The organism is Clostridium sp. CM042 (assembly GCF_055080995.1).
On the sequence record NZ_CM143646.1, the window covers coordinates 230,081 to 345,423 of the forward strand.

Annotated in this window: 99 protein-coding genes and 2 pseudogenes (2 of these 101 running past the window's edge); 96 read left to right on the plus strand and 5 right to left on the minus strand. The window is 30.6% G+C overall.

What is annotated here, in order from left to right; genetic code table 11:
* The 54 genes from dprA to ACWJJ7_RS01480 all read left to right on the plus strand — a co-directional run.
* On the plus strand, positions 1–587 hold the 3' portion of the coding sequence (gene dprA / locus ACWJJ7_RS01215; protein WP_462963568.1) for a DNA-processing protein DprA. The gene continues 496 nt to the left of window position 1, outside the view; only the last 587 of its 1,083 coding nucleotides appear in the window; its start codon lies beyond the left edge, outside the window; it ends in the stop codon at positions 585–587.
* 47 nt (positions 588–634) lie between these two features.
* The gene (topA, locus tag ACWJJ7_RS01220) at positions 635–2,746 is read left to right on the plus strand and encodes a type I DNA topoisomerase (protein WP_462963569.1); all 2,112 of its coding nucleotides are present in this window, start codon (positions 635–637) and stop codon (positions 2,744–2,746) included.
* A 224-nt stretch (positions 2,747–2,970) separates the two neighbouring features.
* The gene (codY, locus tag ACWJJ7_RS01225; protein WP_462964904.1) at positions 2,971–3,747 is read left to right on the plus strand and encodes a GTP-sensing pleiotropic transcriptional regulator CodY; all 777 of its coding nucleotides are present in this window, start codon (positions 2,971–2,973) and stop codon (positions 3,745–3,747) included.
* A 251-nt stretch (positions 3,748–3,998) separates the two neighbouring features.
* Entirely contained in the window at positions 3,999–4,700 is a 702-nt protein-coding gene (rpsB, locus tag ACWJJ7_RS01230) for a 30S ribosomal protein S2 (protein ID WP_462956106.1), read from the plus strand.
* A 113-nt stretch (positions 4,701–4,813) separates the two neighbouring features.
* Entirely contained in the window at positions 4,814–5,734 is a 921-nt protein-coding gene (gene tsf, locus ACWJJ7_RS01235) for a translation elongation factor Ts (protein ID WP_462963570.1), read from the plus strand.
* A 71-nt stretch (positions 5,735–5,805) separates the two neighbouring features.
* Positions 5,806–6,534 carry a UMP kinase gene (pyrH, locus tag ACWJJ7_RS01240; RefSeq protein ID WP_462963571.1) on the plus strand — a complete coding sequence of 243 codons (729 nt, stop codon included), beginning with the start codon at positions 5,806–5,808 and terminating at the stop codon, positions 6,532–6,534.
* A gap of 15 nt (positions 6,535–6,549) precedes the next feature.
* On the plus strand, positions 6,550–7,107 hold the full coding sequence (gene frr / locus ACWJJ7_RS01245; RefSeq protein ID WP_462963572.1) for a ribosome recycling factor: 558 nt from the start codon (positions 6,550–6,552) through the stop codon (positions 7,105–7,107).
* A 144-nt stretch (positions 7,108–7,251) separates the two neighbouring features.
* Positions 7,252–7,956: an isoprenyl transferase gene (locus ACWJJ7_RS01250; protein WP_462964905.1), complete on the plus strand. Its 705-nt coding sequence runs from the start codon at positions 7,252–7,254 to the stop codon at positions 7,954–7,956.
* 11 nt (positions 7,957–7,967) lie between these two features.
* On the plus strand, positions 7,968–8,774 hold the full coding sequence (locus ACWJJ7_RS01255; RefSeq protein ID WP_462963573.1) for a phosphatidate cytidylyltransferase: 807 nt from the start codon (positions 7,968–7,970) through the stop codon (positions 8,772–8,774).
* A 437-nt stretch (positions 8,775–9,211) separates the two neighbouring features.
* The gene (dxr, locus tag ACWJJ7_RS01260) at positions 9,212–10,372 is read left to right on the plus strand and encodes a 1-deoxy-D-xylulose-5-phosphate reductoisomerase (RefSeq protein WP_462963574.1); all 1,161 of its coding nucleotides are present in this window, start codon (positions 9,212–9,214) and stop codon (positions 10,370–10,372) included.
* 14 nt (positions 10,373–10,386) lie between these two features.
* The gene (rseP, locus tag ACWJJ7_RS01265) at positions 10,387–11,424 is read left to right on the plus strand and encodes an RIP metalloprotease RseP (protein WP_462963575.1); all 1,038 of its coding nucleotides are present in this window, start codon (positions 10,387–10,389) and stop codon (positions 11,422–11,424) included.
* A 12-nt stretch (positions 11,425–11,436) separates the two neighbouring features.
* Positions 11,437–12,486: a flavodoxin-dependent (E)-4-hydroxy-3-methylbut-2-enyl-diphosphate synthase gene (gene ispG, locus ACWJJ7_RS01270; protein ID WP_462963576.1), complete on the plus strand. Its 1,050-nt coding sequence runs from the start codon at positions 11,437–11,439 to the stop codon at positions 12,484–12,486.
* Positions 12,487–12,672: 186 nt separating this feature from the next.
* Entirely contained in the window at positions 12,673–16,995 is a 4,323-nt protein-coding gene (locus tag ACWJJ7_RS01275; protein ID WP_462963577.1) for a PolC-type DNA polymerase III, read from the plus strand.
* A gap of 204 nt (positions 16,996–17,199) precedes the next feature.
* Positions 17,200–17,661, plus strand: coding sequence for a ribosome maturation factor RimP (gene rimP / locus ACWJJ7_RS01280; RefSeq protein ID WP_462963578.1), 462 nt, complete (start codon positions 17,200–17,202; stop codon positions 17,659–17,661).
* Between the two features lie 13 nt (positions 17,662–17,674).
* The gene (gene nusA, locus ACWJJ7_RS01285; RefSeq protein ID WP_462963579.1) at positions 17,675–18,787 is read left to right on the plus strand and encodes a transcription termination factor NusA; all 1,113 of its coding nucleotides are present in this window, start codon (positions 17,675–17,677) and stop codon (positions 18,785–18,787) included.
* Positions 18,788–18,798: 11 nt separating this feature from the next.
* Positions 18,799–19,083, plus strand: a complete 285-nt coding sequence (gene rnpM, locus ACWJJ7_RS01290; protein ID WP_462963580.1) for an RNase P modulator RnpM — start codon at positions 18,799–18,801, stop codon at positions 19,081–19,083.
* Positions 19,073–19,387, plus strand: coding sequence for a ribosomal L7Ae/L30e/S12e/Gadd45 family protein (locus ACWJJ7_RS01295; protein ID WP_462964906.1), 315 nt, complete (start codon positions 19,073–19,075; stop codon positions 19,385–19,387). The genes rnpM and ACWJJ7_RS01295 overlap by 11 nt, the downstream gene beginning before the upstream one ends.
* Positions 19,388–19,410: 23 nt before the next feature.
* Complete coding sequence (infB, locus tag ACWJJ7_RS01300; protein WP_462963581.1) at positions 19,411–21,486, plus strand: translation initiation factor IF-2; 2,076 nt, start codon at positions 19,411–19,413, stop codon at positions 21,484–21,486.
* Positions 21,487–21,506: 20 nt separating this feature from the next.
* Positions 21,507–21,914, plus strand: coding sequence for a 30S ribosome-binding factor RbfA (gene rbfA, locus ACWJJ7_RS01305; RefSeq protein ID WP_462963582.1), 408 nt, complete (start codon positions 21,507–21,509; stop codon positions 21,912–21,914).
* Positions 21,904–22,866: a DHH family phosphoesterase gene (locus ACWJJ7_RS01310; protein WP_462964907.1), complete on the plus strand. Its 963-nt coding sequence runs from the start codon at positions 21,904–21,906 to the stop codon at positions 22,864–22,866. The genes rbfA and ACWJJ7_RS01310 overlap by 11 nt, the downstream gene beginning before the upstream one ends.
* Entirely contained in the window at positions 22,863–23,732 is an 870-nt protein-coding gene (gene truB, locus ACWJJ7_RS01315; protein WP_462963583.1) for a tRNA pseudouridine(55) synthase TruB, read from the plus strand. The genes ACWJJ7_RS01310 and truB overlap by 4 nt, the downstream gene beginning before the upstream one ends.
* Positions 23,733–23,744: 12 nt before the next feature.
* Positions 23,745–24,668, plus strand: a complete 924-nt coding sequence (locus tag ACWJJ7_RS01320; protein ID WP_462963584.1) for a bifunctional riboflavin kinase/FAD synthetase — start codon at positions 23,745–23,747, stop codon at positions 24,666–24,668.
* Positions 24,669–24,807: 139 nt separating this feature from the next.
* The gene (gene rpsO, locus ACWJJ7_RS01325) at positions 24,808–25,071 is read left to right on the plus strand and encodes a 30S ribosomal protein S15 (protein WP_462963585.1); all 264 of its coding nucleotides are present in this window, start codon (positions 24,808–24,810) and stop codon (positions 25,069–25,071) included.
* Positions 25,072–25,163: 92 nt separating this feature from the next.
* On the plus strand, positions 25,164–27,281 hold the full coding sequence (locus tag ACWJJ7_RS01330; RefSeq protein WP_462963586.1) for a polyribonucleotide nucleotidyltransferase: 2,118 nt from the start codon (positions 25,164–25,166) through the stop codon (positions 27,279–27,281).
* Positions 27,282–27,376: 95 nt separating this feature from the next.
* Positions 27,377–28,651, plus strand: coding sequence for a M16 family metallopeptidase (locus tag ACWJJ7_RS01335; RefSeq protein WP_462963587.1), 1,275 nt, complete (start codon positions 27,377–27,379; stop codon positions 28,649–28,651).
* Positions 28,652–28,736: 85 nt separating this feature from the next.
* The gene (locus ACWJJ7_RS01340; protein ID WP_462963588.1) at positions 28,737–29,012 is read left to right on the plus strand and encodes a YlmC/YmxH family sporulation protein; all 276 of its coding nucleotides are present in this window, start codon (positions 28,737–28,739) and stop codon (positions 29,010–29,012) included.
* 15 nt (positions 29,013–29,027) lie between these two features.
* Positions 29,028–30,218, plus strand: a complete 1,191-nt coding sequence (dapG, locus tag ACWJJ7_RS01345) for an aspartate kinase (protein WP_462963589.1) — start codon at positions 29,028–29,030, stop codon at positions 30,216–30,218.
* Positions 30,219–30,274: 56 nt separating this feature from the next.
* Positions 30,275–30,976: a ClpP family protease gene (locus tag ACWJJ7_RS01350; RefSeq protein ID WP_462963590.1), complete on the plus strand. Its 702-nt coding sequence runs from the start codon at positions 30,275–30,277 to the stop codon at positions 30,974–30,976.
* 186 nt (positions 30,977–31,162) lie between these two features.
* Complete coding sequence (locus tag ACWJJ7_RS01355; protein WP_462963591.1) at positions 31,163–33,478, plus strand: FtsK/SpoIIIE family DNA translocase; 2,316 nt, start codon at positions 31,163–31,165, stop codon at positions 33,476–33,478.
* A gap of 185 nt (positions 33,479–33,663) precedes the next feature.
* Positions 33,664–35,001 (plus strand): 30S ribosomal protein S12 methylthiotransferase RimO, encoded by a 1,338-nt coding sequence (gene rimO / locus ACWJJ7_RS01360; RefSeq protein ID WP_462963592.1) that lies wholly within the window; start codon positions 33,664–33,666, stop codon positions 34,999–35,001.
* Positions 34,985–35,530: a CDP-diacylglycerol--glycerol-3-phosphate 3-phosphatidyltransferase gene (gene pgsA, locus ACWJJ7_RS01365; RefSeq protein ID WP_462963593.1), complete on the plus strand. Its 546-nt coding sequence runs from the start codon at positions 34,985–34,987 to the stop codon at positions 35,528–35,530. Before rimO ends, pgsA begins: the two co-directional genes overlap by 17 nt.
* 163 nt (positions 35,531–35,693) lie before the next feature.
* Complete coding sequence (gene recA / locus ACWJJ7_RS01370; RefSeq protein ID WP_462963594.1) at positions 35,694–36,749, plus strand: recombinase RecA; 1,056 nt, start codon at positions 35,694–35,696, stop codon at positions 36,747–36,749.
* 324 nt (positions 36,750–37,073) lie between these two features.
* The gene (gene rny, locus ACWJJ7_RS01375; protein ID WP_462964908.1) at positions 37,074–38,609 is read left to right on the plus strand and encodes a ribonuclease Y; all 1,536 of its coding nucleotides are present in this window, start codon (positions 37,074–37,076) and stop codon (positions 38,607–38,609) included.
* A gap of 243 nt (positions 38,610–38,852) precedes the next feature.
* Positions 38,853–40,043: a pyridoxal phosphate-dependent aminotransferase gene (locus tag ACWJJ7_RS01380; protein ID WP_462963595.1), complete on the plus strand. Its 1,191-nt coding sequence runs from the start codon at positions 38,853–38,855 to the stop codon at positions 40,041–40,043.
* Between the two features lie 106 nt (positions 40,044–40,149).
* Positions 40,150–40,410, plus strand: coding sequence for an HPr family phosphocarrier protein (locus ACWJJ7_RS01385; protein WP_462963596.1), 261 nt, complete (start codon positions 40,150–40,152; stop codon positions 40,408–40,410).
* A 92-nt stretch (positions 40,411–40,502) separates the two neighbouring features.
* Positions 40,503–41,480 (plus strand): tyrosine-type recombinase/integrase, encoded by a 978-nt coding sequence (locus tag ACWJJ7_RS01390; protein ID WP_462963597.1) that lies wholly within the window; start codon positions 40,503–40,505, stop codon positions 41,478–41,480.
* 223 nt (positions 41,481–41,703) lie between these two features.
* On the plus strand, positions 41,704–42,948 hold the full coding sequence (uvsE, locus tag ACWJJ7_RS01395) for a UV DNA damage repair endonuclease UvsE (protein ID WP_462963598.1): 1,245 nt from the start codon (positions 41,704–41,706) through the stop codon (positions 42,946–42,948).
* Positions 42,949–43,602: 654 nt separating this feature from the next.
* The gene (locus tag ACWJJ7_RS01400; protein WP_462963599.1) at positions 43,603–44,238 is read left to right on the plus strand and encodes a HutD/Ves family protein; all 636 of its coding nucleotides are present in this window, start codon (positions 43,603–43,605) and stop codon (positions 44,236–44,238) included.
* Positions 44,239–44,276: 38 nt separating this feature from the next.
* On the plus strand, positions 44,277–45,467 hold the full coding sequence (locus tag ACWJJ7_RS01405; protein WP_462963600.1) for a histidine kinase: 1,191 nt from the start codon (positions 44,277–44,279) through the stop codon (positions 45,465–45,467).
* Positions 45,468–45,481: 14 nt separating this feature from the next.
* Positions 45,482–46,138: a response regulator transcription factor gene (locus ACWJJ7_RS01410; RefSeq protein WP_462963601.1), complete on the plus strand. Its 657-nt coding sequence runs from the start codon at positions 45,482–45,484 to the stop codon at positions 46,136–46,138.
* A gap of 134 nt (positions 46,139–46,272) precedes the next feature.
* Positions 46,273–47,211 carry an ABC transporter ATP-binding protein gene (locus ACWJJ7_RS01415; protein WP_462963602.1) on the plus strand — a complete coding sequence of 313 codons (939 nt, stop codon included), beginning with the start codon at positions 46,273–46,275 and terminating at the stop codon, positions 47,209–47,211.
* Positions 47,212–47,231: 20 nt separating this feature from the next.
* Positions 47,232–48,470 carry an ABC transporter permease gene (locus ACWJJ7_RS01420; protein WP_462963603.1) on the plus strand — a complete coding sequence of 413 codons (1,239 nt, stop codon included), beginning with the start codon at positions 47,232–47,234 and terminating at the stop codon, positions 48,468–48,470.
* A 47-nt stretch (positions 48,471–48,517) separates the two neighbouring features.
* Entirely contained in the window at positions 48,518–49,693 is a 1,176-nt protein-coding gene (locus ACWJJ7_RS01425) for an ABC transporter permease (protein ID WP_462963604.1), read from the plus strand.
* 115 nt (positions 49,694–49,808) lie between these two features.
* The gene (locus ACWJJ7_RS01430; protein ID WP_462963605.1) at positions 49,809–50,138 is read left to right on the plus strand and encodes a single-stranded DNA-binding protein; all 330 of its coding nucleotides are present in this window, start codon (positions 49,809–49,811) and stop codon (positions 50,136–50,138) included.
* A 226-nt stretch (positions 50,139–50,364) separates the two neighbouring features.
* Positions 50,365–52,353 carry a sigma-54-dependent Fis family transcriptional regulator gene (locus tag ACWJJ7_RS01435; RefSeq protein WP_462963606.1) on the plus strand — a complete coding sequence of 663 codons (1,989 nt, stop codon included), beginning with the start codon at positions 50,365–50,367 and terminating at the stop codon, positions 52,351–52,353.
* 360 nt (positions 52,354–52,713) lie between these two features.
* On the plus strand, positions 52,714–53,190 hold the full coding sequence (locus tag ACWJJ7_RS01440) for a Na+/H+ antiporter subunit E (protein WP_462963607.1): 477 nt from the start codon (positions 52,714–52,716) through the stop codon (positions 53,188–53,190).
* Positions 53,183–53,452 carry a monovalent cation/H+ antiporter complex subunit F gene (locus ACWJJ7_RS01445; protein ID WP_462963608.1) on the plus strand — a complete coding sequence of 90 codons (270 nt, stop codon included), beginning with the start codon at positions 53,183–53,185 and terminating at the stop codon, positions 53,450–53,452. Before ACWJJ7_RS01440 ends, ACWJJ7_RS01445 begins: the two co-directional genes overlap by 8 nt.
* Positions 53,449–53,769, plus strand: a complete 321-nt coding sequence (gene mnhG, locus ACWJJ7_RS01450) for a monovalent cation/H(+) antiporter subunit G (protein WP_462963609.1) — start codon at positions 53,449–53,451, stop codon at positions 53,767–53,769. The genes ACWJJ7_RS01445 and mnhG overlap by 4 nt, the downstream gene beginning before the upstream one ends.
* Positions 53,756–53,995: a hydrogenase subunit MbhD domain-containing protein gene (locus ACWJJ7_RS01455; protein ID WP_462963610.1), complete on the plus strand. Its 240-nt coding sequence runs from the start codon at positions 53,756–53,758 to the stop codon at positions 53,993–53,995. Before mnhG ends, ACWJJ7_RS01455 begins: the two co-directional genes overlap by 14 nt.
* Entirely contained in the window at positions 53,992–54,714 is a 723-nt protein-coding gene (gene mbhE, locus ACWJJ7_RS01460) for a hydrogen gas-evolving membrane-bound hydrogenase subunit E (RefSeq protein WP_462963611.1), read from the plus strand. Before ACWJJ7_RS01455 ends, mbhE begins: the two co-directional genes overlap by 4 nt.
* 2 nt (positions 54,715–54,716) lie before the next feature.
* Positions 54,717–55,079 (plus strand): sodium:proton antiporter, encoded by a 363-nt coding sequence (locus tag ACWJJ7_RS01465; protein ID WP_462963612.1) that lies wholly within the window; start codon positions 54,717–54,719, stop codon positions 55,077–55,079.
* A 1-nt stretch (position 55,080) separates the two neighbouring features.
* The gene (locus ACWJJ7_RS01470; protein WP_462963613.1) at positions 55,081–56,553 is read left to right on the plus strand and encodes a complex I subunit 5 family protein; all 1,473 of its coding nucleotides are present in this window, start codon (positions 55,081–55,083) and stop codon (positions 56,551–56,553) included.
* A gap of 16 nt (positions 56,554–56,569) precedes the next feature.
* Positions 56,570–58,015, plus strand: a complete 1,446-nt coding sequence (locus ACWJJ7_RS01475) for a proton-conducting transporter transmembrane domain-containing protein (RefSeq protein WP_462963614.1) — start codon at positions 56,570–56,572, stop codon at positions 58,013–58,015.
* A gap of 17 nt (positions 58,016–58,032) precedes the next feature.
* Positions 58,033–60,045, plus strand: coding sequence for a complex I subunit 5 family protein (locus ACWJJ7_RS01480; protein WP_462963615.1), 2,013 nt, complete (start codon positions 58,033–58,035; stop codon positions 60,043–60,045).
* A gap of 38 nt (positions 60,046–60,083) precedes the next feature.
* Here the strand turns inward: ACWJJ7_RS01480 and ACWJJ7_RS01485 are convergent, their stop codons facing one another.
* A complete protein-coding gene (locus ACWJJ7_RS01485; RefSeq protein WP_462963616.1) occupies positions 60,084–61,184 on the minus strand; it encodes an iron-containing alcohol dehydrogenase family protein in 1,101 nt (366 codons plus the stop codon).
* A 429-nt stretch (positions 61,185–61,613) separates the two neighbouring features.
* Between ACWJJ7_RS01485 and ACWJJ7_RS01490 the strand changes: the two genes are divergently transcribed.
* The 7 genes and pseudogenes from ACWJJ7_RS01490 to ACWJJ7_RS01520 all read left to right on the plus strand — a co-directional run bounded on the left by ACWJJ7_RS01490 (position 61,614) and on the right by ACWJJ7_RS01520 (position 68,388).
* Positions 61,614–62,324: a pseudouridine synthase gene (locus ACWJJ7_RS01490; protein ID WP_462963617.1), complete on the plus strand. Its 711-nt coding sequence runs from the start codon at positions 61,614–61,616 to the stop codon at positions 62,322–62,324.
* Positions 62,325–62,407: 83 nt separating this feature from the next.
* Positions 62,408–63,280, plus strand: coding sequence for a MurR/RpiR family transcriptional regulator (locus tag ACWJJ7_RS01495; RefSeq protein WP_462963618.1), 873 nt, complete (start codon positions 62,408–62,410; stop codon positions 63,278–63,280).
* 127 nt (positions 63,281–63,407) lie between these two features.
* A complete protein-coding gene (locus ACWJJ7_RS01500) occupies positions 63,408–64,595 on the plus strand; it encodes a BaiN/RdsA family NAD(P)/FAD-dependent oxidoreductase (protein WP_462964909.1) in 1,188 nt (395 codons plus the stop codon).
* A gap of 66 nt (positions 64,596–64,661) precedes the next feature.
* Positions 64,662–65,324 (plus strand): (d)CMP kinase, encoded by a 663-nt coding sequence (gene cmk, locus ACWJJ7_RS01505; protein ID WP_462963619.1) that lies wholly within the window; start codon positions 64,662–64,664, stop codon positions 65,322–65,324.
* A 40-nt stretch (positions 65,325–65,364) separates the two neighbouring features.
* A pseudogene (locus ACWJJ7_RS01510) lies at positions 65,365–66,198 on the plus strand (4-hydroxy-3-methylbut-2-enyl diphosphate reductase); the annotation flags it as partial.
* 147 nt (positions 66,199–66,345) lie between these two features.
* Positions 66,346–67,404, plus strand: a complete 1,059-nt coding sequence (locus ACWJJ7_RS01515) for a CotS family spore coat protein (RefSeq protein WP_462963620.1) — start codon at positions 66,346–66,348, stop codon at positions 67,402–67,404.
* Between the two features lie 114 nt (positions 67,405–67,518).
* Complete coding sequence (locus ACWJJ7_RS01520) at positions 67,519–68,388, plus strand: GNAT family N-acetyltransferase (protein WP_462963621.1); 870 nt, start codon at positions 67,519–67,521, stop codon at positions 68,386–68,388.
* A 48-nt stretch (positions 68,389–68,436) separates the two neighbouring features.
* On the opposite strand, the gene ACWJJ7_RS01525 is transcribed toward ACWJJ7_RS01520, so the two are convergent.
* Positions 68,437–68,610, minus strand: coding sequence for a hypothetical protein (locus ACWJJ7_RS01525; protein WP_462963622.1), 174 nt, complete (start codon positions 68,608–68,610; stop codon positions 68,437–68,439).
* A gap of 269 nt (positions 68,611–68,879) precedes the next feature.
* Here ACWJJ7_RS01525 and miaB point away from each other — a divergent pair, with 269 nt between their 5' ends.
* From miaB to ACWJJ7_RS01550, 5 genes are read left to right on the plus strand one after another with little or no spacing between them, the layout of a single operon-like run.
* Positions 68,880–70,205: a tRNA (N6-isopentenyl adenosine(37)-C2)-methylthiotransferase MiaB gene (gene miaB / locus ACWJJ7_RS01530; protein ID WP_462963623.1), complete on the plus strand. Its 1,326-nt coding sequence runs from the start codon at positions 68,880–68,882 to the stop codon at positions 70,203–70,205.
* 49 nt (positions 70,206–70,254) lie between these two features.
* On the plus strand, positions 70,255–72,936 hold the full coding sequence (gene mutS / locus ACWJJ7_RS01535) for a DNA mismatch repair protein MutS (RefSeq protein WP_462963624.1): 2,682 nt from the start codon (positions 70,255–70,257) through the stop codon (positions 72,934–72,936).
* A 23-nt stretch (positions 72,937–72,959) separates the two neighbouring features.
* A complete protein-coding gene (gene mutL, locus ACWJJ7_RS01540) occupies positions 72,960–74,897 on the plus strand; it encodes a DNA mismatch repair endonuclease MutL (RefSeq protein WP_462963625.1) in 1,938 nt (645 codons plus the stop codon).
* A 15-nt stretch (positions 74,898–74,912) separates the two neighbouring features.
* Complete coding sequence (gene miaA, locus ACWJJ7_RS01545; RefSeq protein ID WP_462963626.1) at positions 74,913–75,839, plus strand: tRNA (adenosine(37)-N6)-dimethylallyltransferase MiaA; 927 nt, start codon at positions 74,913–74,915, stop codon at positions 75,837–75,839.
* Between the two features lie 21 nt (positions 75,840–75,860).
* Positions 75,861–76,754: an MYG1 family protein gene (locus ACWJJ7_RS01550; RefSeq protein WP_462963627.1), complete on the plus strand. Its 894-nt coding sequence runs from the start codon at positions 75,861–75,863 to the stop codon at positions 76,752–76,754.
* A 103-nt stretch (positions 76,755–76,857) separates the two neighbouring features.
* Here the strand turns inward: ACWJJ7_RS01550 and ACWJJ7_RS01555 are convergent, their stop codons facing one another.
* Positions 76,858–78,168, minus strand: a complete 1,311-nt coding sequence (locus tag ACWJJ7_RS01555; RefSeq protein WP_462963628.1) for an aminotransferase class I/II-fold pyridoxal phosphate-dependent enzyme — start codon at positions 78,166–78,168, stop codon at positions 76,858–76,860.
* A gap of 536 nt (positions 78,169–78,704) precedes the next feature.
* On the opposite strand from ACWJJ7_RS01555, the gene ACWJJ7_RS01560 reads away from it, so the two are divergent.
* From ACWJJ7_RS01560 to ACWJJ7_RS01690, 27 genes are all read left to right on the plus strand, one after another.
* The gene (locus ACWJJ7_RS01560) at positions 78,705–80,663 is read left to right on the plus strand and encodes an ATP-dependent DNA helicase (protein ID WP_462963629.1); all 1,959 of its coding nucleotides are present in this window, start codon (positions 78,705–78,707) and stop codon (positions 80,661–80,663) included.
* 568 nt (positions 80,664–81,231) lie between these two features.
* Positions 81,232–81,411 (plus strand): hypothetical protein, encoded by a 180-nt coding sequence (locus ACWJJ7_RS01565; protein WP_462963630.1) that lies wholly within the window; start codon positions 81,232–81,234, stop codon positions 81,409–81,411.
* A 300-nt stretch (positions 81,412–81,711) separates the two neighbouring features.
* Complete coding sequence (locus ACWJJ7_RS01570; RefSeq protein WP_462963631.1) at positions 81,712–83,820, plus strand: AAA family ATPase; 2,109 nt, start codon at positions 81,712–81,714, stop codon at positions 83,818–83,820.
* A gap of 83 nt (positions 83,821–83,903) precedes the next feature.
* Complete coding sequence (locus ACWJJ7_RS01575; protein ID WP_462963632.1) at positions 83,904–84,074, plus strand: hypothetical protein; 171 nt, start codon at positions 83,904–83,906, stop codon at positions 84,072–84,074.
* An 804-nt stretch (positions 84,075–84,878) separates the two neighbouring features.
* Positions 84,879–86,228, plus strand: a complete 1,350-nt coding sequence (locus tag ACWJJ7_RS01580; protein WP_462963633.1) for a hypothetical protein — start codon at positions 84,879–84,881, stop codon at positions 86,226–86,228.
* A gap of 90 nt (positions 86,229–86,318) precedes the next feature.
* Entirely contained in the window at positions 86,319–86,567 is a 249-nt protein-coding gene (locus tag ACWJJ7_RS01585) for a transposase (RefSeq protein WP_462963634.1), read from the plus strand.
* A 10-nt stretch (positions 86,568–86,577) separates the two neighbouring features.
* Positions 86,578–86,964: a protein kinase domain-containing protein gene (locus tag ACWJJ7_RS01590; protein WP_462964910.1), complete on the plus strand. Its 387-nt coding sequence runs from the start codon at positions 86,578–86,580 to the stop codon at positions 86,962–86,964.
* Positions 86,958–87,362 (plus strand): hypothetical protein, encoded by a 405-nt coding sequence (locus ACWJJ7_RS01595; protein WP_462963635.1) that lies wholly within the window; start codon positions 86,958–86,960, stop codon positions 87,360–87,362. The genes ACWJJ7_RS01590 and ACWJJ7_RS01595 overlap by 7 nt, the downstream gene beginning before the upstream one ends.
* 78 nt (positions 87,363–87,440) lie before the next feature.
* Positions 87,441–87,605 (plus strand): hypothetical protein, encoded by a 165-nt coding sequence (locus ACWJJ7_RS01600; protein ID WP_462963636.1) that lies wholly within the window; start codon positions 87,441–87,443, stop codon positions 87,603–87,605.
* A gap of 293 nt (positions 87,606–87,898) precedes the next feature.
* Positions 87,899–88,441 (plus strand): GIY-YIG nuclease family protein, encoded by a 543-nt coding sequence (locus ACWJJ7_RS01605; RefSeq protein ID WP_462963637.1) that lies wholly within the window; start codon positions 87,899–87,901, stop codon positions 88,439–88,441.
* Between the two features lie 266 nt (positions 88,442–88,707).
* Positions 88,708–89,670, plus strand: a complete 963-nt coding sequence (locus ACWJJ7_RS01610) for a helix-turn-helix transcriptional regulator (RefSeq protein WP_462963638.1) — start codon at positions 88,708–88,710, stop codon at positions 89,668–89,670.
* A 99-nt stretch (positions 89,671–89,769) separates the two neighbouring features.
* Positions 89,770–90,396, plus strand: coding sequence for a type 1 glutamine amidotransferase family protein (locus ACWJJ7_RS01615; RefSeq protein WP_462963639.1), 627 nt, complete (start codon positions 89,770–89,772; stop codon positions 90,394–90,396).
* A 356-nt stretch (positions 90,397–90,752) separates the two neighbouring features.
* On the plus strand, positions 90,753–92,195 hold the full coding sequence (locus ACWJJ7_RS01620) for an IS4 family transposase (RefSeq protein ID WP_462962964.1): 1,443 nt from the start codon (positions 90,753–90,755) through the stop codon (positions 92,193–92,195).
* A 681-nt stretch (positions 92,196–92,876) separates the two neighbouring features.
* On the plus strand, positions 92,877–93,839 hold the full coding sequence (locus ACWJJ7_RS01625; protein ID WP_462963640.1) for a M23 family metallopeptidase: 963 nt from the start codon (positions 92,877–92,879) through the stop codon (positions 93,837–93,839).
* A 389-nt stretch (positions 93,840–94,228) separates the two neighbouring features.
* Positions 94,229–94,381: a hypothetical protein gene (locus ACWJJ7_RS01630; RefSeq protein WP_462959129.1), complete on the plus strand. Its 153-nt coding sequence runs from the start codon at positions 94,229–94,231 to the stop codon at positions 94,379–94,381.
* A gap of 49 nt (positions 94,382–94,430) precedes the next feature.
* Positions 94,431–94,922, plus strand: a complete 492-nt coding sequence (locus ACWJJ7_RS01635; RefSeq protein ID WP_462963641.1) for a pyridoxamine 5'-phosphate oxidase family protein — start codon at positions 94,431–94,433, stop codon at positions 94,920–94,922.
* 85 nt (positions 94,923–95,007) lie between these two features.
* Complete coding sequence (locus tag ACWJJ7_RS01640; RefSeq protein WP_462963642.1) at positions 95,008–95,412, plus strand: MBL fold metallo-hydrolase; 405 nt, start codon at positions 95,008–95,010, stop codon at positions 95,410–95,412.
* A gap of 19 nt (positions 95,413–95,431) precedes the next feature.
* Positions 95,432–95,680 (plus strand): hypothetical protein, encoded by a 249-nt coding sequence (locus tag ACWJJ7_RS01645; protein ID WP_462963643.1) that lies wholly within the window; start codon positions 95,432–95,434, stop codon positions 95,678–95,680.
* Positions 95,681–95,870: 190 nt separating this feature from the next.
* Positions 95,871–96,506: a CatA-like O-acetyltransferase gene (locus tag ACWJJ7_RS01650; RefSeq protein ID WP_462963644.1), complete on the plus strand. Its 636-nt coding sequence runs from the start codon at positions 95,871–95,873 to the stop codon at positions 96,504–96,506.
* A gap of 233 nt (positions 96,507–96,739) precedes the next feature.
* Positions 96,740–97,480 (plus strand): hypothetical protein, encoded by a 741-nt coding sequence (locus ACWJJ7_RS01655; RefSeq protein WP_462963645.1) that lies wholly within the window; start codon positions 96,740–96,742, stop codon positions 97,478–97,480.
* A gap of 147 nt (positions 97,481–97,627) precedes the next feature.
* Positions 97,628–98,953 carry a hypothetical protein gene (locus ACWJJ7_RS01660; RefSeq protein ID WP_462963646.1) on the plus strand — a complete coding sequence of 442 codons (1,326 nt, stop codon included), beginning with the start codon at positions 97,628–97,630 and terminating at the stop codon, positions 98,951–98,953.
* Between the two features lie 526 nt (positions 98,954–99,479).
* On the plus strand, positions 99,480–99,644 hold the full coding sequence (locus ACWJJ7_RS01665) for a hypothetical protein (RefSeq protein WP_462963647.1): 165 nt from the start codon (positions 99,480–99,482) through the stop codon (positions 99,642–99,644).
* An 18-nt stretch (positions 99,645–99,662) separates the two neighbouring features.
* Positions 99,663–102,734: a sacsin N-terminal ATP-binding-like domain-containing protein gene (locus tag ACWJJ7_RS01670; RefSeq protein WP_462963648.1), complete on the plus strand. Its 3,072-nt coding sequence runs from the start codon at positions 99,663–99,665 to the stop codon at positions 102,732–102,734.
* Positions 102,735–102,736: 2 nt separating this feature from the next.
* Complete coding sequence (locus tag ACWJJ7_RS01675) at positions 102,737–103,636, plus strand: hypothetical protein (protein WP_462963649.1); 900 nt, start codon at positions 102,737–102,739, stop codon at positions 103,634–103,636.
* A gap of 232 nt (positions 103,637–103,868) precedes the next feature.
* A complete protein-coding gene (locus tag ACWJJ7_RS01680) occupies positions 103,869–105,725 on the plus strand; it encodes an ATP-dependent nuclease (RefSeq protein WP_462963650.1) in 1,857 nt (618 codons plus the stop codon).
* An 825-nt stretch (positions 105,726–106,550) separates the two neighbouring features.
* A complete protein-coding gene (locus ACWJJ7_RS01685) occupies positions 106,551–108,380 on the plus strand; it encodes a site-specific DNA-methyltransferase (RefSeq protein ID WP_462963651.1) in 1,830 nt (609 codons plus the stop codon).
* A gap of 11 nt (positions 108,381–108,391) precedes the next feature.
* Positions 108,392–111,328, plus strand: coding sequence for a type III restriction-modification system endonuclease (locus ACWJJ7_RS01690; RefSeq protein ID WP_462963652.1), 2,937 nt, complete (start codon positions 108,392–108,394; stop codon positions 111,326–111,328).
* 402 nt (positions 111,329–111,730) lie between these two features.
* On the opposite strand, the gene ACWJJ7_RS01695 is transcribed toward ACWJJ7_RS01690, so the two are convergent.
* Positions 111,731–112,099: an IS3 family transposase gene (locus ACWJJ7_RS01695; protein ID WP_462963653.1), complete on the minus strand. Its 369-nt coding sequence runs from the start codon at positions 112,097–112,099 to the stop codon at positions 111,731–111,733.
* 950 nt (positions 112,100–113,049) lie between these two features.
* Here ACWJJ7_RS01695 and ACWJJ7_RS01700 point away from each other — a divergent pair.
* Both ACWJJ7_RS01700 and ACWJJ7_RS01705 read left to right on the plus strand, forming a co-directional pair.
* Positions 113,050–113,622, plus strand: a pseudogene (locus ACWJJ7_RS01700) (L-threonylcarbamoyladenylate synthase); the annotation flags it as partial.
* Positions 113,599–114,072, plus strand: a complete 474-nt coding sequence (locus tag ACWJJ7_RS01705; RefSeq protein ID WP_462964911.1) for a Sua5 family C-terminal domain-containing protein — start codon at positions 113,599–113,601, stop codon at positions 114,070–114,072. The pseudogene ACWJJ7_RS01700 and the gene ACWJJ7_RS01705, both read left to right, overlap by 24 nt.
* 153 nt (positions 114,073–114,225) lie before the next feature.
* On the opposite strand, the gene ACWJJ7_RS01710 is transcribed toward ACWJJ7_RS01705, so the two are convergent.
* Entirely contained in the window at positions 114,226–114,363 is a 138-nt protein-coding gene (locus tag ACWJJ7_RS01710; protein WP_462963654.1) for a hypothetical protein, read from the minus strand.
* Positions 114,364–114,487: 124 nt separating this feature from the next.
* Here ACWJJ7_RS01710 and ACWJJ7_RS01715 point away from each other — a divergent pair, with 124 nt between their 5' ends.
* Positions 114,488–115,343: the 5' portion of a hypothetical protein gene (locus tag ACWJJ7_RS01715; RefSeq protein ID WP_462963655.1), read on the plus strand. The gene runs 449 nt beyond the window's last position; only the first 856 of its 1,305 coding nucleotides appear in the window; it begins with the start codon at positions 114,488–114,490; the stop codon falls past the right edge of the window.

A 115,343-nucleotide genomic window follows, 5' to 3' on the forward strand; every position in this document is an offset into this window, starting at 1 on the left:
GTGCAGTTTTAGGTTCGGGATTAGATATAGTATACCCAAAACAAAATCTTAAAATTTTCAATAAAATAATTGAAAAAGGTGCTGTTATATCAGAGTTTTTACCAGGAACACCACCACATGCTTACAACTTTCCTCAAAGAAATAGAATAATAAGCGCTCTCAGTGATATTATTATTGTAATTGAGGCTGGTGAAAAAAGTGGATCTTTAATTACTGCAAATTTAGCACTCGAACAAGGTAAAGATGTTATGGCTGTGCCAGGCTCTATATTTTCATATGAAAGCAAAGGAACAAATAAATTAATTAAGGATGGAGCATACCCTATGACTTGTTCTGATGATATATTTAATTTAATGGGAATAGAGATGAAAAATCAAAAAAAAATAACTGTGAAGTCTTTTAATAGTCAAATTAACAAAGAAGTATATAGCATTATAAATGATAGTCCACTACATATAAACGATATTATTAGAACAACTAACATTGACATAAAACAATTATATGAGGTATTATTTGAAATGCAGATTAAAAATGAAATATTATGTCTATCAGGAAACTATTATGTAAAAGTAAATGACAAAATATAAGTAAATATATATTAACTATATTAGAATACATTGATGGAGGGGATAAGATGGGACAAAAACTTGTTATAGTTGAGTCGCCGGCTAAAGCTAAAACTATAAAAAAATATTTAGGAAGTAGTTATGTAGTAGAGGCGTCCATGGGGCATGTTAGAGATTTGCCAAAAAGCCAATTGGGGGTTGACATAGAAAATAATTATGAACCTAAATATATAACTATCCGTGGTAAGGGAGAACTCCTTTCGAAACTAAGAAAAGAAGCAAAAAAAAGCGACAAAATTTATTTGGCAACAGATCCTGATAGAGAGGGTGAAGCTATAGCTTGGCATTTAGCAAAAGCCTTAAAAATAGATGAAAAAGATAAGTGTAGGATAGAATTCAATGAGATAACCAAAGCAGCTGTTAAAAACGCTATAAAGTCTCCAAAAGTAATAAATGCAACGCTTGTGGATGCCCAACAAGCAAGGCGTATACTTGATAGATTGGTTGGATATGAAATTAGTCCTATTCTTTGGAGAAAAGTTAAATGGGGACTTAGTGCAGGACGAGTTCAATCAGTTACACTTAAAATAATCTGTGACAGACAAAAGGAAATAGAAAAATTTGTAACCAAAGAGTATTGGACTATAGAATGCGAGCTGTACAAAGAAGGAGATTCTCAGAAATTAAATGTTAAATTAGTCTTTAAGGGTAAAGAAAAAGTTGAAATGAATTCTAAGGAAGAAAGTGATAATGTCATTAATGAACTTAAGGAAAAAGAATTCATTATAAGCAAAATAAAGAAATCATCAAAGACTAGAAAACCACTGCCGCCATTCATAACAAGTACATTGCAGCAAGATGCATATAGAAAACTTAATTTTGCGACTAAAAGAACTATGTCTATTGCGCAACAATTATATGAAGGTATGGAGATAGAAGGACATGGAACAGTGGGATTAATTACATATATGAGAACTGATTCTACTAGAATAGCTGAAGAAGCTCAAATAAATGCGAAAGAATTTATTGAGAGTAAATATGGTGAGCAATACTATCCGAGTACCCCTAGAATATATAAAAGCAAAAAAAGCATACAAGATGCTCATGAAGCTGTTAGACCTTCTTATGTTGAAATAACGCCAGAGATAGCAAAAAAAACTCTTAAAGCTCCACAATACAAACTATATAAATTAATTTGGAATAGATATGTAGCAAGTCAAATGGAATCATGTTTACTAAATACTATATCTATTGATATAGTAAATGGAGACTATGTGTTTAAGGCATCGGGATCTAAAGTATCCTTCGATGGATTCAGAAAAATTTATGATGAAGAACTAGATGAAGAAGAAAATACTTTAAAAATTCCAGAATTGAATGAAGGCGATATTCTACAATGTGAAAAAAACGAGGGAAAACAGCATTTTACTCAGCCTCCTGCTAAATTTTCTGAGGCATCTCTTGTAAAAACATTAGAAGAAAATGGCATAGGAAGACCTAGTACTTATGCACCTATTATTACAACTCTTCTAAATAGAAAGTATGTAGAAAAAGACCAAAAGACTTTAGAAGTTACAGAAATAGGAAATATCGTAAATAACATTGTAAGTGAATACTTTAAACAGATAGTGGATATTGAATTTACAGCACAAATGGAGAATAATTTAGATTATATAGAACAAGGACAGGAAAAATGGCAAAATATAGTTAATGAATTTTTTACACCATTAAAAAAAGATATTGAAATTGCTGAGAAAGAGATAGCTAAAATCACAATAGAAGATGAAGTTACAGACGTAGAATGTGATAAATGTGGTAAGTTAATGGTAATAAAGCATGGGAGATTTGGCGATTTCATGGCATGCCCTGGCTACCCAGAATGCAAAAACACAAAAGCAATTACTAAAGAACTAGAACTTCCATGCCCTAAATGTGGTGGAAAAATTTTAGAAAGAAGAAGTAAGAAAGGAACTAAATTTTTTGGATGCAGTAATTATCCAGAATGTGATTTTGTAAGTTGGTTTGAGCCTACAGAAATAAAATGTTCTGAGTGTGGTACATATATGTTAAAAAGATATAGTAAGACTAAAGGCGATTATATGGAATGTTCTAATAAAGAATGTAAACATAAGGAATATAAAGTTGAAGAAAATAGTGAAGAGAGCGGTGAAGGAAAGTAAAATTTATACAATAATTTAAATGACTTACTAGAAATTAATAAATATAATGTCGAAATTTAAAAAACGCTGTTGATATAGCATGAATGTTGTGATAGTATTAAATGGAGAAGGAACAATTCTAAAAATTTGAAATGTTTTGAACTTTACTTATGCTAGATCAAGATAGCTTTATGAAATGGATTAAATAATATAGATTGTGTTTTATAACATAAATGAGGAGGAATATTGTGTCACTATTAGCTAAAACAAGAATGTTAAATAAAATATTGCAAAAATCAGGAACAGAGCCAGTAGTTTTTGATGATATTTGTAATTTGTTAAGCGATGTATTGCAATGTAATGTATATATTATTAGCAGAAGAGGAAAAATATTGGGTTATAATTTATCAAGCGGATTTGAATGTGAAATCGTAAAGGATGAAATTATAAAAACCATGAGATTCCCGGAAAATTACAATGACAGCTTGCTTAATGTCAATGAAACAAGGGCTAATCTTACGAATAAAAATATTTGTGTATTCCAAGATAATAAGGAGTGCTCAATAGAAAATAAATTATCCACCATAGTACCGATAAATGGTAACAGAGAAAGATTAGGTACTCTTTTACTTGCAAGATTTGATAAAGAGTTTACAGACGATGATTTAGTTTTAGTTGAATATAGTGCTACTATAGTTGGACTTGAGATTTTGAGAGCTAAAAATGATTTGATAGAAGAAGAAGCAAGGAAAAAAGCAGTAGTACAACTTGCTATTGGAACACTATCTTATTCTGAACTAGAAGCTGTGCAACATATTTTCAATGAATTAGATGGAACTGAAGGATTGTTAGTAGCATCTAGAATAGCAGACAAAGTTGGAATAACTAGATCTGTTATTGTTAATGCACTCAGAAAATTTGAAAGTGCAGGAGTAATAGAATCAAGATCACTTGGAATGAAAGGTACTCATATCAAAATATTAAATGAGAAACTAATTGACGAGCTTAAAAAAATAAAATAATTTGAGGCAGAGCAATTTTGTTCTGCCTTAAATTGTTTTTTATTATTAAAATATAAATATATATGAGACAAGTATTTTAAAAATAAGGTGTATTTTCAATTTTATTAAAAAAAATATTGAATACATTATCACCTTGTGATATACTACATAGGTAAGAAAATACACACATTGCTTGATTATGGAAGGGTTCCGATATTTGGACTTCAATAAGATGATGGTGATGGAGGTAAAAACCAAGGAGGTTATTATTAATGGCAGTTATTTCAATGAAACAATTATTAGAAGCAGGTGTTCACTTCGGACATCAAACTAGAAGATGGAATCCTAAAATGGCACCATACATATTTACAGAAAGAAATGGTATATACATTATCGATTTACAAAAAACGGTTAGAAAAATCGATGACGCATATGATTTCATAAAGTCTGTATCTGAAGAAGGTAAGGATGTTCTGTTTGTAGGAACAAAAAAACAAGCTCAAGAAGCTATTAAATTTGAATCAGTAAGAGCAGGAATGCATTTTGTAAACAATAGATGGTTAGGTGGAATGTTAACAAACTTTAAAACAATTAAAACAAGAATACAAAGATTAGAAGAATTATTTAAAATGGAAGAAGACGGAATATTTGAAGTCCTTCCAAAAAAAGAAGTTAGTCACCTTCTAAATGAAAGAGAAAAACTAGAAAAGAATTTAGGCGGAATCAGAAGCATGGATGCAAACAAAATTGGAGCTCTATTTGTTGTAGACCCAAGAAAAGAAAAGAATGCAATTTCTGAAGCTAAAATTCTTGGAATTCCTGTAGTTGCAATAGTTGACACAAACTGTGATCCAGATGAAGTTGATTATGTAATTCCAGGTAATGATGATGCTATAAGAGCAGTTAAATTAATAACTGAAAGATTAGCTGATGCTATTATAGAAGGCAGACAAGGTGAACAATTAGCTGAATAATAGTAACTATATTTATCTAATAATATAATTATTGATATAACAGTTGGGGGGGTAGGTGAAAGTTAATTCTTTCATTTACCTTTTAAATTAGATAGGAATAGGAGGAAATAATAATGATTAGTGCAAGTATGGTTAAAGAGTTAAGAGAAAAAACTGGAGCCGGTATGATGGATTGTAAAAGAGCTCTAAGTGAAACAGACGGTGATGTAGATAAAGCAGTTGAACTTTTAAGAGAAAAAGGTTTAGCAGCAGCAGCAAAAAAATCTGGAAGAATAGCTGCAGAAGGATTAGTAAGCTCATATATTTCAGATGATATGAAAGTTGGATCTGTTGTAGAAGTTAATTGCGAAACAGATTTTGTTGCTGATAATGAAGATTTTGTTACTTTAGCAAAAAACATAACAATGCAAGCAGCACAAACTACTTCAACTACTATTGATGAATTAGTTTCTGAAAAATACATAGCTGATGAAGCAATGACTATTACGGATGCCGTAACAGCTTTAATAGCAAAATTGGGCGAGAACATGTCTGTAAGAAGATTTCAAAAGTTTTCTATTGAAAATGGTATAGTTCAAAGCTATATTCACGGTGGTGGAAGAATAGGTGTTTTAGTAGAACTCGCTTGCGCAAAACAAGATGATGTATTAATTAAGATTGCCAAAGATGTTGCAATGCAAATTGCAGCTGCTAGTCCTTTATTCTTAGATAACACTTGTGTTGATAGTGAAACCTTAGAAAAAGAAAAAGAAATATACAGAGTACAAGCAATAAACGAAGGAAAACCAGAAAAAATCATTGAAAAAATGGTTATGGGTAGAGTAAATAAATATTATAAAGAAGTTTGCTTGCTTGAACAAGTTTGGGTTAAAAATGCTGACTATACTATTAAAAAATATCTTCAAGAAGAATCTAAAAAACTTGGTGCTGACATAAAGATAACAAGATATGTAAGATTTGAAAGAGGAGAAGGTATAGAAAAGAAGGAAGAAAACTTTGCTGAAGAAGTTCAAAGACAAGTACAGGGTAAATAACAATTAAAGGGAACACTACGTGTTCTCTTTTTTAAAATAAGTAATACTATAAATCTGGAGGTATAATGTTTATGGAGGTTGCTAAATATAAAAGAGTTATGTTAAAGATTTCAGGAGAAGCTTTAGCTGGTGAAAAAGGATTTGGAATAGACTTTGAAATTACAAATGAGATAGCGGTTCAAATAAAAGAATTGGTTGAGTTAGGTGTTGAAGTAGGCATAGTTGTTGGAGGCGGAAACATATGGCGTGGTAGAAGTGGCGAAGGCATGGACAGGACTACTGCAGATTATATGGGAATGATGGCAACTTGTATTAATGCATTAGCACTTCAAGACTCTTTGGAAAATATAGGAGTAAATACTAGAGTGCAAACTGCCATTGAGATGAAGGCGGTAGCAGAACCATTTATAAGAAGAAGAGCTATGAGACATTTAGAAAAAGGTAGAGTTGTTATATTTGCAGCTGGTACAGGCAATCCATATTTTTCAACAGATACAACAGCGGCACTTAGGGCAGCAGAGATAGAAGCTGAAGTAATTCTACTTGCTAAAAAAGTAGATGGAGTTTACGATAAGGATCCTCATAAGTATAATGATGCAAAGAAGTTTGATAAACTTACTTATCTTAATGTTCTTGAAAGAGGGCTACAAGTTATGGATTCTACAGCTACATCATTATGTATGGACAATAATATACCTATATTAGTTTTTGGACTAGATAATCCAGAAAACATAAAAAAAGCAATTTTAGGAGAAGAAATTGGTACTTTAGTTTCAGATTGTGCTAAAGAATCAGTATAAAATGGAGGGAATTCTATGATTAAACAAATTATTAGTATTGCTGATGAAAAAATGAATAAAACTATTGTTGTTTTAAAACATGAGATTTCAGGTATGAAAGCAGGGAGAGCAAATGCTACAATGCTAGATAGGATTCATGTTGAATGTTATGGAAGTCTTATGCCATTAAATCAAATAGCTAACATTTCAGCACCGGAACCTAGAGTGTTACTTATTCAGCCATGGGATAAATCTTCTATGAAAGATATAGAAAGAGCTATATTGAAATCTGATTTAGGATTAAACCCATCAAGTGATGGCTCAGCAATTAGATTAATTATTCCTGAACTTACTGAAGAAACAAGAAAAGTTTTAATTAAAACTGTGAAGAAAACAGGAGAAGATGCTAAAGTAGCTATAAGATCTATCAGGCGAGATGCTAATGATAAAATTAAGGCTTTGAAAAAAAACACCGAAATTACTGAGGATGAAGCTAAAAAATCAGAAGATATAATCCAAAAAGAAACAGATAAATTTATTAAAGAAATAGATACATTAATAGAAGTTAAAGAAAAAGAAATAATGGCCGTTTAGTATATAATTTTAAATAGAACCTGCAGTTATGCAGGTTCTATTTAAGATTATAATATAACTAATAAAAAGGAGGGAATTTTATTGAAAAAATTATTCGCTTTTTTTAAAAAAAATAAAAGTATAAGTAATAATATTGAGTTAGATATGTCGAGAATACCTGAGCATATTGCAATTATAATGGATGGAAATGGTAGATGGGCTAAGGAACGTAATTTGCCGAGAGCACTTGGACATAAGGCTGGAGTAGAAGCAATAAGAAATATTGTAAAAGAATGCAACAAATTAGGGGTTAAATATTTAACATTATACGCATTTTCAACTGAAAATTGGAATAGGCCTTTACAAGAAGTGGATGCTCTAATGAAATTATTAGTAGAATATTTAAAAAATGAGTTCGAGGAATTAAACGCCAATGATGTTGTTATCAATTCTATTGGTAACATATCAAAATTACCACAGATATGCATAACAGAATTAAACTCTGCTTATGAAAGGACAAAGAATAATAAGGGATTAATTTTAAATCTAGCTTTAAATTATGGTGGAAGAAACGAAATAGTAGATGCTGTAAAAGAAATTTTTTTAGATTTAACTAATAAAAAAATATATGAAAATGAAATAACTGAGGATTTATTTTCAAAATATTTGTATACAAGAGAAATGCCCGATCCAGACCTTATAATAAGACCTAGTGGGGAGTTAAGATTAAGTAATTTTTTACTATGGCAGAGCGCATACTCAGAATTTTGGTTTTCAGATATTAATTGGCCAGATTTTCATGAGAAGCAATTGAAATGTGCAATATTAGATTATCAAAAAAGAGATAGAAGATTTGGAAAGGTTAAATAGGGGAGAAAATTATGAATAATAGATATATAGGAGCACTTATGCTAGCTCCTTTAATAATATTTTTAGTTTTAGGTGGAGATTACTTAAAATATAGTGTAATGGTACTTTCGCTTTTTGGAATGTATGAGTTCTATAAAGTTTCTAGGAAAAAACACTATAAGCCAATTGGAATTATAGGATACATTTTATGTATAGTATATTACTTAAATATGGGCAAGGATTTTTCAGCGAGTTTTAATGTATATATTTTAATAGTAACAATTTTTTTACTATTATGTATTCCGGTGATTTATACAAATTATAATTTAGTGGATGTGGCTCTCACTGTATTCGGATTTTTATATGTGGCAGTATTTTTTAGTTTTATAGTTTTTATAAACAATAAAACCTACGGCCAATATTTAGTTTGGATTATATTTATTTGCTCGTGGGTCTGTGATACGTCAGCCTATTATTGTGGAAGATTTTTAGGCAAAGGTGGCAAACATAAGCTCTGCCCTAAAGTTAGCCCTAATAAAACAATTGAGGGCTCAATAGGAGGCCTTTTAGGAAGTACTCTAGGGTGTACAATTTATGGCTATGTTATTTCAAAATATGGTGTACCTATTCAATTATATCATTACGCTATAATTGGTGTTCTTTGCGGTGTTTTTGGACAAGTTGGGGATTTAATTGCGTCATCTATAAAAAGATTTGTAGGAGCCAAAGATTACAGTAGCCTTATTCCGGGACATGGTGGAGTTTTAGATCGGTTTGATAGTATTCTATTTGCGTCTGTGGTAGCATTTTATTATATTACATTTATATTAGGAATTTAAATTCATATATACTAAAAGTACAAGAAGTTAATATTACAGCTCCGCAGGAGATGATTTAATATCATTTAGTGCTTAATAAAATCATATATTGATCAGAATGCAAATAAACAATTAGTTGTGAATTGGCATTGCTGGCAATATATGATTTTATTATTACGTAAAATAGTTTAAAATAATAATTGCGTTATATTTTATATTAATATCTGCGTTGATTAATGAATATAATATAAAAGGAGCACTATATAATATATGTGAAATAATTACCCATATATTTGTAAATATTACTAGTTACTTTATTTTAGAAGATAAATATGTTATATTAAATGCTGTAGAAGAATTGGTTACTAAAAAACAGGGAAATTTATAAGTGTGAAATTTAAGGAAAAAACAAGATTTTGAAGTATAAATAATAGAAGTACATGAATGGAGAGAGTTGCATGAAGAAAATTACTATTTTAGGGGTTACTGGGTCGATAGGGACTCAAACTTTAGATGTTATTCGAAATGATATTGATAATTTCACTATTGTGGCAATTTCTGCTAACACTAATTATGAGAAGATTATACCCATCATAGAAGAATTTAAACCTAAATATGTTACCATGATGGACGAGGGAGCTTCATTAAAACTTAAAAAACATTGCATGCTAAAAAAATATTCAACAAAAATATTGCAGGGATTGGAAGGACTAAATTATATAAGTACATTATCTGAAGTTAATCTTGTAGTAACTGCAGTTGTAGGTATGATAGGCTTAGTTCCCACTATGAATGCAATTAATGCTGGTAAAGATATTGCTTTAGCTAATAAAGAGACACTAGTTGCAGCAGGTGGACTAGTAATGGAGGCTGCTAAAAAAAATCATGTCAATATTTTGCCAGTAGATTCAGAACATGGTGCGATTTTTCAATGTTTACAGGGTAATAAGTCAGAATCTGTTAATAAAATAATAATAACCGCATCAGGTGGTCCGTTTAGAGGCAAAAATAAGCAACAATTAATAGAAATAAAACCGGAAGAGGCGCTTAAACATCCTAAATGGAAAATGGGTAGAAAAATATCCATTGACTCCTCAACACTTATGAATAAAGGGCTAGAGGTTATAGAGGCACACTGGTTATTTGGTGTAGATTACGAAAATATACAAGTGGTAGTTCATCCTCAAAGTATAATACATTCTATGGTAGAATACATAGATGCAAGTGTAATAGCACAAATGAGTTCTGCTGACATGAGACTTCCTATTCAATATGCTATAAACTATCCTGAAAGAAATAATGCTGTTATCGATAAATTAGACTTTTATAATATGGGTAATTTAACTTTTGAAAAACCGGATATGGATACGTTCAAATGTCTTAAATTAGCTTATAAAGCGGGTGAAATGGGTGGAAATATGCCTGCTATTATGAATGCTGCTAATGAAGTAGCTGTTGAATTATTTTTGGATTATAAAATTAAGTATCTTAGAATAGAAGATATTATAGAAAAATGTATGAATAAATTTGAGTATAATATTAATCCGGATTTAGAAGAAATTTTAGAAATTGACTTAAAGGTAAGAGAATATGTAAGAAATAATTATAATAAAGAGTAGGGAGGAAAAATATTATGAGTAATATTATAGCAAATATACCATATTTTATTATGGCTATATTAGCATTTAGTCTTTTAATTATAATACATGAATTAGGCCATTTTACTCTATGCAAGCTAAATGGAGTAAAAGTAAGTGAATTTTCTTTAGGGATGGGACCGAAAATTTTTGGAATTAAAGGAAAAGAAACAGAGTATTTGATTAAAGCATTTCCTATTGGAGGGTATGTTAAGATGGAAGGGGAGGACGGAGAAAGTAATGATCCGAGATCTTTCACTAATAAAACCCCAGTTCAAAAACTAAGCATAGTTTCTGCTGGAGCAATTATGAATTTAATCTTGGCAGTAGTTTTATTTGCTATTGTAGGCGCTTCAGAAGGATATATATTACCCATAATAGGGGAAGTAGTCCCTAATGGTCCAGCCATGAAAGCTGGGATACAAGTTGGAGATAAAATCACTAAGGTCAATAAGACTAATATAAATAGATGGGATCAACTTCAAAATGAGATTTATACTTCTAAAGGAGAAAGTATGGCTATTGAAATAGTCAGAAATTCAAAAGTGGAAAAAATCACTCTTAAACCCATTAAGAGCGTGAAAGAAAAATTATTTATAGTAGGAGTCGCTCCTTCTATGGATGAGAAAAAAATGAACCCTGCCGAAGCTGTGGTTTATGGATTTGATCAAATTGGTAATACTGTAAAACAAATTTTTGAATTTTTCGGCAATTTATTTAAGGGGAAAGTTTCAGCTAATGATGTTGGAGGACCAATAAGTATAATAAGATATTCAACAAAGGCAGCACAATCTGGAATTACAACGTTAATGTATTTTACTGCATTAATGAGTGTGCAACTAGGAATATTCAACATAATACCTTTTCCAGCACTAGATGGAGGATGGATTTTTATGTTGTTATTTGAAATAATATCAGGTAAAAAATTAGATGATAATAAAGTTGCAACTATAAATTACATTGGATTTATGTGTTTAATGGCATTTATGGTGTTAGTAGTTATCAAGGATATAATTAGTCCGCTAAAATTCTAGGAGATGAAGACTATGAGAGAGCGCAAAACGAAGAAGATTAGAGTTGGAAATGTATATATAGGTGGAGATTCAAAGATAGCAGTACAGTCAATGACGAATACAGACACAAGAGATGTAGAAGCTACGGTAAATCAAATTCTTCAGCTAGAAAAGGTAGGTTGTGACATTGTAAGATGCGCGGTGCCAGATATGCAAGCAGCTGAGGCTATTAAAGATATAGTGAAAAGAATTCACATACCACTTGTGGCAGATATTCATTTTGACTATAGGCTAGCTTTAAAATCTATTGAGAACGGAATATCCAAATTAAGAATTAATCCGGGTAATATTGGAAGTAGCGATAAAATAAAATTAGTCGCAGAAGCAGCTAAAGAGAAGGGCATTCCCATTAGAATTGGTGTGAATTCAGGATCACTAGAAAAAGATATTCTTGAAAAGCATGGTCATGTATGCGCAGAAGCATTAGTTGAAAGCGCGTTAAGACATATTAAAATACTTGAAAGTTTTAATTTTTATGACATAGTTATTTCTATAAAATCGTCAGATGTGGTCATGATGATTGAAAGTTACAAATTATTAGCAAGTAAAGTAGATTATCCGCTGCACCTCGGTGTTACGGAGGCTGGAACTACATGGAGAGGAACAATAAAATCAAGTATAGGTATTGGAGCACTTTTAGCTGAGGGGATTGGAGATACTATAAGGGTATCACTAACGGGGGATGTAGTAGACGAGGTCAAAGTCGGCATAGAAATTCTGAAATCATTAGGTTATATAGATGATGGAATTAAATTCGTATCATGCCCAACATGTGGTAGAACTCAAATTAATCTTATTAAAATTGCAAATGAAGTAGAAAAAAGATTAGAAGGTTGCAATAAGAACATAAAGATTGCAATAATGGGATGCATCGTAAATGGCCCCGGTGAAGCAAGAGAAGCTGAGATTGGCATAGCTGGAGGTAACGGAGTTGGTCTCATATTTAAAAAAGGTGAAATAATTAAAACCGTTAAAGAAGAAGATTTAGTGGAAGAACTTATTCGCGAGATAGATAAATTATAGGCACATTCAAATTTATTTTAACGACATTTCAGAAGGAAAGTCTCCCACTTCTATAAGTGGGAGTTACATACCCTAACAAATAGAAAGCTTAAGTTGGAGTATAAATTTCCTTCTGAAGTCGTTAATAGTGCAGCTCCGCAGGAGATGATTTCATGTGCCTAAGATGTTTTATCAGGAGGAATACTAATGAATGTAAATTTAGCTGAAATGCTGAAAAATGATTTTAATTTAAATGAAGAAACATTAGCAGATGATATTAAGGTACTCCGAGTTCAATACCTTAAAAAAAGCAATAAATTAAGGGTGCTGATCAAATCTTTAGAGGATATAGATGATAATAAAAAGCTACTAATCAAAAATATTATTTCAAAACGAGTATGCAGTTTTGAGGATATACAGTTAATTTGCTACAAAGATGTATCAAATGCCACTATAGAAGATATAAAAGATAAGTTTTGGGTAGATGTTGTCAATGTAATAGCTACCTCACAGCCGTCAAGTAAGGATAGTTTACTTAAATCTTCTAGAATAATTGAGAACGGTACTCTAAAAATTCAGTGTGGTAATGATTTTATGTGCAAAATTTTAAGGGATAAGAACATAGAAATTCTTATAAAAAATACTATAAACGATATGTTTGGGGTTACTTCATTGGTAAAATTAGAATATAACAGTGAACTTTCTAAAGAAGATTATTTTGGTAAAAAGGAAAAAGAAAATGAAGTTATTATAAAAGAAATTATTAAAAATATTAATACAGAAAAGAAGGATAAACCTCAAAGTAATAATCAAAATAATGATAAAACGAATAAATTTAGCAGACCAGGCTACAGAAAAGATGAAGCAGCTGATGCAAACACTATAATGGGAAGAAATATAAAAAGTGAGAGCATAGCAATAGAGGAGATAGATGAAGCTTCAGGAATAGTCTGTGTCTGTGGAGATATCTTTAAAATAAAAATAATTGAAACAAAAACTGGTAGAATAATTATTACATTCTATATTACAGATTATTCAAGTTCAATTACAGTGAAATGTTTTCCAAAGCCTAAAGATGTAGAAAAGATAATGGACGAAATTAAAGTGGGACTTTTCTGTAAGGTGCGAGGAGAAGCAAGTTATGATACCTACGCAAAAGAAGTTGTTGTAATGGCTAGGGATATAATTAAACTTAAGAAAATAGAAAGAATGGATACGGCGCAGGAGAAAAGAGTTGAACTTCATTTGCATACACAAATGAGTGCAATGGATGGGGTAAGTCCTGCGGCTAAACTTGTAGAAAGAGCTGCTAAATGGGGACACTGCGCAGTAGCGATAACTGACCATGGTGTAGTACAAGCTTTTCCAGAAGCTATGGATGCAGCTAAAAAGAATAAAATAAAGGTTATATATGGTGTAGAGGGCTATTTAGTAGATGATGGAGTACCAATTGTTATTAATAGTAAAAATGAGAATTTAGATGATTGTTTTGTAGTTTTTGATTTAGAAACAACAGGGCTTTCCAGTGAAAATGATAGAATTACTGAAATTGGTGCAGTTAAAATTGAAAATGGGAAAATAGTAGATAGATTTAATGAATTTGTAAATCCGGGAATAGACATACCTTATAAAATTATCGAACTAACTGGAATTACAAATGACATGGTTGCGGGTTCTGCCTCTATTGAAGAAATACTTCCTAAATTTTTAGAGTTTGCATGTGGTAGCGTAGTGGTAGCGCATAATGCTGACTTCGATGCATCTTTTATTAAAAAAAATTCAGAGAGGTTGAATTTGAAGTTTGAAAATGCAATTATGGATACAATTCCTTTAGCTAAATATTTACTTCCAGACCTTAAAACATTTAAGCTAAATGTAGTAGCTAAGCATTTGGGCATCTCCCTGGAAAATCATCATAGAGCCGTAGATGATGCTAAAGCTACTGCACAAATATTATTACATTGTTTTGGTTTACTTAAAGAAAAAAACATTTTTGACTTGGATACTTTAAACAAAGAATTTTTAGGCGACTTTAATATAAAAAAGGCAAATACTTATCATGTGATTATTTTGGCAAGAAATCAAGTAGGTCTTAAAAATCTTTACAAGCTTATTTCAGCTTCAAATTTAGAGCATTTTCATAGAAGACCTAGGCTTCCTAAAACTTTGATTGAGAAGTATAGAGATGGGCTTATAGTAGGATCAGCCTGCGAAGCTGGGCAAGTGTATAAGGAAGTTCTACATGGAAAATCGGAAGAAGAAATTAGTAAGATTGTGAAGTTCTATGATTATTTAGAAATACAACCTCTTCTAAATAATAAATTCATGATTAAAAATGGCACAGTAAAAGATGAAAGTGAATTAATGGATATTAATAGAAAGATATGTGCTATAGGAGAAAAAAATAATTTGCCTGTAGTTGCTACAGGAGATGTGCATTTTTTAGAACCTTCCGATGAAGTTTTCAGAAAAATTTTAATGGCTGGCAAAGGGTTTTCAGATGCAGATGATCAGCCGCCACTATATTTTAAAACTACTAATGAAATGTTAAAAGAATTTTCATATCTAGGTGAAAAAAAATGTAGGGAAGTTGTAATTAGCAATCCTAATAAAATTGCTGAAATGGTAGAAGTTATAAAACCAATACCCGATGGAACTTATACACCTAAAATAGAAGGTGCAGAAGAGGACATCCGCCAGATGACATCAGATAAAGTTCATTCAATATATGGAGATCCCTTGCCAGAGGTAGTTGAAAAAAGATTGGAGAAGGAATTAAACTCTATTATAAATAATGGATATGCTGTACTTTACTTAATAGCTGAAAAATTAGTAGGAAAATCACTTGCCGACGGTTATTTAGTAGGGTCGAGAGGCTCAGTTGGATCTTCTTTTGCAGCTAATATGTCTAATATAACAGAAGTAAATGGGCTTCCACCTCATTATGTATGTCCTGATTGTAAAAAGAGCGAATTCTTTTTAGATGGATCTATTGGCTCGGGTGCTGATTTACCTGATAAAGAGTGCCCGAATTGTGGTGCACTATATAAAAAAGATGGTCATGATATTCCATTTGAAACTTTTTTAGGTTTTGAAGGAGATAAAGAGCCGGATATAGATTTGAATTTCTCAGGTGAAAATCAAGCAGACATACATAGGTATACAGAGGTGTTGTTTGGAAAGGGACATACTTTTAAGGCTGGAACAATTGGAACAATTGCTGACAAAACTGCTTATGGCTATGTGAAAAAATATTTAAGTGAAAAAAACGTTATGGTGACTCAAGCTGAAATAGAACGACTAGTACTCGGATGTACTGGTGTTAAGAGAACCTCAGGGCAACATCCAGGTGGAATAATGGTTGTCCCAAGTGACAATGAGATATATAATTTTTGCCCAGTACAACACCCCGCTGATGACCCAAATTCAGATATTATTACAACACATTTCGATTACCATTCCATAAGTGGCAGGTTATTAAAATTGGATATTCTTGGACATGATGATCCTACAATGCTTAAAATGCTTCAAGATTTAACAGGACTCGACCCCATAACTATTCCACTATCAGATCCGAGTGTTATAAGTTTATTTACATCTCCTACGGCACTAGGACTCACCATTAAAGAATTGGGCTGTGAAGTAGGAAGTTACGGCGTTCCAGAATTTGGTACAAAGTTTGTTAGACAAATGCTTTTAGATACGCAACCTAAATCTTTTTCAGACTTGGTTAGAATTTCTGGACTCTCTCATGGTACGGACGTATGGATTAATAATGCACAATATTATATTAAAGAAGGATTTACTACACTTAAAGATTGTATTTCTACAAGAGATGATATTATGGTTTATCTAATGCAGAAAAATCTTGAACCTAAGACTGCTTTTACTATTATGGAGAAAGTACGAAAAGGTAAGGGACTTACAGAAGATGATGAGAAAGTAATGAGAGAGCATGATGTGCCAGATTGGTATATAGGCTCATGTAAAAAGATAAAGTACATGTTTCCTAAAGGACATGCAGTTGCATATGTAATGATGGCGGTAAGAATAGCATATTATAAAGTTTATTACCCAAAGGAATACTACGCTACTTTCTTTACTATAAGAGCTGATGACTTTGATGCTAATTTGATTGTAAAAGGCGAGAGTGCTATAAGTTCTAAAATGGATGAACTAACGGCTATGGGTAAGGATATAGGGATGAAAGAAAAAGGACTTCTTACAGCGCTGGAGTTATCTTTTGAAATGTATAAAAGAGGGATAAAATTATTAAATGTAGATCTTTATAAGTCTGAGGCAGTTAAATTTACAATTGAAGATGATTCAATAAGACCTCCACTAAGCGGCCTGGAAGGTGTAGGTGAAAATGCTGCTAAAAGTATAGTTTTGGAAAGACCTCAAGGGGAGTTTATATCAAAAGAAGATTTGAGAATTCGCTGCAAAGTTTCCAAAACAGTTATTGAATCGTTAGATAATCATGGGTGTTTAAAAGAACTTCCTGATACAAATCAGTTGTCGTTTTTTTAGCTAAATGCAATTAGCCCTTGAAATAGCAAATTTTATATGATAGAATAATATATATTAGTTACCGTTGGTAATTTTACTGTAAGAGAGTAGGCTCGTCCTACTCTCTATTTATTGAAACGCAACTCATGGTTGCGTTTTAATTATAATATTACGATTAATTATGTTAATAATTGTAGAAAATATTAATAAAAGGAGGGTGTTAAAATGAAAAATGATACCTTGTTGCAAAAACTTAGAAAAATAATTCAACCAATAGCAGAAAAAAATAATTGCGAATTATATCATTTGGAGTATGTAAAAGAATCAGGAGAAAATTTCTTGAGAATTTATATAGATAGTTCTAATGGGATATCTTTAGAAGATTGTGAAAAAACAAGTAGAGCCGTAAGTGAAATATTAGATGTAGAAGATCCAATAACTGATAGTTACTGTTTAGAAGTCTCCTCTCCAGGAATTGAGAGAATTTTATATGATGACAATCATCTAAAAAAATATATAGGCCAGAACGTACTAGTTAATTTAAATAGTCTATATGAGGGAACGAAAAAATTTGAAGGCAATTTATTAGGATTTTCGGATGTACAAATAGAAATTCAGTATGATGGGAATAATATATCTATTCCGAAAGAAAAGATTTCCATTGTGAGTTTGAAACCGGTGCTGTAAGGAGGAAGTTAAAATGAATCAGGAATTTATTGAAGCATTGAGAGAAATTGTAGAACAAAAGGGAATCAGTGAAGATTTACTTTTTGAAACTATTGAGGACGCATTAGTTGCAGCATATAAGAAGAATTTTGCTACTCTATCTAATAGTAACCAAAGTGTAAAAGTGTCAATGGATAGAGAAACAGGTGAAATACATATTTATGGTCAAAAAACAGTTGTAGAAGAAGTATTTGAGGATGCCAATGAAATATCACTAGAAGGAGCTAAAGAATATAGCCCTAAATATCAAATTGATGATACTGTTGATATTGAAGTTACCCCAAGAAAATTTGGAAGAATAGCTGCACAAGCTGCAAAACAAGTGGTTATTCAAAGAATTAAAGAGGCTGAAAGAAATATAATTTACAATGAATTTATAGCCAAAGAATTTGATATTATTACAGGAAGTGTTATAAGAAAAGATAGAGGAAACGTGTTTATAGATTTAGGTAAAATTGAAGCTGTGCTTGGAGCTAATGAGCAAATGCCTGGCGAGGAATATAATTTTAATGAAAAGTTGAAATTATATATTGTTGAGGTTAAAAATACTACTAAAGGTGCTCAAGTAGGAGTATCAAGAACTCATCCAGGGCTTGTAAAACGATTATTTGAATTAGAGGTACCAGAAGTTTTTGGTGGAGTTGTTGAAATAAAAAGTATTTCAAGAGAAGCAGGATCAAGAACTAAGATTGCGGTATATTCAAACGATGAGGATGTTGATGCTATGGGAGCTTGTGTTGGGCCAAAAGGTATCAGAGTTCAAAACATAGTTAATGAATTAAGAAATGAAAAAATTGATATTATTAAGTGGAGCAAGAAATCTGAAGAGTATATATCAAACGCGTTAAGCCCTGCAAAAGTATTGAATGTAGTAGTTGAAGAAGTTTCTAAATCTGCAAAAGTAATAGTGGAAGATAATCAATTATCATTAGCTATTGGAAAAGAAGGTCAAAATGTTAGATTGGCAGCGAGATTAACAGGTTGGAAAATTGACATAAAAAGTAGAACACAAGCCCAATATAACATGGAAGATGTTGAAGATATTGAAAATGAAAATAAAGTAATTGAAACCATTACTGAAGAGTAGGTGATAGCTTTATGAAAGTTAAAAAAATACCTCAGCGCATGTGCACAGGTTGTATGGAAATGAAATGCAAAAAAGAATTATTACGCATAGTTCATAGTAAAGAAGGCGAAATTTCTATAGATTTAACAGGGAAAAAGCCAGGTAGAGGTGCATATATTTGTAAGAATATAGAATGCTTTGAAAAATCTTTTAAGACAAAAAGATTAGAGCGAAACTTAGGTGGAAAAATAAGTGAAGAAATTTATGGTAAACTAAGAGATAAGATAAATTATGAGAATGAGGTAAATCATGGATAATAAATTTTTCCGATTTTTGGGTTTAACTAAAAAGGCAGGCAAACTTATTGAAGGTTACAACCAATGTGAAGATGCACTATCACACGGGAGAGGAACCCTTATAATTTTGTCAGAGGAGAGCGCTACCAATACTAAAGATAAATTTAAAAAATTAGCTATCAAAAGGGTTATACCTCTTATAGAAGGAATATCCAATGAGACTTTAGGCAAGTGCTTAGGCAGATCAGAAATCAATGTTTTGTGCGTAAACGATAAAAAAATGAGTAATAAGCTATTAAGCTTATGGAATGAAAATGATGAATAAATTAAATTTCGGGGGTGAATGATTTGGCAAAAGTCAGAATATATGAATTAGCAAAAGAGTTAGAAGTGTCAAGTAAAGAATTAATTAATGTACTATTAGAAGAGTTTAGTATAAAGGCCAAAAATCATATGAGTGTGATTGAGGAAGAAGATGCTGAGTTAATAAAGGAACTTTATAGTGATGAAAATTCAGGACTTAAGGATAATAAAAATGAAACAGTAGAACACTATGAAAACTTAGCTAATGAAGATGCTAATAAAGTTGTTATTAGAAAAAGAGGTAGAAAAGGTAGAGACGAATTAGGAAGCGGAAACAATACTGTTGAAGCAATAGATGATGAAGTTGTAGTAATCAAAAGTACTATTACAGTTAAAGACTTAGCTGATACGTTAAAGAGACCTTATGTTGAAGTAATAAAACAACTTATTTTTATAGGTGTTATGGCTGGAATGAACCAAGAAATTGATTTTGCTACAGCTGAAAAAGTAATAGAAAAATATGGTGCACTTGCTGTACTAAAAGATGAAGAAGAAGGAAAAATTGCTGATGATGAAGACTTCGAAAATGTTGAGGTTGAAATAGATACAGATAAAAAACCAGCGGTTGTTACAGTTATGGGTCATGTTGACCACGGCAAGACATCACTACTTGACTGCATTAGGAAAGCTAAGGTTACAGAAACAGAAGCGGGTGGAATAACACAACATATAGGTGCATATACTGTAGATGTTAATGGTGAAAAAATTACATTTTTAGATACACCTGGTCACGAAGCTTTTACAGCAATGAGGGCAAGAGGTGCCCAAATAACAGATATAGTTATACTTGTTGTAGCTGCAGATGATGGTATTATGCCACAGACTAAAGAAGCTATAAATCACTGTAAAGCTGCTAAGGTGCCAATGATAGTAGCTATAAACAAGATAGATAGGCCAGGAGCTAATGTTGATAGAGTTAAGCAAGAATTAACAGAACATGGACTTGTAGCAGAAGATTGGGGCGGAGACACAATTTGTGTTCCAGTATCAGCTCATACTAAAGAGGGTATAGATACTTTGCTTGAAATGGTAGTGATTACAGCAGAAATGTCAGAACTAAAAGCAAATCCTAGTAGACTCGCAAAGGGAACTGTAATAGAAGCTAAACTTGACAAAGGTAGAGGTCCACTTGCTACTTTACTCGTGCAAAATGGTACACTAAATGCTGGAGATTCTATAATAGTTGGTTCAACTTATGGAAGAATAAGAGCAATGTTTGATGATAAGGGTAACAAAATAAAGACTGCAGGACCTTCTATACCAGTGGAAATACTTGGATTATCTGAAGTTCCAGCAGCTGGAGATAGATTTAATGTAGTTAAAGATGAGAAAACTGCAAGAAATATGGCCGAAACTAGGAAAACAAATTTAAGAGAAGAACATTTTGAATCTAGTAATAGAGTTTCCATGGAAAACCTATATAGCCAAATACAAGAAGGATCTGTTAAAGAACTTTGTGTAATTGTTAAAGCTGATGTTCAAGGGTCTGTAGAGGCTGTAAGACAATCTCTCGAAAAATTATCTACTGATAATGTTAAAGTAAGGGTTATCCATTCTGGAGTTGGCGCTATTACAGAAACAGATGTTGTACTTGCAGCAGCTTCAAATGCAATAATTATAGGGTTTAATGTAAGACCAGATAATAATGCTTCCTTAATTGGAGAGAAAGAAAATGTAGAAATTAAAACATATAGAATAATTTATGACGCTCTTGATGATATAAAAGATGCAATGGTTGGAATGCTCGATCCTGTATATAAAGAAGTTGTCTTAGGTAGAGTTGAAATAAGACAAATATATAAAGTTTCAAATGTAGGAACAATAGCAGGGTCTTATGTATTGAACGGTAAAATCACGAGAAATAGTAGTGTACGAGTACTTAGAAATGGAATAGTAATTACTGAATCAACTTTAGCTTCCTTAAAAAGATTTAAAGATGATGCAAAAGAGGTAGCTGCTGGATTTGAATGTGGATTAAGTGTAGAAAAATTCAATGATATTAAAGAAGGCGACATTATTGAAGCATTCATAATGGAAGAAGTAAAACCAAAATTAATATAGTATAAGGAGTAGTGAATTGTATGGTTAGTTATAGAAATGGTAGAATAAATGAAGAAATTAAAAAAGACGTAAGCAATACAATTCAAAACAAAATAAAGGATCCAAGATTAAGTGCTATGGTAAGTGTAACGAAAGTAGACACAACAAAAGACCTAAGCTATACAAAAATTTATGTTAGTATATTTGGTGACAAAAATGCTAAGAAAGAAACACTTCAAGCACTTAAAAGTTCAACTAGCCTCATTAGAAAAGAAATAGGGAGTCATGTTAAGTTAAGACATGTTCCACAGGTTATTATAGAGGTAGATGAGACTATAGAACGTGCAATACATTTAGAAGGTATTTTTAATCAAATAAAACAAAAAGGAAATAATCAGGAAGAAATAAATGAGGGAAATGGCAACGAAGAAGATAACAGTGAAGATTAATGACATTGTTGCCAAAGTAAAGTTATTTAAAAAAATTGCTATAACTTTTCATACTTCGCCAGATGGTGATTCAATTGGTAGCGCATTAGCGTTGCTTATTGGTCTTAGAAAATTAAATAAGGAAGTATATATAATTTCAAAAGAAGCTATTTCGCAAACTTTCTTATTTTTGCCTTGCTCTGACGAAATTAATGGTGAAACAAGTCAGCCGTTAAAGGATACGGAGTGTGTAATAGTGTTGGATTGTGGTGATTTTAAAAGAATTAATGCTAATTTATGTATGCAAAACAGAAAGTTTGAATTAATTAATATGGATCACCATTTATCTAATGATTTATATGGAGATTTAAATTTTGTTGATACAAAAGCTTCTGCAGTGGGAGAAATTGTACACGAAGTTCTTAGACTTCTCCATGTAGAATTAGACAAAGAAATAGGTGCATGTTTGTATACTTCCTTACTTACAGATACAGGCAGCTTTAGACATTCGAGTACCACAGCAGTGACTCATGGTATCGCTGGTGAACTTATCAATACAGGTATAGATTTTAGTAATATACATAGAATTATTTTTGAAAATAAGAAATTTGAAAAGATAAAATTTTGTGGAGAAATTATTAGTGATATGACAGTAGAACTCAATGGTAAGGTCTGTATTATGTATATATCTAAAAATGTACTTGAAAAAATCAATTTGGTATCCTCAGATACATCAGATGTTATTACTTTTGGTGATTCAATAGATACCGTTGAAGTTACTATTCTTATAAAAGAAGCTGAGAATGGTGTTAAAGTAAGTTTAAGATCTAAGTCTTTAGTAGATGTTAGTAAAATTGCAGAAGGTTTTAGCGGTGGAGGTCATATTAGAGCTTCAGGGTTTTATGCAGAAGCAAATTTTGATGATATTAAAGTTAAATTAATAGAAATTTTAGAAAAAGAGTTGATGAAATGAACGGTATATTAAATGTATTTAAACCTACGGGAATTACTTCTTTTGATGTAGTACGTAAAATAAAAAAAATCAGCAATGTAAAAAAAGTAGGCCACGCTGGCACTCTAGATCCTGAGGCTAGCGGGGTTTTACCTGTTTGTATCGGAAAAGCAACAAAGGCTATTGACTATATAATGGGCGACTTTAAGATTTATGAAGTTGAATTAAAGTTGGGAGTTATTACAGATACTTATGATAGAGAAGGTAAGATTCTAAGTGAAAGTGAAGTTAATGTAGACTGCGAGGAAATTACTCGCGCTATTAATTCATTTATAGGTGAAATAAAACAAATTCCTCCTATGTACTCAGCTCTAAAGGTTAATGGAAAAAAACTTTATGAATTAGCAAGGGCTGGAATAGAAATAGAGAGAGAAGCAAGGGCTTTAGTAATTTATGGCATAGATATTATTGACATTAAAACACCTTACGTAAAGTTTAGAGTGAAATGCTCTAAGGGTACATATATTAGAAGTCTGTGTTATGATATTGGACAACTATTAAAATGTGGTGGTATGATGTGGAATTTACAAAGAATTGCTACAGGACCATTTCATATTGAAGATGCTATAAATATTGAAGATTTAAATGAAGAAAACATAAATAAACATATTATGCCTATAGAAAAGATTTTCCAAAATAATACTAAAATCACCATAGAAGATAGATTTGTTAAATTCTTATTAAATGGTGTTGTAGTAAAGGATAAAGCACTAACTTGCAAATTTGAAGTTGATATTATATATAATATATATAATAATGATAATGACTTTATTGGAATTGCGCATAGAAGCAATGATTGTGTTAAGCTAATAAAGTCATTTATATAGGAGTATAGTAAAATGTTAGTTATAAAAGATAATTTTAAAACAAAACTTAAATACCCAACGTGCATTGCTTTAGGAAGTTTTGACGGCATCCATTTAGGGCATATGTCTCTTGTAAATAGTACAGTAGTATTAGCAAAAGAAAATAATGCTAAAAGTATGATTTGTACCTTTAAAAATCATCCATTGTCCATTATTAACAAAGAAATTTGTCCAAAGTTAATAATGGATAATAACACCAAAATAAATTTATTAAAAAACACTGGTATTGATATTGTTAACTTAGTTAATTTTAATAAAGATTTTATGAAGATAACTCCAGAAGAGTTCATAAAAAATATGGTGAAGTTTTATAATGCAAAGGGAATAGTTGTTGGTTTTAATTATAGATTTGGATATAAAAATTTAGGTGATGTAGAAATGCTTAAAACATATAGTGCTATATTAGGATATAAACTATATGTCTGTGAAGCCGTTAGTATTAACCATGAAATTGTAAGTAGTTCAAAAATACGTCATCTCATAGCGGAGGGTAATATCACTAAAGCAAATGAGCTTTTAGGACGACCGCACACTATTATTGGAAAAGTAATTAAGGGAAAACAACTTGGGAGAACTATCGGATTTCCAACTGTAAATTTAAATTACAATAAAGAATATATCCTTCCTAAGGGAGGGGTGTACTATACTTTAGCTGAGTACGATAATAACTTTTACAGAGCTATAACCAACATAGGGTACAATCCTACTGTAGAAGGTGGCAAGCTATCAGTAGAAACGCATATTTTGAACTTTGATAAGATAATTTATAATGAAATAGTTAAGATTCATTTTATAAACAGAATAAGAGATGAAGTTAAATTTAATGCTATTGATGAATTAAAAGAGCAACTATTAAAGGATAAGGAATATGCAATAAATCAAAAAATAGAAAAATAGAAAAATAAGTGTTAAGATGTAAAAATTAATTTACAATTTAATCTTAGTTTGTTATAATTGATTTGAACCTTATGCTAAGTTCACCGAATCACCAACGGTGTACTTGGAATATGGGGATTATATTCGGAGGTGTTGTAAAATGCAAAAAGCTAAAAAACAAGAAATAATGTTAAAACATGCAAGACATGAAGGAGATACAGGTTCTCCAGAAGTGCAAATCGCACTACTTACTGAAAGAATTCAAGAGTTAAATGAACATTTGAAAATTCATAAAAAAGATCACCATTCAAGAAGAGGTCTATTAATGATGGTTGGACAAAGAAAAGGTATGATCGGTTACTTAAAGAACCAAGATATTGAAAGATATCGTGCAATTCTTGCAGAACTCGGACTAAGAAAATAATTCAGAGCGGCTTAGCCGCTCTATTATTTTAGATTAGGGGAAATATATACAATTGTTAATATTGTTAGTGCAAATTGAAGGGAGACAAATATATGATTCATATTATAGAAACTACTGTAGCAGGTAGAAATCTTAAAGTTGAATATGGTAAAGTTGGAATGCTATCAAACTGTGCAATAGTCATGAGTTATGGAGAAACAGTAGTTTTAATTAATGCAAATGCATCAGAAAAACCAAGGGATGGTATTGATTTCTTTCCATTAAGTGTAGAATATGAAGAAAGACTTTATGCCGTTGGTAAAATTCCAGGGGGATTTATAAAGAGAGAAGCAAGACCGTCAGAAAGAGCAATTCTAACAGCAAGAGGTATTGATAGGCCATTAAGACCATTATTTCCTAAAGGCTATAAAAATGATGTGCAAATTGTTTGTACAGTACTGTCAGTTGAACAAGATAATTCACCTGAGATACTTGCTATGAATGGAGCATCACTGGCATTATGTCTATCAAGTATACCTTTTACTGATGCTGTTGCAACTGTTTCAGTGGGCTTAATTGATGGTAAATTTATATTAAGTCCTACTGTAGAAGAGCAAAATGATAGTTCTATGAAACTTACGGTTTGTGCAACAAAAGATAATGTAACAATGATAGAAGCAAATGGAGACGAAATACCTGAAGATGTAATGATAGATGCAATTGATTTTGCTTTTGAAGCATGTAAGAAAATTGTAGCTTTCCAAGAAGACGCTGTAGCTAAGTTTGGAAAGAAAAAAGTTATACCTTTATTAAATAAAATAGATGAAACTCTCCAAAGTGAAGTAAGAGAATTTTCATTTGATATGACAAAAACAGCAATGTACATAATGGATAAAGATGAGAGAAACACAAAAGTGGATGAAATTAAAGAAAAAATAAGTGCTGAATTTAATGAAAAATACGCAGATAAAAAATCAGATATCGGTGAAGTTTTTTATAATATTCAAAAAGAAATAGTTAGAAATATGATGTTAAATGAAAATAGAAGACCAGATGGAAGAGCTTTTGATGAAGTTAGACCAATAAGTTGTGAAGTAGGAATACTTCCAAGAACTCATGGAACAGGTCTTTTTACAAGAGGACTTACTCAAGTAATGGGAGTTGCAACACTCGGAGCATTAAAAGAAGCCCAGATACTAGACGGAATAGGTAATGAAGATACTAAAAGATACATGCATCACTATAATTTCCCAGCTTACAGCGTAGGAGAAACTAAACCAATGCGTGGACCTGGAAGACGCGAAATTGGTCATGGTGCACTATCAGAAAAAGCAGTAGAACCACTTTTACCATCTATAGAAGAATTTCCATATGCTATTCGCGTGGTGTCAGAAGTATTAAGTTCTAATGGTTCAACATCTCAAGCTAGTGTAAGTGCAAGTATTTTAGCACTATTAGATGCAGGGGTTCCTATTAAAAGACCAGCTGCGGGTATTGCAATGGGACTAATTACAAACGCTGACTTATCTAAAGAAAAAGTATTAACGGATATTCAAGGTATAGAAGATTTCTTTGGAGATATGGACTTTAAAGTAGCTGGAACTGTTAAAGGTATTACAGCTATACAAGTTGATACAAAGCTTCATGGATTATCTAATTATTGCATTAAAACTGCAATTATAGATGCCAAAAAAGCTAGACTTCATATAATAGAAAAAATGAACGAATGTATACCGCAGCCAAGAAGTGAAATGTCACTTTATGCGCCTAGAATGTATGTGCTAAATGTAGCACCAGACAAGATTAGAGACGTAATAGGTAAAGGCGGAGCAACTATAAAGAAAATTATAGCAGAAACCGGCGTTAAAATAGATACTAATGACGATGGAAAAATTGTAATTATGTCGAGCGACAGTGTTAGTGCCAATAAAGCAGTGAAAATTATTGAAGAACTAACTAAATCTGTTAAAGTGGGAGAAATATACTTAGGAAAAGTAACAAAAATTGCTGCTTTTGGAGCTTTTGTTGAAATACTTCCTAATAAAGAAGGCCTAGTGCATATTTCTAAACTTGATTTTACAAGAGTAAATAAAGTAGAAGATATAGTTTCAGTTGGTGATGAAATATTAGTAAAAGTAATGGAAATAGATAATCAAGGAAGAGTAAATCTTTCGAGAAGAGATGCTATGAAAGATAGCGAAAATGAAGACAAAGACAAAGACAAAGAATAATAATAGAAGGGCTTAGATGCCTTTTTATTTTTTTTAAATAATATTGCCCTAATATGCACATAGTAAATATAAATTCTCATTAAGGAGAGGCGCATATGTATAATTTGTTTAAGTTAGATAATGGGTTAAGAGTTGTAGTGGAAAATATTGAATATGTAAATTCTGTTAGTGTAGGCTTCTGGGTAGAAAATGGTTCAAGAAATGAAAATATAACTAGCAGTGGGATATCACATTTTATTGAGCATATGCTTTTTAAAGGAACCTGTGGGAGAACTGCAAAACAGATTGCTGAAGCGATTGAAGATGTTGGTGGTCAAATAAATGCCTTTACAGGTAGGGAAGCTACATGTTTTTATATAAAAGCATTAGACACTCATTTAGAACTATCTTTAGATATTCTTTCAGATATGATTTTCAATAGTAATTTATCAGAAGATGATATTGAGAAGGAAAAAGGCGTAATTGTTGAAGAAATAAATATGAGCGAAGATTCACCAGAAGATGTTTTATCAGATTTACACACAAAAGCAATTTGGAATACAGATTCTATTTCGCTACCGATTTTAGGAACCATTGATACTGTAAAATCTTTTAGTAGAAAAATGATAGTAGATTATATAGACTCGCATTATATACCGGAAAACTCGGTAATATCTATTTCAGGTAAATTTGACATGAAAAGGATAGAAAGTCTTGTTGAAAAATATTTTGGTAAATGGTGTTGTAAAGACAAAAAGATTACTAAATATAGTAGCCCTGAAATATTAAATCAACATTATTTCAGAAAAAAAGATATTGAGCAATTCCATGTGAGTCTAGGAATACCTGGTGTAGATCTTGGAAATGATGATACATACACGTTAATCTTACTAAGCAATATATTAGGAGGAGGGGCATCCTCAAGATTGTTTCAAAAAATCCGTGAAGAGCTAGGTGTGTGCTATTCAATCTACTGTTATTTATCTATGTTTAAAAACACAGGAGTTGTAAACATTTATGCGGGACTCAGTCCAATGAACGTGGAAGTTGCCATTAATGCAATAAAAGAAGAGGTTAGTAAATTCGCTGAACTCGGAATTGACAATGAAACGTTAAGTAAAGCTAAAGAGCAGTTAAAGGGTAGTTATATCCTAGGGCTCGAAAGCACAAGCAGCAGAATGTTTAGTAATGGGAGATCAGTAATGTTTATGAACAAAATTAATACGCCAGAAGACGTATTGCGAAAAATCGATGAAATAGATATGACAAGGGTAAATTCTGTCATAGAAAAGACTTTTAAAAAAGGTATAATAAATTCTGCATATGTAGGAAAAGAAAAAGAAATGCTTAAAAAGGTTTTTAAAGGTAATATTATTTCTATAGATAAGTAAATTTATCTATAAAGGTATAGAAATTATGCATAAATCCTTAACAGATTTCATAGTATTTTATGAGAGCTGTTAAGGAGATGATTATATGGAAGATGATATAAAACTATATAGTGAAATGGAAAGATATGAAATTATTAACATCAATGATGGTGACAAATATAGCAATTTAGGTAATAATGATGTAGTTATTGATGAGAATGGGCTTTTAAAATTTTTAATTATAAATGAGGGAAGCTCTAAATTTAGTTTTTTTAAAAATAATGATATCATTGAAGTGCCTTGGGAATATGTTAAAAAAATTGGTTCCAGAACTATAATAATTGATGTTGATAATGAATTTTTAAAAAAATCTCATATATAATTTTGGAGGACAGAAATGAAGATATTAGTGCAAAAGTTTGGAGGTACATCGGTTTCAACAGAGGAAAAACGAAAGCTTGTAGTAAACAAAGTTTTAAATGCAAAGGTTCAAGGATATTTTCCTGTGGTAGTAGTATCTGCAATGGGAAGAAAAGGCGAGCCTTACGCTACAGACACACTGTTATCTTTGGTAGATGATAATTTCAAAGTCGCAAATCCATTAGCAATAGATTTGCTAATGAGTTGTGGTGAAACTATAAGCACTGTAATAATGTGTAGCGAATTAAATAATAGTGGAATTAATGCTGTGCCTTTAACTGGTGGACAAGCAGGTATAATCACAGATTCTAATTATAACAATGCAGCAATACTTAATGTGGACACAAAAAAAATATTGGATATTTTACAAAAAGGGAAAACCCCTGTAGTAGCAGGATTTCAAGGTAGGGATGAAAAGGGCTATGTTACGACTATTGGGAGAGGCGGAAGTGACGTTACTGCTGCAATACTAGGTGCAGCGCTTAAAGCCGCCCAGACTCAAATATACACTGATGTAGATGGGATTATGACAGCGGATCCAAGAATAGTTTCCGAAGCAACTTTAATAAAAAAAATAAGTTATGATGAAATATTTCAATTTGCAGATCAAGGAGCAAATGTTATACACCCAAGGGCAGTTGAAATATCTAGAAAGTATAATATACCATTAGTAATAAAAAACACTATGAATGATTGCGATGGAACAGTAATTAGTAATTTGGGAAATGAAGGTTATGAAAATATAATTACAGGTATTACGCATATGAATAATAGAATTCAAATAAAAATATGTGAAAATTCAGGTGCTAGCTATGATGATATATTTGATATTTTAGCTGAAAACCTTATAAGTATAGATCTTATAAATGTTTTTCCTAAGGAAAAAATATTTACTATTGATGAAAATGACTTTACTAAATTTGCTGATTTAATAAAAGACCTTAACATGTCCTATTCTTTTGTGAAGGATTGTAGTAAACTTTCAATTATAGGTTCAAAAATGAGAGGCATTCCTGGTGTAATGGCGAGAATACTTAAGGTATTAACTAGAGAAAATATTGAAGTATTGCAAACAGCAGATTCTAATATGACTATATGGTGTCTTGTAGAAACGGGATATGTTGAAAAAGCAATTAATGCACTACACAGGGAATTTAATTTAGGATAAAAAATGTATATAGTTTCTCTTAATGCACAAAATAAAATGGATTAGGAGGAATGAAAATGTTGAAAACTGAAGGAAACAAACAAGAGAAGGAAAAAGAAGGCATTAAAAAAAATGCAAATGAACAGGTTGAAAATATTAAAGAACTGGGAACGACTAATGTCCCAACCCAAGACGATAAAATTCAAGTTTTGTCTATTATAGGTCAAATAGAAGGGCACATGATGTTGTCTCCTCAAACAAAAGCTACTAAGTATGAACATGTTATTCCAGAGTTAATCGCTATGGAGAGGGATGAAAAAGTAAAAGGTATTCTTATAGTTCTAAATACCGTAGGAGGAGATGTGGAAGCGGGTCTTGCAATAGCAGAGATGATTAGAAGCGTTAGTAAACCAACTGTATCGCTTGTAGTAGGTGGTGGCCATTCAATAGGTATACCACTGGCAACAGCTGCTAAGTACTCATTCATTTCCCCGTCTGCAACTATGATAATTCATCCTATAAGAATGAATGGTCTAATAATAGGGGTACCGCAAACTTTTGAATATTTTAATAAAATGCAAGAAAGAATAACAGAATTTATTATTAGAACCTCTAAGATCGATAAGGAAACGGTAAATAGATTAATGCTTCAAACTGATGAGCTTTTAAATGATATGGGTACTATACTTATAGGAAAACAAGCAGTTGATAATGGGTTAATAGACGAGGTTGGTGGCATTAGTGAGGCATTATCAAAATTAAACGAAATGATAGATTAAAAGTAACTTAGATATAGATAGGTCAAAATTGCCTGTTTATGTCTATTTTTAATGATTTGTTACTATGATAAATATAATCTAATAAATGTTTTTTTATATAACTAGTTTAAGATTCATTTATAAATCTATTGAAAGTTAGAGGAGATTTCTAGATTTTGTAGAAATAATAAGGATGGAGGTGATACTTTGGCTAGGAAAAAAACTAAAGCTAAATCTAAAGTTGCAAGTAATGTAGATGCTAATATTGAAATTTATGGAATTGTTTTAATAACAATAGGCATATTAATTTTATTAAGTATATTCTCAACTATGAGTTCAAATTCTAATTCCATATCAGGTATGATAGGTAATCTGATTAATCATGTGCTTTTTGCAATCTTAGGGGTGGGTGCATATCTTTCGCCGTTCCTTATAATATTTATTGGCATATGCAAAATCGTTAAGAAAGGTAAGATAAATTTTAGTAAGAAGTTTTGTGGAATAATACTTTTTATAATAAATACACTGTTATTTATACAAATGTTATCTTTAAATAAGTATTACACTAAAGGAGATTTTTTTCTCGGAATAAATAAGATATACAATTCAGAAAGTGTCCTACATGGTGGGATTATTAGTTATTCAATTGATGTACCATTACATACACTATTTGGAACTGCGGGTAGCTATATAATTTTTATTGCTATTTACGTTATATGCTTAATTTTAATATTAAACGTATCGCTCAATGATGTCTTTTTTTATTTAAAGGATAAATTTATTAATAAAAAGACTGCAATTAAAAATGATAGTAAGGATTTATATATAGAGAATAATGATAAGCAAGAAGAATTAATAGTTCCAAATGGAGAGAAAAATAAATTTATTAAAGATATTAGCAATAAAATTAAAATAATCGATTTTATAAAATCAAATGAAATTGCTACCGACGCGGAAGGGTTAAATAAAGAAGAAACTGTTAGTAATGTTAGGAATGACAATGCACGTGGTTCAAAAGAAAGTCATATAGACAATGCTATCAACCAAGAGTTGGAGAAAGAAATTCAATTAAATAGTGCAAATTCAAAGCCAAACTATAAATATGAATATCCCACTGTAGATTTATTAAATGAAAATAACACTTCTAAAATGAATAAAAATGATAAAAAAGAATTGCTTAATAGTGCCAATAAGCTACAAGAGACACTAAGTAGCTTTGGAGTTGAAGCAAAAGTTATTCAAGTTACAAAAGGACCTTCAGTGACAAGGTTTGAGCTTCAACCAAATGCTGGTGTTAAGGTGAGTAAAATTGTGAATTTAGCAGATGATATTGCACTGAATTTAGCTTCTTCTGGGGTAAGGATTGAAGCTCCTATACCTGGTAAGGCCGCTGTGGGCATTGAAGTGCCAAACAAAGAGTTAAGCGCAGTATACTTAAGAGAGGTAATAGAATCCAATGAATTTTCGGCTTCAAACAAAAATTTATCCTTTAGTTTAGGAAAAGATATAGGCGGTAACTGTGTTGTTTCGGATTTAACAAAAATGCCACATTTGTTGGTAGCAGGGGCTACAGGATCTGGAAAAAGTGTTTGTATAAATTCATTAATAATAAGTTTACTTTATAAATATTCTCCAGAGGAGGTTAAGCTATTATTAATTGACCCTAAAGTTGTTGAATTAAATATTTATAATGGGATACCTCATCTATTAATACCAGTTGTAACAGATCCAAAAAAATCTGCAGGGGCTTTAAATTGGGCTGTAAACGAAATGTCAAGAAGATACAAGAGTTTTGCTGAAAACAATGTGCGAAGTATAGAAGGATATAATGAATTAGTTAATAAAGGCATTGTTGAAAATAAATTACCGTGGATTGTTATTATAATTGATGAGTTAGCAGATTTAATGACGGTTTGTGCTAATGATGTAGAGGAATATATTGGAAGACTTGCGCAAATGGCAAGAGCGGCAGGAATGCATTTAGTAATTGCGACGCAGAGACCATCAGTTGATGTTATTACAGGTGTAATAAAAGCCAATATACCTTCAAGAATATCTTTTGCAGTTTCGAGTCAAATAGATTCAAGAACAATTTTGGATTCCTCTGGTGCAGAGAAATTACTTGGGAAAGGTGATATGCTTTTTTATCCGGTTGGAGAGGCTAAACCATTTAGAATACAGGGGGCTTTTGTATCAGAAGAAGAAGTTGAACGAGTTGTCGATTTTATAAAAAATCAGACGACAGAAGTAAACTATGAAAAAGAAATAATAGATGAAATAGAGAGTAGTTCAAATAATAAAAGTACCGATAATGATATTGATGAATTATTAAATGAAGCAATAAGAATAGTAGTTGAAAATGGACAAGCCTCCACTTCATTATTGCAACGCAAGCTGAAAATAGGGTATAATAGGGCAGCAAGAATTATTGAACAAATGGAGGAACGAGGGATTATTTCAGGTAGAAATGGAAGCAAACCTAGGGAAATATTATTAAGTGATAGTGAGTTAAAGGAACAATAAAAAAAAATTTGTAAGAATAATTGTAAATACCCTTGTTTAATTTGCAAATCACATTTACAATAATTTATGGGTACAAAAGTAGGAAGATAAAAATTGTTGACTATTATTTACGTGCAAAGTCAAACAAGTAGTATGATATTTGGTAAATAGGAGTTACTCAGGTTGATAAACAAGGAGGATGACTGGTGGAAAAATTAAAAGTTGGAGTTATAAATTTAGGCTGTGATAAAAATAGAATTGATAGTGAGATTGTAATAAGCAGTTTAAGTGAGAAATATGATATGACAAATGATCCTAAACTAGCAGATGTAATTTTAGTGAATACTTGTGGATTCATAGAATCGTCAAAACAAGAATCAATAGACACTATTCTAGAAATGTCAAAATACAAAGAGGAATATAAATGTTCAGTATTAATTGCAACGGGTTGCCTTACTCAGCGTTATGGGGCGGATCTGATTGAATTGATGCCAGAACTTGATATAATGCTCGGTGTTAACGATTATGACAAGTTACTAAGCAGTATAGAAGAGGTTCTTTTAAAAAATATTAAAGTACAACATTGCACTTATAGTGATGATAATATTAATGAAGGACAAAGAGTATTAACTACAGGAACATACTCTGCTTATATTAGAATTTCTGAAGGGTGTGATAATGCTTGTGCATATTGCGCAATACCTAATATTAGAGGGAAGTATAGAAGCAGAAAGATGGAGAACATAATACAAGAGGCTAAGGCTTTAAGTGAACATGGTTGCAAGGAGATTATTTTAGTTGCTCAAGACACCACTAGATACGGTATAGATTTGTATGGTGAAAAAAACCTACATAAGTTAATAAGCAAAATTTCTAAAATAAGTGGGATTGAATGGATTAGAGTACTTTACTGCTATGCAGAAGAAATGACTGATGATATTATTAATGAAATTTCTTTAAATGATAAAGTTTGCAAATATGTAGATATACCAATCCAACATATAAGTGATGATCTTCTTAAATCCATGAAAAGGAAAGGAAGAAAAAATGTCATAACAGAAAACATAAATAAGATGAGGAAGAGTATTAAGGGTCTAACCCTTAGAACTACATTAATAGTTGGATTTCCAGGAGAAACGGAAGGAAATTTTGAAGAATTAAAACAATTTATTAAGGAAATTAAATTTGAAAAATTGGGAGTGTTCAAATACTCAATGGAAGATGGTACTGCAGCTGCAGAGATGAAAAATCAAATTCCAGAAGTAATAAAAGAAAAACGTGAAGAAGAATTAATGATTGTGCAACAAAGTATATCAAAAGATATAAATAGTAAAAAAATAGATAAAATTTACAAAGTTTTAGTGGAAGGATTTAATGGTAAAACTTATTTTGGTAGAAGTTATGAAATGGCGCCAGAAGTTGATGGAACTATTTTCTTTGAATCTGACAAAGTTTATACTAAGGGAGAATTCGTTACAGTAAGGGTTACCAAAGCATTAGAATATGATTTAATAGGAGTTGTGTGCTATGAATCTTGCAAATAAACTTACGATGATTCGAATTTTTTTAGTACCTATATTTTTAATATTTATGGCAGTTAAAGGAATACCTTATGGAAGAGAACTGGCTACAATTGTTTTTATAGTAGCCTCTCTCACAGATAAGTTGGATGGCTATGTAGCTAGAAGCAGAAATCAAATAACTAATTTCGGAAAATTTATGGATCCTCTAGCAGATAAACTTTTAGTAACTGCTGCACTTGTTTCATTAGTTGAGCTTCAGATTGTGCCTAGTTGGATAGCTATGATTATAATTGCTAGAGAATTTGCAGTTTCAGGACTTCGAACAATAGCTGCTTCAGATGGAAAAGTAATTGCGGCTAGTAAATGGGGAAAACTGAAAACCGTTATTCAAATAGTAGCTATAATTACGGCTCTGATAAATTTATCTTACGCAAATACAATATTAAATATGTTAACTAATATTTTCATGGCAGCTGCAGTAATTATCACAATAATATCTGGTGTTGACTATTTTGTAAAAAACAAAGGTACAATTAGAGTTGATAAGTGATTAAATTATTAGAGTTTGTTAATAATACAAATAAAAGGATTTCTATAGTAAATGAAAATGTAAAATTTTGCTTTGCATGTTGACCATATAAAATAAATGGTGTATACTTAACTTAGAACAAATGTTCGTCGATAAAAGGATGGTGAACCCGCAGGGGAAATTTATGAATAATGAAAAATTAAAAGCGCTAGAAGTAGCTATGGGTCAAATAGAAAAACAATTTGGAAAAGGTTCTGTAATGAAACTCGGAGAAAATAGTAAGTTAAATATAGAGGCTATTTCCACTGGTTGTTTAGGACTTGATATAGGCCTAGGCATAGGTGGTGTACCTAGAGGAAGAATAATAGAAGTTTTTGGACCAGAATCTTCAGGTAAAACTACAGTTGCACTTCATATAGTTGCAGAAGCTCAAAAAAATGGTGGTACAGCAGCATTTATAGATGCAGAGAATGCTTTAGACCCTGAATATGCTAAAGCACTAGGAATAGAGATAGAAAATTTAATAGTCTCACAACCAGACACCGGTGAACAGGCGTTAGAGATTACAGAGGCTTTAGTTCGCTCTGGGGCTATAGATGTTATCGTCGTGGATTCAGTAGCAGCTTTAGTGCCTAAAGCTGAAATTGAAGGCGAAATGGGAGACTCTCATGTAGGACTCCAAGCAAGACTTATGTCTCAAGCTTTAAGAAAACTTGCTGGTTCTATAAATAAATCACAATGTGTTCTTGTATTTATAAATCAATTAAGAGAAAAAGTAGGAGTAATGTTTGGTAACCCAGAAGTAACCCCTGGTGGTAGAGCATTGAAATTTTATGCATCTGTTAGACTAGATATTAGAAAAATAGATACAATTAAACAAGGCGATGAATTTATGGGTAATCGAACAAGAATAAAAATAGTTAAAAACAAAGTAGCTCCCCCATTTAAGAAAACTGAATTTGATATTATGTATGGTCACGGCATATCTCGAGAGGGAGATGTTCTAGATATAGGAGTTGTAGAAGAAATTGTACAAAAAAGTGGAGCATGGTTCTCATATGGAGATATACGACTTGGACAGGGAAGAGAAAATTCAAAACAATATTTTAAAGAAAACCCTTTGGTTATGTTAGAGATAGAAAACAAAATTAGAGCAAAACATAATCTACCATTATACAAGAATTCAGAGATTAGTAAAAAAGAAGTTAGTAAAAAAGAAGCAAGTAAAAAAGAAGCATAAAAGCAAGTTTTTACTTGCTTTTTTTCTTTAACTTATAATTAAAGAATATTATTATGGTATCAGGCATATGAATTCTATATTGCAATATGCTAAAGTTTATCATAACTACTATATAATAGTAAAAATAAAGGGCCTATTTAAATGTTAAAATCTTGACATTAACTGAAAAGTAATATAAAATAAATACAAATACTGGTTTAGCATATTTAAATTGCTACCAATTGAATAAATAGAGCACCTTTTCTAGCTTTCATGTTTACTCTTAAATAGATTTGAAATAAGCAAAGGAGGTGTTGATAATCAATGGATACTAAAAGTCAAACAATGCTCATAGTAGTTTGTGCTATTTTGGTTGTTGTTTTAGTAGGTATTTGTGTTGTAATTTATATTAGAAAAAATATATCTCAAGCAAATATTTTCGAGGCTGAAAAAGAAGCTAAAAGAATTCTTGACGAAAGTGCAAAAGATGCTGAATCAAGAAAGAAAGAAGCTATTTTAGAAGCCAAAGAAGAGGTTCACAGACTTAGAACTGATTTAGAAAAAGAATCAAGAGAAAGACGTAATGAAGTTCAAAGGTTAGAAAGAAGAAATATTCAAAGAGAAGAATCATTAGATAAAAAAAGTGATGTGCTGGAGAGAAAAGAAGAAAATCTTAATAAAAAACAACAAGAAATTGAAATGGTAGAGGCAAGTGTACAAGATTTATACACAAAGCAAAGAGGAGAATTAGAAAGATTATCAGGTTTAACATCTGATGAGGCAAAACAAGTTTTATTAGATGAAATTAAAAAAGAAATTAAACACGATGCTGCAATTATGATTAAGGAAATTGAATCTAAGGCAAAAGAAGAAGCTGATAAAAAAGCAAGAGAAATTATTACTTATGCTATTCAAAGATGTGCAGCCGATCATGTAGCAGAAACAACAGTTCATGTGGTTTCTCTTCCTAATGATGAAATGAAAGGAAGAATAATAGGTAGAGAGGGTAGAAATATTCGAACTCTAGAAACACTTACAGGAGTAGATTTAATAATAGATGATACACCTGAAGCAGTAATTCTTTCAGCATTTGATCCGATAAGGCGTGAAGTTGCTAGAATAGCACTTGAGAAGCTAATAGTGGATGGAAGAATTCATCCTGCTAGAATTGAAGAAATGGTAGAAAAAGCTAAAAAAGAAGTTGATAGCGACATAAAAGAAGAAGGAGAACAAGCAACTTTTGAAACAGGAGTGCATGGACTTCATTCGGAAATTATCAGGCTACTTGGGAGGCTTAAATACAGAACTAGTTATGGTCAAAATGTATTGAAGCATTCTATAGAGGTTTCATATTTAGCTGGACTTATGGCATCTGAACTTGGAATTGACCCAACACTCGCTAAGAGATGTGGTTTACTTCATGATATAGGTAAAGCTGTAGACCATGAAGTTGAAGGTCCACATGCGCTTATAGGTTCAGAAATAGCTAAAAAACACCATGAGTCTTCTATTGTAGTAAATGCTATTGCAGCGCATCATGGTGACGTTGAGTTACAATCCCTTGAAGCAATACTAGTTCAAGCGGCAGATGCTATATCAGCGGCAAGACCAGGTGCAAGAAGAGAAACTTTAGAAGCTTATATTAAAAGGTTGGAAAAATTAGAAGAAATTGCAAATTCTTATGAAGGTGTAGAAAAATCATATGCTATTCAAGCTGGAAGAGAAGTTAGAATTATGATCAAACCAGAAATAATTGATGATGCAGGTGCTGTTGAAATGGCAAGAAATCTAGTTAAAAGGATTGAAAATGAACTAGAATATCCTGGTCAAATTAAAGTAAATGTAATTAGAGAAACACGAGCTATTGACTATGCTAAATAAACTAACATAAGATTAAATCCTCTTGAGATTTAGAATAATTCTAAACCCTAAGAGGGTTTTTTTATTTCATATTACATATTATTTAGAAAAGTATGTAATATGAAATAAATTTGCTCCATTTACATCACAAAAAAAAAGTGATATATTAGTAGAATAAGAATTATGTAATTAATTTTCTTAATAAATGAAGTTAATAAATGAATTGTGTCATTTAAATTAATATAAGTATTGGGGGTAAGAAAAATGGTATTATCTAAAAAAGCAAAGCAAATAACAACATCTTTAACACTAGATATAACTGCAAAGGCGAAAAAAATGAAGGCTGAGGGCATAGATGTCATAGGATTTGGTGCTGGTGAACCTGATTTTGATACACCCAAAAACATTCAAGAAGCGGCTATAAAAGCAATTAAAGAAGGAATGACAAGGTATACAGCTGCTTCAGGTATTATTGAACTGAAAGAGGCAGTAATTGGAAAATTAAAGAGAGAAAACAACTTAACTTATACACCGGCTCAGATTATAGTTTCAGCTGGAGCAAAACAATGCTTAGCTAATGTATTTCAAGCTATTTTAAATCCGGGAGATGAAGTTTTAATTGGAATTCCATATTGGGTTAGTTATCCAGAATTGGTTAAATTAGCAGATGGAGAACCTATCTATATAGAAACAGAAGAAATTAATAAATTTAAATTAACAATTGAGAGCCTTAATAGAGCATTAACGTCTAAATCTAAAGCAATAATATTAAATAGTCCCAATAATCCTACAGGAACAGTATATTCAAAGGAAGAACTTATGGAAATTGCTGATTTTGCAAAAATTAATAACTTAATCATAATATCAGATGAAATTTATGAAAAACTTTTGTATGGAGGTAATGACCATGTTAGTATAGCAAGTATGTCAGAGGATGCTTACAGAAGAACTATCGTAATCAATGGTGTTTCTAAAGCTTATGCTATGACAGGATGGAGAATAGGATATGCGGCTGGCAGCACGGAAATAGTGTCGTTAATGTCTAATATTCAAAGTCATACTACATCGAATCCCAATTCAATTGCACAATATGCATCAGTTGAAGCTTTAAATGGAAATCAAGAGGATATAAGTAAAATGATTGGACAATTTAAACTAAGAAGAGATTACATGGTGGAAAAAATAAACAGCATTAACAATTTATCCTGTATAAAACCTGAAGGCGCTTTTTATGTTATGGTGAATATAGGTGATGTTTTAAATAAATCAATCGACGGAAAAGTTATAAAAGATTCGATTGCTTTTTCAGATTTTTTACTTGAAAAAGAAAAAGTTGCTGTTATACCGGGTATAGCATTTGGAGTAGATAATTTTATAAGGTTATCTTATGCTACTTCTATGGAAAATATAAAAAATGGACTTGATAGAATAGCAAGGTTTGTTGAAAATATTTAAAATTGATTTACATGATTTTTAATGATATTATAATAGCATGAGTTAATATATAACATATTTTATATTAGCGCATGCAATATTAAAGAAAGTATTGAGGTGAAGCGAATTGGTAACAAAGGAAGTTCTCGTTAGTAATTCTAAAGGATTGCATGCTAGACCAGCTACATTATTAGTAAGAAAAGCTGCTTCTTTTAAATCAGATATAGGTATAGAGTATATGGGAAAAAAAGCTAATATTAAGAGTTTAATAGGCATTTTATCCCTAGGCGTCGGTCCTAGTACAACTGTAAACGTTATAGCTAATGGTGATGATGAAAAATTAGCTTTAGAAGAAATAGTAAACCTAATTAATACTTTAGAAGAATAATTATAGCCTGTATATTTTAAAAAGCTGCTAACTTACTGTTTGCAGCTTTTTAAAATGTATAGAAATTTAAAAAATATTAAAGGAGAATACATATGATAAACAATCTTACAGAATTCAACTACAATTCAGATTTGACTTTAGAAAATAAAAATTTTATATGGTATTTTCTTGAAATTAAGTCTAGGAAAAGTAAATATACTGCTAAAAGCTATGAACGAGATATAAAAGATTTTTTTTGTGTGAGTTCTATTTATGATATCACTATAGAAGATATTAAAAAGGTATCTATGCTACATTCACAAAATTTTATAATGAAATTAATGGATAAAAATATGTCCTCTGCTACTATAAATAGGAAAATATCATCATTGAGTGCTCTCTATAAGTGGTTATTAAAATATCAAGATAATTCTACAGGTATTCATATAATTAAATATAATCCTTTTGGAAATTTAAAAGAAGAAAAACCAGTGATAAATAATAAGGAAACTGAGTTTTTAACAAAAGAGGAGTGTAAAGTCTTATTAAATAGTATAGATACATCCACTATATTAGGACATAGAAATAAAACTATATTAGTACTTGCTTTAACAACTGCTTTAAGAAAATCTGAGATTATCAATATTAAGATAAAGCATATTACAACGCACACAGGTTATGATGTAGTAAAAGTAATAAGAAAAGGCGGTAAAGAGGATATAGTAAAAATTCAAGGAAACGTTCTTACTATGATAAATGAATATATTAGGTTGACTAAAAGAAATAGGTTATCTAGTGGCGAGGAGTATTTATTTATTGGCCATTCAACTAATGGAAATAATAAAGAAAAATTAGATGCAAGCACTTTAAATTACATGATAAAAAGAGTATGCAAAAATGCAGGTATAGATAAAGATTTACGAGTTCATTCTACTAGACATACAGCAATTACATTAGCAATTTTAGCAGGGGCTACGGTAGAGAAGGTTAGGGATTTTGCGGCACACAAAAATTTAGCAACTACTAATAGGTATATTCATTCAGTAGACAAGTTGAAAAATAATGCTGGAGATTTAATTGATGTATTTTAAATTGAGGTATCGGAAAGGGTTAGCGTATATTGAAAATACGGTTATTGAAAATAATGAAAAATATGGCTATAGGGATAGCTGAAAACATTAGGCTGTAATTATACCTTTCACTTGGGTTCGTACCTTTAAGAAGGCATGACGGTGGTTTAAACATGTAATAAGTAGGGGATTTTAAATAAGCAAGGAAATTTTGTTATAAAACATTAATTAATAGGAGGTAAATATGAAAATCGGATATGCATGCATACCACTTACAACAAATGCAAGAACAAATAGAAGATTAACGCTGAAAAACTTTTCAGAAGAAATGTTTTTAGAAATATTAGGGCAAAATTTAATAGATCTAAGAGAAATATTAGAGAATAATGAAAAGTATAACATAAAGTTATTCAGAATAAGTTCAGATATAGTTCCATTAGGAAGCCACAGTATTAATGAAATTCCATGGCGTAAACATTTTCAAAATGAATTAAATGAAATAGGCGAATATATAAAAAAATGTGGCATGAGAGTTTCTATGCATCCAGGTCAGTACACAGTACTCAATGCAGAAAAAGAAGAGATTGTAGTAAAAGCAATTAAAGATTTGGAATACCACGCTAGATTCCTTGATTCATTAGATGTGGATTCAAGCAATAAGATAATACTACATATTGGTGGCGGTTATGGTGATAAAAGTGCTGCTATGAATAGGTTTATTGAAAATTTCGAAAGATTATCATCTTCAGTAAAGAATAGGCTCGTAATTGAAAATGATGGAAAAATATTTAATATTGATGACGTGCTTCTTGTGAGCAAGTCAATTAATATACCAGTAATATTTGATAATCTTCACCATGAGTGTAATCATGGTGAAGATGTGCCTATAAAAGAGATACTAAATAAGGTAGCTAAAACATGGAAAGAAAAAGATGGCAATCTAAAAATCCATTATAGTCAGCAAAATTTACATAAACAGATAGGAGCTCATTCAAATACTATATTAGTTAAAGACTTTCTAAAATATTACGAGGAAGTTAAAAACTTTAATATTGATATTATGCTAGAGGTAAAAGACAAAGATATTTCGGCTATAAAATGCAATCTTATAATTAATAACAGGGATAAGAAATCAAACGCTGGAATTATAGAAAAGCAGTGGGCTAAATATAAATATGTATTAATGGAAAGAAATTATAAATATTATAAAGAGTGTAGTAAATTGGTAAAAGAGAATTGCAGTATTGAGGGATTCTATCAGTATACGGATGAAATAATAAATTTTGATGTAGAGAATCGAAGTTTTGTAAATACTGCAGAGCATGTTTGGGGATATGTTGAAAATGCTGCTTCGGATAAAGAACTAACTCATTTTAAGAAACTCCTTTTAGATATGGAGCATAAAGAAAAGGTTAAGCTTTATTTGAAAAAATTAAGTGTTAGGTATAACGCCGAATATATACTTAATTCCTATTATTTCCATTATTAATAAAGATTGTTGCAAATAAAAAAACACCATATGGTGTTTTTTTATTTGCAATTTTTTATATCAAGAATTTGTTTGAATAAACTAGGATTATAAAATTTCTGAATTAAAATATAAACTAGAAATTATAATTTATCCTTCAATTTTATAGAGATATAATAATTCATCCATACATTATATGTTGCATCTATCATGTAGCCTATTTTACACCCAATTATGTAAATCGTTGCAATGGATATTTACAGTCCCTCATTTTCAATTGCAATGGTATATTCGGAAAGAGTTATATAATAACAATATTTGCATCTATACTTCTTGTTGGTTTAGGAATGCTGTTGAAAATTCAAGAGAATAAAACTACTGATTTTATTTCAGTTATAGGAATAGGGGCAATAATGTCATTATTTTTATTTATATTAGCAGTAGATTTTTCTTATATTGATGCAAATTTACATCAAAGTACACCGGATCCAACTTTTTTTCCGTTTTTTACGAATGGGGTGTATAATCGAAACTTCAGTTACATATTTACAATTATGTAAACTGATATTAAAATGTAGACCTTAAATTATGATTTCTACCTTTGAAATAAAAGGAAAATACAAATAAAAATAGAATATAAATATAAATATGATAAATAGCAGGGGGAATTTATATATGTCTTACGATATAGAAATAATTAGGAAAGATCAACATAAAACAAGTGAATGGTCTGGTGGTACAACAACTGAACTTTATATTTATCCTAAGGATTCACTATATGCTGATCGTAATTTTAAATGGAGGATGAGTTCTGCAAAGGTTGAAGTAGAACAATCTACATTTACATCTTTACCCGGAATATCTAGAATTATTATGATTGTTGAAGGAGAACTACTTCTTGAACATAAAGGGCATCATAGTACTACGTTAAAATCATTGCAGCAGGATAGCTTTAGTGGAGAGTGGATAACAAATAGTTTTGGTAAAGTTGTAGATTTTAATTTAATGATGGCACAAGGTTACAATGGAAAATTAGAATCCATTTCTTTTAATAAAGGTGAGATTAAAGATATAAGGTTACACAATAATATGGATGATGATGGAAAAATTTCTCGAATAACAGAAGCGTTTTACATAGTGAAAGGTTACATAGAAATAGATACAGGAATAAATGAGAAAATAACTCTTAATGAAGGTGACTTAGCGTTAGTAACTAGAACAGAGAAAGAAAACACTTCGGAATTTAAAATTCAAGGTAGCAGTCAGGAGGAGTCTAAAACTATAAGGGCTTCAATATTTTATTGTAAATAATTTAAAAAGTAATATCTATAGAAATTGGATGTGGTAAATTGGAAAAAAATAATTATCCGTTTTTAGCATTAATTAAATATATAGTGTATTTTCTAGTAGCAATTTCTGTTGTTATGACGGGAGAATATTCTATGGATATTATGACTAAATTCATTATTTGTATGCTGATATATATATTGAATACTCAGATAAGAATGTATTTTTTATATAAGAAGAAATACGCAGTGATAATTTCTCTTTTTATAGATTTAGTATTAATTTCTATAATCTATTATAGTTTTGGTGGGTTTATTTTTATATATTATTTCATTTCAGTTTTAGATGCTGCGTTGATGCTTCCGAAAGCATATGCATATGTAGTTATTTCATTTTTATATGCAGCTGTAGTAGTTCAAAGTAGTAAACCAGTTTATGGCAAGATGCAGAATTATATTTTAATTAATGTGATCTTTAATACGGTAATTGTAGTTATATTTGGAGTCTTGGGAAGATATATTGAAGAAGAAAGAGAGAGAAAAAGTGAAGCACAGCACTTATATGATAAGCTACGAATATCAGAGAAAAATTTAAAAGATACCTATGAAAAATTACAACAGTACTCAAGTACATTAGAAGAACTAACTATTTTAAGAGAAAGAAATAGAATATCAAGAGAAATTCATGATTCCGTTGGACATACCTTATCTACACTACTTATTCAGCTTCAAGCAATTCCTTATGTAATGAAAAATGACCAAAATGAAGGTGAAAAAATGGTGGATAATTTAGTCCAGTTCACTAAAAATGGCATTGAAAATGTTAGAAGGTCGGTAAAAGAGCTTAAACCAACGGATTTTGATAGTTATCAAGGGATTTTTGCACTTCAGGAACTTACTTCTAATTTTGAAAAACTTAGTGGAGTTAAGGTGAAGTTCATTGTTTCTAGTGAAGAATGGACATTGAATGGAGATCAGAGCTTCACTTTATATAGAATCATGCAGGAAGCACTTAATAATTCGATCAAGCATGGGAATGCATCTAGTGTTGTTATATCACTTCAATTTTCAGAAGATAGGTTATATTTACATATAAAAGATGATGGAAAAGGTTGCTTTAAAATTAAAAGTGGTTTTGGATTAAATGGAATAAAGCAGCGAGTGAACAGCCTAGGGGGAGAAGTTAGTGTTCATAGTAAAAAAGGCTTTGAAATTAATATATCTATACCGAAAATAGAGAGTTTGATAAAGTAATAAGGGGGAAGACTTTGGAAAAGATTAATATAGCGATTGCAGATGATGAAGCACTTATAAGAGAAGGGTTAAAGATTATATTAAGTGCTAATTCAGAAATAAATGTGGTTGGGCTATGTGGTAACGGAGAAGAAGCTCTAAAATTATGTAGAAATGAAAAAGTGGATGTAGTACTTATGGATATAAGAATGCCCTTGTGTGATGGAGTTATGGGTACCAAGCTTATAAAAAGTGAATTTAAGGATATAAAAATTCTAATATTAACTACATTTAAAGATGATGAGTATATATATGATGCTATGAAGTATGGTGCAAGTGGCTATCTTCTAAAAGATACATCCTATGATATTATTATGGATGGTATTAGAAGCGTGTATAGAGGCAATGTAGTTATGCATCCTGAGGTAGCGGCCAAAATAATAAATAATACTCAGGCTAGTTCCAAAAATACGCTGAGTAATATTATGGATAAATATAAGCTGACTTCAAGACAAGTAGAATTTATAATTGGCATTGGGACAGGACTTACAAACAAAGAAATTGCTAGTAATCTTTTTGTTACAGAGGGAACAGTAAAAAATCATATTACAGAAATACTATCAAAGCTTAAATTAAGAGATAGAACTCAAATAGCAATTTTTGCACTTAAAAATTCTTTAGTGAATTTTTAATTTTATGACCATTACTTAAGAACATGACTTAAGTAATGGTCAATTTTTTATAGTCATTACTTAACTCAATGGCTATAGTTATTGGAAATTTATATAATATAAATATAAAAAGATTATTTAAAGGGGTGTTGAGCTTGTCAATAATTGAGATAAATAATGTAACAAAAAGATATGAGGACAAATTAGCTGTTGATAGTATAAATCTTAATATAGAAAAAGGAGAGTTGTTTGGGCTGGTTGGGCCTAATGGTGCTGGGAAATCCACACTTATATCAATGATTTGTGGGTTATTAAAAGCTGATAGTGGAGATATAAGAATTTTTGATAATTGCATAAATAAAAAGCCTGTGGAAGCTAAAAGACACATAGGATTTATCCCACAGGAGGTGGCACTATATGAGAATTTAAATGCATATGATAATCTTGTATTTTGGGGTAGCATGTATGGATTAAAGGGAAACACGCTTAAAAATAGAATTAAGGAGGTTCTTGAAGCTACGGGACTTACTGACAGATCGAGGGACAAAGTAAAAAAATATTCGGGAGGTATGAAAAGGCGTCTTAATATTGCAGCGGCAATAATGCACCATCCAGATATTATCATTATGGATGAACCAACAGTGGGAATTGATCCTCAATCAAGAAATCATATACTGGAGTTTACTAAAAACTTAAATAGTGAATATGGGACAACGGTTATATATACAAGTCATTACATGGAAGAAGTAGAGAGTTTGTGTAATAGGATTGCAATATTAGATGAAGGCAGGGTCGTTGCTAGCGGTACTAAAGATGAAATTAAGAGAATGGTAACAAATGAAGAAAAATTAGAAATTATTGTAGATAATTTTAAAGAAGAAATCATATTAAAATTGAAGAGGATAGAGGGGGTTAAGAGAATAAAATATAGTGATCCGTTGCTAACTTTGACTGTTGAAAATTCGCAGAGGAATCTTCAGGATATTATTATGATCCTTATGTCTTCATCCGTAAGAATAAATAATATAAGTGTTGATTCACCAAACTTAGAAAGTGTATTTTTAAGTTTAACTGGAAAGAACTTAAGAGACTAAAAAATGTGGAGGTGGGAGAATTGAAAACATTTAGGATGTTTATAAAAGACATCAAGGTATTTTTAGGAAATATAAAATTTTATGTACTTATATATTTGATTATGCCTCTTTTATTAGGAGTTCTTTACGGTATGATGTATGAAAAACAACTTAATCCAGATAGGCATATTCCTATAGTAAATGTAGCCTTAATAGATATGGACAAAAGCTCATACACGGCTCCTTTAAAGAATATTCTTACAAATGATAATATGAAAAAGTTTATAGAACTCAGTGATGTAGCTGATATAAATGGAGTAAAAACTAAACTTGAAAAAGGAAAGCTTGAAACAGCAATAGTGATACCAAAGGGTTTTTCAGAAAAGGTTCAAAAGGGTGAAAATATTAATATAAAAATTTTAAAGTCACCTTCTTCTGGTATTGAATCACAGATTATTCTTGATATAGTAAATTCTTATGTTCAGGTACTTAATAATAATGCGAATATATTTTCTGTAATAGACGGGAGTGTTAATGATAAAGCGTCTATAGATATGCTCAAGGGAGCAGTTATAACTCAGACGCTTACATTAAATAGTGAAAGTTTTATAAATACAGTTAATATGACTAAAGATAAGAAACTTAATGGAGAGCAAATTTTTACAATTTCAATGTTAGCATTTATTAGCCTTTATCTATCAGTAATAGGGGCACAAAATATGATAAGAGAAAAAGAAGAGGGCACATTTGCAAGATTAAAATCTACCACTTTAAGTATGAGGAATTTGTATGTAGCTAAAATATGTTTTGTGTTTTTTATAACTCTAGTAGATATTACATTATACATGGGCATTTGCAAGGTCATTGGAATAAGCGTTGGAGACAGTTATGTGAAGCTGATTTTAATTAGTATTCTACATGCCTTTGCTATAACAGGTATTAGCGCTTTCATAATGAACTTATATAAAAGCCAGAAAAATTTAAATGCAAGCTTTACAGCAGTAATTATGATATTTGCTATGCTTGGTGGAAGTTTTTATCCACTTGAATATACTGGGGAAATTATGAGGAAAATTGCTAAAGTTACCCCTAATTACTGGATTCAGGATAGCTATAATAAAGTAGTGATTGGAGGAAGTCTAAAAGAGCTAACGGTAAATATTATAGTACTCTTAGGTCTTGGAATTTTAGGAATAGCTTTTGGTGCATTTTTCATGAGAAAAATAGAAGGAAATAATATATTTAAAGCATTAAATAAGGGAGAGAAGGTTCAGATATAGTAAGGGATTTTGAAAAAAATATTGTTAGGAGCAAGGAGGCGGAAAGAATGCAGGTTATTTATATGGCATTTTTACATTTAAAAAGAATGTTAAAACAGAAAACACCTATATTTTCCATGATTTTAATACCGGTTTTAGTAGTAGGCACAATTGCATATTTTACAAGAGATTCTAAAGATTCATTTAATGGGACTGTTGATATTACAATAGTTAATAAAGATAAGGGAAACTTAGGCAATAAACTTATAGAGGAATTAAAGACAGATAAAAATTTTATAATTAAGGAATCAGAACTTGAAGAGGTTAAAACAAAAGTAAAACAGAATAAGACAGGACTAGCTTTGCTTATACCTGAAGGCTTCACCGAAAATTTAGAAAATGGTAGTTTAAAGAAATTAGACATAATGAAATTGTCAGATAGTAATGTGGACATTGTTATTTCTAAAAAGGTAAATAATTTTGTAACTCAAAGACTTCTTTCAAATAAAGTTATGTCCGTTATAAAACAGAATGATATTGTGACAAATACAAGCTATGGTGAAATCTCAAGGAAAATAGATGCTTCTTTAAGTAATAATCCGGCAAAAGTGGAGATAGAAGAGATTAAAAAGGATGGAACGCGTACTTTATCAGGTTCATTATCTACAAGTCTTATAATTAATTTTCTTATGTTCTCAATGATATACATTGTCATAGAAATGGTGGAACTTAGAAATAATAAAACCCTAAGAAGAAGCATTTCAACACCAAATAAAAATGGTAGTATAATAGGCTCTGTCCTTTTATCTATGCTATTCTTATGTTGGGTTCAAATAGGACTTATGGTAATAGTAACAAAATATATTTTTCATATAAATTGGGGAAAATCAATGTTTGCAGTATTTTTAATATTTACTATTTTTATAGTGGTTGTTTTAAGTCTTGGATTATTAATATCAAGGTATGCTAAAAATCAATCTCAGGCTGTTGGTATTGTTAATTTAGTAGTAACACCAACATGTCTTATTAGTGGAACATTTATGCCACTTGGATTTTTTCCAGAAGTATTTAAGAAAATAGCTTATTTTACTCCACAAAATTGGGCATTGTCTGCACTTAATGATGTGGCATTAAAAAACAGTGGTGTCATAGATATCTTTCCAAAGTTAGGGGTCTTAATTCTATTTGCACTTGTCTTTTTCACAGCAGGATCAAGAGCATTAAAGGAAATGGTTGAAGTATAAGCGCATTACTATTTAAAAGAATAATAAACATTTGTTTGATAAAATCGTTTGTATAAGATCTCTTCGTATTGTCAACAATTTTAAAAAGTTAGTAAATAAAAAGGAGAGATTTTATATGAATAATGTATCAATAATTGGAAGAACAACAAGAGATTTGGAACTTAAGAATTTTAATGAGGGGAAAGGGTTTTATACTAGATTTACATTGGCAATTAATAAAGTATCACATAAAGATAAACAACCTGAAGCTGATTTTATAAACATTGTGGCATGGAATGGATTGGCGGAGACACTTTGTAAATATTTAAAAAAAGGAAGTCAAATTGCTATAACAGGTAGACTATCTAGTAATAGCTACACAGATAAAGAGGGAAATAAAAGATATAGCATAGAAGTTGTAGCAGAGGATTTTAAATTTTTAGATAATAAACAGCAAATAGTATAATAGTCATCGAGTTCAGGATGCTGAAGATTATCACCAAAAGTATCTACAAAAAAATTCTGGAGGTTACTGTCATATCAATTTAAATGAGAATAAGTTAAATCGTCTGCAGTTTACCGGCTAAAAGATTTTTTTCTTTCTTATTCAATATTTTCAATAGCCATTTTATATAATTAGACATATAATTATATAAAATGGCTATTGAAATGCTATGAGAGGGAGGAATTATTTGACAAATAAAAAATTGCTTGGTAATTCTAAAGATATTATAAAAAAGTGGCAATTATTTGTTTCAAAGGGTATTTTAAATAAAAATGGACTTCGAGATATTATCTCAAAGTCTTGGGAACGAAGTAAATTGAATGATATAGATCCATTTAAAAAGGAATTTCCAATTGAACTTACGCAAGATGATCTAAAAAAGAAGTATAAGGAATTTATGCCTCTATTACATACAGCTAAACCATTTATGCAAACACTGTACAATATAATACAAAATTCCGATTTTATGATTCGTTTAACAGATAGAGATGGATATGTATTAGATCATATTGGAGAGGATAGCTTAATGGGGCAAAATAAATTTCTGGTATTACAGGATGGATATAATGTAAAAGAAGAAGTAATAGGCACTAATGCTATTGGGCTTTCATTAATAACTGGTGAGCCAATACAAGTACTTGGTGGTGAACATTATTTACATGAGTATCATAATTGGACTTCATCTGCATGTCCTATAAAAAATGAAAAGGGCAGAGTTTTAGGGGTATTAAGCATCACAGGTAACTATGAATTTGTAAATCCACATACTTTAGGTATGGTAGTAGCTGCAGCAATGGCCATAGAAAAAGAAATGAAGTTAGAGTATTACAACAAAAAATTAAAAATAGTTAATGAACAATTTCATCAAATTACAGAATCAATTTCCGAGGGCATTATTAGAATAGATAATCAAGGTGATATAATTAGTATGAATAGATTTGCAAGAAAACTATTGGGGTATAGTGGGAAAGATGTACATAATATGCACATAAGTGATGTTTTATCTACTAATGGTGATAAGGATATTATAAATGTTATGAATAATGGAAAAGAGTATCAGGAGGAAGAAATAGATTTTACTACAAAAATGGGTAGAAATAAAACTTGTATAGTTAACGTTACCCCTATAAAAATTTTTAGCTCTAGTGACTTAGGCGGGGTGTTAATTACTTTTAAAGAAAATAAAGCAGTTCTAAGTATGATTAATAAAATTGTTGGAGCTAATGCAAGATATACTTTTGATGATATATTTGGAAAAAGTCAAAGTATAACCCATTCTATTAAATTAGCAGCAATTGCGGCTAAGACTGATGATACTATACTTTTGCAAGGAGAGAGTGGCACAGGCAAAGAAATGTTTACACAAGCTATACATAATGCTAGTAGAAGGAAAGATAGGCCCTTTGTATTTTTAAATTGTGGAGCTATTCCTCGTGATTTAGTTTCTAGTGAACTTTTTGGGTATGTAGAAGGTGCTTTTACTGGAGCTAAAAGAGGTGGACATCCAGGGAAATTTGAGCTCGCAAATGGAGGAACAATATTTCTTGATGAAATAGGAGATATGCCCTTAGACGCTCAGATAAGTTTACTTAGGGTTTTAGAAGACCACATGGTAGTAAGAGTTGGAGGACATGATGTTATACCAATAAATGTTAGAGTTATAGCGGCTACTAACAAAGATTTAAAAAAAGAAGTTGAACTAGGAAAATTCCGAAGTGATTTGTTTTATAGGATAAATGTTATGCCAATTTATATTGATTCTATTAGAGAGAGAAAAGAGGATATCAAGATATTTATTGATTATTTTTATGAGAAATTCAGTGAATCTAATGAAAAGAATATAAAAAAAATAAGTGAAAGCTTTTATAAAAGTATGATTAATTATAATTGGCCCGGAAACGTTCGCGAATTACAAAATGTTATGCAACTAGTATTAAATGTAGCTGAAAATAATAGTGTAATTACAAATAAGAGCTTGCCAAGTTATATAAATAAAAAAGAGAATGTTGGAGAATTAAGTGGTGCAAAGCAACTACTTACATTAGAACAAATCGAAAAAGATGCTATTATGCAAACATTGATTGATGTAAATGATAATATGGCAGCTGCTTCTAGAATATTAGGTATAGGGAGAACTACATTGTATAGAAAGATGGAAAAATATAAGATTAGTTAAATCATCTCCTGGGTCGCTGCAATAAGTTGAATTTATACATAAATAATGATCAGTGTAGAATACAGTAATCATTACTATTTAATATAATTATAAAAATCGTATCAAAGTGATACAAATGTTTCGAAATGGTACATGTAATCGTTAGCTATAGCAATATAGTGTGCCGTATTGGTACTATTTTAAATAATGAACTTTTAAAAAAAAACAAAAATTTCATTTAAAACAAAAAAATCAAGTTTATAAACCGTTGAAAATCAATGGGTTATAAACTTGATTTTTTTGTAAAAGAAAATTTGGCATGTTTGTTGCTATTTAAATATATAAAGAAACTAAGTGAAAATTCATAGGGGGATTTTTAAAATGTATTATGGAATTGTATATTTATATTTATTATTTTGGATTGTTCTATCAGCAAATGCAAAAGTTGAAACTATTTGTATTGGTATAATAATAAGTTTATTAGTTAGAAATTTAAATAAGGATTTGATGTATAGTAATAGACACGTAAATCCGAAAAAAAATATTGTAAAATGGGTATCCTACACAATTATGTTGATAAAAGAAATAATAGTTTCCAATTTTAATGTGGCAAAAATAGTTTTGAGCCCTCAAATAGTAATATCGCCACAAATAGTAACAATTAACACAAAAATAAAATCTGATTTTCTTAAAACAATATTTGCTAATTCTATAACATTAACCCCAGGAACCTTAACCATCTCAATGGATAGAGATAAAATTACTGTGCATTGTTTGAAAGATGAATTTGCAAATGGGCTAATTAATTCAGATTTTGAAAAAATAATTTTAGAAGTTGAGGAAGACATTTATGAGTAAACTATTGATTTTTTCCATTTTATTTTTATCAGGTACAATTTTTTTATGTATGCTGCGAGCAATTAAGGGACCAAGTGCAGCAGACAGACTTATTGCTATTAATGTTATAGGCACTAAAACTATTGTACTTATTCTTATAGTTTCATTTTTACTTAATGAAACTTATTTTGTGGATGTGGCAATAGTATATGCTTTGATTAGTTTTTTATCTTCTATTGTAATAGCTAAATTTATTGAAAATTCAGAAGGGAGAAATATATGAGGGATTTTATTGTTGCTATTTTTATCTTTGGAGGGTTATTCTTTTTCATGGTTGGAACACTAGGCATTATAAGATTTCCAGATGTGTTTACAAGAGCCCATAGCGCGGCTAAATGTGATACCTTAGGGGCTATATTATGCCTATCTGCATTAGTAGTATTAAATGGATTAAGTATGGTTAGCTTGAAAATTGTGTTAATTCTTGTATTTGTATGGATTGCGAATCCAACAGCCACACACTTAATTGCTAAGGCTGAGTATACTCGGCAAGTGTCTCTTGCGAAAATAAATGGGGTGAAAAAACATGAAGATATTTAGTTTGATAATGCTGATGTTTTTAATAGGCTCTGCTGTAATCGTTTCTACTATAAAAAGTTTACTTGGTGCAATAATAGTATTTATGGTTTATAGCCTTAGCATGACAATTCTATGGCAACAGCTAAATGCTCCCGATTTAGCAATAACTGAAGCCGCAGTTGGAGCAGGTATTACTACAATTTTATTTATACTTACACTAAAAAGAGTTAAAGGAGTAAGGAAATGAGAAAACTTTTATCTATTGGGATTACAACAACTTTAATTATGATTTTACTTTTGGGAGTTAATGAACTTCCGAAATTTGGACAATATGATAATCCTGCTAATAATGAAGTTGCACATTATTATATAGATAGAGCGACAGAAGAAACTGGAGCAATGAATATTGTTACAGGTATTATTTTAGATTACCGTGCCTTTGACACTTTTGTTGAGTCAAGTGTATTGTTCACTGCTTCAATTATAGTTTTGTTACTTCTAAAGAAGGAAAGGTACTCTAAGGATACAGGTACTTACGATATTATTATAAAAAGTACTATTTTAAAAGAAGTAAGCAAAGTACTAATACCTTGTATTCAGATTTTCGGAATTTATATAATTTTTTATGGACATCTAAGCCCAGGTGGGGGATTTGCAGGTGGAACGATTATAGGTACAAGTCTCATCTTATATAGAATAATTTATGGTAAAAAGTTCACAGATAAAAAATTACCTTACTCAAGATTAATAACCTATCTATGTGGAGCAATTATATTTTATGGATTATTAAAAGGGTATAGTTTTATAACCGGTGGAAATCATTTAGGGCTTCTGCAGCCTAGTTTAGGAACCCCAGGTAATATACTCAGTGGTGGATTTTTATTGCCACTTAACATATTAGTAGGAAGTATTGTAGCAATTACTATATACTTTTTTTTCACTTTATTTGACAGAGGAGAAATTTAATTATGGAAGGATTAATAAATAATTATTATGAGACTGGCGCAATCATACTGTTTGGAATTGGGTTTGCAATACTGTTATTGCATAATAATTTAATAAAAAAAATAATTGGTATGAATATAATGGATACAGCAATTTTTTTATTTTTTATTGCAAAAGGATATATTTTAGGAAAAGATGCTCCCATTATTATAGGGGCGCATAAAGGAATTCAAGGTTACATCAATCCTGTTCCATCTGCTCTTATGCTGACTGGGATAGTTGTAGCAGTCAGTACAACCGCATTTGCCCTTGCACTAACAGTGAGATTGTATGAAGGATACGGCACCATTGAATTAGATGAAATTATTAATATGAGGAGTGATTAAAATGAGCCTAATCGAGAGTTTTCCGCTTACAATTATATTGATCTTGTTCATTTCGGCGTTTATAATGCCTTTAATTAAAAAGACAAAGATTGTTAAGGGTATTAGTTTAATATCAATGACAATAGTCATGATTTTAGCATTGATAAATTTAATCTTTGTTATTAATAAGGGAGGATATCTGTATAGAATTGGACATTTTAATGCACCTTATGGAATTGAATTCCGCATTGGAATAATTGAGGCTATAATGGGTTTGGTTTTTACATTTGTTTCACTTATGATAATTTGGTATTCAATTTATAGTATAGAAAAGGAAATCAAAGAATCGAAGGTAGCTTTATATTATTTGCTTATAAACATTTTAATAGGCTCCTTACTCGGCGTAGTATATTCTAATGATTTGTTTAACTGTTTTGTATTTATAGAAGTAGCAACACTTGCGTCTTGTGGCACTATTATTGTTAAAGACAAAAAAGAAAACATAAAAGCCACTATGAAATATTTAATTATGAGTTGCCTCGGATCCGGTCTTGTACTTATGGGAATTGCTTATTTGTATTCAATGACTGGGCATTTGAATATAGACTACATTCATGAAACATTAATTAAAAGCTACTTAAATTATCCAAATGCAGTACTGATTTCTATAGTTTTATTTATTGTTGGTCTTGGAGTAAAAAGCGCTATGTTCCCACTTCATAATTGGCTGCCAGATGCCCATTCAAGTGCACCTACCTCCTCAAGTGCACTTTTATCTTCTTTAGTTTTAAAGGCTTTTGTTTTACTTTTAATTAAGATATTATATAGACTTTATGGAATGGAAATAATTAAGTATTATTCTGTTTTGAATATTATATTGATATTAGGTAGTTTAGGTATGATAATGGGCTCAGTTTTTGCTATCTTTCAAAAAAATATAAAAAGAGTTATAGCATATTCTACTGTGGCACAAATGGGGTATATATTTCTGGGTATAGGTCTTGGAACTGATTTAGGAGTTTCCATTGCTATATTCCATATTATTGGGCATTCGGTAACTAAATCAGCCTTGTTTTTATTAGTTGGGGGAATGATAGAGCAAACAGGACATAAAACATTAGAACATTTAAAGGGAATAGGGAGAGAAATGCCACTAAGCTTAGGATTATTTTCTATGGGTGCATTATCTATGATAGGAATTCCAATATTGCCTGGATTTATAAGCAAGTGGCACTTATCTTTAGCATCTATAGCATCTGGAGATACAATTTTAGTTGCAGTTATATTGCTCAGTAGTTTATTAAATGCAGTATATTATTTTCCAATCATAATAAATGGATTTTTTGGAGAAGAGAATATACAAGATAAAGTATATAAATCTAAAAGCAAACCTGTAAAAGAATTGATACCTGTAATTTTTCTAGTGATTTCAATGGTTTACGTGGGATTAACATCTAGTGGTATTATAGATTTAATTAGCCTAGGATTTAAGTAGAGGAGATGCTTCGCAGTTGAATAATATCACAATAATAATACCAATTTTATTCCCATTTATATTAGCAATAATTATGGCAACATTAAAATTAGATGAAAAGAAAAGAAATATCTTTGTTAGTATGGGTGTTATATTAAATTTTATTTTTCTAGTTACTATATTTTATGTGTTTGGAGAAAGTAGAATTCATCTATTCAAAATAAATGAATTTCTAGATATTTATTTTAAAATAGATAAGTTAAGTATATTGTTTTCTTTATTAGTTGCAATTTTATGGATTTTCACTACCTTCTATGCTATGGAATATATGAAACACGAAGGCAAAGAAAGAAAATTTTATACTTTTTTTCTTGCAACACTGGGGGTAACCATAGGAATTGCCTTTTCAGGAAATCTTATAACGCTTTACGCTTTTTATGAATTTCTTACCTTGTCAACCTTCCCGCTTGTAATTCACACAGATTCAAAAGAAGCGTTAAAAAGCGGGAAAAAATACCTGATATATTCATTTGTAGGAGCCACATTGGTTTTGCTTGGAATGATTTTATTATTCAGCATTACGAAGGATACAACATTTAATGCTCATGGTATTTTACCAGCACTAACAAATGATAATAAAAATCTATATTTGGTAAGTTACGTTTCCATGTTTTTAGGTTTTGGAGTTAAAGCGGCCCTTGTACCGTTTCATTCATGGCTGCCTGCAGCAATGGTTGCTCCAACTCCAGTTAGTGCACTGCTTCATGCAGTCGCCGTTGTAAAATCAGGAATTTTTGCTATTATACGGATGAGTTATTTTATCTTTGGGGCAGAAATAATCAGGCAGCTACATATAAATATATTTTTAAGTATTCTGATAGTAATTTCAATTTTAATGGGTTCATTCTTAGCATTACATCAAGAAAATTTAAAAAAGAGACTAGCTTACTCAACCATTAGTCAATTAGGATATGTATTATTAGGTGTGGTACTTTTAAATGAAGATGCATTTGTTGGAGGTCTCCTTCATTTAATTAATCATGCAGTAATTAAGATTGTTCTTTTTTTCTGTGTTGGAGCGATAATGTACACTACAGGAAAAACAGAGATTAGTCAGATTAGAGGTATTGGCAAACAGATGCCAATAACAATGGGATGTTTTAGTATAGCTGCAATATCACTTATCGGAATTCCACCAACAAATGGCTTTGTTAGTAAGTGGTTTCTGGCTCAGGGCGGACTTAGAGAAGGGAAAATGGTCTTTCCTGCAATATTGCTTATTAGTGCATTATTGACTGCACTATACCTTCTTCCAGTTATAACGGAATCCTTTTTCAAAAAAGGGGAGAACACTATGGTTAAAGAAGCACCAATAAAAATGTTACTACCCATAGTTATGATAACCATTATAGTTGTTTTACTTGGATTATTTCCTAATATGCTTATCTCATTTATTCAGAAAATTGCTAGTGAGGTAATTTAAGAAAGGAGGGTATTATATTGAAATCGACTACATATTTACTGTTTATTTTGCTGTTCCCATTTATTAGTTCTTTAATAGGCTACATTATAGGCAGAAAAAATGAAAAATATAGGGATATATTTAATATTGTAATGACTGCCATTGTACTTGTGGTTACTACTATATTATATAAATATGTTGTAGTACATCCAATAGAAGTGTCTATACCTTATATTATGGGTACAGGTCTTCATTTAAAATTGGATATGTTTAGATATGTTTTTGTCTGGCTTACAGCTATGATATGGTTTTTAACTACAATATATTCAACACAGTATTTAAAAAATCCTAAAAATAGGAATAGATATTATCTGTTTTTTATGCTAACCCTAGCAAGTACCATTGGAATTTTTATATCAGAAAACTTCTTAAATTTGTTTACTTTCTTCGAAATTATGTCTTTTACATCATATGTATTAATAATTAACGATGAAGATGATTATTCGCATGAGGCAGGAAATACTTACATTATAATGGCAGTAACTGGTGGTCTTATTTTGCTTATGGGATTATTTTTGCTATATAATTATACTCAAACATTAGATATCAGTGAACTTAGAGTTAGCGTAAGCAAGTTAGGTGATGTAAAGTATCTTATCGTAACTTTAATTATTATAGGTTTTGGTGTAAAAGCAGGAATGGTACCATTACACATATGGTTACCGAAGGCATATCCTGCAGCGCCAACACCTGCAACTATTGTTTTATCTGCAGTTTTAGCTAAGACCGGTATATTTGGAATTATATTAACTATTGAAGTAATTATGAGTGGAGATTTTATGATTTCTATTATTATTCTAGTGATAGGTCTTCTAAATATGTTCATTGGTGGTTTTCTAGCCATGATGCAGAGAAACATAAAAAGAATTCTTGCATATAGTAGCATGAGTCAAATTGGCTATATTCTTGTTGGAATAGGACTCATAGGAATTTTGAAAGAGCATAGGACTATAGCTATTTATGGTACATTGTATCATGTTATAAATCATGGAATTTTTAAAGCCTTATTATTTATGGGTACAGGAACCATATATTTAGTGCTAAATGAGGTTAGCATAAATAAAATTGGTGGCTTTGGAATTAATAAACATGTATTAAAGATAATATTTTTTATAGGCGTTCTATCAGTAATAGGGATGCCTGGTTTCAATGGCTTTACTAGTAAAACTATGTTACATGAGGCACTTATTTACGCTGAGCATATGTATGGGGGAATGTTTTTTAAAACATGTGAAATTGTGTTTATAATAAGTAGTAGTTTTACTGTAGCCTATTTACTAAAAATATTTGTAGCTGTATTTATAGAAAAAAGCAATCAAAACATTGAAAAAGCAAAAGCAAAGATAACAAGAATGACACTTTTACCAATGGTTATATTTAGTTTAATGAGTATTTATATTGGACTTAATCCGAGTGTAATATTACATGTGTTAGATAAGGCTTTAAAGACATTTGGAAATGCACAACCAATAGCCGTTAATTTCTACACTTTTAATAATATTAAAAGCTCCTTTATAATAATATTAATTGGTATCGTAATTTATACGGGATTCATAAGAAAAGTGTTAAAAAAGGGCGAAGGTACTAATTGGTATTATGTTAACCCAACTTTAAATTGGATAAGTTTAGAAAAACATATATATAAGCCCCTAGGAAAAAGTATCATTTTTATTAGTTGCTTTATTTTTCATATAATTGACCGTTCAGTAGTTAATAGTGTTACTTTTATAGGGGGCAGTATTGATTCAATTAGTAAAAGGGAAATTGATTATGGAAAATCTATTATAAGAAGAATGAGAAGCGGATTTGATAATTTATTTAGTACTCAAGATATTAACAAATGTAAAATTGCTAGGGAGGAGGAAAAGTCAGAAATTATAAATATAAAATCAAAAATAGCAGAAATAGGGTATAACATGAATAGCTTAACGTACTCACTATTTATATTTGGTATTCTACTCGTAGTGTGTTTATTATTTTTAATGTCCTAAAAAAAAAGCAAATATTTATTTGCTTTTTTTTAGAATATTTATAATTTCAAACTATTCTTATAAATATTAAGTATATCTTCTAGCCTTACAGGTGTAGGATGATTTTTTAACTTATTATTATTTAAGGTAATTTTGTCACTATAAGAACATATGTCTTCATAAGTTACACTATTTACATCACCAAGCATAGAGTTTAAAAAATAGCCAAGTTCATCTAAATTTTCTAGGGTTAATAGATATAAAATCTTTTTAACTTTACTTTTATTGGTGCAAAATTCTAAATATGACTTTAAAAGTACTCCATTTGCTTTACCATGTGGTATATTATGAAAATATGTAAGAGCATAACCCATTCCATGTGGAAGAGATGTTCCAGCTTGCGCTATAACCATACCAGCCAAAGTAGAAGCTACCATTAGTTTTTTTCTTATAGTGTAGGTGAAATTTTTTTCTTTTATCATATTTAGACATTCACCAAATAACTTCAATCCCTTTTCTGCTAAAGCATCACTTAATATACTTGCGTTTGTTGACAAATATCCTTCTATTAAATGTGATAAAGCGTCTATTGAAGTATTAATAGTTATTTCCTCTGGCAAAAACATTAGATATTTTACATCCAGTAGAGCATATTCAGGAAATACCTTTTGACATATACCATGCTTTGTTTGTAGTTCATTATCTGTAACTATAGAATAAGGAGTTGTTTCAGTTCCTGTTCCAGCTGTGGTTGGTACGGCAATCACAGGTATAGATTTTAAATGTGGACTATCAAATAAATTATATCTTGTAGCATTTGGGTTGTTTATTAAGACACCTGCTGCTTTTGCGGCATCAATGGGAGATCCCCCTCCAATACCAATAATGAATTTAGATTTTTGTGTTTTTCCAAGTCTTGAAATGTTTTCTACAGTTTCTAAAGAGGGATTTTCTTCTACATCATTAAAGATCTCATAGGCAATTCCTTCTTTTTCCAATGCATTAGTAACATCTTTTAGTGATCCATTAATGACTGAAGAGGTTTTACCAGTAACGATTAAAGCTTTTTTTCCATAAGTATAAAACAAGTTGCTGTTTTTTAGTACTACGTCTTCATCTAGTAATATTTTTGTCGGCATGTAGTAATTAATAAAATTCATAGTATATCCTCCTTTTATAATAGTACATTTTGTATATATTATAGCATTAGTCACATTAAAATAAATAACAAGTCAAATATACTAGTAACTGATTCGTTATTTTAACGTTATTAATTCAATATATTTCCTTGGAAATATATTGAATTAATTGACTATGCTTGTGGTATAAAATAAAAAAAAATTTTTCAACAATTGATTTTTTATTAATATACTTATATACTTACTGTGAAGAACTATTTATATATATTAAGTTGAACTTTAAATCAATTTTATTTTATAATAGATTATAAAATTTGCTTAGAATTACTTGGCGAAAAAAATACATTTATAGTGTTATTCATTTGTTAAGGAAAATTTAGTTTTTAAAAATTTTTTTAATAGGAGATATATATTTATACAGTAACTAAAATAATATTAGGAAGTGATATAGTGGAAGAACGATTACAAAAATTTATGGCAAGATGTGGTGTGGCGTCACGAAGAAAGTGTGAGGCAATAATTACGCAAGGAAGAGTAAAAGTAAATGATTTAATGGTTACAGAACTTGGTAATAAAATTGACCCTGAAAAAGATACGGTACATGTGGATAATAAAACTATCAATATAGAAGAAAATAAAGTTTATATTGCATTAAATAAACCAGAAGGTATAGTATCTACTGTAAAGGATGAAAAAGAAAGAAAAACTATTATAGATTTAGTGAATGTAAAAGAAAGAATATATCCCATAGGACGGTTGGATTATGATACATGTGGGTTAATTATATTAACGAATGACGGAGATATCTATAATAAGGTGATTCACCCAAGACAAGCAATTAATAAAGTTTATTTAGCAATACTAGAAGGATGCCCAAATGAGGAAGAAATATCTAAGTTCTGTAATGGAATAGATATTGACGGATACATTACAGCGAAAGCGGATTTTGAAATGACTAAGAGGGTCGGATTCAACTGCTGGGCTACAATTACTATACATGAAGGAAAAAATCGTCAAATCAGAAAAATGTGTGATGCAATTGGCCATCCAGTTATCGCATTAAAAAGGGTTTCTGTCGGCAATATTTTATTAGGAAATATGGAAAAAGGTTCATGGAGAAACTTGACTGAAGATGAAATAAAATATTTGAAAAATCTATAATTAAATGATGCATTTTATGTGGGATATGAAAGGATTTTTCATTTTATTTAGTTGGAATTAACATAGAAAGGATTGAGTTGGTTATGGAAAACAGCAAAAAAGATTTGATGAGGTCTATTCAAATCAGGTTTCCACGGTTAAGTAAAGGACAAAAATTAATAGCAGAATATATTTTAAAACACTATGATAAGGCAGCATTTATGACAGCTGCTAAATTAGGTGCTAGTGTAGGAGTAAGTGAATCTACTGTTGTAAGATTTGCTAATGAGTTAGATTTCACTGGTTATCCAAAACTACAGAAAGCTCTTCAAGAATTAATTAAAAATAAACTAACTACTGTTCAAAGAATTGAGTTGTCTAACGACTTCATTACGCAAGAAAATGCATTAAAAGGTGTATTAAAAGCTGATATGGAAAATATTAGAGCTACCCTTGAGAAGATTAATTATAAAACTTTTGAGGAGATAGTAAATTCACTATTTAGGGCTGAAAGAATATACATAATCGGACTTAGAAGTTCATCTGCATTAGCAGAATTTTTGGGCTTTTATTTAAATCTTATTTTAGATAATGTTAAAGTTGTAGCATATGGTGTCAGCGATATATTTGAGCAGATGCTTAATGTTAATGAAAAAGACGTAGTGATTGGAATAGGGTTTCCAAGGTACGCAACAAGAACAATTGAAGCTTTGACTTTTGCTAAAAGCAGAAATGCTAAGGTTGTAGCAATTACAGATGGTTTATTATCTCCACTAGCTGCTAAATCTGACTATACATTAATAGCTCAAAGTAATATGGCTTCATTTGTTGATTCTTTAGTAGCACCACTCAGTGTAATAAACGCATTAATTATTGCTGTGGGATTAAGAGAAAAAGAAAAAATTTCAAGTACATTTGCTACTTTGGAGACCATATGGGAAGAATATCAAGTTTATTCTTATAAAGATAAAGATTAAGGATAATTAGTGCATATATTTATTTGAATTGCGGTATTTATTTTTAAATAAGGTCGAATAAATTAATGTATTATAAGGGAGTGATTAGGTGGCAAAAGTAGTTATTATTGGAGGAGGACCAGCAGGCATGATGGCAGCTGTTACAGCTTCATCAAAACATGATGTGGTACTCATTGAAAAAAATGAAAAATTAGGAAGAAAACTTTATATAACTGGGAAAGGTAGATGCAATATTACAAATGCGAGGGATATTGGTGATTTTTTTGAACATATACCATGTAATCCTCATTTTTTATATAGTTCTTTATATTCCTTTACTAATGAAGATACAATGAATTTTTTTAAAGAATTAGGAGTTAACCTTAAGGTAGAAAGAGGAGATAGAGTATTTCCGCAGTCAGATAAGTCTTCGGATATTATAAAAGCGTTTAATACGGAATTAAAAAATAAAAATGTTAAAGTGCAATTAAACTCAAAAGTGAAAAAGCTAGTTAGGGATAATCAGAAGATTGTCGGAGTCCAGCTTTCAGATGGAAGTTATGTTTATGGAGATTATTTTATATTATGCACCGGTGGTTTATCATATCCACAAACAGGATCATCTGGTGAAGGTCTATCTTATACTCGTTCTTTAGGACACAATATAATTAAACCTAAAGCATCACTTGTACCAATAGAATTTGATGAAACATGGGTTGCAGATTTACAGGGTCTCTCTCTAAAAAATGTAGAATTAAAAATTACTGATAGTAAGAATAAGAGTCTATATAAAGAGTTTGGGGAAATGCTTTTTACTCATTATGGTGTTTCAGGACCTATTGTTTTAAGCGCAAGTAGTTTTATAAAAGAAAGAGAAAAATTTAAGGCTGTGATAAATCTTAAACCAGCTTTAAGTGAAGTTGAACTTGACAAGCGAGTTCAAAATGATTTCTTGAAATATGCAAACAAAGCTTTTAAGAATTCATTAGATGATTTACTTCCTAGAAAAATGATTAATACAATAATTCAATTATCTAATATTGATGAAAATAAAAAAGTGAATTCTATTACTAAAGAAGAAAGAAAAATCGTAGTAAATTTACTTCAAAATTTAACGTTTAATATTAAGTGCCTTCGACCAATAGAAGAGGCAATTATAACTAGTGGTGGAGTAGATACTTTAGAGATAGATGCTTCTACCATGAAATCAAAAAAAATTGATAATCTTTATTTTGCAGGTGAAATGATAGATGTAGATGCATATACAGGTGGTTATAATCTACAAATAGCATTATCAACAGGGAATTTAGCTGGAAATAATGTAGGGGTAATTTAATACTACTTCCAGTAGCAAATTAATGCTATTAAAACTAGCATCTTTATAAACGAGGGGTGAAGTAGTATGGGAATTTCCGTTGCCATAGATGGACCTGCAGGTGCAGGTAAAAGTACTATAGCTAAAATGATAGGTGAAAAATTTGGTCTTATGTATATTAACACGGGAGCAATGTATAGAGCAGTTACTTTAAAGGCAATGAATGCAAACATATCAGAAAATAATGTAGATGATTTACTTAAAATGGTGGGATCTTTAGAAATGCATTTTGAGGAAGAACGTCTATTTGTTAATAAGGAAGATTTTACAGATATGATAAATATGCCTATTATAAGCAACAATGTTTCAAAGTATGCAGCTGTTCCTGAAATTAGAGAAATTCTTGTTAAGTTACAACAAAATATAGCTAAAAGATTTAATGTTATTATGGATGGACGCGATATTGGCACAGTTGTACTTAAGGATGCTACTTTTAAATTTTACTTAACTGCTAGCAGCGAAGAGAGAGCCAAAAGAAGATACGAAGAATTAGTTTCTAAGGATATAGAAGTTGATTACAATACTATTCTAAAGGACATTATAAAAAGAGATTATATTGATACACATAGAGAGACTAGTCCACTTATAAAAGCAGAAGATGCTATAGAAATCGATTCTTCTGATCTAAGTATTAATGGGGTAGTTGAAACAATTGTGGAATATATTAATTTGAAAATTAAAAATAGTTAATTCAGTATTTTTACAATGCCTTATATATGGAGGTGGAAGTATGAGAAAAATAACACTAGCAGATTCAGCTGGTTTTTGTTTTGGAGTTAAACGAGCTGTAGATACAGCTTTAAATATGAAAGAAAAATATAATAACGAAATTTATACACTAGGACCACTTATTCATAATACGGATGTTGTGGATTTTTTGAAAGAGAATTTAATATTTCCTATAGAACTTGATAATATTTCAAGATTAAAAGAAAATGATACGATTATTATAAGATCGCATGGAGTATCTGAAAAAACATTAAACATTTTAAAAAAAACTAACCTTAATATAATAGATGCAACATGTCCTTATGTAGCTAATATTCATAAAAAAGTGAAAAAATATTATGATTTGGGATATCATATAATTATAGTTGGAGATAAAAATCATCCCGAAGTTATTGGAATTAATGGATGGTGCAATGATTCTGCAGTAATACTTAAGAGTGGTACGGAGCTCGGTAATATATCAAATAAAGTATGTGTGGTTTCTCAGACAACAGAGAGGCAGGCTACTTGGGAGGATGTATTAACCAAGGTAATAAAACCCTGTAAGGAAATAGTTGCGTTCAACACTATATGCAGTGCAACTGAAGTGCGCCAAAAATCAGCAGAAGAACTTTCAATTAAAGTTGATGCTATGGTTGTTATTGGCGGTTTTAATAGTTCCAATACTACAAAGCTATATGAAATATGTAAGAAAAATTGTGAAAATACAATACATGTAGAAAATTTATTAGGTATTCCTGATGAATTTATAAAAGATAAAGATGTTAAGAGCATAGGGGTTACAGCTGGAGCCTCAACACCGGATTGGATTATTAAAGAGGCAATTTTAAAAATGAAATAACATTTTCTATAAGAAAGTTTCTCATAAAAAACGTGTAGCATAAAATTATGCAAGCACGTTTTTTGTAATTTTTACGAATTATTGAATACTAAATTAAATTAGTTAATATAATTTAATAGTACTATTATAGGAGAGAGAAAATTGAAAGGTAATGCAAGAATAATTGAGCACTTAAATATAATTACTAATAAAAAGATGCAAATATTAATAAATGTAATTAGGAAGTATAAATTAGAGTTAATAACTGCTGAAAAAGTTAGAAGTGCATATAAGATTACAACAGATAATGGTGATTTCTGTTTGAAGAAAATGAGGCATGGAAGAAGTAAGGTTAAAAATGGTTGTATTTTAACAGAAGAACTACTACTGAATAACTTTACAAATACACCTAAATATTTTAGAACAAAAGACGGAGCTTTTTCTGTAAGCTATAAAAAAAATATATATTACTTAACAGAATGGTTAGAAGGCTGTGAATGTGATTTAACTGATATTGATGAAGCTGTGAATTGTACAAAACTCTTAGCGCAGTTTCATAACACTTCAAATAAAATTGACCAAAATAAAATCCATATACCAAACAATTTAAAGAATTGGCCGAAAATTTTCACTAACAATTTAAATGATTTTAAAAGATTCGAAAGAATAATTACTAGCAAAAGGATAAAAAATGAATTTGATATTCATTTTCTAGAAAACATTGATAACTTTTATAATAGAGGTATGTCTTCCATTGATATACTAAATAAGTCACAGTATTATAAGTTATCAAAAGTAGCAAATGATAATAAAATAATATGTCATAATAACTTTTGTTATCAGAACATAATTAAAAAGGATGGAGAGTACTTCATAATTAACCTTGATAGTATTATGATTGATTTACAAATAAGTGATTTGGGAAAGCTAATTCGGAGATTGATGTTCGAAAAAGCTTATGGGTGGGATTTTAATTTTGCTAAAGTTCTGATTGAAGCATATAATTCTACTAATAAATTAAACAAAGAAGATTTAGAGATAATGCTTGCCTTAATAATATTCCCTCATAAGTTTTGGAAGTTAGCGAGGAAAAGATATATGAAACAAAAAAAATGGTCTGAGACTAAATATTTGCATAAACTTAATAAAATAACATGCCACAATGAAGCTCAAGAGAAGTTTTTTAATGAATATTTAAGCTTTTTAGAAGAATATTCATAAATTATAATAAATTTCTTGTAAAACTATTAATAGTAGATTTATAATTATAAATGTATTAAAATTTTATAAATAATCAAATTTATTTAAAAATAAATATTATTGGAGTAAAGTTAAATGTATAAATTAATAAGTCTAACTTTAAAAAATATTGATAGTTTTAGAAAAATCAGTAAAGTTAATACTAACTTTAGCTTATCGAATACAGGTTTCTTTGAACAGTATGATAATAGTAACATTATTCAAAAATTGTTTTTAAGAAAAACTGTAAACTTACTATTAGAAAAAAATAATTATATAGGTTATATATGGTTTGAAAAACATACTAAATATCATAGTTCCATTAATTCAATAAATGTAATAGAGGATGATAATTTAGTCTACTGCTATAAGACTTTAATTAGCTCACTGGCAAGTAATAGTTTAATAACTTATGAATGTGAAGATAATGGAATAAACATAGATATTTTAAATAAGCTAGGGTTTACGAGGTCCAAGGGAGTTATGGAGCTAGAAATAGGGTGCAAAGAATATTTTAATACCTTTGTTCCTAGTAATATTACTTTTTCTATAGTGAAAAAGGATAAAGATGAAAAAGAACGCTGTTTGTTACAAAATGAAATATTTAAAAATGATGATAGAATTCCAATAAATGTAGAAGATATTTATTATGATGAAGCCCAGGAATATTATTTTAATAAGGGTGCAATATTTATTGAAATTGATAATATACCCGTTGGATATGGTCAAATTATAGTTGAAGATAAGGTGGCAATCATAGTAAATTTCGGAATAGTAGAGAAATACAGAAAAGAAGGATATGGGAAAGTGCTTTTAAGGTATTTGCTTAATATAGCTATGGATAATGGTTTTTCTAAAGTCTCACTTAAGGTGGATTCTAATAATGTTTTTGCTTTAAAATTATATATTTCATTAGGTTTTAATGTTAAAAAGGAAGTTTATACTTGGGAAAAAACTAAAGCTTAATAACGTATATAAAAAGAGATAGAGGATTCTATCTCTTTTTACGTTTTGTTATAGTAAGGAATTCTCATTAAACTGGTTTAGTATAATTTCAACAGGAACATAGGATGCTTTCATAATTAGCATATTACTATGGTTACACATACAATAATAACTTCTATCACCTATGCAATTGTATTGTAAACTCATATCTTTAATAGTCTCTTCTTTTTTCGCATCATACATATAAAATCACTCCTTTTAGGTAGGTTATCCTAAAAACAGAAATTTAATCTAGAAATAAAAAACAAATATAAGTGCTGATTAAAAAATAATAATATGTAATTTTTTCTATATTAAAATAGGAAGGCAACTAGTAAAAGTATAATCTAATTCGTACATATATTTAAAATAGATTAATTATATAATCAATTACTAAAAATGACTTTAAAAAAGCTTTCACATTATATATAATGGTATGTATTAATACTTTTTTTATAAAGGAGAATGCACTAATGAATAAAATACTTAATTACTATATAGAAACATGGGGATGCCAAATGAATGAGGAGGACTCTGAAAAATTATCTGGTATGCTAATACCTGTGGGATATAAAAGAACTTTGGATAAGGGAACTGCTGATATAATTATATTCAATACTTGTTGTGTTAGAGAGAACGCAGAGCAAAAGGTTGATGGAAATATAGGTGCTTTAAAAACAATGAAAAAAAATAATCCAAAGCTTATAATTGCGATTATTGGATGTATGATGCAGCAAGACGGTATGGCAGAACATATAATTACTAAATTCCCATTTGTAGATATTATCATTGGAACACATAATGCTCATAAATTCCCAGAGTACTTAAAGAGAATACAAGGTGGAGAATCGTCTATTGTTGAAATTTGGGATAAAGAAGAAAATATTATAGAGGGAATTAAAATAGATAGGGGAAATAATCTAAAAGGTTTTGTTACAATTATGTATGGTTGCAACAATTTTTGCACTTACTGTATAGTACCTTATGTAAGAGGACGTGAGCGAAGTCGAAAGCCAGAAGAAATTATTAATGAAATAACAGATATGGTTGCACAAGGGTACAAAGAGATAACCTTACTTGGTCAAAATGTTAACTCTTACGGTAAGGGATTAGCTCCTGAAATAAATTTTGCACAGTTACTTAGAAGAATTAACAATATTGAAGATTTAGAGAGATTAAGATTTATGACATCTCATCCAAAGGATTTATCTAATGAGGTAATGCAAGTGATTGCTGAAGGTGATAAGATTTGTGAACATGTTCATTTACCAGTACAATCCGGTTCATCTAATCTTCTAAATAAAATGAATAGACATTATGATAGGCAGCAATATTTGGATTTGGTTAAAGATATTAGAACCACAATACCTAATGTAGGAATAAGTACAGATATTATCGTTGGATTTCCTGGAGAAACAGAGGAAGATTTTGCAGAGACTCTAAGCCTTATGGAAGAGGTGAAATTTAATTTAGCATTTACGTACCTTTATTCTAAAAGAAAAGGAACTCCTGCTGATGAAATGCTAGACCAAGTGCCAGACGATGTTAAGCATGAAAGATTTAATAGGTTAATTGAAGTTGTTAATAGAAATTGTGCAGAAAGAAACAAAGAATGTGTAGGTAAAATAGTAGAAGTGTTGGTAGAAGGTTATAGTAAAAATGATAAAAATAAATTAACCGGAAGAACCAGAAATGGGAAATTAGTGAACTTCGAGGGAAACAACAAAGCTATTGGGGATCTCGTATCAGTTCAAATAACCCAGGCACACTCTTTTTCACTTTTAGGTGAAGAAATATAACAATTAACAATTATTATTTACTTACAGAGGAAAGCAAGGTGGTATAACAATGGCATTAACTCCAATGATGATACAATATTTTGAAATAAAAGACACATGCAAGGACTGTATATTGTTTTTTAGATTAGGCGACTTTTATGAAATGTTTTTTGACGATGCGCAGCTTGCATCAAAAGAATTAGAATTGGTACTTACAGGACGTGATTGTGGCCTTGAGAAAAGAGCGCCTATGTGCGGAATACCGTACCATGCTGCCAATACCTATGTAGGAAGGCTAATTGCAAAAGGATATAAGGTTGCCATATGTGAGCAAGTGGAAGATCCAGCACTTACAAAGGGTATAGTTAAAAGAGATATTATTAAAATAATTACGCCGGGGACTTACACTGATTCCGGTTTTTTAGAAGAAACTAAAAATAATTATATTATGAGCATTTACATTGACAGAAAAATTAACTTCTGTGGAGTGTGTTTTTGTGATGTATCAACTGGTGAATTTACTTGCACAGATACTAAATTTAACATTGTTACCCTATTAGATGAAATTTCAAAGTTTAACCCAAAAGAAATTATTGTGTCAGAGGATATATCTGAGGAGATACTGCGTGCTATAAAAGAAAGATTTAATGTTTTGTATTCGTCTTATCCAAATGAGTATTTTACTCTGAAAGACGAAAGTTTAATTACAAATCAGTTTCATAATTTTTGTGATAGAACATTCTCACAAACTTTAATTAGTAGCATTTCAGGACTACTTACTTATATTATGGATACACAAAAAAAATCACTTTCTCACATAGATACTATAGAATATTATGATATTTTAGATTATGTAAGTTTAGATGCAAATTCTAGGAGAAACTTAGAGCTCACGGAAACTTTAAGAGATAAAACTAAGAAGGGCTCTTTGCTTTGGGTATTAGATAGAACTAATACTGCCATGGGAGCTAGAAGACTCCGTAAATGGTTAGATCAACCTTTAATAAATAAGAGCTTAATAGATGAAAGGTTAGAGGCCGTAGAAGAACTAAAAAGTAATACTACCTTCCACGAAGATTTAAAAGATGTGCTCGTGGATATTTATGATATAGAAAGACTTGTAGGGAAAATTTCTTCAAAGAATGTTAATGCAAAAGAACTGATTTCTCTTAAAAATTCTATAGGAAAAATACCAAAGGTTAAATCCATTTTAGCTGGGCTTAATAGCAAATTAACGAAAAAAATATATTTAGACTTAGATGACTTGCAAGATATATATAGTACCTTAGATAATTCTATTATTGAAAACCCATCTATTTCTATTAAAGAAGGAAATATTATTAAGGAAGGCTTTAATAGCGAAATAGACGAGCTAAGGCGAGCTAAGGCCCATGGTAAAGAGTGGATTGCTACATTAGAAAATGATGAAAAAAGAATAACTGGAATAAAGTCATTAAAAGTAGGGTATAACAGAGTGTTTGGTTATTTTATTGAAGTAACTAAATTAAATATTGGGTCAATTCCGGAGGGCAGGTATATAAGAAAACAAACCTTGTCTAATGCGGAGAGATACATTACTCCTGAACTTAAGGAAATGGAAGAGAAAATTTTAGGAGCACAAGAAAAATTAGTCAATATTGAATATGAGGTATTTACAGGTATTAGAGAAGAAATTGAAAAACACATAGAAAGAATGAAAAATACTGCAAAGTTAATATCAGAAATTGATTGTTTAAGTTCTCTTGCTACAATCGCTCTTGAAAATAAATATATCAAACCTAAAATAAATACTAAGGGTATTTTTAATATAAAAGGTGGGAGACATCCTGTAGTAGAAAAAATGATGCCTACAAATACTTTCATTGAAAATGATACATACATGGATGCTGTGGATAATCAATTACTACTAATAACTGGACCTAATATGGCGGGTAAATCCACCTATATGCGTCAAGTGGCATTAATAACTATTATGGCTCAAATAGGAAGTTTTGTTCCATGCATAGATGCAGATATATCTATATGTGATAAGGTATTTACGAGAATAGGAGCTTCAGACGATCTTGCTGCGGGTAAAAGTACCTTTATGGTTGAGATGTGGGAAGTATCCAATATATTAGAAAATACAACAAATAAAAGTTTAGTTTTACTTGATGAGGTAGGCCGCGGTACTAGTACTTATGATGGACTAAGTATTGCTTGGTCAGTAATTGAGTATATTTGTAAGAATTCTAATTTAAGGAGTAAAACCTTATTTGCTACCCATTATCACGAGTTAACAAAACTTGAAGGTATGATTAAGGGTGTTAAAAATTATTCTGTAGCTGTAAAAAAGATTGAAAATGAAATTGTATTCCTTCGAAAAATTGTTCCTGGTGGAGCTGATGAATCTTATGGAATAGAGGTTGCAAAGCTTGCAGGTCTACCAAAGGATGTAATAAATAGGGCAAACGAAATACTAGAGTCACTAGAGAATCTTAACAATACTACGGAAATTGACTTAAGCAACAATAAATTTTTGGAAATTAAGCAACCTAATAATAAAAAAGATAGTGAAAACATTGTGGCGAAAGAAGCGGCTATAACTTATGTACCGAAGATAGAAAATGATGAAATTACTCAAATTAATTTTACAGACATAGAAAAGGATAATATGTTAAAAGAAATTAAAAATATAAATATCCTTAATCTAACACCTATGGATGGGTTTAATAAGCTATACGACCTAGTTAATAGGGCTAAGTTACTATAGCATAGCTAAGGATGTGAGTTGTCATGAGAATTAATATGTTAGAAGTTGAGACTTCTAATAAAATTGCTGCAGGCGAGGTTGTAGAGCGGCCATCTTCTGTAGTCAAGGAGCTAGTGGAAAATAGTATAGATGCTGGTGCTAAAAATATTAGCATAGAAATCGTTGATGGTGGTCAAAAAAACATAAAGATAACTGACGATGGCTCTGGAATACATATAGATGATATAGAAAAGGCTTTTTTGCCTCATGCTACTAGTAAAATAAAATATGTTGAAGATATTTATAAAATACATACATTAGGTTTTAGAGGAGAAGCATTACCGAGTATTGCATCCGTATCTCGGACGTTGCTAAATAGTAGAACTGAAGAATCCTCATTTGGAAAAGAGATATCTCAGTCATCAGGGGATATACTCTACGTTAAAGAAGTAGGATGCAATGTTGGTACAACAATAGAAGTTAAGGATCTGTTTTTTAATGTTCCTGCAAGGCAAAAATTTTTAAAAACGCCTCAAAGAGAAGCAGCTTTAATATCAGATATTATAGGCAGGCTTGCATTAGCTAACAATGAGATTTCTTTTAAACTACTAAATAATAGTAAAAAGGTTTTGTCTACCTATAGCTCTACAAATCTTTGCGATACTATTAGATATATATATGGTAAAGAGGTTGTAGATAATATTACTAGTTTTGAAAGGTATAACGATATAATGTCTGTTCATGGATATATTGGTAATGCAGAAATAAGTCGCGGAAGCCGAAATAGACAAAGTGTTTTTGTTAATAAAAGGTATATTAAAAGTGGTCTAATTACTGCGGCCGTTGAAAATGCATTTAAATCTTTTTTGACTGTTCACAAATTTCCTTTCTTTGTTATATTTTTAGATATTTTCCCTGAGTATATAGATATAAATGTTCATCCACAAAAGACTGAAATTAAATTTCATGAGGATAAAGCTGTGTTTAAAATTGTTTTTGACGCAGTGCATATGGCAATTGCTGATAGTTTAAGAGGCAATTTTGATATACCAGAAAGAGATAAAGAACACAATAGTGAGAAAGAAATTGAGGAAAACACCTTAAGAAAAGAAATTTATGATTTTAACAGGACAGTAATAGATGAAAAGGATAAAGAAGAACTAGAAAAGAGTGTTCAAATCCCAATAGATTTTAATTATAAAACATTAAACAATGAAACCGATAATTTTAAAGAATCAGCTTATACAAATGTGAGTTATCCCAAAGTTACAAGTAGTTTTGGAAGTGAAACGACTAATGAATTACAAAGCGAGCGGGTAATTGAGAATGTTAAAGATGGTAATAGAATTAATTATGAGACGGGTGAAATCACATCATCAAACGAAGTTTCTAAAATTTCAAAGTTTCCAGAGCTTCGGATTATAGGACAATTCAATAAAACATATATATTAGGTGAGGTATATAATGAGCTTTACCTAATTGACCAACATGCAGCTCATGAAAAAGTACTATTTGAAAAATATAAAAAAGAAATTGTAAATTCTGAAGTGCTATCTCAGATTTTACTTACTTCAACAGTAATAGAGCTTAATCATGATGATTACGCTTACTATATTGAAAATGAAGAAGTGTTTAAGAATTCTGGTTTTGACATTATTGAATTTGGTGAAAACACAATAAGCATTAGGGAAGTTCCAATAATACTTGGCAAACCAGATATTAAAAATCTCTTTAATGAAATATTAGATAATTTGAAAAACATGGGCAGCGGTAAAACTGTAGAAGTTAAATATAATCGTATAGCATCTATGGCATGTAAAGCAGCTGTAAAAGCAAATAATCAGCTAACTGATCTTGAAATGAATAAATTAATTGATGATTTAAGATATATTGATGAACCTTTTACTTGTCCCCATGGAAGACCTACAATAATTAAAGTTACACTTAATGAACTAGAAAAAAAATTCAAAAGAATACAATAGAAAAAAGGTGGAAACATGAAAGAATTATTTATTTTAGCCGGGCCTACAGCTATAGGTAAAACAGAAATTTCTATAAAACTCGCGCAAAAGCTAAATGGAGAGATTATATCGGCAGATTCAATGCAAATATACAAATGTATGGATGTTGGTTCTGCGAAGATTTCATTCGAGGAGATGAGGGGAGTTCCCCATCATCTAATAGATATAATAGAGCCTAGTGAAGAGTTTAGTGTGGCTGAATTTAAAGAAAGAGCTGAAAGTGATATTGAAGAGATAAGTAATAAAAATAAACTCCCAATGCTCGTTGGTGGAACTGGATTTTACATAAATTCATTAATATATAACTATAGCTTTGCGCGTACCAATAAAGATGAAGAGTATAGAGAGTATCTTACAAAACTTTCAGATGAAAAAGGAAACGAATATGTACATAACTTACTCAAAGATATTGATGAGGAATCCTATAATAAACTATATCCTAATGATTTAAAGAGAGTTATTAGAGCTTTAGAAGTGTACAAAGTAAGTGGTAAGCCCATGAGTGAATTTAAATCAGAGCAAAATATTTTGGATATTCCTTATAATGTACATTATTTTGTACTAAATATGGATAGACAAAAATTATATAATAGGATTAACCAACGCGTAGATATAATGTTTAAAAATAATTTAGTAGATGAAGTTATAAAATTAAAAGATATGGGCTACAATGCAGATATGCAGTCAATGAAAGGTATAGGATATAAAGAAGTGCTATACTATTTAAATGGTGAAATATCTTTAAATGAGGCTATAGAAATGATTAAACAAGGAAGTAGAAATTACGCTAAAAGGCAGCTTACCTGGTTTAGAAAAGATCCAAGAGTAAATTGGATTAATAAAGATGATTTCAGTAGTGATGATGAGATTGCAGATTATATTGCAGGAATAAGTAAATTATAATAAATATAAAAGAGGTAAATTATGATTAATGAAAAGAATATTAAAACCTTAGGAACACATAACGGAAAATTTCATGCAGACGATGTTATGGCCACAGCTATACTTCGTCTATTATTAGGGGATATAAAGGTAACAAGAACAAGGGATGAGAATATACTTAGAACTTTAGATTTTGTATATGACATAGGCTTTGGAGAATTCGACCATCACCAATTAGACAAAGAAATAAGAGAAAACGATGTTCCATATGCTGCTTGTGGTTTGGTTTGGAGAGAGTTTGGGTCAAGAGTAATACAAAAGTTTAATTCTGAATTTGATGAAGAGGACATAAGATCCATTTTTGATTGTGTTGATAAAAATTTAGTTCAGGGTATTGATGCTACAGATAATGGAATAGATATAAAATCAGAAATTAATGTAACTACAATAAGTGATATAATCCAAAGTTTTAATCCTGCATGGGATTCTGATGATTCAAAAGATGAGGCATTCGAAGAAGCTGTCCGGTATGCTATTGAGGTTATAAAAAGGATAATATGCAGACAAGTTTCTGTTATAAAAGCAAGGGTAATAGTAGATGAAGCCTTTCAAAATAGAAAGACTAACGAAATAATGATTTTAAAAACTGGTTGTCCTTGGCTCAAACAGTTACTTAAAATAGATATAAATAATGAGATATTGTTCGTTATTTCTCCAAATGATAATAATGCAGAGTATAAGATTCAGACTGTAAAGAAAACCGTTGATACTTTTGAAGCAAGAAAAGATTTATTAGAATCAATTAGAGGAAAATCAAGTGAAGAAATAAATTCAATACTTGAAATAGATGATGCTATATTTTGTCACAAAGCAGGGTTTATAGCATCTGCTAAAAGCTTGGAGAGTGCTATGAAAATAGGAGAATTATCTATTTAAAACTGATATAAGGAAAAAAATATAAAAAGGGCCATCTCAAAATAGAAAGTAATTTCTATTGCGAGATGGCTCTTTTTTCTTTTGGTGTATAACTTAAGTATGATTAACGTATACCCTCATATTTTCTTAGAAGCTTAACGAATAACTCAGGAACTTTTGCCATGTTTTCTGGAGTTTCTACGAATGCGATACGCAGCTGAGTGCTTCCTGGATTAGATTCGCCTGGTTTAAGGTCATAGAAACCTTTCATAGGGGCTACCAGAAGAGTTGTTTCTACTCCGTTGAAATCCACTGAGCCTTCTTGGGCACAATACATAACAAATTCGATTGAATCAAATCCTGGTTTTACAACATTTCTAACGTCAATTACTGAGTATATAGCTGCATCAGGGCTAGAAACAATAAGACCTGGGTCCAGTTTCTTCATACAACTATAGAATTTAAACAAGAGTTTTTTGTAATACTCGCGAAGGCCTGTACACCATTCATCAAGCTGTTCTTTACTTTCATGAGCTAGTGCTCCGAAGATATACTGACCTATTACATTGGCACAAAGGTTAGCAGTATATTCAGCTACTGATTGAGTATGGAACTCTTCATTATCAGTGATTAAAGCACCTATTCTTAAACCGCAGGCACTCCATACCTTTGATGCGGTATCAAGACTTATTCTTCTGCCTTCTATGCCAGGTACATCTGCATCAGTGATTCCCCAGATACTTATTAGGTCACTGTTAACATAATATAGTTCACGATAAGCTTCATCGCTAATCATCCACATATTATATTTTACGCATATTTTAGCAAGCTCTTTAAGAGTTGCATAGTCGTAGAGCTGCCCTGTAGGATTGTCGTAAGGGATTACAAGAAGTGCGCAAGGATTATTCTTTTTAATAGCTTCTTCAATTTTGTCTAGCTCTGGAAGGCTGAACTTGCCATCATCGTCTAAATGACGTTTTACTGTAACAGTTTTACGGCCAATTCTTTCTGCAAAAGAAATATAATTTGTATAGGCTGGGTCAATCATCATAAGAGGTTTATCATCAGTGCCTGCAGCTCCGCAAACACCAAGTAATAACATCTCAATACCAGTGGATCCACCATCGGTTACCTGAACAAATAATTTACTAGTATCAAACCCTTGGCAATTGAGAATGTTTTTAAATGCATCCTGAGCCTCGGCTACACCGGCAGTACCTGAATATCTTACAGCACCCTTTGCAAATGGGCTTTCAGGTGAATCCAATGCAAACATTCTTTTCTGCATAGCAGTATTTGTTGGTAGAGAAACGTTTCCAATCGCTACGTTGACCAACTCAGGTTTAACTTTACGCTCATTAAATTTCATTTGTCCAATTCTTACGTCTGATGGCATCCTTTTCTTAAAATGTTCCGATATTACTGGTTTGTTCATAAAAAATACCCCCTAAAATTATAATTCTAATTTATGAAATAGTTAGCTTCTAATAATATTATAACAGTAAAGTCAAATCATGGATGTAATTATGGTGAGATTAAATTTACTATCTGGTATTGGGATCGACTTTGAGGTGAAAGTAAGTATATATCCGCCTACTATCATAAGTTCAATAAAAATAGCGAAAGTTGTTATTTTTTTTGTTATGCAATTTCCCATGATTGTTGCATTCAATTGATATATGTTTTCAATACGCGTTTTTATTATCGCATAGTATTAGTAGTAAATACTCTATTTCTTGTTTATGCAATCCCAGGAAAGTGACTAGATTTTATGTAATATAAATTAGAATTATTAAAAGATGTAATTTTTTTCTCCATTGTTAATGTTATAATACTTATTGAAAAAGTTTAGAATGTAAGGGTGTTTATGTTTAGTATATAAAGAAAAGCTATGTGCATGTACATAACTGACAGTAAATTTTCGCATAATATTTTCTATGGTATTCCATAGGTTAACAGGAGGATAAAATTTTGTATAAGAAAATAGGACCCACCTTTGATTATAAAACAAAAAAAGAGTTTCCAAGTAAGTTGATGGATTGGATTGGCGATGTTTTTTACGATATTCTTCCGAAACACGGATATGAGATACGTGATGAGCAAATATATACTGCTTTTCAGCTCGCTGATGCAGTTTGTAATAAAAAAGTTCATCTGGCTGAGGCTGAGGTCGGTACCGGAAAGACCTTCGCCTACTTACTCACTGCAATTGCCTACGCTGGTTTTAGCGGAAAACCTGTAGTAATTGCATGTGCCTCAACAGCACTTCAGGAACAGCTGGCAGGGCCAAAGGGAGATATTCAAACACTTTCCCGAATACTGGGATTAGAAATAGATGCGCCAATGGCAAAGGATCCTCGTCAGTATGTTTGTGATGAGAGAGTTAGTGGAATAGGGGGAATGTTTGGCGATGCGACAGCCTCTGATGAGATTAATCAATGGTTAGCCAGGACTACAAAAGGTGAACGCTCAGAAATGCCGCATATATCCGATAGTGTATGGAGACAGATTGGATGGGATGAGACTATGCCCTGTGATGCCTGTCCTAGAAGAGGCTTTTGTAAGCTTGTTAAGGTAAGGGAACATTACAGATCTTCCAAGGATTTAATTATCGCTGATCATAGTATCTTTTTTCAGGACCTGTGGACAAGGGATGAAAGAATAGCAGACGGTAAAATGCCTATGCTTCCAGATTACTCGCTGGTGATTTTTGATGAAGGGCATAAAGTCATACTGCCGGCAGCTATGGGTGCTGGAAGACAAATTCATAAAGAGGATATTGATAATATTATCCTTTCGATAGAGGAACTCCAGGGAGCAAGAACTTCACTGGTTGTAAGTGCAATTGACTTGGACCAGGCCACTTCTAACTTTTTCGAAAAACTTAATCAAAACGTAATAGATGATGAGCAATCAGAGCGTCTGGCGGTTCGCACCGATGATATACTTCTGAAAGCAGCTGATACTTTTCATAAGGCACTAGATCGGTTGCTCTTAGAGATACAAATTGAGGAAGAGCTGTACATAGACGCGCTACCGGAAAGCACGTTACATACCTTTGAAATTCAAATAGAACTATCAATTACAGCCTTAGCTAGGTTTGGTAGGAATAAAGGTAGAGAGGTTATTACTTGGGTAGATAGGGCAGACGGCAGCTTTTGGGTAGTTCCTCGGAATTTGAGCAATATGCTAGATAAACATTTATTTTTGAAAAAATTGCCTGTGGTGTTTACTTCAGGAACTTTAAGTGATGAGGGGGATTTTGGTTACCTTATGAGGACTCTTGGTTTAAAAGATCCAGCAATATCAACGGTTGGAAGTCCCTTTGATATTGAGGAACAGGTGGTGGTTTATTTACATCAGCCATCCTTTGAGGACACTGACAGTGCCAAGTTTTCACGCAAAATTAAACAATTACTATGTTTGCTGAAAGAAAATGGAGGAAGAGCGCTGATACTTGTTAACTCTTTGAAGGAAGTCAGGAAAATAAGAAAAGAAATTAGTGGCTATGAGTTACCTTTTGAAGTTTTATGGGAGGATAAAGGTGAGCGAGGATATATTGTCCAAAAGTTTCGTGCGGAAGTTACATCTGTATTAGTAGGTTCTACCTTTTGGGAGGGAATTGATGTGCCCGGGGAGTCTTTATCTCTCGTTGTCGTTTGGCAGCTTCCCTTTCCTTCCCTAGACCCTTTGATTGAAATGAGGCGCAAAGAAGCAGAAGAAGAGGGGATGAATCCACTTATAACCGTTGATTACCCTGAAATGGGATTGAAGTTAAAACAAGGTTGTGGCAGATTAATTAGAACTAAGGATGACCGTGGAGCAATAGCTGTCATGGACCAAGTAATAGGAACCCCATGGGAAAAGGTGGTTATGAGGGCTCTACCTAGAGGAGTGAAAATCAAAACTTTGGAACATAGGGATATTTAAACTTAAGAATATATAAATAAATAAAAATTAGCACTAGCTTGAGAAACTGGTGCTATTTTTTTTATTTCATTTGAAAAGGTAATTTGAAATATAACTCAAACTTCGCACATGTAAAACTGTGATAGATGCTTGTCGTATCAACGTTTTAAAGCATTGATAAGTAGGAAAATCCTCCTAAAAATGATATAATGTAAGTAACCACACATACAATAAATATCAAAATTAGGAGGAATTATTTATATGTCTAATATACCACAAATTAGTGAAAATGAAAATAATATTATAACAGTAAAGTAAAATCGTGGATGTAATTATGGTACGATTAAATCATCTCCTGCGGAGCTGCAATATCAACGACTTCAGAAGGAGATTTATACTCCCACTGAAGTTTTTTATTTGTTAGGGCATGTAACTCTGATCTTCTTATTGCAAGTCAATTCGGTCGAAAGTCATACTGACCTGTTATTTACTTGAATGTTTCTTAGGCAGTTATCCTAATATGTATCTAAGGAAAATGGGCAGTTTTCAATAATATGTTATAATATATCAATAAAGAGGGAGATGAATTATGAAAAAGGATAAAGTTATACTTAAAAAGTATAAGGTTATAATTGGTAGTGATGAATTTGAATGTGTTTATTATGAGATAAATCATACATGTATCGAATTTTTTCAGTGTGGTGATGAAAATTACAATAAAATTATTCCTACAAATGTAGTATTCTTAATATATCCCATAGAAAAATAAATCATAATATAATAAAAAATGATGAAGGTAGCTTTGAGTAATGCTCAGGGCTACTTTAATTTAGGTTGTGATCTATAATTACTGGGTATGATTAGTTTTTTTTATTAAAAATAGTAAGGCATAGGATTTTTTGGTACTTGTTATTACATTATTCTACAAATATAGAAGGATAATAATGGGGCAATGTTGAATTATGTAGGTGAGAAGTTTTTATAGTTAATTAGTGGATTGAAGTGTAACTAATGTCTATAATGGGCAGTTGAAAATATATTGTAATTCAAATATGGAGGTGTAAATCTAATGGAGGTTTCAATACAAAACTGTAATAACATTCATTCTGGGACCGTTCATATTGAGGATGGAAGATTAAACATAAAATATGCTATTAACGGAACTGGAAAGTCTACAATTGCGCGTGCATTAACATCAATGGTTAAAGGGGAAGATTTATCTTATTTACGTCCATTTAAATATGCTAACGATAATATCGAAGAACATAATCCATCTGTGATTTCAGATGTAACTATTAATAAGATTGCAGTATTTGATGAAAATTACATAAACACATATACTTACAAAACAAATGAGCTTCTTGAAAATAGTTTTGAGATATTTGTTAAGACCAACAAATACGATGAACATATGCAAGAAATAAATAACTTGATGGCTAGCATTCAAACGGCATTTATGGATGATCCAGAAATTGAAACACTTATTAAAGATTTGGGGATTTTTGTTGACAGTTTTGGCAAAACTCAAAGTGGCTATTCTAAAACTGGAGATTTAGGCAAAAGTATCGGAAAAGGAAATAAACTAGAAAATGTTCCCATAGAACTAACAGAATACGCTCCATACTTAAAATCTGCTGGAACAAATATTAAGTGGCTAAAGTGGCAATCAGAAGGAAACTCTTATCTTGATATCTCTGATAAATGCCCTTATTGTGTTTCAACAATATCCACACCTAAAGAAACTATTCTAAAAGTTAGCAAAGAATATGATGTTAAATACCTAACTGCTCTTAGCAAAATATTGGAAGTGTTTGAATCTTTAAGTGTGTACTTTTCCGATGAAACAAAAGAATCTGTAAAATCTATAACCGAAAATACAAATGGAATTGTAGATGAACAAATTAACTATCTAAAACGTTTAAAAGATGAAGTTTTTCAATTAAGAGAAAAATTGTATGACCTTAAATATTTAGGATTTAATACACTCAAAGATGTTGATCGTGTACTCGATGCTTTAAATAGAAAGAAAATTGACTTAAATTTTTATCCTCAATTAAATTGTGATTATACAAAATCAAAGATAGACAACATAAATAGTTCACTTGGTGTTGTTATAGAAAGGGCTGGTCAACTTCAAGGGCAAATTGCACAGCAGAAAAATGAAATTAGAAGAACAATCGAAAAATACAGTACTGAAATAAATGGTTTTCTTTCTTCAGCGGGATATCAGTATGAAGTTTCTATTGAACAGTCGGAAGATGATAACTATCACTTAATATTAAAATTCAGCGGTGGTACAAATGGAATTTCGGATGTAAAAAACCATTTGAGTTACGGTGAAAGAAATGCTTTTGCATTAGTACTATTTATGTATCAGACATTAAAAGAAAATCCTGATTTTATAATTTTGGATGATCCAATATCTTCTTTTGATCGTAATAAAAAATATGCAATCATGTCAATGCTTTTCATGGGTGAAACTTCTTTGCGCGGAAAAACAGTTTTTATGTTAACACATGATTTTGAACCAATAATAGATACAATTTACAATTTGCCGCACTTGCTCTACCCTACTGTCAGGGCTTCATTTATGGCAAATATCGCAAATGTTATTGAAGAAAGACCAATTGTAAAAAGCAATATTAAATCTTGTATTGATATTTGTAAATCAAACATTAATAGTTCGACTGATATAATTCACAAATTAATTTATTACAGAAGATTACTTGAAATGCAGGATGATAAGAATATAGCTTGGCAACTTGTTTCTAACGTGTTTCATAAAGAACGCAATATTCCTAAAATTCGACCTCAAGGAGAAGGTGAACTTCGTGAAATGAAACCAGAAGAAATAGCTAACGCCACTGCAATTATTCAAATTGATATTCCGGATTTTGAGTATAACATTTTATATGCTAGAACAAAAGATTCATTCGATATGATTAGTGTATATAGAAGTTCTAACAGCGGCTATGAAAAAGTTCAAATTTACCGTATTTTATATGATGGAAATATGGAAACTGGTAGCACTTTAAAAAAATATATTGATGAAACTTTCCATGTACAAAATGATTATTTGTTTCAACTTAATCCGCGAGAATATAAAGTTGTGCCGCAGTATGTGTTGGATTTCTGTGATAACGGTATTAATGTTCTTGAAGCAATATATAATGAGTGATACAGTTAACTTTATTGAATGTAAATTTTTCGCAGATTGTATAATATTAGAATAATCTAATAAATTAACTGCCAATAATGACATTGGAATTAAGTAAATGTGAAACAGAAATGGACATGGTCTACTTGATTTTTAGCCATTGGGACGATTATGGATATTGTACTACGTTTACTGCACACTATAAACCGTTTGGTTCGCAAAAAGTTGAGGAAATAGGGTGTGTTAAAATTGGATGGCTTTCATTAAGTAGCTAAGCAAAATCAACTTTTTCACAAAATGAGTATCTAACATATACAATTAAGGAGTTAATTCCTACAGGCATTTTCGAACACTAACAAGATGATTTTTTCTCTCTAGGGCAGGTTAAAAATTGATGATTTGTATCGTACCGACTTTGAAGCAGATTTTGTATCCCATTTTGAGGAACTAAAAAGTTTGTATGAACAAAACAAAGATATAGAAGAAATTCGTTCTGCTCAACATAGAAAAGTAAAATCATTATTCAAAACGAAAATTAAACATTAGGCATATGTAGGATTTAAAAGCATATTAGATAGCAATTGGTTTTTGGGAATATATTTACCTAGAAAGTGTATGTAATAATTTGAAAATGAATTTATTAGAGTAGATTCACAACATTCTTCATACATTAATATGCTTTCAAGTGTCCAAGCATCGTATGGTCATAACGAGGAATTAACTTTTGTAGGGGGTAAATCGCTAAGTAGCAACAGAGCTTGTCAGCTAACCTCCAATTTATGTAAGGAGTCAAGCATTTGTAATATAATGTAATTAACCGAAGGTGGTTAATTGCATTCTCATTAGGCTAATTAGTGGAAGTTGTTGATATAGCAATAATGGAAAGTTTGTAATCTTGCTTTCGCGGAAATTATGGTGAATAACGAATCAATTTTATCAGATATTAAACGTTATTTTGTTATGAGGAAATTGCTTGTATTTGTTGAAAAAACAATCAGACCCGGACAGTGTCAATAATCAGATTAAATGGATTATGGCATGGAATATGAATAAAATTATCAGGAAAGGTAAGATTATAAATGGACATATTTGGACATGTTAAAAAGCTAAACGAGGAGCAGTGGCATACAAAGTTTAAGCTGCTGAAGGAAGATTCCTATTGTGAAGGGGAAAGAGAAATATTAAAACAATGGGTTGAGGGGTTGGTAGATAGAGATCATAAGATGGTGCAAGAGTTTCAGAAAACTTTCCATGCTAGCTTTTGGGAGTTCTATTTGTATGCCTCTTTCAAAGAAGCTGGATTTACTATAGATCAAAACCATAACAGACCCGATTTTATGATTAAGGCGCCATATGAGGTGAATGTTGAAGCAGTTGTGGCAAATATAAAAGATCAGGGTAGACCAGAATCAGATAGAGGAATAAATGATTTAATGGATATGTTTATTCCACCCAAAAATCAGGATGATTTTTATAATATTCAACATGAGGCTATTGTTCGACAGTCAAATGCAATAACTTCAAAAATAAAAAAATATGAAAATGAATATGCGGAGTGTGAATGGGTAAAATCAGATATTCCATTTGTAATTGCGATGAGTTCATATGGCCAGGTGAATTATGGAAGAGAATTTATTTACCCAATGTTGACTTTATTATATGGTATGTATTATATACCAGAACAGGAACGGTATAAATTAGTGAATGAAATACCAAAGCCAGGAACAGAGGCAACTATACCAGTAGGCCTGTTTAATTCCGATAAATACAGTGATATTTCAGCAATTCTTTATTCATGTACAACAACATTAGGTAAACTGACATCTCTAGCGAAGTCGTCAGGATATTATTCAATGAACGAGGTATATAATTTAAGGCACGATTACGAGGACAAGAGGATTCCGTATAAATTACAACATGTTAGTGAAGAAACGCCAGAGTGTTTGACAGATGGATTATTTCTTTTTCATAATCCACATGCAAAAAATAAGTTAGATATAACATGCTTTGAAAATACGAATGTTACTCAATTTTTCTGGGATGAGGGGAAATTGAAGCCTAAGAGCAATACTTATCCTATAGTCTGTAGACTTAATTTTCCACGTATGCTAGAACAAGGTTATGCAATGCTGATTCAGGAATATATGCGCCAATATAATGATTTTTCACCGATGGAGTTTTATAGTATAGATCCGTCTGAGAAGATGATTGTAGATTTCGATAAAAATTGTCTGATATGTGTATGGGTATTAATGAAGGAAGAACAACAATTAAGAAATCTTCATTATGAAAGATCGCAATTTCTTACAGATGAATATTTAGAAAAAGAAGCTTTAATGGAAGTTAGAAAAAGAACCCAGGAGATAGAAAAAATTAGTCGTATTGATATCGTTAGAACAAAAGAGATGTTTGATGCAATTAATCATTAGTATAGTTGCTAGAATAAAAATAGTACAAGAGAAATTGAGAAAGTTCCCAGTAAGGATTAAAATAAAAGAAAGGGCTGGGGTAACATAATCATGAAAAAACAACATGACAAACAATTTAAAGAAGATGCTGTAAAATATTATATGGGTCACAAAGAGCTAGGAGTACGTGGTTGTGCCCCAAATCTTGATGTAGGTGCCAGTACCTTATCAATGTGGATCAGGGATTCTAAAAGGGGTATTGAAGTTAGATGTTCTGGTAATTATTCTAGTGATGAGCAGAAAGAGATTGCTAGATTAAAACGTGAACTTCGTGATACGAGGATGCACTTGATTTATTGAGTATTATGAAATAAATTTAGCTGCTAAAATTGAGGACAATAAGGTTATTAAATATTTATTTGCAAATGATGGGGAAACAATAAGTGATTTGCCACCGTATGTAATAATGGAATATGCTGATAGTGGAACTCTTAAGGAGTACATAAAAGGTAATAAAGACGAAAATAAGTTTATAGAAGAAGGTAAGTTGAAAAACTTGTTTATTCAATTGGCTAAGGGTATGAAAGCAGTTAATAATGTATTAGTTCATAGAGACATAAAACCAGATAATATATTAATTAAAGATGATGTTATTAAAATAAGTGATTTTGGCTTATCTAAGGTAGCAAATGATAGGACAAGAACTATAACGTTTAAAGGTTTTGGTCATATTATGTACACTGCGTCAGATTGTTAAATAATGAGATAGAAGAAAAAGAATTTTCTAATATTATAAGTGCTATGGTTAATAATAGATTAGCTAAAGATAATTCTGAATCTCAAAAAGAACTACAAGAGCAAAGAAAGAAAAGAGAAGATGAAGACTTTTGCAAATTAGTTGAGTATCAGTTTAAGAAGGATATTTATAAGCCAATACATGAATTTATAGATACATTTAATAAAGCATATCCTCAAGGTGAAATTACAATAACTCAAAAGAAAAGAATAACAAGTTATGAAGTTATTGATGTAAAAATTAATTTAATTTCAAGAAAGGTAATTGAAATTAAGCTTAAACCAATTCTTAAAAAAGATTTTATTAGAAAAGTAAAAAGAAGAGAATTTGGTGATGAATATACAAGAGTTGAATTATAACTTCCAGAATATAAAAGTAGGAGGATAAGAGCTTGGGGTGGATTATATATAGACCAAAGAGGATTTAATATTCTTTTAGTGCAAGATGGAGAAGAGTTATTTGGTCAATGGTTTATATTAGAAAATACTAATTCAGGTTTGATTCAAAGTAATAAGCCAGACCACTTTGCCTTTGATTTTAATGAAATTGAAAAAGGGGTTCAGCAAATTAATGTTATAAGTAGATATAATAATAATATATAAAAGTTTATGGCTTATTTATCGATGTATAATATGTAAAAAGTAAGTAAGATAGCAGTAGAATGTAATCTCATTTGTTTTAATGACTACACTTCAATGTATGTTTTGATCGTTAATTAATGTCAGTGAACAGTGCAATAAGTAAAGACATAATATGTATTGAATTTCCTATTATTCATATAATCGGCGTGCTGTAGAACTTCTAATTAGGCTAACAATGTTCAGTTATTACATTATGCGATATAACATATTTGCAATTATAAAAATTACCATCACAAAGGAGGCTGATTAGCAATTTGAAAGAATTATTAAATAAATTATTAAAAAATACTTTTATCCCTACAATAGACATGCCCACTAAATTACCAGATGCAGCAGGAGCATATCTAATTTGCGCAAAAAATACTGATGTTTTACCCTCACGAATGAAGGAATTAGAATATTCATACGTTAATGGATTACCAGTTATTTATGTAGGAATAGCTGGTAGACCAACTTCAAGGGTGAAAAGTATAAGAAAACGGGATTATAGAAATCATTTTAATGGAAAAGCTAGAAGTTCTACATTACGGAAAAGCTTGGGAGTATTGTTTGGCTTTGAAAAAGAATATGAGAGTGAAACAAATAACTTAAAGTATAAGTTCATTGATGAACACGAGGAAAATTTATCAGACTGGATGAAAGATAAATTGATAATGCATTTTGTTACAATTGATAACCCTATGGAGTTTGAGGTATATTTGATTAACACTTATGAACCACCTTTAAATTTAAAAGATAATAAGAGCGAAAAGAATAGAGCTTTTAGGAAAGAGCTATCTCAGTTAAGAACTAGATAATAAAGCCTAATTATTAAATAATTAGGCTTTAATTTAATTTCAAATTATCCATATACCCATTAGGCTAATAATGGGCAGTCGAAAAAATGAATACTTAATTGATGAGTGTAGTGAAAATGAATAACTTGGATATGGCGAACTAGTTAAAAAATGCGTCACAGTTGATTTAATAATAAGAAATGTTATAAATTTTTAAAAACAATATTTAATGATATTATATTCCTAAACAATAAAATTTAATTGTTAACCAGATTAGGGGGTGCATTATGCCAAAAAATGATAATATGCTAGCGATTTTATGGATGCTGAATTCAGGTACAAAAATAACTGCAAAGCAAATATCCGAAAGGTTAGAAATAAACATACGATCAGTTTATCGTTATATGGATGCACTGTGTGTTAGTGGAGTGCCAATAATATCGGAGTCTGGTCATAACGGCGGATATAGTTTGCTTAACAATTTTATCCGAGCACCCCTATTTTTTAATCTTGAAGAGAAAAAATCACTTTTGCATGCTGCTGTTTTTGCAATGGAATCAGGATATCCTTTTATGGAATCACTAAATAATGCAACATCAAAGTTAAAGATGTTTTCGAATCAAGAACAAGAAAAGGTTCTCAATCGTCATTTAGTTGGATTTGAAGTAGTGAGCCGTATTTGCGATCCAGCTGTCAAACCTATATTAATGGAACTCGAGCAAGCTGTTGCAAATGAATGCTCTATGGAAATTGAATACTGTACAGGTTATGAAGGGCATCCCAAGCATAGGGTTGTTGACCCCTATGGGATGCTTTACTGGAACAATAAATGGTACGCTATTGCATTTTGCCATCTTAGGAATGAAATTCGTAACTTTAGGGTAGATAGAATAATAAATATTATAAGCACTAAAAATACGTTTAAGCGTCCTGAAGCTTTTTCGGCACGTGAGTTTTTTACAGAAAGCTTATTATCGAATATAGAAAGTAAAGTAGAACTTTGCACTTTAGTAATTGAGGGCAAGTCAGAAGCATTGAATGACCTAAGTGCACATTGGTTTTTAGGATATCATCTGATTAAACGAACTGAATGCAGAATGATTTTTTTAATGGATGAATACTCAATCCATACCTATGTTCCTCATATTCTACTTCCATATGGCAAAGCAATAAAGGTGCTTGAACCAAATAGTTTTAAAGCTGCTATGGCATCAATTCTTAAAGATTTGCTGGACTATTATCTCCACTGACTGAATTTGTCAGTAAAGATAATATATAATTGATTAAGATGGAGCTTGAAACCATCCTGTGATAAATAGTACTAAAAAATGAAAGTGGAGGAATAGAAAATGAAAAACAAAGTATATCTTTATGTATTTGATACAATGGCAGACTGGGAAATAGGTTATTTAAGTACTGAAATCAATTCGGGAAGGTACTACAAAAAGGGATTAATGCCTCTAAAAATAGTAACTGTAGGAATTAACAAGAACCCTATTACTACAATGGGAGGTCTAGAAATATTGCCAGAAATTGAACTTAAGGAGTGTAGTATTGAAGAGACCGTTGCTTTGATTCTACCTGGTGGGAATACATGGACAGAAGCAATTCATGCGCCCATTATAAGAATGGCTGAAGAATGTTTAGAGAAAGGTATTGTTGTAGGGGCAATTTGTGGTGCTACAATAGGACTTGCTATGGAAGGAGTATTAGATAAGCGAGCTCATACAAGCAATGACCTGGAATATCTTAAAATGGTCTGTCCAAGCTATGCAGGAGAAAAATATTATAAGCAAGAATACGCAGTAACTGATAGAAGTTTGATTACTGCCTCTGGAATAGCTCCTCTAGAATTTACTTTGCATATATTGAAAATTCTAGAGGTGTTTTCACCACAAACCTTAGATTCTTGGTACAATCTTTATAAAACTCAAGATGCAGAATATTTCTTTGAGTTGATGAGCTCGATTCAATAGTAGAAAATTGAGTGAATCAAAGTTATTTATATAAATATAAAAGTATAAAGCCAAATGCGGAGTTGGAGATTATTATAGACTTGCAAGTGAGTCTGTTTCAAAGTTTATGTAAACTTCCATGATTGATATAGAATAAATATAAGTCATGGAGTTTTTTTATGGAAAGAAGTTAATACTACTCTGAAAGCTTATGAACCAAATATATCTATGCTTCTTCAAAGGTTAAAAGAACGCTATAAGGGGTAGAGCCACATAGCCATCAAGCTAAGAAAATCCTATAAAAATAAAGCCCCCCATTTGTAAAAATGTTATTATTTGAAAGATAATAAAAACACATCAATGGGGGTAAATTACAAATGATAAAAGAAAACTTAAAATTGGATAAAGATATAAAGCTTTTTGCAGATGAACTTAAAAGATGCTTTTCAAAAGAGGAGCTTGAAGAAATAGCGAGAGAAACGGGGTTTGTGAAAAGAAAAGGTAAAATTGAAGCATGGGAATTCGTTTGCTTATGCTGTTTTATGGATGCAGAGGTTGCAAATAACACACTTGTTACCTTATGTACAAAACTTAGTGCAAAAATAGGAATAGTTATTTCTAATCAAGCATTAGATCAACGTTTAAATGAAAGATGTGTAGAATTTTTAAAGAAGATTTTTGAGAACCTATTGCGCCAAACAATAACAAATAATACTTGTATACCAAGTGTATGGGATGAACATTTCAAACGAATAAGAATACTTGATTCTACTGCTTTTCAAGTGCCAGAAAGCTATAAAGATATTTATCCTGGATCTGGTGGCTGTTCTCAAGCTTCTGGTGTAAAAATACAACTAGAATATGAATTGAAATCTGGAAATCTGCTTAATATACAAGTAGGAGCGGGATCAGGAAGTGACAATACTTTTGGGAGCAAAATAAGAGATACTGTCAAAGCTGGCGATCTTATTTTAAGAGATCTTGGGTATTTCAACTTTGAAGATTTTTTGGATATAGAAGATAGAGAAGCTTTTTTCATATCAAGACTCAAACCTAATATAGCAGTATATATAGAAAATAAGGATATAGAGTACTATAAGAATGGCTCTCCTAAAAAATCAAGCCTTTTTAAAAGAATCTATATTTCTGACATAATGAAACAGATGGGCGAGGGAGACCGTTATGAAATTAAGGATGTTTATGTAGGTAAGGAAAAGAGCCTAAATACAAGGCTTATTTTGTATAAACTAACAAATGAGCAATTGAAAAAAAGAACAGAAAAATCTGTGAAGACTGCTAAAAAGAAGGGTATAGAAAAAAGTGATAATACTATTGAATTATTAGGGATATCTATTTATATAACGAATATTACAGAAGAAGTTTTAAGTGCAAAGCAGGTTCATGAGTTTTACAGTTTAAGGTGGCAGATCGAAATAATATTTAAAACTTGGAAATCCATATTTAGTATACAAGTTGTAAAGTTAGTTAAAATAGAACGGTTTCAATGTCAGCTTTATGGAAAACTTATTTTGCTACTCATAAGCTCTGCTGTAATGTTTAAAATGAGGACTTTATCTTTAGAAAATAACGGGCTTGAAGCTAGTGAAATTAAAACTTGTGAAATAGTTCATGAATATATTGATAGTCTATACTTTGAGCTTATCAAATTCCCTAATAAAATTTTCAACACCTTAAAATTCATATTTGAAAATGTAGTTAGGAATGGTATGAAATCTCATAAAAAAGATAAGAAAACCGTTTTTGATATCCTTGGAATTTGTTATAAACGAACATCAGCGCAGGCTAAAGTTGCAGCATAAACCAACTTAAAAAAATTGCGAATATTCCCACTATATAGTGGTTTTTTTGGCATGCCATGAAATTATTTGAATACTAATATGAACTTAAAATACACCATTCAAATTCACGAAAGAAAAATTAATGGTAAAATATTGTAGCTGGTGATAGTCCGATATTATTTAATGTGGCTTAGCTTGATGGCTATGGGGTAGAGCCAACAATTCTCTTATTCACACCAACAGGAACAAAAAACGACTATAAATCAAGTAATATCAAGAAAATTTCTATTATATTATTAGCAATGCAAATACTCACTACCAATCACGAGAACTTAAATTGTTGATAGAAAAAATATTGAAAGCCATTAAGGAAAAAAATATTTAATTCACTATGGAAGATAAGTATTATTTCTATTAAGCCATGTGTCATATTCTTCTTGATGGACGACACAAACAACTGTTAGAATTACTAAAGTAATGAAGTAATTCTGCGTTTTTTTATATATTCTTGAGCTTCCAATTATTCTTATAATGGGAAGGGGGAAAAATGAATACTTAATTGATGAGCGTAGGGAGTATCAGAGATATTTGAAAAGTCATGTTTTATAAAGATATCCCTCCGTTAAGAATAGCGGTGGATATGTCTAACTTGTATTTTATTACGAAGAATATATATTTAATAATGACAGGGGGAGAATAGTAATGTTTTTAAGTAGAGTTCAATTATTTATTGCAACAAAAATGTTAAATATAGTATTACCTATCCTAATTTTATTTGGTCTTTTTCAGTTTGGAAAAGGTAATCTTATTGATAGTATTATATATACTTTCTTTGTGGGTAATTTCATATTTTTATTATTTAAGACTGCTCCTTGGGAATTTACAAACTATTATATTAGACATGTTTTAGTTTCGATTTATTTAATAATTGCTTTCAGAAATCTTCTTTTTATTAATACAGGCATACAAGGTATATTTGGTATTAAAGTTTTAGTAGATGTTTTAGTTTTAGTTCTATCTTTAATTTTAATGTATTTTAATATTGGTTCTGTTCGTGCTTCAAAGAAGCCAAAGGATTGTATAAATTTATCATTACCATTTAAAGATGGCAAATATATTATAACAGATGGTGGAGATGGTAGGATTAGTTCATTACTCAATTATCATAATAAAGCTCAGATACATAAAAATGGAAAATCAAATACATCTATGAGGTATGCAACTGATATAGCCAAGCTTAATAAAATTGGATTTACAGTAAAAAATGTTCTCACTAAAGAAAATAAAGATTATGAGGTATTTCACGAAAAGGTATATTGTCCATGTGATGCTACTGTAGTTGAAATAGTAAATGGAATAGAAAACAATATCCCATTTAGTGGAATATATCCTTACAATGTTGGAAATCGGGTAATATTAAAAATAGATAATTATTATATAGTTATGGGACATTTGGCGAAGGACAGCATAGCGGTAGAAGTAGGTAATAGTGTGAAATTAGGACAACGATTAGCGAAAATAGGAAATAGTGGATTAACCCCTCGACCTCATTTGCATATGCAAGTATCAAAATGCGAAGATGGACAATATTGGCAGGGTAAGAGTGTACCTATATTTTTTAATGATTTATATTACCCAATCAAGAATAAAATCATTATAGTTTAGGCAATCAGTCTGTAATCTTTTGTATTGGACATTTTTTTGTATGTATAGTATCTATTATTACTAAGAATAATGGGTAAATTAATTCAAAATAAAGTTGAGTTATGTCGCAACCTTCTTATAGTACGTCATAACAGCCACAAAATAGTAGTTCCATTTTTGATTTATAGTTCATCGAAAATGCTGTCTTGTGGCTGTTTTTTGCACGAATCGTTGCCGTACACCGTATACCTTTACGTAGGGTTTTTGCTTTCACAGTTACATCTTACAAAAATATAGCAATACAATTTCTAAAATAACCTTATTTTTTAATTTTTTAAGTCGATATATATCATAGGACGGTTATATTTCTAATAAGTTTTGTTAGTCATTACATTTGAAAAGAGGTTAATATGAGCATTTCAATATCAGGTTCAAGCAAAATACAGTCTATTAGCTTTAATAATTATGATATGATTAAATATATATTTTATGATAAATTTATAAAATATTGCGGTGCTATGAAAATCTATGAATTAATGATAATATTTATTGAGGAAACGTAATAAAAACAAGGGCTTAATAATAATGAAAGAATTATAGAGGGGTGTAATTATGTTCAGAGAAATGAGAAGAAAAAAGCAATTATTGTCCAAAGAAGAAACAATTGAAATTCTACAAGAGTGCACATCTGGAGTTTTAGGTGTAATAGGCGATGATGATTACCCATATACCGTTCCCGTAAGTTATGCTTATAAAGACGGAAAACTCTTTTTTCATGGTGCAAAAGAAGGGCATAAGATTGACAGCATAAAAAGGAATGATAAGGTGACATTTTGTGTCATAGAAAAAGACGAAGTAATACAAAAAACTTTTACTACCCATTTTCGTAGTGTGTCTGTTTTTGGTAGAGCAAGGATTCTTACAGAAGATGACGAGAGGAGATATGCCATTGAAAGTTTAGTTGAAAAGTATTCACCTGACTATATTGAAGAAGGACAGCGAGAAATTGAAAGTGAATGGAATAGAGTATGTTTATTTGAAATCAAAATCGAACATATAACAGGTAAAGCAGCTATAGAAATCGTAAATAATAGGCAGAATTAGGTCACAATATGCTTCTAAGTAGTCACAAGTAAACCCATACCTAATGATATGGGTTTACTTTATTAAGTGTATATGGAGGTGTGTAATGAAACTAACGGCACTTATTGAAAATAAAGCTACTGGTAATTTGAGTGGGGAACATGGACTTGCTGTCCATATCGAATACAATGGAAAACAGTATCTTTTAGATACTGGTGCATCAAATAAGTTCCAGAATAATGCCAATAAACTAGGCATAGATTTAAAAAATATTGATACTGCTGCGTTATCACATTGTCATTATGACCACTCTGGTGGATATGTTGGATTTTTTTCTGAAAACAGTAAAGCAAAAGTATATCTCCAAAGTGCAGCACGGGGAAAGAAAGCACATATGTATCGAAAAACAGAAAAAGGATTTGTTGCCGATGATTTTCAGCATGAACAAAGGTTGGTGTTTGAAGTAGAGAACGGTTTAGTTATTCTAAATAGTTGCTGTCACGGGCGTTGATAACATTATTGAAGAGGTAATGGAAACGTTCAACGGAAAGGAAGTTCTGGCTATAATCGGTGGTTTTCATTTAATGGGGATTATAGGCACCAAGTCTATGGGTGGAAAACCGGAAGAGGTTAGAGCATTAGGAAAACAACTATTTGATTTGAATGTAAAGCATATATATACTGGTCATTGTACTGGTAATTCTGCTTATAAGGTATTGAAAGAGAAACTGGGAGAACGGTTGCAATATTTTAGTACGGGAACCACAGTTGAACTATAAGATTATGAGCAATAATGTGAAGCTGGAAAAATGAACACTTAATTGATGAGTGTAGGGAATATAAGAAATATCTGAAAAGCCATGGTTATACAAAGATATCCCTCCGTTAAAGAATAGCGGGGGATATGTCTAACTTGTAGAATAAGACTAAGTTTAGTGTAGAAAAATTTTTAGGGGGAGTGGTATACAGGTGAAGTTTATAGACATGGAAAATTGGGAAAGAAAAAATCATTACAATTATTTTAAACAACTTGATTATCCTCATTTTAATATTTGTGGAAATGTTGATATTACTGAATTTTATAGATTTATTAAGGAAAAAGATAATCCGTTTTTTATATCAATGTTGTATGTTGTTACAAAAACAGCAAATAGCATAAAGGAATTTCGTTATAGGATAAGAGAAGATAAAATAATTGAACATGAAATGGTCAGTCCTTCTTTTACAGTAATGACTTCAAATGAAATATTTAGTTTTTGTACAGCTGAATTTATAGATGGATTTAAAGAATTTAAGATTAACACATCAAATGAAATAGAAAGAACAAAAAATAATGTAAGTATTGGAAATGAACCAGGTCGTGATGACCTTATATATACTACAAGTATTCCATGGGTTTCATTTACTAGTATAACTCACCGAATTCAAATGAACCCTGTTGCTAGTGTCCCAATAATAGCATGGGGTAAATACTTTGAGGAAAATGGAAAGATAAAGTTACCACTATCTGTTCAAGTACATCACTCACTGGTAGATGGCGTACATGTTGGACATTACTTTAATAAAATTCAAGAAATTTTAGATAATCCTGTAAAGTATTTATAATATCTGCTTTTAGAAAAAATAATTTTATATTTATGCAGTTGTTTTCAATGTTCTTAAAGTTCGTCTTAAACAACTGTAAAATTTACTGAAAAAATTAGATAAACTGTACAGGTTGTGTCTATAATCGGAAGTTGAAAAATAAGAAATTAATGGGGATTTGTCTAATCTGCATATAATTGTGACAAATGAAGTATGAAAAACAATACGATAAATGGTAATTTGGAGGAGGGTATATGGCAAATTTAAAATATATAACAACACAATCATTAGAAGAATTGTTTGACATGGAAAGTGGATATGTAATAGATTTCTCAAATGGTTCATTTCAAAGATTTATAAAAGGAATCATTGGCATTGATATTTATCAAGATAAGGGGTATGAGGACTATTGTTCAAAAGCTAATAAATTACGACAAATCTTTGAATCGGAATCTAATTCTAAGGTTACCAAATTAATAACTGCATTACTAAATTATTATGAGGATTACAAATTAAAAAATAATAAATTATCAGATTACGATAAAAAGAAAATTGATGAAACAAAAGAAGCTATAGAGAATTTAGAAAAAGAAAATGATGAAAAAGTTGTTGTAATTGAAGAAGTGGATGAATTAATTCAAAAAATATCAACAAGAAATGCACAATTTAGCGAAATGGCACTGGATGAAAAATTAAAAGAAATAGGGAATTTAATTGAATATCTATTAAAAAAAGACGGGAAATTCATTACATTGAATTATGATAACATTTTTTTAGGATTTATTAAAGAAAGTGATGTAAAGGAATTAAGAAAGAAAATTCAATGTTTTAGGCATTCGTCACAAGAAAGTCTTATAGAAAGAAAAGATTGTACAGAGAATCAAAAACAATTTATGGTAGAATTAGGGATTGCCATATGTAATGTAATTTTTAAAGAATTAAAAAATAATAAAATTAATCAAATAAATTCCAATTGTAGGGTTGAGATAAGATAATTTTAAAATCAGTTATGTCGAATTTTTCTTAAAGTTCATCATAAGTAATTATAAGAATTATTAGATAAATCAGATAAATTGGACAGGCTATGTCTATAATGCGAGTCTAAAAACTTAATTTATTTTCAGCAGAAGGGGAATAATATGATGAAAAAATTTGAAGGTGTATCTTGGGGTAATATAACTCAAGATGATAGAACACTGTTATTACAAAATGCAGTTTGCAGGGATGATTTACTTGGAATGCAGATGAATAATGGGGAAGGATTAATTGAGTTTAATGAAACCCTGGCCGTTATGGGCGAGATTAATAATGGAAAGGTTAAAATAAGTAACAAAGCTATTCTTTATAATGCATGTATTGGCAAGAATGGCCCAATGAGTAAAGAGGAATTGGACAATATGATGGGTAGTTACAGAGAAAATAATATCGATGATTTAAATAAAAGGGTCTATGAATTTGAAAAGAAATTAAAAAATAGTCCACATGTGGTTTTACTCGGTGCAGGTGCAAGTGTAGCAGCGATACCAAATGGAGATAAGAACGGGAAAAAAATATCTGCAATGAAAGGTTTTATCGCAAAACTCGAAATGCAGGATATAATCGCAACTGTTAACTTGAACACAACCAGTGACAACCTTGAAGATATTTATATGGAAATGTATGAGAGGAAAGATTGCGATCAACAGAGAAAACAGTTAGAAGGGGCAATAGAAAATTATTTTAGTGAATTTGAATTGCCAGATGAACCGAACACATATGATTTTCTATTATTGAGTCTAACAAAAAAAGATTTAGTTGCAACATTTAATTGGGATCCCTTATTAGTTGAGGCATATACGCGGTGTTCAAAAATTACACTCAATCTACCATCGCTTGCTTTTTTGCATGGAAATATAGTTATTGCTACTTGTGAAAAGGATAATGTATTAGGAAGCCCATTTATGTCATGTCCGCATTGTGGGAAAATGCTTAAAAAAGTGCCTCTGTTGTACCCAATAAGGAATAAAAATTATGAAAACAATCCATATATTTCAGCTAGTTGGAAACAATTAGAGCACTATTTACAACATACTTATAGATTGACTATATTTGGATATAGCGCCCCCAAAAGTGATGTAGCTGCAGTTTCTATGTTAAAAAAAGCATGGGGAAAAGTTAACGATAGAAATTTGGAGGAGATTGAAATCATAGATATACGTCCAGATGACGAAGTTGTTGAGTCTTGGAGCGACTTTATTCATACTCATCATTATTCTGTAATAAATAATATATTTGAATCTTCATTAGGAAAATTTCCTAGAAGAACTTGTGAACTGCTTTTTGATAATACTCAAAACAACAGATGGATCAATGGAAATCGAGGGTTTTCCAGAAAAATGAGTTTTGAGGAGATTCGTAATTATTTAAAAAAGTTAATTGACAATGAGAACTCTGGTGCAGAAATACTGGATAATCCATATGTTGAATAAGTACAATAGCAATATAATTATCATCATGATGCTTTTCAATTATCCATATACCCATTAGGTTAATAATAGGAAGTTGATGTATTCACAAAATACATCTAAATAGGGAATAAAATTTAGGATGATGAATGGCTAACCGTAACATAAGTAAATGAGGTCTTTACTAAATTGGATAATACATATTTAAACTAATTATAATAAGTTATTAATTTATATCTTTATTTTACACAGGTTATGTATAATAAAGATATAATCTATGATTAAGATAAATTAGAAATTGTTAGATATAAAGAAATAGAGTAGTTACTAGGTGGAGAAAATATGAGTATGATGGCGAATTAGAAAGTGATTGTAAGCGATGATGGCAGATGTGTGCACTTCGGTTTGGAAGTATTCATTTATCAAAGGAAGAACATAGCTTACAACATTAATAGTGAAAATATTTTACTATGATTATAATATAAAAACAATTATTGTGGCTGGTTAGGAAAAGTTATACGATTAATGCTACAAATAAAGGTCGATTAAAGTGTCAGTATGTAGCTATGATAAGAGCAAAGAGATTACAGTGTCTGGCTATACTAATGAATTTGTGGATGATAAACAAGCACGAGAGTTAGAAAAACTAAAATATCGAGGAAATAATATTAAGATTATTTGGAGATGGAAATGTATAACTAAATATTCGATTTAAAAATTGGGGGGTGATATTATGGGATATTCTGAAAAAGTTCAGGTTGAGTTGGCAAATGCACAACAAACTGCTATAGCAAATAAAATAATTGATATGCTACAAAAACTAAAATTGAGCAATGATGAGACTACTGCTTGTCGATGGATATGGGAGTTAATTCAAAATGCTAAAGATGTGGTAAATGATACTGGCACAGTCGATATTAAAATAAATCTTGACAAACAAGAAAAGTGCTTAGTTTTCCAACATAATGGTAAATGCTTTACTACTAAGAATATTGTTTATCTTATTTCACAGGTATCATCGAAGGAAAGGGACAATTCTGAAGAGAAGAAAACAACAGGCAAATTTGGAACCGGATTTTTAACTACACACCTGTTATCTGAAAAAGTAACAATAGAGGGTTTATTACAAGATCCTGGAGAAAGTGTTAAGAAGATAAATATTTTCCTAGATAGAAGTGGAGAAACAAAAACTGAAATTATTAAGTCTGTTAATAGTAGTTTTACCCAACTTGAAAGTAGCGAAGAGATTGATGATTATAATGAAGTAGATCAATATGGATATAATACGAAATTTAGATATCAATTAGATGATGAAGGATTTAAAACGGCCGAAAGAGGTATTGAGAGTCTGTACATTTCAGCTCCATATATATATTCTTTTTTGAATGAAATAAATTCAATAATTATAAATGATATAATTAAATTTAGAAGGGGACAAGTTCGTAAAAACGATGATATAGCATTGCATTCTATTCAGTGTGATAAGGAGGGGGTTACTAGTGAACTTTTGATTCTTTCGTTGAACAAAGGGGATGTAATGGTAGCAGCCCCAGTTACTTATGAAAATGAGATTATAATCTTTAAGCCATATGTAAAAGGAACACCAAAACTATTTTGTGATTTTCCTCTCATTGGAACAGAAGATTTTTCTTTTCCAGTAGTAGTGAATAGTTCTTGCTTTAATCCGACAGAGCCGAGAAATGGTATTTTTTTGACTGATAAAGAAAAGCAGGTTATAGAAGAAAATAAGAAATTGATGTTGCAGGCATCGGATGCATACAAAGCACTTTTGGATTATGCAGAAAAATGTGAATGGAAACGAACATATAATGTTGTTGCTATTCGTCGGCAACCTTCTAAAGATTGGTTATCAAGCGAATGGTTAGAAGAAAATATTATTGAAAGAAGCAAAAAACATATTAAAGAAGCACTAATTATAGATACATCAAAAGAGGAGAGAAAATCATTATATGATTGGATAGATGACTCCGATATGCTAATAATTGGAGATTTAGATAAACAATTAAGGGAGCATGTGTGGAACTTAGCTCAATATATATATTTAGATAAGATTGTTCTGTTTGAGGAAATACATGAATGGTATGATTCTTTATGGTCAGAGTGCAGAAACTTTAATATTTCAGAGTTAATAAAGTGTGTAGAATCTTTTGGGAATATAGAATCTTTGGACGAAAAACTTATCGGCGATATGGATTCAATAGTCTGGTTAAACATGCTATATGAAACAATAATAGATTTATTAGATGAAGAAGAATATGAAAATTCTAAAATTTTTCCGAACCAATTAGGGGGATTTTGTTCCCTTGAAGAATTATATTACGACAATGGCATAGAAGAGGAATACAAAGATATATTGGAGCTATTAGGTGGAAAATGTAGAAGTTACCTAATGGACAATAGGATTAATATTCAAGGTAAAATAGAAAGACCAGTGTATGATTATAAATCTTTGTTTAAAGAAATTGAATTTGGCTTGGATAATGACTGTGAAGAATATCGTCATGCAATTGGAAAACTGATGTTATTGTATGATGATGCATCTCAAGATGACAATGAACAGATTGCTTTAATTGGTATGATTCATGCAATGTTTGAAGGTGAATTGTCAGATGTGTGTAAAGTGAATAATATTTCTGATTCTATTATGAAAAAGGTTAAAAATTATTGGTGTACTGTACTTGCTGATACTGTAAGTGAATGTAGATGTATAGGTCAATTAAAAAATACAATCATTTTGCCTGAAAAATATACCATTAATCAATGGATGTCAAAATTTATTGAGTATTTAGTTAAGTATAAGCATATTAATCTGTTGGATAAAAAGACCAAACCAATATTGCCAAATCAAAATGGAGTATTTCAAACGGAAGAGAGTCTTTTTCTAGATTCAGGAGAAATTGATGAGTTGTTTAAAGATATTCTTGTTGATGCAGGGGAAGATATTAGAGAAAGTCTTCTGCTTGTAGATATCTATCTTGATTTACATAAAAACAGAACGAAATTCTTAAAAGATATTTCACAGAATATTATTAATTATGTAAAAAATAATCAGGGGAAAATAAAAAATCAAGACCTTAAAATTATAGAAAACTTTAAAAAGCTTTATCTTTGGATTGTTGATCATGAGGATAAATCAAAGAGTTATTTTGGAGAACTTCTTGAAAATAAACATTGGTTATATAATGATCATGAAATTGCTGATAATATGAGAAAAGCAGAAGTATACGATGATATATTGGAAAAATACAATATTCATGATTCTAGAGGGCTAGAGGCGATACTTAAGCTGCATGAAAAAGAAATGGAAACTGATACTATTGACGAGGAAGAAATTACAGAGGAAACCCTTGTGCAATGTGGTATATCTAGTGAAGAAGATTACTTAAAAGCAATTGATATGAATGTCTTTGGTAATCATTTTGTTCATACATCGGAAAGTGATCCGGATAAATTTTCTTTTGTAGAAAAAATATTGGAACGTTCGAAAAATAATATATTCCATTTCTTAATAGGGTTAGAGGAATATGATTTAAGCGATCCAATTCCAGTTAACAATACTATATTTATAATTAAAAAACATGGAAAGGAAACTTTTTTGATTACAAGACCATCTGATTATGGACAAGTTGTTTTATATTATGATTTGGAAAAGGATGTTCTTGATTATGAGAAAGAGTGGGAACTTTGGGTGGAGAATGGAAGATCAACACCTGAAAGAATTACTTTTGGAAAAATGATGAAATTAACAGGGATAAATAAAATACCATTGAGAAAGGTTAGATGACAATGATAGATATAAAAGAGATACAAGAATTATTGGATACAAATTCTAATAATGTCATCTGTAAAAAATTTTGCCTGCTTCCATCTAAAATTGCTTCATATATAGACACAGTTGCCAAGTGTAATGAAGAATATGGATACGTTCTTATTGGTGTAGAGAGTAAAGTTAATGGATATTCTGTATGTGGTATAAATACATCAGTTAATTTTCCAGGGATTTTTCAAAATGCTGTTAAACAATCTATAATGAAAACAGAAATAGAGCAGCAGTTATGCAATATTAATAATAAGAAAATATGGGCAATAAAAGTTAAAGCGTGTAAATTACAGCACACAAAAAGTGAAAAAAAGAATATGTTAATGAAAAATATAATGAAAGACCTATATATTACCTGTATAAAACTACAAGGAAATTCATTATATTATTTAGCATCCGAGGACCAAAGGAATGATTATGTTAGAGATATAATGGAGACATTTGGATATAATGTTAAGGATCAGACAAGGAGAGGATTATCTCCTACTGGAAAGGCTGCAGGGGAACTAGATATTTTCATTCACGATGCAGGGCTTCCTGTTGCAATTATCGAAGCTCTAAATTTGAAGAGTTTAGATAAAACATATTTAGATAAACATATCGACAAAATATATGATTATGATACTGCTGGAAATTCTTTTAATGTGATTTTGTGTTATGTTACAGTAAGCAACTTTGAAGATTTATGTGATAAGTATATTAATCACATAAAAGGTCATATTTATCCATATCTGCTAACTGGAATTGAGGAAAACTATTATGTTGACGATAATACATATTCTGATATTAAAGTTATGTTGACAAAGCATAATAGAAACGGAAAAGAAACTTTACTAGTTCATATATGTGTTAGGATTGGCAAATGAAATTGATATGATAATTTATCATATATGGTATAAGTAATTGTAATTATGAAGTTAACTAGATAAATACATGAGATATAAAGTAACATTATATAAGCAATATTATAATTAAAAACAATTACTCAAGGACTAATGAAGGGGAGATTATATGGCGGTTACTTTTCCAAATTATATAATATATTACGTATAACTATAAAAAGATAAGGATGTAAATTAATTTAGGAGGTCAATTTTAATGACATATCCAATAAAAAAAAATATTATAGTACCATCAATATTTGAGCAACAGGCAATTGAATTAAATTTTTATTCTGGATTAACTATTTTTGTCGGTCCAAACGGTTCAGGAAAAACACAAACAATGAAAATATTAAGGAACAGCTTTAATGACATTGTTGGAACTAATCAAGTCAGATATTTATCTTCTAATAGAATTGGAATGATGGAACAGTATAGATCCAAAACTAATCAATATTCATATGATAATTCTGGGTTAATATTGGGCGATATGGCTATGAAAAATAACAGGCTTCAAATTGAAGTCGCTTCTGGTGATTTTTTTACAATGGATGAAAAAAAAGATGTTTATATTAAGGTATCAGAAAGACTTTCTAAACTGTTTAATAGGGAAATGTTTTTAAGATGGGATAGTGGAAATCTTAAAGCGTTCTTCACAAAAGATGGGATAACCGAAGAGTATTCAATAGCATCAGAAGCTAGCGGACTTATAAATATTATATCTATTTTAGCAGCACTTTACGATGATGATGTAAAGATACTCTTAATTGATGAGCCAGAAGTATCTTTACATCCCCAATTACAGGCGTTTCTTCTCAGTGAAATAAAAAGTGTTTCAGGAGATTATAATTTAGTTGGAAAAAAGATGATTATAATGACAACACATTCAACTGAAATGATAGAAATTGATGATATAATGTCCTTGACTAATTATATCTTTTTTTTAGACAACGGAATGAAACCACAACAGATTTTACCAATAGCGGAAGAACTGAAAAATAGAAAGCTTAAAGATTTAATTCCAAGACTTGGACAAACACATAAAACCACATTTTTCTCAAAACAACCTCTTTTAGTTGAAGGAGTAAGTGATTCTCTATTATGCAAATATTTAGATGATAGGTTCAAAATGAATTTAGGAGTGGCAGGAACACAAATTATTCCAGTAGATGGAAAAGGGCAGTTTCCTGCAACAATTAAATTGATGAGGTTAATTGGAAAAGAATCAATTGTTCTTACTGATTTAGATACTTTTGTGGATGATAATGAAATTGTTAATATCTTTTCACAAAAACAAGAATCTAAAGATGTTGCCCAATCTCATGGATACGTCGACATATCTACTTTTGCTAGAGATATAAAAACTGATATTTCAAAAATGTGTGATGAAGATAAGGACGCTTTATTTGAAAAATATGAGAATCACCCATATTGGAAACACAAAGATGTTAGTAATGAAAGTAAATCAATAAAACGAGCAATAATTTCTACATTGTTTGGTGTATCAGATGAAGAAATTAGAACTTGGATACATGCAAGGGATTGGACAGGTCTTAAAAGACGAATAGAAGTTTTGCTTAATTGCCTTGAGCAATTAGGTTGTTTTATATTAAGAAAAGGTGCTATTGAAAGTTATTATACATATTCGCCCAAAGACACTTTTGATGGTAAACCAAGTGCAGCAATTGAAGAAATTAATAGTTTAAAGGAACAAAGTGATGATTTTATCATGAATGCTTATGACGATATAATTAGGGCAATGAAGTATTCGTCAAAGATAAGGGTTATAGATGAATCTACTGCTATTAAACGAGAATTATTGAGTGAATTAGCACCAATTCTAGGAAGTTTAGATGAAAATACAACTAAAGAACAGATTATTACTGTAATAAGGCAATCAAGGGGAACAGATAAAAGTATATTTCAGTACGAACCTAGCGTTATAGAAAATTGTCCTTCTATTAAGGTAAGTTTGGTATCTGAAATCATGCTTATTACTGGATTCCCATTTATTATAAAAAAAGGGGAAAATGTTAATGAGGTTGTAGATCAAAAAATTAAATCAATATTTTAATGTTTTATAAGGAATTTTCGCTATAACAAGTTGTTTTTAAGTACAAAAAATTAGTTTACCATATAACGATATAAGCGCTTATTAACAAATCATTTGGGTTGATGTAGTTGTAGGTGGTCGTAAATTTATTAGAACTTACCAAATTGTTATTGGGAGAGTTAATGTTGAAAAACATTGGTAACATGAAAAAACAAATAGATTATTAGAATTACAACTTCTCATTATTCTTATAATGATAAGCTGGAATATAGGAAATAAAAATAGTGAAGGCTATGAAAGGGCAATGTAAAATGAAATAAATATTTAGATGTAATAAATGGCATTCAACCGTATGGTTGGGTGCCATTTATTATATCTAAAAATGCTCGCATAAAAAATGGTAATAAATTGAAGAGTTTCTTTTTAAAAATTAGAAAAATGTCTTAAACAACTACTTTAGATATATATTATTTATCTGAATTGCCAGCATAAAACACTACAAGTAAAAATATATATTGTAAATAGAGGTGAAAAATGCAGCAATCAAAGATATTAGACAATAAGAGAGTTGGAAAAATTGGAGATTAGATTAAGGAACATGTAAAAACAGGTTCTAAGATATCGGTTGTTTCTGCATATTTCACTATATATGCATATAAAGAATTAGTTAAGGCTATAGCAGACGAAATTGAGAAGTTGGATGTTAAACTACTAAAAATCAGAAGTAGGCTGAAACATGAAGTTCATTTTAATAAGAAAATTGAGATAAATATAGAAATAAAGAAGAGTGAAATCAGGAAGAAAAATTTAATTCAAAACCTTAACAATTAATATGGGGGTAAAATCATGGAGAAGTTAGGCGACAAAAGTATGAACATTGTTGCTGAAAATATTATTAAAATGAAAGGATTGTTTCCAGAAGTATTTTGCGAGGATAAAATAGATTTTGAAAGATTAAAGGAAGTATTAGGTGAATACACAGAGGATAAAGAAGAACGATATAGTTTTAATTGGAAGGGTAAGTCTAAATCAATAAGACTTGCACAGACATCGTCAACAGGTACATTACGACCATGCAAAGAAGAAAGTAAGGATTGGGATGCCACAGAGAATCTTTATATTGAAGGAGATAACCTAGAAGTATTGAAGTTACTTCAAAAAACTTATCATAGTAAGGTGAAAATGATTTATATAGATCCGCCTTACAATACTGGAAATGATTTTGTATATCCTGATGATTTTCGAGATAATATTAAAAATTATTTAGAAATTACTGGACAAGTTGATGCAGAAGGAAGAAAATTAGGAACTAATTCTGAAGCTAGTGGAAGATATCATACGGATTGGTTGAATATGATGTATCCAAGGCTTAAGTTGGCTAGAAATTTGTTGAGTGATGATGGGGTTATCTTTATGAGCATTGATGATAAGGAAAGTAGCAATCTAAGGAAAGTATGTGATGAAATTTTTGGCGAAGCTAATATAATAGCCAATATAAGTCATAAGGCGAGAGCATCTATATCAAATGACAAAATCATTTCTTCAAATCATAATCATATTTTATTGTATGCTAAGAACTATGATGAAATTTTCAAGGTAAGACATCAAATCGGTTTAGAACCCAGTTTAGATGGTTTTAAAAATCCAGATAACGATGTTAGAGGTCCTTATAAACTTGTACCTGTTGATGGGCCGGGAGGTGCAAAAAAAGGAAATCCATATTATGAATTTCTTAGAGTTGAGGGTTACTATAGATATTCAAAAGAAACTATGGAGAAGAAATACAACCAGGGTTTGATAATTAGAACCAAAAGTGGGTTACAGCAAAAGTATTTTCTTGAAGATGCTAAAAAAAGTAGAAAAACAGATACAACATGGTGGGATGATGCAGGGCTAACATCTACAGCTACGAGAGCCTTACAAGTTTTGATGAACGATAAAACATTTGATACCCCCAAACCAGTTTCGTTAATAGAACGTATGCTTAAGTTATTTACGAACTTTGATAAGAATGCTATAGTACTTGACTTTTTTAGTGGTTCATCAACAACCGCTCATGCAGCTATGCAACTAAATTCGGAAGAGGCAGGAAATCGAAAATTCATAATGGTTCAATTACCAGAGCTAACAGATGAAAAATCTGAAGCCTATAAAGCCGGATATAAAACCATCTGTGAAATAGGCAAAGAACGTATCCGTAGAGCAGGAGAAAAAATCCTTAAAGAAAACAAAGATAATGAAGGAATCGAAAATCTAGATATAGGTTTTAAAGTATTCAAGCTTGATTCATCTAATATTAAGAAATGGAATGTTGATGGTGAAAATCTAGAAGTATCTATTGATAATATGATAGATAATTTTGTTCCTAATAGAACAGAAGAAGACATAGTGTATGAAATCATGCTTAAGTATGGAATTGATTTAACTTATCCGGTGAAAATGAGGAACATTGCCGATAAAAAAGTATTTAGTATTGGATTTGGTGCTTTGATTATATGTATCGACGATGAAATTACTCTTGAGGTGGTTGAAGGAATTGTTAAATTTAAAGAAGAGTTAAACCCTGAGATTACAAGAGTAGTATTTAAGGATAACGGATTCAAAAATGATTCGGTTAAAACAAATGCTATTCATATTCTTAGAAGAAATAATATACAAGAAATAATGAGTATATAGGGGGTGGCTTCATGAAACTTAAATTTGATTCAGAATTGGATTACCAAAAAGAAGCCATGTCATCTATTGTAGATATATTTGAAGGTCAAAGTGTTTGTAATTCTAATTTTACAGTATCTAATTCAATAGATGAAGCTGGTACAGTAGGTCTTTTTTCAACTAACTTGGGTGTGGGAAATAAGCTAGAAATTGATGAAGAAGATGTTTTGAAGAATGTAAAAAAAATACAACTAAGGAATGGGTTAGCTCAGTCGAATAAAATAAAAAAAGGTGATTATCATTTTACTATCGAAATGGAAACGGGTACGGGTAAAACCTATGTGTATTTAAGGACTATATTAGAGCTTAATAAAAAATATGGCTTTATAAAATTTATAATCGTTGTGCCCACCGTTGCAGTTAAAGAGGGTGTTGTTAAATCAATAGATATAATGACAGATCATTTTAAACTTAAATATGATAATGTTATATTTAAGTCATATGAATATAAATCTAAAAAACTAGATATATTAAGGGACTTTGCAATCAGTGATAATATTAGAATTATTGTTATGACAATACAATCCTTTAACAAAGATACCAATGTAATCAATAAAGATCATGAAAAAACTAATGGGTTAAAGCCTTTAGAATTTATCCAGGAGACCCATCCTATTGTAATTATTGATGAACCACAAAGTGCAGCAAGTACAAAGAAGGCAAATGATGCAATTGATTCTTTAAATCCTTTATGCACCATAGGATACTCGGCTACCCATAAAGAAAAATATAATCTAATGTATCGATTGGATGCAGTTGATGCTTATGAGAGACAGTTAGTTAAACAAATTGAAGTTGCTAGTATAATGACTAAGGATCATCATAATGATGCATATTTAAAGTTAGTAAGTGTTAGTAATAAAGGTTCTACTATAATTGCAAAAATTGAAATAGATAAAAGAAAAAATGGAGCTATTAAGAGAGAATCTGTAAATGTTAAAAAGGGACAGGACTTATTTGAAATTAGTGGTTGTAGAGAGCAATATAGTGGATATATAGTTAGTGAAATTTATACAGGAAAAGATTCTGAGTATGTAGATTTCACAAGTAAGGATTATATTAGATTAGGTGAAGTACGTGGAGAATTAAGTGATGATATTATTAAACGTGCTCAAATTAAAAAGACCATCGAAGAACATTTAGAAAAAGAGATGAAGCTTAATCAGAAAGGAATTAAGGTTTTAAGCTTATTTTTCATAGATAGGGTTTCTAACTATAGATATTATGATAAAAAAGGCAATTCTCAAAAGGGTAAGTATGCACTATGGTTTGAGGAAGAATATAAAAAAAGTATTCAAAAACCTAAATATAAAACTTTATTTGAGGATGTAGATACAGAAACTGAAGCAGAAATAGTTCATAATGGGTACTTTGCACAAGATAAAAAAGGAGTCTTAAAGGATACTAATGGAGGTACTCTTGCAGATGAGGATGTATATGGTCTTATAATGAGAGATAAAGAAAGACTTTTAAGTTTTGATTCAAAATTAAAGTTTATATTTTCTCATTCAGCACTTAAAGAAGGCTGGGATAATCCAAATGTATTTCAAATATGTACTCTAAATGAAACTAAATCGGAAATGAAAAAGAGACAAGAAATTGGTAGAGGTCTAAGACTTGCAGTAAATCAAGATGGTGAAAGAATTCATGGATTTAATGTAAATACACTTACCGTAATGGCAAATGAATCTTATGAAGATTTTGCTGGAAAACTTCAAGGAGAATTTGAAGAAGAAGAAAACATTAAATTTGGGATAATTGAAAAACATACCTTTGCAAATATTGAAATTGAAAAAGATGGTGTTAATAAATACTTGGGGAAGGAACCCTCCGAAGATATTTGGAATTATTTTAATGCAAAAGATTATATTGATGTAAATGGTAAAGTAACAGATAATTTAAAACGAGCCCTTAAAGATAACAAGTTAGATTTTCCGGAGGAGTACATGGATATTAAAGCTCAAGTAGCTGTAATCCTGAAAAAAATCTCAGGAAGTCTTAATATTAAAAATGCAAATGATAAAAAGAAAATAAGCATTAATAAAAGAAGATTTTTAAGCCCTGAGTTCAAAGAACTATGGGATAAAGTAAAATATAAAACTACCTATTCTGTAAAGTTTAATAGTTCGGAGCTTATAAAAACATGTTCAGAGGAAATTATGAAGAACTTGAAAGTAGATAAAGCTAAGCTAATATACACTAAGGCGGATATAGAAATTAATGCAGGGGGAACTAAGACAGAAGAAAGAATTCGATATGCAATGGTTGTTGAGGATGCATGTTTTTATCTGCCAGATATTATAACTTATTTACAAAATGAAACTAATCTTACAAGGAGAACTATTGTGGATATACTTAAACAGTCAAAAAGGTTAGCGGATTTTAAAAATAACCCCCAAATATTTATGGATGAGGTTAGCTCTATAATTCGAAGAAAGATGAAATATCTGCTTGTGGGTGGAGTTAAATATGAAAAGCTAGGGGAAGACGAGTTTTATGCACAAGAATTATTTCAAGATGAGGAGCTTTATGGATATCTGTCAAAAAACATGATAGAAAGTGAAAAATCTGTTTATGAATATGTAGTATATGATTCTGGTGTAGAGGAGGAATTTGCTAAGAAATTCGAAAAAAATAATAGCGTTAAAATTTATGCCAAATTACCAGATTGGTTCAAAATTGATACTCCGCTTGGAAGTTACAATCCTGATTGGGCAGTTTTGGTTGGAAACAATAATGAAGAAAAATTGTACTTTGTACTAGAAACAAAAGGCAATATTATAGCAGAAGAATTACGTCTACGCGAAGTAAGTAAAATTGCTTGCGGACATAAGCATTTTGAAGCTATTGGAACTAAGGTTGAGTTTTTGGAAACTGATAATTTTAATAGTTTTATAGAAAATTTATAGATAGTAGCAAGATTAGTAATTTCATTCCATCGCGAGGTTGCCTGTTAGCTGCTGGGGTATATCGAAAAACATGGTAAAAGAGATTGTTAGGTTGTGCCAACGTAATATGTTCGCTAAATTTAAAAGTGTAAATATAAGAACCCTAGACTTAAAATGAACTGAACCATGATTTGATCTATACCCGAAAAAGTAGACAAATAAGCGAAATGTATCGAAAGAGTATAATTTAGGTATTACTCTTTCTCTTTTTTAATCCTAATAAGTTCATGTTTTTTGAATTCAGCAGGTGCTAGGTATCCTAATATTTTCTGAATTCTTACATTATTCTAATAATGATAATCAAGATGTTTTTGAAATATTCTCGAATAAGTTTTCTAGTTTGATGGTTTTAACCGCAAACCCTTATAACATTCCAGTGTGGAGGTCCTTCACTGATGATATATATATCTTTTTCCCATCAACTTTATATTCAGTAACGTCAGTTACCATTTTGTCAAATGGACAACTTGTACTAAAATTTCTAACCAATACATTTTTCTTAGGATGTGGATCTCCAGGTTTCCTATATCGTTTTTTCACCTTGATTACGGTCAAATAACCATTCTGTGACATCAAACGGTAAACCTTCTTATGGTTGAATTTAAGACCATAAGAAGGCGAAAGCGCGGCTGTCATCCTCTCCACACAATATTTCCCATAGTGTTTGATATAGAGTTTTTCAATGTATTTAATAACTTGTGCATCCTCTTTTGATTTTCCTGATACGACCATTTTCTTATTTAACCATTGATAATATCCAGACCTATTTATTTCAAGGAGTCTTTTAAGATATTCATTTTCAGCTTTTAATTTTAATATTTCTTATTCAGGACAGTCATAATATTGTTTTTGGTGACCTATCATTGGTGATGAAGTCTTACCTCTTTTATTCTCAAGTCCGGCTATTCCAAATTCATTATACTCTTTAACCATTGAGTTAACATGTTATGAGATCTAAAAGCAAGTTTTTTGGAAAGGGCGTTTACTCATCCCTCATCACCACTAGTGTATCTCTCAATTACATTAATCTTAAATTCAATAGTAATTCTTATATGCTATAACTTAATTACTTCACCGATGCACCGTCTTGAATATATTTAAATCTGATAGTTCTGCTTTTGTAAGTGCCATACCTATATAACAGGCATGACTTAATTCAGATACCTAATTATTCTGTAAAATTGTCCAATAAATACTTTTTGAGTCAATACCCTCAATCGTTTTAAAAAGTTTATTATCATATGAGTAATATTTTACAATAATGACTTTTCTGTTAGTATCAGGTATAACTACAAAATAACCTGCCTTATCTAATTTAACATCTTTAGGAGGTGTCACTGCAGTTATTATATCTTTCTTATTACTTTTAAAGGGTTCTGAATTTTAATATTACATTTTTTACAATTACAATGAATTAAATTATGAATTAAATTATGAATTTGATAAAAATAATGAAAAACATATAAAATAAGCGCCGCTTTAGAATGGCTATTTTACTAGATTCTAGTTCTTACTTTGCACTTCACAGCAGCTATGCTGGTATTAGGCCAATATCGCCCAATAACTACGAATAGCTCAACAACTTTGCTGTAGTCGTGTGATATAATAACCATTAGTGGGATAAACAGTAATTTGGCACACAAATTACGCAAATAGGAGGTAGGTTATCTATGGAAACAGAAATGTTAAATGTTAAAGATTTAAATAATAATTATAAAAACATTGTAAAAGGTGCAGAGTATCTAAGAAATGGTGAAGTTATTGCAATTCCAACAGAAACTGTTTATGGATTAGCTGCAGATGCTTTTAATGAAAATGCAATAAAAAAAATATTTGAAGTTAAAGGAAGGCCACAGGATAATCCATTATTGGTACATATATATAAATTGGAACAAGTTTATGATATATGTGAAGATATTTGAGAAGAAGCAGAGAAGGTATTTGGTACTTTTTGGCCGGGATCAGTAACTTTGATTTTTAATAAGAAAGATTGTATTTCAGATACAATTACTGCAGGAATGAAAACTGTAGGAGTTAGATTTCCAAAAAGTGAAATAGCAAGGGCTATAATTAAAGAAAGCGGAACTTTATTAGTAGCTCCATCTGCAAATTTATCAGGAAAGCCATCAACTACTAGTGCCGAGCATTGCTACAATGATTTAAATGGAAAAATCCCTTGTATTTTAGATGGAGGGCCGTGTTCAATTGGGTTAGAGTCAACAATTATAGATATGTCTACTCCAGTCCCAATACTTATAAGGCCAGGAGCAGTAAGTTTGGATGACATATGTAACGTAATTCCAAATCTTATATATAAAAAGGATTTATTAAGCGTGAAAGAAATTGAAATTCCAAAGGCTCCAGGAATGAAATATAGACACTATGCACCAGAGGCGCCACTAACATTGGTTGAAGGAGATTATATAAAAACTTCTAAATGGATTAAAGAAAATGTAAATGAGAAGGATGTTGTAATTTGTTTTCAAGAATTTTTAAACGATTTTAAGGGCTATCAACACATATATAGTTTAGGAAGCTTTAAAATGTTAAATATAGCTGCACAAAAGATATTTGATTTGATTAGAGAATGCGATAAATTGAATGTAAGTCATATTTATATACAAGCTCGCAATAACAGTGGGTTAGGGAATTCTATAATCAATCGATTAGAGAAAGCAAGTGCAGGAGACATTATTCATATATAAATTATATCGGCGATGGCTGAAATATTGCAGAACTTGTCAATCTCGTTACGGCAGAATATCAACACATTAACTATGGATTCCCGTTTTTTTTTCGTCGCGCTTCATGGTCTGATGTATGACGAATCGGTCTTTTAAACTGAAATGCTCAGCGATTTACTGCTGCGTTTGTCCCTCTGCTATCATTTTTTTCTTATTTAGGGCATACTCTTTAAGCCCTCTAGTATTTCTAATGAGATTGCCTGGCATTGAGCCTTTCATCCCCGATATATTCTCTACCTTTTTACCAGCCAAATGATGTGTTTTACCATCATTTAAGACAGTTGCGACGCAGTTGTAATAAAAAGAGAACTAACTAAAATGCAGAATATAATGGGAAATTGGCACAATAAATATAAACATATGAAGGAGTGTAAGGATGAAACATAAAAAAATTAACATAATAGAAGTAAATAGAATTATTCATGAAAATGATAGTGTATTTTTATGCGGTAATGGATTTAGCATAAATTTTGATGAAGACTTTCGTAACATATTTGATAGACTTTATGAAGCTCATAAAGAATTGATTAAAAATTCAAAATATGAAATTAAGTCAAACATATATTTCACTAAAAAATGTAAAGATAATTTTAATAATGTTAAACAATATTTAAGAAATTCTTCTAAAGATTATTTAAATAAAGTTTTTGATGATGGAATAATATTTTCTAAATTTATTATTGAAAGTAAATCATTGACTGACGCACTTATAAAAAATGGTTTTTTAACTGAATTGGTTTTTGGCAGAAGTGAAATAGATTTAGTAAAAGAAATATATACAATAGGTGTTACAAAAGGAGCTAATAATGTAAATATAGAATATTGGTCAATTTTAATTTATTTTTATTTTGCTATAAAGTTTATGAATGGAGATAATTATATATTTCCAAATAATAAATTTATCACACTTATTGAGGTTGGTGATATTAATAAAACTTCATTTATAAAAAATGATGAAATAAAAAATAAAGTTATAGAAGCTACCCATTTTAATGGCTTTAATACTTATTATAGAATATTATTTTCTATAGCAATATTTTCTAATGGCAAGTATCTTGAAATGGACAAATTAAGTAATGTATCAAATTTATCAAAAGATAAAATCAAAAATTTTTTAAATAAGTTTAGTTCTATTGCAACATTAAACTATGACTGTCTTTTAGAAAACATATTACCTAAAACTAAAATACATCATTTACATGGAAGTTTTGTTTTAAATCAGAAAGAGTATG

Excerpts from the sequence above, each read along its gene's own strand:
- mutL (WP_462963625.1), top strand. The coding sequence starts at position 72,960 with ATGAGAATTAATATGTTAGAAGTTGAGACTTCTAATAAAATTGCTGCA.
- ACWJJ7_RS01655 (WP_462963645.1), top strand. The coding sequence starts at position 96,740 with ATGGCAAATTTAAAATATATAACAACACAATCATTAGAAGAATTGTTT.
- ACWJJ7_RS01610 (WP_462963638.1), top strand. The coding sequence starts at position 88,708 with ATGCCAAAAAATGATAATATGCTAGCGATTTTATGGATGCTGAATTCA.
- ACWJJ7_RS01585 (WP_462963634.1), top strand. The coding sequence starts at position 86,319 with ATGAAAAAACAACATGACAAACAATTTAAAGAAGATGCTGTAAAATAT.
- ACWJJ7_RS01565 (WP_462963630.1), top strand. The coding sequence starts at position 81,232 with ATGAAAAAGGATAAAGTTATACTTAAAAAGTATAAGGTTATAATTGGT.
- topA (WP_462963569.1), top strand. The coding sequence starts at position 635 with ATGGGACAAAAACTTGTTATAGTTGAGTCGCCGGCTAAAGCTAAAACT.
- ACWJJ7_RS01695 (WP_462963653.1), bottom strand. The coding sequence starts at position 112,099 with ATGGTCGTATCAGGAAAATCAAAAGAGGATGCACAAGTTATTAAATAC.
- ispG (WP_462963576.1), top strand. The coding sequence starts at position 11,437 with ATGAGAGAGCGCAAAACGAAGAAGATTAGAGTTGGAAATGTATATATA.
- pyrH (WP_462963571.1), top strand. The coding sequence starts at position 5,806 with ATGGAGGTTGCTAAATATAAAAGAGTTATGTTAAAGATTTCAGGAGAA.
- ACWJJ7_RS01555 (WP_462963628.1), bottom strand. The coding sequence starts at position 78,168 with ATGAACAAACCAGTAATATCGGAACATTTTAAGAAAAGGATGCCATCA.
- dxr (WP_462963574.1), top strand. The coding sequence starts at position 9,212 with ATGAAGAAAATTACTATTTTAGGGGTTACTGGGTCGATAGGGACTCAA.
- ACWJJ7_RS01705 (WP_462964911.1), top strand. The coding sequence starts at position 113,599 with ATGTCTACTCCAGTCCCAATACTTATAAGGCCAGGAGCAGTAAGTTTG.
- ACWJJ7_RS01645 (WP_462963643.1), top strand. The coding sequence starts at position 95,432 with ATGGAAACGTTCAACGGAAAGGAAGTTCTGGCTATAATCGGTGGTTTT.
- ACWJJ7_RS01640 (WP_462963642.1), top strand. The coding sequence starts at position 95,008 with ATGAAACTAACGGCACTTATTGAAAATAAAGCTACTGGTAATTTGAGT.
- ACWJJ7_RS01620 (WP_462962964.1), top strand. The coding sequence starts at position 90,753 with ATGATAAAAGAAAACTTAAAATTGGATAAAGATATAAAGCTTTTTGCA.
- cmk (WP_462963619.1), top strand. The coding sequence starts at position 64,662 with ATGGGAATTTCCGTTGCCATAGATGGACCTGCAGGTGCAGGTAAAAGT.
- ACWJJ7_RS01350 (WP_462963590.1), top strand. The coding sequence starts at position 30,275 with ATGTTGAAAACTGAAGGAAACAAACAAGAGAAGGAAAAAGAAGGCATT.
- ACWJJ7_RS01690 (WP_462963652.1), top strand. The coding sequence starts at position 108,392 with ATGAAACTTAAATTTGATTCAGAATTGGATTACCAAAAAGAAGCCATG.
- miaB (WP_462963623.1), top strand. The coding sequence starts at position 68,880 with ATGAATAAAATACTTAATTACTATATAGAAACATGGGGATGCCAAATG.
- ACWJJ7_RS01400 (WP_462963599.1), top strand. The coding sequence starts at position 43,603 with ATGTCTTACGATATAGAAATAATTAGGAAAGATCAACATAAAACAAGT.
- tsf (WP_462963570.1), top strand. The coding sequence starts at position 4,814 with ATGATTAGTGCAAGTATGGTTAAAGAGTTAAGAGAAAAAACTGGAGCC.
- ACWJJ7_RS01445 (WP_462963608.1), top strand. The coding sequence starts at position 53,183 with ATGAGTAAACTATTGATTTTTTCCATTTTATTTTTATCAGGTACAATT.
- dapG (WP_462963589.1), top strand. The coding sequence starts at position 29,028 with ATGAAGATATTAGTGCAAAAGTTTGGAGGTACATCGGTTTCAACAGAG.
- ACWJJ7_RS01340 (WP_462963588.1), top strand. The coding sequence starts at position 28,737 with ATGGAAGATGATATAAAACTATATAGTGAAATGGAAAGATATGAAATT.
- rny (WP_462964908.1), top strand. The coding sequence starts at position 37,074 with ATGCTCATAGTAGTTTGTGCTATTTTGGTTGTTGTTTTAGTAGGTATT.
- ACWJJ7_RS01330 (WP_462963586.1), top strand. The coding sequence starts at position 25,164 with ATGATTCATATTATAGAAACTACTGTAGCAGGTAGAAATCTTAAAGTT.
- ACWJJ7_RS01455 (WP_462963610.1), top strand. The coding sequence starts at position 53,756 with ATGAAGATATTTAGTTTGATAATGCTGATGTTTTTAATAGGCTCTGCT.
- rimP (WP_462963578.1), top strand. The coding sequence starts at position 17,200 with ATGAAAAATGATACCTTGTTGCAAAAACTTAGAAAAATAATTCAACCA.
- rnpM (WP_462963580.1), top strand. The coding sequence starts at position 18,799 with ATGAAAGTTAAAAAAATACCTCAGCGCATGTGCACAGGTTGTATGGAA.
- truB (WP_462963583.1), top strand. The coding sequence starts at position 22,863 with ATGAACGGTATATTAAATGTATTTAAACCTACGGGAATTACTTCTTTT.
- ACWJJ7_RS01685 (WP_462963651.1), top strand. The coding sequence starts at position 106,551 with ATGGAGAAGTTAGGCGACAAAAGTATGAACATTGTTGCTGAAAATATT.
- ACWJJ7_RS01615 (WP_462963639.1), top strand. The coding sequence starts at position 89,770 with ATGAAAAACAAAGTATATCTTTATGTATTTGATACAATGGCAGACTGG.
- ACWJJ7_RS01625 (WP_462963640.1), top strand. The coding sequence starts at position 92,877 with ATGTTTTTAAGTAGAGTTCAATTATTTATTGCAACAAAAATGTTAAAT.
- ACWJJ7_RS01485 (WP_462963616.1), bottom strand. The coding sequence starts at position 61,184 with ATGAATTTTATTAATTACTACATGCCGACAAAAATATTACTAGATGAA.
- ACWJJ7_RS01550 (WP_462963627.1), top strand. The coding sequence starts at position 75,861 with ATGATTAATGAAAAGAATATTAAAACCTTAGGAACACATAACGGAAAA.
- miaA (WP_462963626.1), top strand. The coding sequence starts at position 74,913 with ATGAAAGAATTATTTATTTTAGCCGGGCCTACAGCTATAGGTAAAACA.
- ACWJJ7_RS01320 (WP_462963584.1), top strand. The coding sequence starts at position 23,745 with ATGTTAGTTATAAAAGATAATTTTAAAACAAAACTTAAATACCCAACG.
- ACWJJ7_RS01675 (WP_462963649.1), top strand. The coding sequence starts at position 102,737 with ATGATAGATATAAAAGAGATACAAGAATTATTGGATACAAATTCTAAT.
- rseP (WP_462963575.1), top strand. The coding sequence starts at position 10,387 with ATGAGTAATATTATAGCAAATATACCATATTTTATTATGGCTATATTA.
- ACWJJ7_RS01570 (WP_462963631.1), top strand. The coding sequence starts at position 81,712 with ATGGAGGTTTCAATACAAAACTGTAATAACATTCATTCTGGGACCGTT.
- recA (WP_462963594.1), top strand. The coding sequence starts at position 35,694 with ATGAATAATGAAAAATTAAAAGCGCTAGAAGTAGCTATGGGTCAAATA.
- ACWJJ7_RS01520 (WP_462963621.1), top strand. The coding sequence starts at position 67,519 with ATGTATAAATTAATAAGTCTAACTTTAAAAAATATTGATAGTTTTAGA.
- ACWJJ7_RS01380 (WP_462963595.1), top strand. The coding sequence starts at position 38,853 with ATGGTATTATCTAAAAAAGCAAAGCAAATAACAACATCTTTAACACTA.
- ACWJJ7_RS01425 (WP_462963604.1), top strand. The coding sequence starts at position 48,518 with ATGCAGGTTATTTATATGGCATTTTTACATTTAAAAAGAATGTTAAAA.
- ACWJJ7_RS01670 (WP_462963648.1), top strand. The coding sequence starts at position 99,663 with ATGGGATATTCTGAAAAAGTTCAGGTTGAGTTGGCAAATGCACAACAA.
- ACWJJ7_RS01680 (WP_462963650.1), top strand. The coding sequence starts at position 103,869 with ATGACATATCCAATAAAAAAAAATATTATAGTACCATCAATATTTGAG.
- ACWJJ7_RS01440 (WP_462963607.1), top strand. The coding sequence starts at position 52,714 with ATGTATTATGGAATTGTATATTTATATTTATTATTTTGGATTGTTCTA.
- mbhE (WP_462963611.1), top strand. The coding sequence starts at position 53,992 with ATGAGAAAACTTTTATCTATTGGGATTACAACAACTTTAATTATGATT.
- ACWJJ7_RS01660 (WP_462963646.1), top strand. The coding sequence starts at position 97,628 with ATGAAAAAATTTGAAGGTGTATCTTGGGGTAATATAACTCAAGATGAT.
- mnhG (WP_462963609.1), top strand. The coding sequence starts at position 53,449 with ATGAGGGATTTTATTGTTGCTATTTTTATCTTTGGAGGGTTATTCTTT.
- ACWJJ7_RS01495 (WP_462963618.1), top strand. The coding sequence starts at position 62,408 with ATGGAAAACAGCAAAAAAGATTTGATGAGGTCTATTCAAATCAGGTTT.
- frr (WP_462963572.1), top strand. The coding sequence starts at position 6,550 with ATGATTAAACAAATTATTAGTATTGCTGATGAAAAAATGAATAAAACT.
- ACWJJ7_RS01465 (WP_462963612.1), top strand. The coding sequence starts at position 54,717 with ATGGAAGGATTAATAAATAATTATTATGAGACTGGCGCAATCATACTG.
- ACWJJ7_RS01335 (WP_462963587.1), top strand. The coding sequence starts at position 27,377 with ATGTATAATTTGTTTAAGTTAGATAATGGGTTAAGAGTTGTAGTGGAA.
- ACWJJ7_RS01250 (WP_462964905.1), top strand. The coding sequence starts at position 7,252 with ATGTCGAGAATACCTGAGCATATTGCAATTATAATGGATGGAAATGGT.
- nusA (WP_462963579.1), top strand. The coding sequence starts at position 17,675 with ATGAATCAGGAATTTATTGAAGCATTGAGAGAAATTGTAGAACAAAAG.
- ACWJJ7_RS01525 (WP_462963622.1), bottom strand. The coding sequence starts at position 68,610 with ATGTATGATGCGAAAAAAGAAGAGACTATTAAAGATATGAGTTTACAA.
- ACWJJ7_RS01430 (WP_462963605.1), top strand. The coding sequence starts at position 49,809 with ATGAATAATGTATCAATAATTGGAAGAACAACAAGAGATTTGGAACTT.
- ACWJJ7_RS01470 (WP_462963613.1), top strand. The coding sequence starts at position 55,081 with ATGAGCCTAATCGAGAGTTTTCCGCTTACAATTATATTGATCTTGTTC.
- ACWJJ7_RS01580 (WP_462963633.1), top strand. The coding sequence starts at position 84,879 with ATGGACATATTTGGACATGTTAAAAAGCTAAACGAGGAGCAGTGGCAT.
- ACWJJ7_RS01275 (WP_462963577.1), top strand. The coding sequence starts at position 12,673 with ATGAATGTAAATTTAGCTGAAATGCTGAAAAATGATTTTAATTTAAAT.
- rpsO (WP_462963585.1), top strand. The coding sequence starts at position 24,808 with ATGCAAAAAGCTAAAAAACAAGAAATAATGTTAAAACATGCAAGACAT.
- ACWJJ7_RS01635 (WP_462963641.1), top strand. The coding sequence starts at position 94,431 with ATGTTCAGAGAAATGAGAAGAAAAAAGCAATTATTGTCCAAAGAAGAA.
- uvsE (WP_462963598.1), top strand. The coding sequence starts at position 41,704 with ATGAAAATCGGATATGCATGCATACCACTTACAACAAATGCAAGAACA.
- rpsB (WP_462956106.1), top strand. The coding sequence starts at position 3,999 with ATGGCAGTTATTTCAATGAAACAATTATTAGAAGCAGGTGTTCACTTC.
- ACWJJ7_RS01390 (WP_462963597.1), top strand. The coding sequence starts at position 40,503 with ATGATAAACAATCTTACAGAATTCAACTACAATTCAGATTTGACTTTA.
- ACWJJ7_RS01500 (WP_462964909.1), top strand. The coding sequence starts at position 63,408 with ATGATGGCAGCTGTTACAGCTTCATCAAAACATGATGTGGTACTCATT.
- mutS (WP_462963624.1), top strand. The coding sequence starts at position 70,255 with ATGGCATTAACTCCAATGATGATACAATATTTTGAAATAAAAGACACA.
- rbfA (WP_462963582.1), top strand. The coding sequence starts at position 21,507 with ATGGTTAGTTATAGAAATGGTAGAATAAATGAAGAAATTAAAAAAGAC.
- ACWJJ7_RS01630 (WP_462959129.1), top strand. The coding sequence starts at position 94,229 with ATGAGCATTTCAATATCAGGTTCAAGCAAAATACAGTCTATTAGCTTT.
- ACWJJ7_RS01255 (WP_462963573.1), top strand. The coding sequence starts at position 7,968 with ATGAATAATAGATATATAGGAGCACTTATGCTAGCTCCTTTAATAATA.
- pgsA (WP_462963593.1), top strand. The coding sequence starts at position 34,985 with ATGAATCTTGCAAATAAACTTACGATGATTCGAATTTTTTTAGTACCT.